Source organism: Hymenobacter plasmatis (assembly GCF_020711255.1).
Classification (GTDB): Bacteria; Bacteroidota; Bacteroidia; order Cytophagales; family Hymenobacteraceae; genus Hymenobacter.
On the sequence record NZ_JAJFAW010000001.1, the window covers coordinates 115,344 to 230,686 of the forward strand.

Genomic DNA, 115,343 nt, shown 5'->3' on the forward strand with positions numbered 1-115,343 from the left:
TTATCTACCTCACCTTCAACTCGGTGCAGTACGCAGAGGTGTTCCAGAAGGCGAGCCTGGGCCAGTTCGGTACTTATGGAGTAGGCATCTGCACGGCCATCACGCTGTTACTCTTTGTAGGCGCGATGGGCAAATCAGCTCAATTGCCGCTCTACACCTGGCTGCCCGATGCCATGGCCGGCCCCACGCCGGTATCGGCGCTTATCCACGCCGCAACCATGGTTACGGCCGGTATCTACATGGTGCTGCGGGCCAACGTCTTGTTCACGCTCTCACCCGATACCCTGCAGGTAGTGGCCATTGTGGGTGCGGCTACTGCGTTATTTGCCGCCACCATCGGCTTGGCTCAGAACGACATTAAGAAGGTGCTGGCCTACTCCACGGTTTCGCAGTTGGGCTACATGTTCCTGGCCCTGGGCGTGATGGGGTATTCCACGGCCCTGTTCCACGTGCTTACCCACGCGTTTTTCAAGGCGCTGATGTTCCTCGGCGCCGGCTCCGTGATTCACGCCATGAGCAACGAGCAGGACCTGCGCCGCATGGGCGGCCTGCGCAAGGCGCTGCCCATTACCTTCCTGACCTTCCTTATCGGCTGCCTGGCCATCTCGGGCATTCCGCCGTTCTCGGGCTTCTTCTCGAAAGATGAAATCTTGAGCCACGCCTTCGAGCACAACAAGGTGCTGTGGGTCATGGGCTTGCTCACGGCCTTCCTCACGGCGTTCTACATGTTCCGCCTGCTGTTCCTGGCCTTCTTCGGCGAGTTCCGCGGCACCGAGGAGCAGAAGCACCACCTGCACGAGTCGCCGGCGTCGATGACGCTGCCGCTCATTATTCTGGCTATTCTGGCAGCCGTGGGCGGCTTTATGGGCGCGCCTATGTTCACCGGCGGGCACCACTACCTGGCCGAGTACCTGGCCCCGATTTTCACTTACTCGCAACGCCTGATGCCGGCCGCGTTCAACACCGAGCCCGACCACAACACCGAGCTGATGCTCATGGGCCTGTCGGTGGCGGCTGGCCTGCTGGGCATCATCCTGGCGTATGTGCAGTACGTGGTGCGCGCCCAGCGCCCGGCCGCCGACGAGGCCCAGCGCTCGGCGCCCGAAAGCCTGGTGTACCACAAGTACTACATCGACGAGCTGTACAATACGCTGTTTACCCGGCCCGTTATGGCGCTGTCTACCGGCTTGTATAAGTTCGTGGAAAACGGCATCATCAATCCCGTGGTCGGCGGGTTTGGGCGCGCGGTGAACGGCGGCGGTCAGTTGCTGCGCTACGTGCAAACCGGCGCTGTGGAAACCTATTTGATTCTGATGGTAATCGGCATTGTCCTGATTTTGGGGCTAAACTTCGGGCGGTTCTAACGCCCCGGTCTCTTCCGCTTCCCATGGACAAAAGCCACCCGCAAAAGCAGGTGGCTTTTGTGCTTAAAAGGCAGGGAATTAAAGCAGATAAAATGGCCTAGTAGCGGGCCGTAGCGGGGCCAAAATCCTGCTAAGCCGATGCCGGGCCCAAGCCCGACGCATGCGGGCAAGGGTATTTCATTTTCAATATGTTCGGTGGTGGGGCTGGCGCCCGGAAGGCATTCGGGTAGCAACTTTTTTGGGTAGAAAGGGTATACCAGAATATCTGCCATTGGCTGGAAAGCGAATGGTGGAATACTCCCTCTTTCACACCCCATTATTATGCACCTAAAACCTCAACTCCTGCGCGGCCTCGCGCTGGGTGCGGTCTTGCTCGGCGTAGCTGCCCCGCACACGCAGGCCCAGACCCCCGATAGAAAAACAGCCCTCAGCGCCAACATTGGTTTGCTGCAGTACCACGGCAACATGGGCTCGGATTTTTGGAACCGCTCCGGCGTTGACCTCGAGGTTGGCGGCGGCGGTGCCATTTCCCGCTACCTCTCGCCTTCCTGGGACGCGGCCCTGCTGGGCTACTACGAAACGTACAAATTCAGCAGCCAGGTACGCGCCGGCGATAACTTCGAAGCGCGCGTGGGCATGGTTGACCTGGGCTTCAAGCTGAAGCTCAACAACGGCAAGATTCTCAAAGAAGAATCCCGGATTCAGCCTTACCTGATGGCGGGCCCGGGCATGTTCCTCTCCAACACCTCGGGCCGGGCCAATGGCAAGGATTTCGGTGTCACCCAGATTCGCCGCCCCGAGCTGTTTGGCTTGGCCGGCATTCGCATCCGCCTCAGCGATGTGGTGTCGTTGGACCTGACCACCAGCCAGCACTACCCACTCACCGAACGCGTGGATAACCTGTACGGCAGCCCCGATGACAAGCTATATGACCGGTTCCTGCTGCACCAGGCTGGTATTACCGTAGCCCTGGGCCAGGCCAAGGATGAGGATGGCGACGGTGTGTCTGACAAAAAAGACAAGTGCCCCGGCACCCCCAAAGGCGTAGCCGTAGACCCCAATGGCTGCCCGCTCGATAAAGACGGCGACGGTGTGCCCGACTACCAGGATAAGTGCCCCGACGTGAAAGGCGTAGCTGCTCTGCAGGGCTGCCCCGACCGCGACGGCGACGGCGTGACCGATGCCGACGACAAGTGCCCCGACACCCCCGGCAAGGCTGAGCTGCAAGGCTGCCCCGACGCCGACAACGACGGCGTAATTGACCAGAACGACAAGTGCCCCGACACCCCCGCCGGTGTGAAAGTAGACGCCAACGGCTGCCCCCTTGACCGCGACGGCGACGGTGTGCCCGACTACCAGGACCGCTGCCCCGACCGTGCCGGCCCCGCCTCCAACAAAGGCTGCCCCGAGGTGAAAGCTGAGACCAAGAAGCGCCTGAAAGAGGCCACGAAGTTTATCAACTTCGAGTTCAACAAGGCCGTGCTGCTGCCCAGCTCGTACCCCACGTTGAAGGACCTGGCCGCCATCATGGCCGAGTACCCCGACTACACCATGAGCATCTCGGGCCATACCGACAGCAAAGGCAGCGACGACTACAACCTGCGTCTGTCTTACGACCGTGCCGCTTCGGCCCGGGCGTACATGTTGAGCCAAGGTGTTCCGACTGACCGGATTGAATCGCGTGGCTACGGCGAAACCAAGCCCATTGCCGACAACGCTACCAAAGCCGGCCAGGCTCTGAACCGCCGCGTCGAGTTTGACCTCTACCTCACCGGCGACCCCAACGCCGCCGAAGTGAAGTACGGCCCAGCTCCGACCATCTCGGAACTGCAGAAAACGCCCGCTGGTCGGCCCACGGCCGGCAAGGCTCCCGTGAAAAAGGCACCTGCCAAGAAAGCTCCAGCCAAAAAGGCTCCCGTGAAGCGTAAGTAAGCCGCCCGCGCGGCAAGCGCTAAAGTGAAAAAGGCCCGCTCGATGAGAGCGGGCCTTTTTGCGTTTGGAGGAGAACAAAGATTAAGAAGTTGAGCCAGTTAGCAAGTCGAATTAGCTCAACATTACATGCTTATACAAGGGCCAGCATTTGCCGGGCGTTGCCAATGGCCGAGGCGTCGATGTCGTTGTTGAAGTAGACGTAGGCTTCCTGCACCCCGGCCTGGTCCTGAATCGCGCTAGTGATGCGCCGCAGAAAACCCTCGTCGTAGGGCGAACGGTAGAGGTCGGGCACGCCGTGGAAGCGGTAGTAGAGCACGGGCGCGGTGGCCACCACGGCATCGGGCAGCTGCGGGTGGCTCTGGCCGCAAAAGATGACCTTGCGGCGGACCAACTCCTCGTGCACTTCCGGCCGCCACCAGCTGGGGTGACGGAACTCCAACACATTCAGAAAGGAAGGGTCGAGGCAGTCGAGGATGCGGGCCAGGCGGTCGGGGTCGTAAGCCAGCCGGGGCGGCAGCTGGAAAAGGATGGGGCCCAGCTTTTCGAGCAGGCCGCGGCCGGTGGTGTCGTAGAAGTCGCCGAGCTGCTGCTTTACGTTGTTGAACTGCTTGTAGTGCGTGATGAGCTGCGGCACTTTCACGGCAAAGCGGAAGTCGGCCGGGCTCTGCGCGTACCAGTTCTCCAGAAACGACAGCTTCGGAAACCGGTAAAAAGTCACGTTCAGCTCCAGGGTGCGAAAGTGCTGGCTGTAGTATTCAAACCACAGCCGCATGGGCATTTTTTCGGGGTAGAAAGCGCCGCGCCAGTGGCGGTAGTGGTAGCCAGAGCAGCCGATGTGAAAGGTCGTCATGGTATTTACGAACGGAGGAAACGCTAGTTCGTTGGGCTGGTAGGCGTGCGGTTTTTCGTGAGAGAACTATTTGCCAATGCTATCCGGCCGGGTCACGATGGATTTCTTCTTGAAAAAATCAGCGTAAGCCAGGTTCGACCAATCGGTTGGGTTGGTGGTGATGTCGCTGAACAGCAGCGTGAGCGGCGGGTCGGTGAGCGGCGCCACCGTGGGTTGAGCCAGCGGCGTAGTCTGCAAAAACCGATAGCGGGCCGTGAGCTCGGCATCGTAGCGGGCAGCCGCGCCCGAGAGCAGGTCGCGGTAGGCCGTGAAGGAGTTGTTGGTGCTCAGGCGGTAGCCCGGCAGTAGGCGGTGGTTGTAGTCGTTGAGAAAGGTGATGGGCAGCCACGCCAGCAGCGTCCAGCGAACGAAGGCGGGCAGGCGCAGGGGAGCCGTCGTGGCATGGGGCCGCTGCCCGAAGTAAGCTATCCAAGCGTAAGCGGCTAGCATCCAGCTGCCAATAAAGCAGATGTAGAGCAAATCGAGGGCGCGGGGCGGCGCGAGTGCCCCGGTAGCCCATAAGCTCGGAAACAAGCCTGCCGCCAGAAAGGCGGGCACCAGCAGCGTCAGTAGCAGTGGGTGCCGCACCAAATGGTTGAGGGGCAAGGCCGGCAGCTTGGCCAGCCGGGCAAATACCGGAACCAGCAAGAGCGTCACCACAACCAGCAGGCCGTTGCCCAGCCAGACCACCAGGCAATAGACAGTGAATTCGATAACTCCCAGGATAGCTTTCAGTATGCCCGGCGACGCAGAGTGCTCGACGGCCATGCGCCCCGCATTGCCGGGGGCCAAAAAAGACACCGCACAGCCCGCACTCACCGCCAGCACCACCGCCAGCCCCACCAGTCGCCGCTGCCGCCAAGACTCTACCGCAGCACCCGCCCAGACTGTGAGCAGGACAGGCAGCGCAAGGGGTTCATTGCAGCCCACGGCCAGGAGCAGCAGCGCGGCAGTAGCCAGCAGCGGCCAGCGCCGGGCCGGCTGAGGCTGGGCCGTATGGGTAGCCAGGATGGCCAGCGCCAACAGCAGCAAGATGGCGGGCAGCAAGTAGTTGTAGCTGGCCGTGAGCCAGTAAAAGTATTCGGCCGTGTTGGGCAGGTAATAAACAAGGAGCAGAAAAGCGCCCGCGCCCGCCTGCCACAGCTGCCGGGGGGTAAAGCCCGCGCCGCGCAGCAACACGCGAAGCAGCAGCACTAGTGCCACCAGCAACAGCAGCATCAGCAGCGCGCACACCAGCCCGTACCCGGCCTTGGTCTGGCCGTACGAAACCGGGTTTAGGAAACTCCAGCCAACCATGGCGGTGTAGCGCCCGGTCCAGTTCAGGTACATGTATTTGAAGTACCCCAGGTGCCCGTGCTTGCTCACGTCGGTGGCCTGCAGAAAGTCGTCGGCCGAAGGGTGCGCGTACCAGCACAGCAAAAAGAAAGGCAGGATGCCCAGCCAGATGGCCCAGCCTCCCAGCTGCCATAGCACTGGCCGAAAGCGCGCAAGCCCTTGCAGTAAATATGATTCCATAGCGCGGGTAGACAAATAGAAAAGGGCACCGAGCAGGCGCCGTGGGGAATTTATTCGCGTGCAAACATGGAATCTATTTATTCAGCATTACTAATAGTCAGGTGAAAAAGCAGCGAATACCCCGCGGGTAAGCATGGCGCGGGCGCTTGCTTGCTCGGAGTTCAGCTCAGATATTAAGTAGTAGCAAGAGTTGCCCTACTGTGTGGGCACCGGCGCCGAAAGCAGCTGCTGCATTTGCCGAGCATTCTCCACGCCCACGGCCCCGATGCCGTTGTTGAAGTACAGGTACACTTCCTTCACGTGCTTGGCCGCGGTGATTTCATCGGCAATGCGCGCCAGAAACTCGGGGCTGTACGGCGATTTGTAGAGTTCCGGCACGCCGTGAAAGCGGTAGTACACCACGTCGGTATTGGCCACCACTTCGTCCGGGAGTTCCAGGGGAGGGGGGTAGCTCTGGCCCACAAACGTGACGCGGTGTTTGGTGAGGGTGCGCTGTGATTCGGCGTCCCACCAGCTGGGGTGGCGGAACTCGACCACGTTTTGGAAGGCCGGGTCGAGGCTGTCGAGCAGGCGCTGCATCAGCTCTTCGGTGTACGCGGCTTTGGGGGGCAGCTGGAAGAGCACGGGGCCCAGCTTCTCGCGAAGGCCTTCGGCCACGGTGGCGTAGAAGCTGGCCAGAATCGGCTGGGCTTCATCGTTAAACTTCTTGTAGTGCGTGACCTGGCGCGGCGCCTTCACGGCAAACCGGAAGTCCGGCGGACTCTGGGTATACCAGGTTTCGAAGGCCTTCAATTCGGGCATCCGGTAAAAAGTCACGTTCAGCTCCAGCGTGTTGAACTGCGTGCAGTAATATTCGAACCACTTGCGCGGCGGCAGGCCTTCGGGGTAAAACACGCCTTTCCAGTCGCGGAAGGAAAAGCCAGAACAGCCGATGTAATAGGTGGCGGGCATGGGAAATGAGCGGTAAGAAAGGAGTAATCTCTACGCTAAAAGGATTCCGGTGGCTGGAGTCAGCTCGTGGAAATGGGGATTTTTACTACGGTGGCCCAACTTCAATGCCCGTCGCAAAAATCAGCCTGTGCTTGCATCCAGTATTTGCGATGACGGCATGAAGCTCTGCAGATTGCCTAAACTTTATACCCGCCGCACCAGCGCCGCATGTTACCTTTCGACTACGGTATCATGCCGATATGTTTTTCTTTTCATTGCCGCGTATGAAAAAACTGCTTCTTTCCGTCACGCTTCTGCTTGCCACCATCGCGGGAGCCCAAGCCCAGGAATTCAAATACCAGACACCGCCCAAAGCCATTCAGGACATCCTGCTGGCGCCGCCCACGCCGCGCGTGTCGCTGTCGTCCGACGGCCGCGTGCTGGCGCTGCTGCCGGTGCAGGACTTCCCCACCGTGGCCGAATTGGCTCAACCCGAGCTGCGTCTCGCCGGCCTGCGCCTAAACCCCCGCACCAACGGCCAAAGCCGGGTGAGCTACGCCGTGGGCATCAAGCTCAAGACCTTGTCCAACGGCGCCGAAGTTGAGGTGAAAGGCCTGCCGGCCCAGGCCCGCATCAGCGGCCTGAGCTGGTCGCCCGATAACAAAACCATGGCCTTTGCGCTCACCACGCCCGGCTCCGGTACCGACGGCCGCGTGGAGCTGTGGGTGGCCGACGTGGCCAGCGCCACTGCCCGCCGCCTGCTGGCCACGCCCCTCAACGATTCTTTCGGCAACGCCTTCGAGTGGGTTTCGGATAGCAAGACCCTTATAGCCTGCACCGTGCCCGCGGGCCGAGGCGCCGCTCCCGCCGCCGATGCCGCGCCTACCGGCCCGGCCGTGCAGGAGAGCGGCGGTGGCAAGAAAACTGCCGCGCCCACCTACCAGGATTTGATGAAAAGCCCCACCGACGAGCGGCTGTTCGACTACTACGCCACCTCGCAGCTGGTGAAGGTGAGCCTGGCCGATGGCGCAGCCCAACCCCTGGGCCAGCCCGGCGTGATTCAAAGTGCGTCACCCTCGCCCGATGGCAAGTACGTGCTGGTACGCACCCGCCACCGCCCGTATTCCTACACGCTGCCCATCAATAGGTTCCCGCAGCGCCTCGACGTGCTGGACTTGGCCAGCGGCGCCCCGGTAAAAACCGTGGCCGACCTGCCCCTGGCCGATGCCGTGCCCATTTACAACGATGCTGCGCCCACCGGCCCGCGCGGCCACGCGTGGCGTGCCGATGTGCCGGCCACCATCTACTACGTCGAAGCCCAGGACGGCGGCAATCCCAAAACGAAAGCCGACATCCGCGACAAGCTGTTCACCATCGAAGCGCCGTTCACGGGGGCGCCCCAAGAGCTGGCGGCCCTGCCGCTGCGCTTTGGTGGCCTGAGCTGGGGCAATGGCCAGCTGGCCTTGGTGGACGGCTACCGATGGGCTGACCGCCACCAGACCACCTGGCAGCTCAACCCAAGCAAGCCGGCCGCTCCGCTCACCGTGCTGTTCGATGGCTCGTCGGAGGATAAGTACAAGGACCCCGGCACGCCCTATGAGCACCGCAATGTTCAAGGCAAGTCGGTGCTGCTCACGGGTGGGCCCATGGGCCAAAGCATTTACTTGCTGGGCACCGGGGCCTCGCCCGAAGGCGACCGGCCTTTTGTGGACGAGCTGGACTTAATCTCCAAGAAAACGACCCGCTGGTGGCGGTCGCAGGCGCCGGTGTACGAAGTTCCGGTGGCCATCATCGACGCCAGCGGCAAGAAGCGCCAGCTGCTCACCCGCCGCGAGTCGCTCACCCAATCGCCGAACTACTACCTGCGCGACGCCACCAAGAAAGACAAGCTCACGGCCGTCACCAAATTCCCGAACCCCTACGCGGCGTTCGGCGGCAGCTTCCCCAAGCAGGTATTGAAATACAAGCGCGCCGACGGCGTGGACTTAACTGCTAACCTCTACCTGCCCCCCAACTACAAGAAAAGCGACGGTCCCCTGCCCACGTTCATGTCGGCCTATCCCTTGGAATTCAAGGATAAAAGCACGGCCGGGCAAGTGACTGGCTCCCCCTACGCCTTTACGCGCATAGGTGGCGGCTCGCCTGTTTTTTGGGTCACCCAAGGCTATGCCGTACTAGAAAATGTCAGCGTTCCGATAGTAGGAGAGGGCAGCAAAGACCCCAACGATACCTACATCGAGCAGCTGGTGAGCAGCGCCAAAGCGGCCATCGACGAAGGCGCCCGCCTGGGCGTGGTTGACCCCGGCCGCGTGGGCGTAATGGGCCACAGCTACGGCGCCTTCATGACGGCGAACCTGCTGACGCACTCCAACCTGTTTAAGGCCGGCATTGCCCGCAGCGGCGCCTACAACCGCACTCTCACGCCCTACGGCTTCCAGGGCGAAGAGCGGAGCTACTGGCAGGCGCCGGAGGTGTACAACGCCATGTCGCCGTTCAACTACGCCGATAAAATCAAGACGCCCATTCTGCTCATTCACGGCGAGGCCGACAACAACACCGGCACCTATCCCATCCAGAGCGAGCGGTACTACGCCGCCCTGAAAGGCCAGGGCGCCACCGCCCGCTACGTGGTGCTGCCCGCCGAAGCCCACGGCTACGCCGCCCGCGAAAACCTGCTCCACGTGTTGTGGGAAACGAATGCGTGGCTGGAGAAGTACGTGAAGGCTCCTGCGCCCCAGCCCGCTAACTAAGCTGAGCGGCGTTCGAAGTTGATGGTCGTTTTTTAGCTCAACTTTTCAAAAAGCCCGGTACTACTGTGCAGTACGCCGGGCTTTTTGCTATGAGCCATGTGGTCAGTTTGGTGTATCAGTAATAACAGCTTTTAAGTGAACTTGATGCAGTGGTTAGCTCCCCATCAAATCCTGCCAAGCAGAAGGCTCTGTTTCTAACTTTCTTTGGGCCATGCTCATGCCACACATGCTACCCTATTGCCTCCTAGGCTTGGTATCTGCCGCCACCGTTTCCACCCTTCCCTTGCGTGCCCATTCTGGACAGTCCCCTCGGCAAGCCGCACCGGCAGCGATGCGGCCGCAGTTCCTTATAGGAGACACCGTCTACGTATCCGCCAGCGTCCTAAACGTGCGAGGACGCCCGCACGCCGACGGGCCCGGGAACCCCAAACTTTACGTGGGTCGCAATGCCATGGGGACTATCGTCGCGTTGCCCAACCGCAACTGGGCCCTGGTGCTGTTCATGAGCGAAGACGTGGGCATAGAAGGCTATGTATCGCAGTGGTACCTCGCCAAAGAGAAACCAAAAGCAGGCAAGTAATAGGCTCGTTTTGCTTTTCGGACCATCCTTTTCCTGGGCGACATCTGGAAGCCGAGCACCCAATGGGACTCGCGCTACCTCTGGATGCCGCTCGAAATCGGCGACGGCCAGCTTCGCTTGCCCGCGCCCCGGCCCTTCACGCTGAATGTGAAAACGGGCGAAACGACTTTTCCGGCGCAGCCCTAGCAACCGCGTTTTACGTCGTTTTCGACCTATTCATTGTGCTGATTCTGTGGGGCCCCCACTGGCGGACATAGTGAGCAAACAGGTCCTCCTGATAGGGGCTCATAAACAAGGAGTCAGACTCTCTGGCACACTTGCCGTCTAAAAAACCTCACTTTTAGCGTCCCGGCTTCTACTAGCCTGGCATATTCATTCCAGAAGGTGCATAAGCACCCCGGCTTCTCCGCATCTTCGGGCAGGAATTAGCTTTGCCCCCTTGCTGTGGCAACGCCCGGCGCCGCTCCACTACCTACTTGATTATGCAAGACGCTATTCTAGAACTCGTTCGGCAAGCGCACGCCCTGACGGAGTCCGCGGCGGTTGCGACCAGCGACCCCACAACGCGCAAGCAACTCGTGCTGGCCGATTTGTCCCTGCACCTCGTGCAGGCCGCGCTGCGCCAGGAGCAGCCGGCGCCCGCAGAGTTGAAGCGGTATCTGTTTAGCATCCTCACCGTGTGTGATGGCTTTGTGGCGGACCTCGACCTCAAGGCGATGGCGAATGTGGTGCTGCCGCTGCCGGCCGAACAGGTACCGCTCTTGGTGCCGCAGGAAGCGTCCAACATCGGCAAAGAGTAAGTGCTGAGCAGTCCTTTTACTTTGCCCGAAAGAAGCATCGGTAGATTTTCCGAGGGCAGCTTCTTGCTTGTAAGCGTGCTCCAACCCTTGTAAAGCTGTTCCTTCTTTTGCTATTCGGACTGTTTTTCTGAACTAAGGATGACATTTGCCTTGCTCCACTTTAGCACTGCCACCTACGGTTTTTTTTCGTGAAAACAACTCCTGCGCGGCTCGTTTGTCTTCTCCTATCCGGAGTGCTTGCCGCTTGCGGCCTCTTGGGGGCTGGGTCGCACGTGTACTGCGAATCCGTGGTGGTGGCCTATCCCAGCGATGGCATTATTCAACGGCTTACGGCACTTAAGGCCACGGGCCGCTTTGATGATAATCGCTCGTTTCCGGACGGACCGGGCGATGAACAGCATGCGCCCCACTACTTTTATTTCTATGACCTGGAGCACCAGTTTTTAGTGTTTCTGGATGTGCCCCGCCACACGCCCACGCACACGGACGTGCACATAAACGCCATTAAGGACTTTAAAGCGAGTAGCGAATGGCATGGCTTTAATAAGGACGTAACGGAAGCGAAGAAAGCGGAGGTCTTGGCGTGGTTTGAACAGGTCATTCGGCCGACCTTGGCGTGCGGGGCCTTGCCATGGAAGCCGAAAAGGGACGCCGTTTCGAAATACTAAAATCCTCACTTTCCTGACCTGCTGACTCATATTCAGTAATTGAGCTACTGAAGTGACTTACGGTCCAGATGGAATTCAAAAAACTGGTTCACCAAATCAAAGTATAGAAAACGCGTTCGGACATGATTTTCATGAGCTCCATTACAAGGTTGTATGATTGACAAAATAGCCTGGCTGCACCTGCACAACGGCCAGCTGCTGAGCACCCGCAGCCGCGGCAAAAACCGCTACTACATCCCCGGCGGCAAGCGCGAGGCCGGCGAGACCGACGAGCAAACCCTGCTTCGCGAAATCAAGGAAGAGCTGACGGTGGACCTCGACCCGGCCAGTTTGGTGTACGTGGGCACCTTCACCGCACCGGCGCACGGCCACCCCGAGGGTATTTTGGTGCAAATGACCTGCTACAGTGCCCGCTACACCGGCCATTTGCAGCCCGCGGCCGAAATCGAAGAAGTGGTGTGGCTCAATTACCGGCACCGGCCCGAGGTTTCGGCCGTAGACCAGCTAATTTTTGACTGGCTCAAGGAGCAGGAACTGCTGGCGGAATAGCCGGCACAGGCAAAGAATATTGCGCCGGGGCCGTATACATAAGTTGCCGGTGCTTATTCCGCCTTTATATCCTTCCAACCATGGCCCTGATTAAGTCCAAAACGCGTAAAGCCATTCTCAAAGAGGTAAAACGGCTGATTATCAAGCACGGGACAGAAGTGGCGGTGGGCCTGCTTTCGGGGCTGATAACGAAGATTTTTGCCGATGCCGTGGAGGAAACCGACAAGCCTAAGAAAAAGAAGGCAAAAAAGTAAGACTTCTTTATTGAGCTGAAATGCACCGGTGTTGATAGCCACTACGGTTCCTGCACAGGGAAGGAGCGGGCGGCCCGGCTTACTGCTGGTAGTAGCGCTTGGAGGTTTTGGTGATGTTCCAGTACTGCAGCATCTTGCCGTCGAGCTCGGATTTGTGGTAGTCGGTGAGGGGTTGCCAGTCCAGCATGGTGCACGTGGCCGGCAGGCGCACGATGGGGTCCGGCGACTTGGACAACTGGGCAAACAGGCTCCGCTCGCAGTCGTTGGAGGTGCCTAGCTTGCGCAGGTCGGCAAAGGTGAAGAGCGCCAGGCAGGCTACTACCGCTGCAGCATACCGCCGCCGGGCTGGGGTGGGCAGGTGCGTGAGCAGGAAGTAGGCCGACAGGGCAAACCCGCCAATCAGGCCGAGCGTGATGGGCAGGATGCTGTCGTGCCGCACAATGTATTCGCGGTAGGAGCGGTAGCCGCCCAGGGGCAGCAGCAGCAGGTACGCCACCGCAAACCAGCCCAACCACTTGAGCACGGCCAGCACCCGGCCGCTCGGTACGGCCTGCCGCCGCAGCAGGAAGGCGTTGAGCAGCAGCAGGCCCAGCAGCACTGGCAGGCCCACATCCTCGGTCAGCTCGTAGTAGATGCCCAGCGGCAGCCGCGCATAGCGCTCGGCCAGCGGCATGCTGGCCCACTGGCTCTCAGAGTTATTCAGCCCAATAAACATCGAGTACAAGCTCAGGGCGCTGAACAGCCCAAACGGCACGAGCAAGGCCGGCGGTAGCTGGGCGAGGGCGCGCACCGCCCGATTCAGCACCGGTTCCAGGGCCGGGCGCGCGGCAAAGGCCCGGTACCAGCACCCGAGCAGCGCCACAGGGCACACCAGGAGCACCGTGGCCGGCACGGTGGGGCCGTTGAACGCCAGCACCACGGCCAGCCCAATCAGCCCAGCATAGCCGGCCCACGACACCTGCAGCGGGGTGCCGTGCACTGCCGCCCGCAGATACGGCAGGAAAAACAGCAGCAGCAAGCTCAGCGGCAGCGCGTAGAAGGCGACGTAGGTAATGGACCAGTCCACCACGCCCATCTGGTAGTTGTAGCCGCCTGTTTGCAGCAGGGGCGCTACCAGCGCAGCCGCCAGCAAAAACCGCCGGCTCAACAGGTGGCGGCTGTTGCTGATGGCCACGGCCAGCACGTACACCACGAGGGCGTGCACGGCGATTTTCAACAGCGCACAGGCCACGTACAGGCTGTCGACGGGGCTCAGCAGCTGCTGCAGCCACAGTGGCACGTGCCGGAAGTATTCGTACAAAAAGAAGTGGGTGAAAAACCGATTGGGCGCCGAGTAATGCTCGTGGTGCAGCAGCACGCGCAGGCCAAACGGGTCGTGCAGCACACGCCGGTACGCCTCGTCGGGCCACACGATGGGCGCCAGGTCGCCGTCGAGCGGAAACTGCAGGTACTGCCAAAACGAATGCCCCAGGTCGGCCAGCAGGAACAGGAGCAGCAGGTAATGCCAGTTTCGTTTCAGCACTTAGCAGGGGCTTGGTAGAGGGTGGGAGAGAGGCAGCAGCCAGCTCAATTTTGAGGCGAAACTACGGCAATACAGTTGAGCTGGGGCATGGCATGGGCGCGGGCAGAGACCGAAGCAACGCCAGTTTTCTGCCGTCGAGCTTGGTCAGTTTGTGCTGGTTGCAACGCCGGCGGTGGTGTATCTTGCCCTACACAATCGAGTGTGGACAGGGCTGAAAAGACCGCAACCCGCTTCCTCACCCGCTTTTGCATCCTCCCATTTACCCTAAAATTCCCCTTATGAGAAGCCTTTATGCCTCGTTGGCGGCGGTGCTGCTGAGCTCGCAAGCGTTTGCCCAGGCCCCCATCAAAACGTTGCCGTACCCGCAGACCAAAAAGGTCGACACCGTGACGACTTACTTCGGGACCAAGGTAGCCGACCCGTTCCGCTGGCTGGAAAACGACCAGGCCCCCGACACCAAAAACTGGGTGCAGGAAGAAAACAAGGTGACCCAGAATTACCTGGCCCAGATTCCCTTCCGCGATGCCGTGCGCAAGCGCCTCGAAACGCTGTGGAACTACGAGAAATTCGGCGCCCCTTTTAAGGAAGGCAAGTACACGTACTTCTCGAAAAACACGGGCCTGCAAAGCCAGTCGGTGGTGTACCGGCAGGTGGGCGCCACGGGCACCCCGGAGGTGTTCCTCGACCCCAATACCTTTTCCAAGGACGGCACCACATCGCTGGCCGGCCTGAACTTCACCAAAGACGGCAGCCTGGCTGCCTACCTGATTTCGGAAGGCGGCTCCGACTGGCGCAAGGTGATTGTGCTGCGCACCGCCGACAAGTCCATTGTGGGCGATACGCTCAAGGATGTGAAGTTCTCGGGCACCGCGTGGAAGGGCAACGACGGCTTCTACTACAGCAGCTACGACAAGCCCAAATCCGGCAGCCAGCTGGTCGGCAAGACCCAGATTCACAAACTGATGTACCACAAGCTGGGTACGCCGCAAAGCACCGATAAACTGGTGTTTGGCGGCGAGAAAACGCCCCGCCGCTATATCAACGGCTCCGTGACGGAAGACCAGCGCTTCCTGGTTATCTCGGCTCGCAACACCACGACCGGCAACGAGCTGTACATCCAGGATTTGAGCAAGCCCAACAGCCCCATTGTGACGGTGGTCGACAATGAGAAGACCAACAACGATGTGGTTGACAACGTGGGCAGCAAGCTCTACATTTTCACCAACCTCAACGCGCCCAACAACCGCGTGGTGACCGTGGACGCCGCCAACCCCAAGCCCGCCAGCTGGAAAACCCTGATTCCGGAAACCAAGAACGTGCTGGAAGTGAGCACCGCCGGCGGCAAAATATTTGCCCAGTACCTCAAAGACGCCACTTCGCTGATTGAGCAGTACGATATGGCCGGCAAGAAGGAGCGGGACATTGCCCTGCCCGCGCTGGGCACGGCCAGCGGCTTCAACGGCAAGAAGGAAGAGAAGGAAACCTACTACACCTTCACGTCCTACATCTACCCGCCCACCATTTTCAAGTACGACATTGCCAGCGGCAAATCCACGGTGTGGAAGAAGGCCGGCGTGCAGTTCGACCCCACCAAGTTCGAGTCGAAGCAGGTGTTTTATAATTCCAAAGACGGCACCCGCATCCCGATGATTATCACCTACAAAAAAGGGATGGTGCTGAACGGCAAAAACCCCACGCTGCTGTATGCCTACGGCGGGTTCAATATCTCCATGACCCCCGGCTTTAGCCCCGCCAACATCGTGCTGCTGGAGAACGGCGGCATCTACGCCGTGCCCAACCTCCGCGGCGGCGGCGAGTACGGCGAAAAGTGGCACCTGGCTGGCACCAAGCTGCAAAAGCAGAACGTGTTCGACGACTTCATTGCCGCCGCCGAGTACCTCAAAGCCAACAAATACACCGACACCGACCACCTGGCCCTCTCGGGCGGCTCCAACGGCGGGCTGCTGGTGGGTGCTACCATGGCCCAGCGCCCCGACCTCGCCAAAGTGGCGTTCCCCGCCGTGGGCGTAATGGACATGCTGCGCTACAACCAGTTCACGGCCGGCGCCGGCTGGGCCTTCGACTACGGCACCGCCCAGGATTCCAAGGAGATGTTTGAGTACCTCTACAAGTACTCGCCCTACCACGCCCTGAAGCCCGCCAGCTACCCCGCCACCATGGTCACCACCGCCGACCACGACGACCGGGTAGTGCCCGCGCACTCCTTCAAATTCGCCTCGCGCCTGCAGGAAGCCCAGAAAGGCGACGCGCCGGTGCTCATCCGGGTTGAAACCAAAGCCGGCCACGGCGCCGGGCGCTCCACCGCCCAGGTAATCAGCGAGCTGACGGACAAATGGAGCTTCATGTTCCAGAACATGGGCGTGACGCCGTATCAGAACAACTAACCTCTCCCGCGGAGAAGGGTAATTGTCATTGCGAGCGCAGCGAAGCAATCCGTCCTGGTCTCAGCGACCAGCCCAATAATGTGAAAAGCCCCGGCTCTACTGCAGAGTCGGGGCTTTTTAATAGGGCTTGTCACATCATCAAGGGTTTGTCGCTGAGACCAGGACGGATTGCCGCGTTCCGCTGCGCTGCGCTCGCAATGACAGGCGGCGCTAGGCTCCTCTCTCCGCGAGAGAGGGGCCGTGCCCGGCAGGGGTGAGGTGCCGCGGCTCGCTATCCAATGCGTCAATTTTGGCCCGGTAAGCGGGCGGCAGAATGGCCGCCCGCATCCAGCGGCCCAGCGCCAGCTGCTGGGTGCGGCGGTACACCGGCAGCACCGGCCGCACCCACGAGATAGTGCCCAACTGCAGCAGCCCGCGCACGGTGCCGGGCACCACCAGGCGCTGGGCGTGGCGCAGCAGCCAGTAGCGGAAGGGGCCCAGGTGCTTGCGGTATTGCTGGTAAAGGTCGGCGGTGAAGCGGCTGTAGTCCAGGTCGGCGGCCAGGTGCTGCTGGCGCACCGGCAGCCACTCGGCGTAGCTGGCCGGCAGGTCGCGGATGCCCATGCGCTGGCCCACGCGGGCAAACACGTCGAATATCTCCTCTTTTTCGGCGAGGGTGAGCGGCCGCTCCAGCGTTTCGAACGCGCGGATGGAGTAATCGATGAGCAGAAACAGCACGTCGCGGTAGGCCCAGTCCGGGATGGCCATGCCGCGCTTGGCTTCCACGGCCGCGTGGATGGCCGCAATGGAATCGATGGCGCGCTCGGCGTCGGCTTGCCTGGAGTACAGGATTTTGCGGGCGTACTCCACCGTCGAAAACAGGCGGGCGAGCGGGTCGGCGGGCAGGCGGCCGGTGAAGTATAGCCAGTCCACGGCCTTGTTGAGGGCAAACTCGGCCGCGGCTCCCGCAAAAATGAACAGCACGGTATCGGCCTTGCCCCAGATGGCGCGGACCACCGAATCTTTTGCAACGAAATAAGCCATGACGAAAAAACGGAAAAATTGAGCTAAAAGCTCCTGGCCCAACGCTGCTGGTACCCGCTTGGTGCAGCGCCTGCGCCGGCTCTATGGGGGTGCCGCCGTATACGCAGGCGCCAAGCCCCCGTAAAAGTGGCGCCTGGCGGCCCGACGTCCGTTCTATTAACCCCTTTCTGGCCTATGCTTACTCCTTTTGTCGAGCAGTTTTTCCGCAACCCCGCCACGGTGGGCTCGCTGGTGCCCAGTTCCCGCGAGCTTTCCGACAAGGTGATGGAGCCCATCGATTTCACCACCGCCCGCTGCATTGTGGAGTACGGGCCCGGCACGGGCGTCTTCACCGATGTCATCATCCAGCGCCGCAAAGCCGAAACCGTGGTGGTGCTCGTGGAGCTGAACCGGCGCTTTGCCAAGCTGCTGCGGGAGCGCTACGCCGGCCAGCCCAACGTGCACATCATCCACGGCTCGGCCGATAAAACCGGCCAGTACCTGCAGGAGCTGGGCGCGCCGGCGGCCGAGTACGTGGTGTGCGGCCTGCCGTTTTCGTCGTTGCCGCGGCGGCAGGGCTGGCGCATCCTCGAGCACACCCGCAACTTGCTCCGGCCCACCGGGAAGCTGATTTTGTTTCAGTATTCGCTCCAGAACAAGCGGCTGTTTGCGAAATTCTTTCGCCTGCTAGACCATGCTTACGTGCTGCTGAACCTGCCGCCCGCGCACGTGCTGGTGTACGCACCCGCCCCGGAGGAGGTGTAATCCCTCAGGACAGCGCCTGCGGGGGCGGCGAGCCCGCCGGGCGCGACTTATCCTCCGGCAGCGGCACAAACACGGCGTTGTCGTTCGGCGGCAGGGCAATGCGGCCGGCCTTCCAGTCGGCTTTGGCCTGGTCGATGCGCTCGCGGCGCGACGACACGAAATTCCACCAGATAAACCGCTCGCCCAGCGGCTCGCCGCCCAGCAGCATCAGCGTGCTGGGCTCGCGGGCCACCAGCACCGGGTCGAGGCCGGATGTGAACACCAGCAGCTGGCCCGGGGTGTAGAGGCGGCCGTTTACTTCCACGCTGCCTTTGGCCACGTAGGCGCCGCGCTCGGGGTAGCCACGGGGCAGGCCAAAGCGGGCGCCGGCCTGCAGCACCACGTGCAGGTAAAACAGGGGCGAATGCGTTTTGACCTCGTTGCGCAAGCCAAAGGCATCGCCCGCAATCAGGCGCATCCACACGCCTTGGTCGGTGAAAATGGGCAGCTCCTGGGGCTGGTAGTTGGCGAAGGTGGGCGCCTGTTCTTCGGCGGCTTCGGGCAGGGCCACCCAGGTCTGAATCATTTCGAGGGCGCCGCCCGCCAGCGCGCCCGGGTCCTCAAACCGCTCGGAGTGGGCAATGCCGCTGCCGGCCGTCATCCAGTTGACCTCGCCCGGCCGGATAATCTGCTCCACGCCGAGGCTGTCGCGGTGGGTGACCTGGCCGCCAAATAGATAGCTCACCGTGCTTAGCCCAATGTGGGGATGGGGCAGCACGTCAAACCTCGGCAGCTGCTCGGGCGGCACGTGCACGGGGCCGGCGTGGTCCATGAAAATAAACGGCCCCAGCATGCGCCGCAGCCGGTAGGGCAGAATCCGCTTCACATCAAACCCCGGCATAATGGCGGCGGGGCGGGCATCGATGACAAGGTCGAGCATGGCAGGAGCACAGGTGAAAACCTAAAGTTATGGCCCGGTGCCCACTGGGTTTGTGGCCCGTTTTGGGAAATACGCTGAAATAACAAGCGGCATGCTCGTTGGTCAGCTCAATTTCTGAATAGCCGGCTCGGCAGGTCGCCAGCAAGTTGTCTGAAAGTAGGATAGGGGGCGTTTAAAGCGGAGATGCTTACCGCAGCCATCTGCGACTCAGCAATGCCCCGCGTGCCCCAGAGTTGCCGTAATTGAGCTACCTTCCGTCCCATGAAAACGGCTCTTCCGGCCCTGGTAATCACGGGCGTATCGAGCGGCCTGGGGCTGGCTTCGGCCCGCGCGTTTCTCAGCCGCGGCTACCGCGTATTTGGCAGCGTGCGCACCCCCGCCGATGCCGCCCGGCTGCAAGCGGAGCTGGGCGAAGCCTTTGTGCCGCTGCTTTTCGACGTGACCGATGGCCCCGCCATTGCCCGGGCCGCGGCCGAGGTGGAGGCCCAACTGGCCGGCGAGCCTCTACGCGGCCTCATCAACAACGCCGGCATTGCGCTGGGCGGGCCGCTGCTGTACCAGCCCATCGAGGTGGTGCGGCAGCACTTTGAGGTAAACGTGCTGGGCCTCGTACAGGTGACCCAGGCGTTTTTGCCCCTGCTCGGGGCCCAGCCCAATTTCCAGGGGCGCGTCGGCCGGGTCATCAACATTGGCTCGGTGAGCGGGCAGGTGGCCGCTCCGTTTATGGGCGCCTACGTGGGCACCAAGTTTGCCCTGGAAGGCCTCACGGCCTCGTGGCGCCGCGAGCTGCAACTGTTTGGCATACCCATGGTGCTCATTGGGTTGGGCGTGACCAAAACCCCCATCTGGGACAAGGGCATCGACCTGGCGCCCTACCGCGACACCCCCTACTATGCCGCTGCCCAGCGCTTCGCGGGCTACGTGAGCAGCACCCGCGACAAAGGCCTCAGCGCCGACTACGTGGCCGGGCGACTGGTGGGCATTCTGGAAACGCCGCGCCCGCGCCTGCGCTACACCATCGCGCCGGATGTGTTCCGCAGCTGGATAGTGCCCCGGCTCCTGCCCGCCCGCCTCTTCGACTGGCTCCTGGGCAAGGGCATTGGGCTGCTGCCGCCGAAGCGGTAGCCGCCATCAGCGTATCAGCTCAAACCAGCCTTTGTAGGGCCTTTCTGCTGGCGCAGTCAAAATCTAAATATCGAAGTAATAGCTACTACTTTTATTGCTCTACCCTCACGCTCATTGATGAAATATTTCCTACTAGCGCTTCTTATCATTTTAGGTGCTCAAAGCCCGGTGCGCGCCCAACGCATACGCTTCGAGAAAGACTCGCTGGCGCAGGTTTTTGCCCGGGCCCGGCAGCTGAACAAGCCGGTTTTTGTGCTGCTTGCACCACCGCCGGTGTCAGCCAATACGCCGGCGGCGCTCCAGAAAATGCGCAACGAATCGGGCCTCAACGCCCCGGCCGTGGTGGCCGCGCTCAACAAGGACTTCCTGAGCAAGGAGCTGCCCTTTGGCAAGGCCGAAACCGCGGCCGTGGTCCGCAAATACGCGGTGACGAGCTACCCCACCTACCTATACTTCGGCCCCGACGGCACCTTGCTCTACCGTAACTTCGGCAATGCCTCCAGCGAGCAGCGCTACCTGCACGACCTGCAGGCGGTGCAGCAAGCCCAGGCCGACCCCGAGAACCTGAGCCACCTACAGGAAGAATACCGCCAGGGCCACTGGTCGGCCGAATTCCTGAAGCGCTACATCGGCAAGCACCGGCAGCTGGGCCTGCGCGTGGAGCCCGCCGTGCTCGATGCCTACGTGCAGCTGCTGCCCGTGCACGCCTTCGACCAGCCCGCCGAAGTGACCTTTATTCTCGACAACGGCCCCGTGGTGGGCAGCAAAGCCCATCAGCTCACGCGGCTCAACCCCCGGCTCTACGACAGCCTGTTCCGCAGCCTGCCCTTGGCCCGGCGCGTCGCCATCAACAACCTGATTATCGCCAACACGATGAATCAGGCCATTGCCACCAAAAACCGCGTGCTCGCTACTCAGGGTGCCAATTTTGCCCGCGGCAGCTGGACCAATAACTACCAGCAGGGCTCGCGGGCTTACGAAACCAACATGCTGCGCTTTTTAAGCGCCATTAAAGACACGGCCAGCTACCTGCGGTCGGCGGTGCTCTACTACGACCGCATCAACACGGGCATCTCGGCCGACTCGGCCCGGAAAGCGGTGGCGGCTTTGCAAGCGTTCCGGCAGGAGCAGCTGGCCAACCGGCAGCGCCTGAGCACAACGGCCGGCCAGCCCGGCGGCATGGGCCCCAACGTGAGCCGCGTTACGACGATGGAGCCGACGGCCCGGCGCGTGCCCCCGGCCGCCTTTTTGCAGGAGTTGAACAACGGCGCTTGGTCGGTGTATCAAACCGGGACCCGCAACAGCCAGCACCTCATGCGCGCCCTGCAGTGGAGCAAGCGCACCGTGGACCTGGACCCCGCCGCCTACAATTACGATACCCTGGCCCACCTGCTCTACCGCCTCCGGTTCTTCAGCGAGGCCGCGGCCATGCAACAGCAAGCCGTGGCGGTAGCCCGGCAGGAAAAGGCCTCCACTACGGCCTACGAGCAGGAACTGGAGAAGATAAAGAAGCGCACGCTGTAAAAGCTTACCGCTTGAGCTAACCATATCCGCTGCCGCTGGTTTCATCGCCAACTCTTAAGTCTCACATTTTGGCAGAATCTACTACCGCTAAGCAAAGCAGCCCAACTACCGAACGCGCCACCATCGTGCTGGCCGGCGCCACCGGGGATTTGGGGCACCGCATTGGGCTGGCCCTGCTGGCGCGCGGCGCCGTGGTGCGGGCGCTGGTGCGCCCGGGCAGTGCCCACAAACCGGAAGTGGCCGCTTTGCGCGAGCAGGGCGCCGAGCTGGTAGAAGTCGATTTCAACAGCGTAACGGCGCTCACGAAAGCCTGCACGGGCGCGGCCTGCGTGGTCTCGGCCCTGTCGGGGCTGCGCGAAGTGATTGTGGATCTGCAAAAGCGGCTGCTCGATGCGGCGGTGGCGGCCGGCGTGCCCCGCTTCATTCCGTCCGACTACTGCATCGATTACACCAAGCTCCCAGTGGGCTCCAACCGCAACCTCGACCTGCGCCGGGAGTTCAATCAACGGCTCGACCAGGCCCCCATTCAGGCCACGTCGGTGCTCAACGGCATGTTTACCGACTTGCTCACCGGTCAGGCGCCGGTGGTGCTGTTCAAAATCAAGCGGGTGATGTACTACGGCGACGCCGACCAGCCCCTGGACTTCACCACCACGGCCAATACCGCCGAATTTACCGCCGCCGCGGCCCTCGACCCCACCACGCCGCGCTACCTGCGCGTGGCCGGCGAAGTGGCCACCGTGCGGGGCCTGCAAAAGGCCGCCAGCCAAGCCACTGGCCAGCCGTTTAAGCTGCTGCGCATGGGCGGGGTGTGGGTGCTGGGCGCTCTGATAAAAGTGACCAAAGCCCTGATGCCGGCCAGCGACGACGTGTTTCCGCCCTGGCAGGGCATGCAGTACATGCACAACATGTTTACGGGCCGGCCCAAGCTTCAGCCCCTGGACAATGCCCGCTACCCCGACATCCGGTGGACGCCGGTGCGGGAGGTGCTGGCCACCCGAGCCGCCTGATTTCCGGCCGGAGCAGCCCTGCGTTAGCTCAACTGTAGGCGCAGGCTAAGCGGTTATCCAGGCAAAATGTACGAAAACGCCTACCTGTTTTAAGGTGTGCCGTATATAGACGTCGAAATCTTACTCTTCAGCTAGATAATGACGATGAAAACCTTTTCTTATTTCCTGATAGCTGCCGCAATGGCCACCGGCACCGCGTGTAGCAGCACCAACACGGCCGCTTCCGAATCGGCGACCAGCAACGCCACGGATACCCGCATGGGTACCGACATGAACCCCACGCCCGCCCCCGACGCCAACGCGGGGGTGACCGCCACCGGCGCCGATGCCACGGGCGGCAGCGCCGACATGACGGCCTACACGAACACGTTTGCCACCATGCAGGACCCCGTATTCCTGATGAACGCGGCCAGCAGCAACATGCTGGAAGTTCGGGCCAGCCAGATGGCGGCCCAGAAAGCCACTAGCCCCGAAGTGCGAAAATTTGCCCAATCGATGGTGAGCAAGTACACCCAGGCCAACCAGGAGCTAAAAGCCATTGCCGCGCCCCTGGGGGTAAAGATGCCCCAAACGATGATGCCCGTGCACCAGGCCCTGGCCGACCGGCTGATGGACAAGCGCGGCAAAGAATTCGACGACACTTACCTGGACCTCCTGGACAAAGCGCACCAGATGGACATTGCCATGTTTGAGGTGAAGAGCAAAGCGGCCGAAACGCCCGCCGTTCAGGCGTACGCTGCCAAAACGCTGCCCGTCCTGCACTCTCAGCAGGACATGACTACTTCCCTCGAAAAGAAATAGCCTGAATTGAAACGGGAGCAGAATAGTTAATCTGAACCCGCTCCTCGCTTAGCCCCAGCCCAGTGCATCCGCACGGGCTGGGGTTTTGTTTTGGGCGGCGCTTGGTGCGGCCGCTTTCCGGCTGCGTTAGCGGAAGACCTCAAACCATCCTTTGTAGATGGCACCCTCGGCGGTTTGGCAGAGGTAGTAATAGAGGCCGGGCGCCGTGGTTGCATTGCCGTACGTATTGTGGTAGTCGTCGGAATGGTACAGCTTCTGGCCCCAGCGGTTGAATATGGTCAGCGCCGTGTTGGGGTGGCGCTCGATGTTCTTGATGGCAAAGGTTTCGTTCTGCGTATCACCGTTTGGCGTGATAACGTTGTAGAAGTACAGGCACCGGTCGTCGGGGCTCACCAGCAGCGTTGTTACGCAGGAAGTGAATAGCGGCTCGGCTACGCGCAGGGTGGCCGTGGCCCCCGGCGACAAGTCGACCACTACTTCCCGGGTGCCCTGCCCGCTCACGATGGTGCCGTTGGTAATGGTCCACTGGTAGTTGCCGTTCGGTCCGGATACCGCGTAGCGCAGCCCCGTGGCCGCCGTGAGGCAGTAGGCCGTGGGGCCCGTTACGGACAGGCCGGGCCGGATGCTGACGGGCAGCGTTGCGGGCTGGGTGGGGCAGCCCAGGTCCGTGGTGCCATTCACGCGCACCAGGCCGGTACCGGTAGCGCCCCACAGTACTTGTACCGTGGGCCCAGTGGCGGGGCCCAGCACCTGGCCGCCCTCCACACTCCATTGGAAGGGGCTAAAGCCCGTGCCGCCCAAAACGGAGTACGTGGCCGCGCTTTGGGCGCAAACATCAGCAGTGCCCAGCACAGAGCCCGGAAAAATGGGCCGCGCCACCGTGATGCGGAAGGTGGCCACCACCGTTTGGCTGTTGCACACTTCGTCGGCGGCGGTTACCACCACCTCGTAGGGTACGCGTCGGTCCAGCCCGCAGCCGGTTAATCGAAAAGTGCCGGCCACCGTGCCGACGCCCTTTATGGAGGCATTGCCCACAGGGTTGGCGCCCACGTTGGTGCCGGGCTGGTTGCCGAAGGAGGCTTCTATGCCGCCCGGGCCATCGAGCAGCGCGCTGCTTGCCGTCAGGGTCAGCGGGTCGCCGTCGGGGTCGGTAGCGGCCACGTCAAAGGCCAGCGTTTGGCCTCCTCTTATGGTGAAGTCCCGTTTGGCCAGGCTGGCCGCCGTGAAGGCGGGCGGCAGGCCCGAGGGCCCGCTGCAGGTGCGCACCACCACCTGCATGTCGCGGTGCATGGTGCTCAACAGCAGCCCTTGGCGATACTCCTGCACGTCGACTGCCAGCTGAAATACGCCTTGCGCCGGGCTGAAGTAAGTTGAAAGGCCGGTGCTCGGGTTTAGCGCAAGCAACCCGGTAGGCCCGAAGGGCTGCGATTCGCTATACCCCGGCGCGTACGCCACCGGTACCTGCAGCGGCAAATAAGCACTGATGGGCTTGCTCAACACGTACACGAGTTGGTCGCCGTCGGCGTCGTAGGCGTTATTGGCCACGAAGCTGCTGGCCCCGACGCAAATGAGGGCCACGGGAACGCTGGCAAAAACCGGCGAGGAATTGACCACCGTGCCCGGCGTCATCTCCACTTCCAGGGTCATGTTTTCATCCACAGAATTCTTCAGGTTCGTGATGCCGGCAATGCGGTTGCTGTTGGTGCACGACAACCAGAAGCCCTCGTTGGTCACCGGCAGGTTCAGCGTGGTGACGTACAGGCCCAGCGCGACGGGAGGCGCCGCCTGGCCACACCCCGGCAGGGTAGGCACCGTGATTACGGTTTTGCTGATGCGGTTAACTTTTACCAGTTGAATTGGGGTGCCGTAGTGGGTATATCGGCTGTATACCCTAATAATAAGCTCCTGCTCCACGGGGTCGGTGTTGGGGTTGAAATAAACCCGCATGGTCAACTCATAGCGCCACGGCTTATCGGCGGGGCCTTTGGCATCGAGATACTTATACGTCATTTCGCCGCCCAGCAAATGGACCGCCGATGCCGGCAGCAGCCCCACAAAAAGCCACAGCCACAGCAGCAGCCCACCGGGCAATAAGGTCGCTTTAAGAGTAGATAGACGCATGAAGAGGGGATAGACAGCAGCCCTAAAATCAGTCATGCCAAGGTAGCTCAATTCCTGCCTCGTTGTATAGCGCGGGACGCATATAACAGGGTGAAAAACCACTGTTTAAAGCACCGGGCCTCACCGTGTTGGATGAGCCCGCCATGCCGAGTCTCTGCCAGCTCTCGCGTAGGTCAAAACCAGCACGCATGGTAGATGAAATCGATGGGCATCTACAATTACGGGTGCACCAAGGACCAGCCCTCGGCCTGACGGATAATCAGCTCGCCGTTGCCGGTGGGCACGATGGAGATGTAGGGCAGCATGTCGGCCTTGGTCAGCTTGTAGGCCTTCATCGAGTTCTGGCACTGGGCCAAAACGACGCCCGCCTGCTGTAACGCCAGCACGTCGGCCTCGTAGGGTTGGTCTTTCCGGAACGCCACCGTGCCGCCGCTGAACACCACCAGCTCCAGTTCCAGCTTGCCTTTGAGGCGCGGGTCTTCCAGGGCGTTTTTCATGTTGTGCAGCGTCTTGCTGATGAGCTTCGGGTCGTCGCTATCGAGCTGGTACACGGCCCGGTAGTGGCCCTTGGTAGCCGGCGCGCCCTGGTACGTGGCCGCCTTCGCCGCCACCAGCGCGTTAGGTGGCGTCAGCACCGGGGCGGGCGTGGCGGTGGGCTGGGCCACGGGTACCGGCGTGGCTGGAGCAGCCGGAGTAGGCGTTTGGGCCCGGCTGATGCCAGGTACAGCCACGAGCAGCAAGGCCGCGCCAGCCAGAAAACGAGCGGTGGAATTCATCATGAGCAAGCAAGAAAAGGGTTGGAAACAGTAGGTGAGAATCTGGAATAACTTAAGCATCAGGCTGGGCTTGCCGACAGGCCCCGGCGAAGCTAATGCGCCGCAGCTGGCGGCCGGTGCGCATCCTCGATGGGCTGGTAGGGGCCAAACTTGTGCTGCCTCTCGGTGAGAGCATCAGCATAAGGCCCGAAGGGATAATCCACCGGCTTCTGGCGGATGTCGGGCCAGTCGTGCGGGGTGGCCAGGTGCGGGCGCGGCTGCGAATTCACGAACGCCGCCACATCCCAGGCCTGCTCGTCGGTGAGCTGGGGGTGGTCGAAGGTGGCTCCGAAGGGCATGGCCGCTTTCACGTACCTGGCAAAGTTTGAGACCCGAAACAGGCCCGCGCCGTCGTTGTAGCTGGCCGGCCCCCACAGCGGCGGGTATTGGTAGCCGGCGTTGTCGGCCAGTTTCTGGCCCTGGCCCTTGTGGCCGTGGCAGCTTTGGCACTTGCCCGCATACACGGCTTGCCCAATCTGCGGGTCGGCCGCCCGGGCCAGGTAAGGGAGCTTTACGAAGCCCGTGCCGTACACCTTTTTTCCTTTCGGGATGCCCTGGCCCAGCCACTTGATGTAGGCCACAATGGCGCGCATTTCGCGGCTGCTGTCGGGCACGGCGCGGCCGTTGAGGCTGCGCTCCATGCAGTCGGCCACGCGCTTTTCAATTCCTTCCACCGAGCCCGAGCGGGCCCGCAGCTTCGGATACGTCGAGGCCACGGCCAGGTAGTTGTTAGCGAAGCCCTGCGCGCCGGCCTGCAGGTGGCAATTCTGGCAATTCATGCCGTTGGTGAGGTGCGCCACCGAGCCCTGCGGCCCCAAATACTGCGCCGTGTGGGCAATCAACTCGCGGCCGTAGCGAATTTCGCGGCCCGCCGCTGTGTGCGGAATAGTGGCCGTATCGGGTGCCGGCGTGGCCGGGCGGTGGTAGCTGCCGGGCGGGGGCGGGCCCTGCGCGGCTTCGTCCTCCGCCGCCACGGGCTCCCGCGTGGCCTTGGGCCCGTAGAGTTGAGCCAACACCACGACCAGCACCAGCGCCACAGCGGCTGTCAGCAACATCAGCAGGCGAACCAGCCGGGGCAGTTGCTGCGCCTGTGCTTCCGTGGGTTTCATGGGCAGCTAAGTTACCAAAAGGAGACGGCGCCGAAGCGAGCTACTGGGGCAGCTTTTCGCGCAGGGCGCTGTAGGTCCAGGTGCCGGCCAGCGCAGCCAGAATGAGCACGGCGGCCGCGGCCACGCCACTGCCCAGCAGGGCAAACAGCGGGCCGGGGCAGGCGCCGGTCAGGGCCCAGCCCAGGCCGAAAATGATGCCGCCAATCCAGGTGCCGTGGTTGTACTGCTTGTCGGCAATGCGGATTTCTTCCCCGTTGATGGTCTTTACGTGGAAGCGCTTGATGAGCTGAATGGAAATCAGCCCCACGACGATGGCCGAGCCGATGATGCCGTACATGTGGAAGCTCTGGAAGCGGAACATCTCCTGAATTCGGAACCAGCTGATGACTTCGCTTTTGGTGAGAATGATGCCGAACAAGATGCCCAGCACCAGGTATTTGAGGTTTTTCATATGCAGATAAATCCAGCTTAAAACATCATCGGGTAAATCACCCAGGTCATGAGCAAGCCGCCAATAAAGAAGCCCACCACGGCCACCAGCGACACCCATTGCAGGTTAGAAAGCCCCGAGATGGCGTGGCCCGAGGTGCAGCCCCCGGCGTAGCGCGTGCCGAAGCCCACCAGAAAGCCGCCGAGCACCAGAAACACCCAGCCTTTCCAGTTGGTGAGGTTTTCGAGTGCAAACAGCTCGTGGGGCACCAGGCCCGAGAAGTCGGTGAGGTGCATCTGGGCTTTGAGGTCGTGCACGGTTTCTGGCGAGATGCCCACCGCCGCGGGGTGGCCCAGCAGCCGGTAGCCGATAAAGCCGCCGATGGCGATGCCCAGCACGAAAAACAGGTTCCAGGCCTCGGCCCGCCAGTTATAATTGAGAAAGGGAATGCCCGCGGGCACACAGGCGGCGCAAATGTGGCGCAACGAGCTGCTGATGCCCAGGGCCTTGTTGCCAATAAGCAGCAGGGTCGGCACAGTTAGCCCAATAAGCGGGCCCGCCACGTACCAGGGCCAGGACTGGCGAAGGAGGTCAAGCATGAAGGAAGGAATTCGTAACGAGGTAAAAAGCAGGAAACCAGCTCAACTTAGCGCACCAGCTGTTCGGGCCAGTCGAGCACGCCGCCGAGCAGGTTGGATACCTGCGCAAAGCCGGCGGCGCTGAGCTGGCCGGCAGCATTGGCCGAGCGGGCCCCGCTGCGGCAGTACACGTAGGTAGGCTTGGTGCTGTCCAGCTGCGCAATGCGCTGGGCAAAATCGGGGCTGGTCACTTCGATGTTGACGGCGCCGGGCAGATGGCCATTGGCAAACTCGTCGGGCCGGCGCACATCCAGCAGCACCGCGCCGGGCTGGCGCAGGCCCTCGGCGAACGGCGCGGGCAAAAGGTTTTGGAAAGCGGGGGCAGCAGATTTTGTGAAACCGAACATGATGATGGAGTATCAGAAGTGAAAAGGAAAAATTAGGAACGTCATGCTGAGCTTGTCGATGAATCTCTGCCACTAGAGTAATCTAACTAGCTCAACGAAGCGGTTGAGATGCTTCGACAAGCTCAGCATGACGTTCTTTTCGATAAATAGCCTGGTTAGTGGGCTGCTACGGCGGGTTGAAAGGTCTTCACGGCCTCGCTCAAATCGAGCACCGGCGTGCCGGCCAGCGCGGGGGCCACAATGCTGCAGCCCGCCGCCGAGCGGTAGCCGCCGGCACAATGCACCACCACCGGCTTGTCGGTCGGAATTTCTTGGGCCCGCTCGCGCAGCTCCGGCAGCGGAATGTTCAGCGAGCCGGCAAAAAGCGGCTCGTCGCGGTGCTCCGTCGCGTTACGAATGTCCACGATGGTGTAGGCTTCCGGGTGCTGGCGAAATTGAGCTACATCCAGCTGCGGCAGCGTCGCCTCGGTGGCGGGTGTGCCGACCAGGGCGCCTTTTATCAGGGTTTCGTAGCCGATTTTGGCGGCTTTCTGAATCAGGTCCTCGCGGTTTTTTTCATCGACTGCCACCAGGTAGAAGGGCTCTTCCGGGCCCACAATGGAGCCCAGCCAGGTTTCGAATTTGCCGCCCTGCTGGATGTTGAGGGCGCCGGCCGCGTGGCCTTTTTTGAACTCGGCCTCGGGGCGGGTGTCTACCACCAGCACGCTGGGCTCCAGGGTGGAACCGGGGGCCAGCCGCGGCACCTGCTGCACGCTGGGCGCAAAGGCCGGCGCGCCGGCTTTATTTAGGGCCACGTCGTAACCAAAGTACTTGGGAATGAATGGTTGGTCGGCCAGCAGCTCTTTGCTAAAGTCTTCCTCGCTGAGCGGGCGCAGCATGGGGTTGCCGATTTTTTCGGCCCCGATGGTGCTGCTGTTGGCGCCGCTCAGGGCCTTGCCGCAGAGGCTTCCCGCGCCGTGGGCTGGGTACACCAGCACGTCGTCGGCCAGCGGCATCAGTTTCTCGCGCAGGCTGTGGTACATCTGTTTGGCCAGCTCTTCGCGCTTGGCCGTGAGGTTGCCCGCCTTCTCGCGCAGGTCGGGCCGACCTACGTCGCCGATGAAGAGCGTGTCGCCGGTGAACACAGCCACGTCCTGGCCCTCGCGGCTGAGCACAATGCTGATGGAATCGGGCGAGTGGCCCGGGGTATTCAGGGCCCGGAACGTAAGCTTGCCCACCGTAAAGGAGTCGCCCTCGTCGAAGGCCTGATGCGGATAGTCGGCCCCCAGCAGCTTGCTCACGCGAATGGCGGCGCCGGTAGCCTGCGCGACTTCGAGGTGGGAGGAAATGAAATCGGCGTGGGGGTGCGTCTCGATAACGGCCACGATTTTGGCGTTGTGGGCCTGGGCAAAATCATAGTATTGCTGCGGGTTGCGAGCGGGGTCGATGAGCACGATTTCGCGGGCACTCTCGCTCAGAATGGCGTAGGAGAAGTGGGCCAGGCCCTTGTCTTCAAACTGTTCGATTTTCATGGGATGCAGCAAAAAACGGGTGAGAGGAATAGGGAATTAAGCGTGGTGAAACAGCAGCTCCTTGGTGAGGATAAACGTGCCCATAGCTAGCGTAAACCAGCCGAACGCGGGCTTAAGCTTACCGCCCGGAATGAAGCGCGCGAGGTAGGTGCCCAAGACGATGCCCACCAGAGCAAAGGCCAGAAAACCCAGCAAAAACGTCCAGGCGATGGGCGTGCCGGCGCTCAAGTCGCCGGTGAAACCGATGAGCGAATTCAAGGCAATGATGGCCAGCGACGTACCCACCGCCAGCTTCATGGGCAGGCGGGCGCCCAGCACCAGCGCCGGGATGATGAGAAAGCCGCCGCCCGCGCCCACAAAGCCCGTGAGCGTGCCCACCACCAGCCCAATGGTCAGGATGAGCGGGTAGTTGAAGGCGTGCGGGAAGTGCAGCTCCTCGTCGAGCACTTCTTCGGCCTGCTTGCTGCGAATCATGGAAGTAGCGGCCACCACCATCAGCACCGCAAAGGCCACCAGCACCAGCAAGTCTTTGGTGAAGACGATGCTACCGGCCGTGAACAGCACGTGCGGGATGGCCGGCATGAGCACCTTGCGCACCGCAAACACGGCCAGCAGCGAAGGCATCAGGAAGACCACGGCCGTTCTCAGCGACACCAGCCCCTTGCGGAAGTAGCCCGACGCGCCCACCACCGACGTGCTGCCCACCACAAACAACGAATACGCCGTGCTCAGCACCGGGCTCACGCCCATCAGGTACACCAGCACGGGCACCGTGAGGATGGAGCCGCCGCCGCCCATGATGCCCAGGGAGAGCCCAATGAATATTGCCGCGAAGTAGCCGAAGAGGTGAAGCATGGTGAGCGACGTATGAATTTATGATAAGTTGTTCATGTGTTTTGGCAAAAAAAAGCCGCGGCCCTTACAGGAACGTGCAGCCGGCCAGGCACTGAATGACGTCGATGACTTCGCGCATTTTCAGGGCGTAGTAGATGTTTTTGCCGTCGCGGGTGCTGCTCAGAATGCCCTTGAGCTTCATGCCCGCGAGGTGATGCGAGAGCAGGCTTTGCTCCACATTGAGCCGCTCGCTAATGTCCGTCACCGACAGGCTGTCGTGGGCGGCCAGCAGCTGCACGATGGCAATGCGGGTGGGGTGGGCCGTGGTCTTCAGGATAAAAGCCACCTTCTCCATCTTCTCAACGGAGAGGCCCAGGTCGATGGGAGGAGGGGGGAGAGGGGTGTTCATTTGATGGAGTAAATGTATGAAAGAAGCTTCATATGATGGCGGTGTTGGGCTAACTCTTTCGCCTCCATGCTAGTTCCGAAAAGCTGTTAATTTATGGCGACTGTCTAGAAATCAATGCCTTGCTGGTTTTGGGCCAGGAGCTCTGGTTAATTCAGCTTCGGAGTAATAGCAGCACCGGGTCAGTTTGCAAGCGTCTAACAAATGAAACTTGGTTCATATTACATTTGTCCCCTCGTTTAAATTTCCTGTCATGAATCGTAAGACCATCACCTCCTGGCTGCCGCTGGCTTTGCTTGCCTTCGTGCTGCTCACGCCCCTGCGGCCCATTGTGCTCGGCGGCGTGCAGCGCGGCCTGCTGGCCACGGGGCTGTGGAAAGCGGAGGTCCCCGTGGCCCCCACCACCGCGCTGCCGGTGGTGCCGACCGGTGGCCCGGTTTACCCGCACAACCTGCCGATGATGACCCCGGAGGGCAAGGCCGTGAGCCTGAGCGACCTCAAAGGCAAGGTCGTGTTCGTGAACCTGTGGGCCAGCTGGTGCCCGCCCTGCCGCGCCGAGATGCCCGGCATCGAGGCCCTATACCAGAAGGTTGATAAGTCGAAGGTGGCCTTCGTGATGCTCTCGCTCGACGACAACCCCGCCAAGGCCCAGAAGTATCTGAAGAGCCAGGGCTTCACCTTTCCCTTGTATTTCCCCACGGGCCCGCTGCCGGCGCCGTTCGACTCCAACTCCATCCCGTCCACCGTCATTCTCGGCCCTGACGGCCAGGTAGCCGCCCGGCATGAGGGCATGGCCGAATACGACACGCCCGAGTTTAAGGCCTCGCTGGAAAACCTGAGCAGAAGGGCCGCGCGTTAGCCCTTCCGCCCGGGTTCTGTAGGTGCCGCTACTTGGTGGTTTCCATCACGCTGATGGCGTAGCCGCCGCCGGGCGCGCAGTACTGCGCCAGCTTGGTCTTGCGCGTCACGTTCAGTTTGCGGATGGTGTAGGCCTGCGGATTTTTCTCGTAGTGGGCGTCCTTGGCGTCGGCGTAGATGGTGGCCACGTACTTTTTGCCGGGCGCCAGGAAGTCGAGCTTGATGTTCGACGTGCGGCCATTCTCATCACAAGTGCTGCCGATAAACCAGCTGCTTTTGCCCTTGGCTTTGCGGGCAATGGTGATGTAGTCGCCGGGCTCGGCTTCGAGCACGTGGGTATCGTCCCAGTCCACGGCCACGTCCTTGATAAACTGGAAGGCGTCGAGGTGCTTGTTGTAGTTCTCGGGCAGGTCGGCGGCCATTTGCAGGGGCGAGTACATGGTCACGTACAGGGCCATTTGGCGCACCAGGGTGCTGTGCACGAACGACTTGTTCTGCGGGTTGATGGCGCTGATTTGGGTCTGAAAAATGCCGGGCGTGTAGTCCATTGGCCCGCCGATGAGGCGGGTGAAGGGCAGGATGGTGGTGTGGTCGGGGTTGCTGCCGCCAAAGGCTTCGTATTCGGTGCCGCGGGCGGCCTCGTTGCCAATCAGGTTGGGGTAGGTGCGGGCCAGGCCGGTGGGGCGCACGGCCTCGTGGCCGTTCACCATGATGTGGTGCGCGGCGGCTTTTTCCAGCACGTAGTTGTAGTGATTAATCAGCCACTGGTCGTAGTGGTGGTGGCCCAGGGGCACGATGTCGCCCACGTAGCCGGTTTTCACGGCGTTGTAGCCGTACTTATTCATGAACTGGAAGGCCGAATCCAAGTGCCGCTCGTAGTTGCGCACCGAGCCCGAGGTCTCGTGGTGCATGATGATTTTCACGTTTTTGGCGGCGGCGTACTGCTGCAGCTCGGGCACGTTGAAATCGGGGTAGGGTGTCACGAAGTCAAACACGTAGTCTTTGTGCTTGCCGAACCAGTCTTCCCAGCCGATGTTCCAGCCTTCCACCAGCACGGCGTCGAAGCCGTGCAGGGCGGCGAAGTCGATGTACTCCTTCACGTGGGCCGTGGTGGCGCCGTGCGTGCCGTTGGGCTTCACCTGCTTGTAGTCAACCGAGTCGAGCTTGATGTTGTCCATGTTGGTGTACGACCACGTGCTCTTGCCCGTAATCATCTCCCACCACACGCCCACGTACTTCACCGGCTTAATCCAGCTGGTGTCTTTGAACTTGGTGGGCTCGTTGAGGTTCAGCACCAGCTTCGACTCCAAGATGTCGCCCGCTTTATCGCTCACGATGACCGTGCGCCAGGGCGAGAGCGCTGGCGTCTGAATCAGGCCCTTGTCGCCCACGGCATCCGGCGTGAGGTGTGACTCCAGCACGAAGTTCTTGTCGTCGAGCTCCAGGTTCATGCAGGAGTAATCAATCAGCGCCGCCTCGTGGATGTTGATGTAGAGCCCGTCCTGGCTTTTGAGCATGAGCGGGGTTTGCACGCCGGTGGGTGAGAAGGTGGTCTGCGAGGCGTTGCCCGTCACGGCGGCTTTCATTTTGCCGCGCACTTCCGAGAGCTTGGACGTGACCGTGCTGTACTCCTGGGTGTCGTAGTCGCCGGGCAGCCAGAAGGCCTTGTGGTCGCCGGCCAGCGCAAACTGCGTGCGCTCCTCTTTGATGGTAAAGTAATCGAGCTTGGGCTGGCGCGGAAACTCGTAGCGGAAGCCCAGCCCGTCGTCGAACACGCGGAAGCGTACCCACACCGTGCGGTCGGTAGCAGCCTGCTTTAGCGTCACGGCCAGCTCGTTGTAGTGGTTGCGGATGGTTTTCACCTCGCCCCACACCGGCTGCCAGCTTTCGTCAAAGGTGCGCTGCTTGCTGTCTGCCACGGCAAAGCCGCTGGTGAGCGCCGGGGCGTTTTTCAGCTCAAGCCCGAGCTTGCTGGTTTTAATAACGTCGCGCCCCTTGTAGGTGAGGTGGTAGGTGGGCACGCCATCGGCCTGCAGGGCAAACGTGAGCGTCAGCTTGCCATTGGGCGATTTAATTACTTCCGCGAGGGCAGTTTGCCACAGGAAGCAGAGGAAGAGGATGGTCAGGGTTTGACGGACGCTTTTGAGTGAAAAACACCCGGTTGGAATGCGGTGAGAGGGCATGTAGGAAGTGAGGTGAGTTGGGATGGATTTGCGAAAAAACCCCACCCGCCCTGGCAAAGGCAAGTGAGGCCCCAGAAGCTGCAGCAGCTTCCAGTATCCTGCAAAGGTGGCTATTTAGCCCGTTATACTGAGCAGGCCGACGCATCTCTCCCACGCAACTAACTCGGCTGCGCCTCATTCACGAACAGCACAATTAAATTTCCCCAAGCCAATGCTCGGAGCCGGTACCGCGGCGGCACTTGGGCCCCGCAGCTCAGCGCAGCATCGCCCCGACGGTGCCTCCCAAGAAGGGCAGAAAGGGAGGCCTAAAGGTCCGTCACTCGACGGGGCTTTAGGCCTCCCTTTCGCTTAAACTGAACTCAGATGAGCTACATACGGAGGGTTGGTGTGCCCGACGCGGTTAGCGAGCCGATTGGGCGACCATCACTTGGGCTGGGGTCGGGGCCAGCTCCTGCACCAAGATGGCGGTTTGCGGAGTGGCCGGTACTTGCACATGGTAGCGGTAGCTCTCGCGCCCCACGCGCAGCCGAACGGCATAATCCCCGGCGGGCACTTTGTTGAAGCCGAGCTTGGTGCCGTAGGAAGGGCGGTGGTGCACTTCATTCAGAAGGCGGGAGTAGTGGCCTTGGGATGATACCACTTCCAGCTGTACCCGCTGCTGGGTGGGGTTTTCGACGGTGAGTGCCAGGGTGTGGGCATCGGTTTGCTGAGCTTTAACGGACGGAGCATCCTGGCCCATCGCCGCACTGCTGCAGCCCAGGATGGCCAGCCCGCCGAACAAGGCAGCCCGCAGGGATTGGGCTGAAGCCAGGCGTAGGGGAGCGGCGGCAGGAGTGGCGGCCGTGAGCGACTGAGTGGGGCGGAGGTTGAAAGAGAAGTTCATGGTTGCAGAAAAGATGAGTTGAAAAAGGAGAAAAAAGGTGGTCTAGGAAGCAGGTTATACAGAAGTATAATGTTATGCCGGGTAGCATGCAAAGCATAGTAGATAATGTTTATTCTACCTGTTTGGCTTACTTCTATCCCAGTGTAGTTGATAATCGAGAGCCAGAATTCAAGGAAATTCTGTCGCAGGCTTCGCGCCGGCTTACAAAGCCGGGCGGCTGGCGGGATTGCGTTTTAGTTCTTCGGAGCAGGGCTTCGGGGAGAACTCAGCAGCACAAGGGGCTGCACGGTGGAGCGGCGTGCATATGGCAGGCGGAGAAGAGTGCTTTCAGAAGTGGATACCGCCCATGTAGGAGAACGTTACAGACTTTTTAGAAATTTTTTTTCAGCGACGGGAGAACAGAGGTGGGAAGGAGGTCTTGGCCTGGGTGCCAGCCCTATGCCTGGTACTACTTGCTCGTCCGCGCTCTGGCCCTTCACGGAGTATGAGCGGACTTCGACGACTACCAGCAGCGTAGCCTGTAGCTCGTTTTCGCTCCGGTAGCTATTGAGCACGAACATATGCCCCAGTGCCTTGCAGCGCGCCTGCTGGCAGGGGAGTAGGTACCGTGAGGCCCAGCTCAACCCTGCCCGTGGCCGCCCCACGATGCTCCGGCCGGTGGGGAGAAAATTGAGCTGATTTCTCACACGAGAAGTTCTTCCCGAGTTCTGCAAGGGTAAGGGAAAAGTGGCTGTACTTTGCTTGCCAATCCTACTCCCGTCAACGCCTTTATGGAGATGAAGCTTGAGTTGGTGCCGGTGCCGGTCACCGACATCGACCGCGCCAAAACGTTTTATGCCGAGCAGGTCGGTTTTAAGCTCGACCACGACGTGCGGCCCAGTCCCACAGTGCGGGTGGTGCAGCTCACCCCACCCGGTTCGGGTTGTTCCATTGTGCTGAGCGAGGGGTTGTTTGGCCTGGCCATGCCGGTGGGTTGCCTGCGCGGCTTGCATCTGGTGGTAGCCGATATTGCCCAAGCCCGCGCCGAGATGGCTGGCCGGGGCGTGCCCATGGGCGAAATCCAGGACCTGGGCGGCGGCATGAAGTACGCGGGCTTCCAAGACCCCGATGGCAATACCTGGACGCTGCAGGAAATGCCGCGCAAGTAGCGCTAGGGCGGCCAGCAGCAGGCCGTGGGCCGGGCCAGGCGGTGGGGCTAGCTTCTGAGAAGCTTTGTAGCTAAGTGGCTCATGCTTATCAGCGTACAAGCAAAAGATGCAGGTGGCGGGCGCCCATCTAATAGCACGCCACGGGCTTTACCATCGTCCCATTCTTGAGCTAAATATTTACGCCCATCGCAAAGGTGAATAATTTTTTAAAGCGGCACTTTGCAATGCAAAGTTCTTTTGTTTCCTTTGCATCGTTCTATCTCATAAAGCCGTCCACCGGCGGGGGAGGTAGGTTGCGGGAAGCCCTTGGTACTTGTTTTTCAGTCCCGTGGCCCTGGCTCCGGCCGCGCCGACACTGCTCCTTAGTTCAAAGTGACCCGCTTTTAAAGGGTTCTTCTAACTCTCATCTCAACCAAAACGACTACTGCCATGACACTCGCCAAAAGCCTTACCCGCGTGGCCCTCGCTACGGCCTTCCTATTGCTGATACCCCTGGTGGCAATGCAGTTCACCACGGAAGTGAATTGGACCTTGTCCGATTTCATTGTCGCGGGCGTGATGCTGTTCGGCGCGGGTCTCACGTTTGTCCTGATTGCGCGGATGGGGGACAATACCATGTACCGCCTGGGCGCCGGCCTGGGGGTGGCCGCCGGACTGCTGCTCGTGTGGGCCAATCTAGCGGTAGGGCTCGTCGGGAGTGAGGATAACCCCGCCAATCTGCTGTATGGGGCGGTGCTGGCGGTTGCCCTCGTCGGGGCATTCGTGGCGCGCTTCCGGCCGCTGGGCATGTCCAATGCCATGTTTGCGGCGTCGCTGACCTATGTGCTGGTTACGGTGATTGCGCTATTTATCTGGAAGCCCACGGGTGCTGCTGCCGAACCCCAGGTGCACATGGTGAATGTGGTAGGTGCGAATGCAGTTTTCGCCGCGCTGTGGGCCGTTTCGGGGTTGCTGTTTCGCCGGGCCGCCACGGGCACACATTCAAACCGCCAGCTGGCGTAGCGGGTTAGGCACCCATCGCCGCAGCTTCTTGCGTTGCGGGCGCTGGCCTGGGTGGTGAATAAAATGCTGCTGGCCGAGCCGGTGTCCGGGGCTGCTGCGCGGCTGCCACAGGCCCAAATGTGCCTTTCAGGAAGTGGGAATCCACAAGGATAGAAAAAAAATACTTTTTATGTAATGCAACGTTGGGGTACCGCGATACACCTATTAGGCGCGGATGATAAATCCTGCCTACTCGTTGCACGCACCGCTTTCCTGACCACCTTTTTTCTGCACTTTTTATGAATAACCCCTTACTGCCAATGCTGGCCCTGGCCAGTGTGCTTGCTCACGAAGCCGTGGCTCAGGCTCCCGCGGCTCCAGCTTCACGTCCCGCGGGTGGCCCCGCCGGCATTCCGACGGGCGCACCGGGCGCTACCGCCCCGGCCCTGGTAACGCTGCCCGCCGCCCGCGGCACCGGCCGCATCAGCGGCGTGGTGCTGGACGGCGCCACCAAGAAACCAGTGGAGTTTGCCACTGTGGCCCTGCTGCCCGCCACCGGCGACAAGCCCGTGGACGGCACCGTGGCCGACGACAAAGGCCGCTTCAGCATGAAGGGACTGGCCGCCGGCGAGTACCGCCTGCAGCTCAGCTTCATTGGCTACGGCAGCCTCACCCAGCCCGTGACTTTGGCCGACGGCAAAATGACCCTCGACCTGGGCACCGTGGCCCTGACGCCCGCCGCCCAGCAGCTCAACGAAGTAACCGTGAACGGCGAGCGCCCCGTGGTGGAAAGCAAGCCCGACCGCCTGGTGTACAACGCCGGCACCGACAACACCAACAAAGGCGGCACCGCCGCCGACGTGCTGCGCAAGGCCCCCATGGTGAGCGTGGACCCCGACGGCAACCTGCAGCTGCGCGGCTCCGGCAACGTGCGCATCCTCATCAACGGCAAGCCCTCGGCCGTGATTTCGGGCGACATCGCCACGGCCCTCAAGCAGCTGCCCGGCGACCAGATTAAGAGCGTCGAAGTCATCACCTCGCCCTCGGCCAAGTACGACGGCGAAGGCTCGGCCGGCATCATCAACATCGTGCTGAAGGAAAACAACCTGCAGGGCGTGAACGGCAACGTGGGCCTGGCCCTGGGCACGCGCAACTCCAACGGCAACTTCACCCTCAACGCCCGCAAAGGCAAGCTGGGCGTGACGGCGGGCGTGAACGCCTTCGCCTTCTATTCGCCCGGCGACCAGGAAGTGGACCGCATCGATAGGGGCGTGCGCACGGTGGTCAACGGCCAGTCGGTCCTGACCACGGGCCGCCTGTACCAGCGCAACGACGGCACCGGCGCGGGCGGCGGCGGCCAGGGCCGCATTGGGCTGGAATACGAGCCCGCGCCCAACCACGCCCTCAGCCTGACCTTCAGCACGGCCCAGTTCGGCAACAGCTTCGACCTCGGCATCAACAACCGCTACACCCTCGACGAGGGCCAGCCCACCAGCACCAACCCGCTGTTTGGCAACTACACCCGCGAGCAGACGATGGACGCGACCAACCGCAGCTACGACCTGCTGGGCTCCTACACCCGCAGCTTCGGGGCCAAGAGCCGCCGCGAGTGGACGGTGCTGGCCCAGCATAGCCGCAACCGCCGCGACAACGACTACGACGTGCGGCAGTTTCCGCTCCTCAGCCCCGATTTCAACAACCCACAGTACCGCGAGCAGAGCCCCAACCTGGCCCGCAACCTCGAAAGCACCCTGCAAACCGACTACGTGCACCCCATTGGCGAGAAGCAAACCGTGGAGGTGGGCGCCAAGATGATTCAGCGCACGGTGTTCAGCGACTACGAGGTGTACCGTACCAACTTCACGACCGGCGTGTTCGGCATCGAGCCCAGCCTGACCAACAAGTTTGACTACGACCAGGACGTGCTGGCCGGCTACGCCACCTACGGCACCAGCCTGGGCAAGAAATACACCGCCCGCCTGGGCGCCCGCGTGGAGCGCACCGACCTGCGCGGCAACTTCCAGAACCAGGACAATGAATTCCGCCTGACCTACACCAACGTGCTGCCCAACGTGGCCCTCACGCGCAACCTCAAGCAGCCGGGCTCCTCGCTGCGGGCCACCTACTCGCGGCGCATCCAGCGCCCCAGCATCTTCTACCTCAACCCGTACGAAAACACCAGCGACCCGCGCAACGTCTCGAAGGGCAACCCCGAGCTGAACGCCGAATTCACCGACAACTACGAGCTGAACTGGAATACCTTCGCCAAGGGCACCAGCATCAACGTATCGGTGTACTCGCGCCAAACCAACAACGCCATCGAGCGGGTGTACAGCACCGACGCCAACGGCCGGGTGCTGGCCACCTTCGGCAACGTGGCCCGTAACCAGACCTACGGCCTCAACCTGTTCGGTTCCGCCAAGCCCCTGCCCAAGTGGGACATCAGCGGCAACATCAGCGCCTTCTACGTGTACCTGAGCAGCAAGACCCTGAACACCAGCAACCGCGGCGTGGTGTACTCGGCCAACATCAACTCGGGCTATAAATTGGGCAAGGGCATCAGCTTCCAGATGTTTGCCATGCTCAACTCGCCGCGCATTCAATTGCAGGGCACCAGCTCGCCCTGGCAGATGTACTCCCTGGGCCTGCGCAAAGACCTCTGGAAAGGCAAAGGCGACCTGACCCTGAACGCCGACAACCCCTTCAGCTCCTACGTGAAGCTGACCAATGACTTTGACACCGGCCAGTCGGTCTCGACCAACACCACCTACGTGTACAACCGCGGCGTGCGGGCCGCCTTCAGCTACCGGTTTGGCAAGCTGGAAAACAAGCCCAGTCGCCCCAAGCGCAGCATCCGCAACGACGACCAGAAAGCCGGCGACAGCGGCAACGGCCAGGGCGGCAACTAACCAAGCCGCGCGTTGCCCAAGAGTGGGTTGACTCCCTGCGCTGGCCCGGCCGAATGGTTAAGCCGATTGAATACAGTTAAGGCAGCAGTTTTTCCCACAGCTTGTGGGGCGAGCTGCTGCCTTGGCGTTTCCAAGCCTCGCAAATTCGCCGCCCGCGCCCCACCCGGTTTCCCGGGGGCGCGGGCGGCGAATTAGCGATATAGGCTCTTCTGCAACTGCCCAAGCGTGGGTTTAGCGCAGCGCAGCTTGTGCCGAAGAGGTAGCCTTTTCCCGGCTTTTGCCGCGCCTGCTGATATTGCAGCGTAGCGGCCGCTTCCAGGTGCCTCGCCACGAGCATCGCCCGTCCCCAGCTTTATGAATCCTCCGCCTGCCCTGCGCGAATCCGCCGTACTCATTCCCGTGTTCCGCAACGCGGCCGGCGAACCTACGCTCGTGCTGGTGCGCCGCGGCGACCACGGCGTGCACGGCGGGCAGCTGGCGTTTCCCGGCGGCAAGCGCGACCCCACCGACGCCTCGCTGCTGGCCACGGCCCTGCGCGAAACCGAAGAAGAAATTGGGCTGCCCGCCACCGCCATCGACGTGCTGGCCGAGCTGCCGCCCTTGCAGACGCGCACCACGGGCTTTCACATTGCGCCGTTTCTGGCCCGCATAGCTCCGCCGCCCACGTGGCGCGCGGCCCAGCCCGAAATTGCCGAGGTGCTCGAAGTGCCCCTGCGCCACCTCGCCGACCCGGCCAACGCCGGCCAGGAGCACTGGCACTTCCCCGGCTGGCCCAACCCCGAGCCGGTGTCCTTCTGGCGGGTGGGGCCGCACTACCTGTGGGGCGCCACCTACCGCATGCTACACCCGTTGCTGCCGCGCCTGCTGGCGGGGGAGTGGGAACTGTAAAGGCGCACGCCAGCCGCCGCACCGCTCGCCGCTAAACAATCCTGCCGGGCAGGTGGTCTTAGAGCGTGCCGCTTTACACAATAGCGGCTCACAAGACACTAGCTCAATTTACTACTTATGAATATTGGAATCATTGGGGCCGGCTACATCGGCAGCGCCCTCGCCGGGCGGCTCACCAGCCTCGGCCACTCGGTATACATTGCCAACTCCCGCGGCCCCGAAACGCTGACGGACCTGGCCCAAAAAACCGGCGCTACCCCCGTTACGGCCCGGGAAGCCGCCCGCCACGGCGACATCATTGTGGTAACCATCCCGCTGAAAAGCATTCCCGACCTGCCCAAGGACCTGTTTGAGGGCGTGCCCGCCGACGTGCCCATCATCGACACCAGCAACTACTACCCCCTGCTGCGCGATGGCCAGCTACCCGAGCTGGAAAGCGGCGACCTCACCGAGAGCGAATGGGTGCAGCAGCACCTGGGCCGGCCGGTGGTGAAGGTGTTCAACAACATCTACGCCGCGCACCTCGAAAATTCGGGCAAGCCCGCCGGCACGCCCGGCCGCATCTCGCTGCCCGTGGCTGGCGACGATGCCGCCGCCAAGCAAAAGGTAATGGCCCTGGTAGAGGAGCTGGGCTTCGACGCCGTAGACGCCGGCAGCCTGCACGAGTCGTGGCGGCAGCAGCCGGGCACGCCATCGTACGGGGCCGATATGCCCGCCGCTGAGCTACAGCAGCACCTGGCCAGCCTGGGCACCAAGCGCACGCCCGAGCAGCACGCCCAATACGCGGCCAACCAAAACGCGGCGGAAAAACAAATGCAGGCCCAAGGCATCCAGTTGTAAGAACCGCCCAAACCAGCTTTGCGCCGCAACCGCTAGCCGGTCACCTCAGGCGCTCATCAAAAAGCCCCGGCAGTTGCCGGGGCTTTTTGATGAGCGCCTGTTTGATAAAGGAGCGTTGCCTGCCATGGTCCACTGTGAGCACCACTGCGCGCAACTGAAATTTTAAGGAATCGGATTTGCAAGACAAGCGTGTTTGGATTTTGCCAAAAACCACCTCTGGAACATCATGCTTTGACAAACTCAGCGTGACATGACTCTACCGTGTCGGTCCTGTTAACAGGGTTCCCACAGCTCAATTTTATTGCCGTCGGCGTCCAGGATATGGACAAACTTTCCATAGTCGGAGCTCTCAATGCTGTCCAGTATGGTGACGCCGTTTGCTTTGAGTTTGTCGACCAGGCCTTCGATATTCTGAACGCGGTAGTTAATCATGAATTCCTTGGTTGAAGGAGCGAAATAGTCACTCCCTTTTTTGAAAGGACTCCATTGCAGCTGGTTGATTTCGTCTGGTTGGTTAGCGTTTCTGGATTCAAAAGTTGAGCCCCATTCATTGACCTCAAACCCTAAGTTTTGGGCATACCACGCCCTCGTTTCCTGTGGATTATCTGAAAAAAAGAAAATACCCCCAATTCCAGTGACTTTGGGGGTGGTGTCGGGAGCTGAATAAGTATTGGTCGTTTCAGTATCTGGTTCTTCCATTTTTCTGTTTTTTAATTGTTGAGCTGCAGAAAATTGCGGCAGAGAAAAAGAAACAAGTCCGTGATTTGTGAGCGGCATTCCTGGGCTTCGTTCCGCATTAGGAAGGATTATAATCAGCTCCTTCCTGACAAGCAGTGGCAAGGTATCATTTCCTTGTTGCCGTTACGCGTTAGTGAATGTGCAGCCTCCGCCGCAATGGCAGGCACGAGCTACAAGGTCAATAACCGCATTATATCGCGCACATCGGTGTATGAAGCGCGAAGTCGTAAATTCGCCCTTACAAACAGAAAACACCGGTTTATGTAATAGCTGATTTCTTTCAAAAATCGAGTAGCCGCCCCGCGCTGTGGGCCGCTATATCCGTTCGCTTTTTTGAGAAAGAACTCATGCTACTTCTACAAAACCTCGGGTATGCACACCCCAACAAAGATGTATTGTTCGATGGCCTGAATCTGGCTGTCAACCACCACCAGAAGATTGCGCTAATTGGCAATAACGGCGTGGGAAAATCTACGCTGTTAAAAATTATTGCGGGTTTGTTGTTGCCCTCGGTTGGGCTGGTTACGGCCAGCTCGGCGCCGTATTATATCCCGCAGCATTTCGGGCAGTTCGACGGCCTGACCGTGGCGCAGGCGCTGCACATTGAAGGCAAAATCGCGGCACTTGCGGAAATCTTGGATGGCCAAGCGACCGACGCCAACCTGGCCGTGCTGGACGACGACTGGACCATCGAGGAACGGAGCCGGGAAGCCCTGCTGCAGTGGGGCCTGGCCGAGGTGGGCCTGATGCAACGGATGGCCAGCCTCAGCGGCGGGCAGAAAACCAATGTATTCCTGGCCGGCATTGCCATTCATCAGCCCGAAATCGTGCTGCTGGACGAGCCGAGCAACCACCTCGACACCGCCGGCCGGCAGCTGCTGTACGACTTCATCAAAGCCAGCCCAAGTACCCTGCTGGTGGTGAGCCACGACCGCAAACTGCTGAACCTACTCCCTTCGGTGTGTGAGTTGAGCCGGCGCGGCATTGCCCTGTACGGCGGAAACTACGAGTTCTACTCCGAGCAAAAGCAAGTGGAAAGCCACGCGCTGAACCAGGACGTGAAGAGCCGCGAAAAAGCCTTGCGCAAAGCCCGCGAAACCGAGCGCGAAGCCCTCGAACGCAAGCAAAAGCAGGACGCCCGCGGCAAGAAAAACCAGGACAAGGCCGGCCTGCCCGCCATTGTGCTGGGCATGATGCGCAACAGCGCCGAAAACAGCGCTTCCCGCCTCAAGGGCATTCATGCCGAGAAAGTGGGCGCGCTGTCGCAGGAGCTGAGCGAGCTGCGGAAGGAGCTGCCCGATACCGACAAAATGAAGTTCGGTTTCGACCAGTCGGCCCTGCACCGAGGCAAAGTCCTGTTCGCCGCCACCGGCCTGAACTACGGCTATGGCGCCCGCCAGCTGTGGCCCGAGGACCTGAGTTTCCAGCTGCACAGCGGCGAGCGGCTGGCGCTGCACGGGCCCAACGGCTCTGGCAAAACCACACTTATCAAGCTGCTGCTCGGCGACCTGGAACCTACGCGGGGCACGCTGCACCGGGCCGGGAGCAAAGCGGTGTTCATCGACCAGGATTATTCCCTCATCCACGACCAGCTGTCGGTGTACGAGCAGGCGCAGCACTTCAATGCGGCGGGGCTGCAGGAGCACGAAGTGAAGATTCGCCTCACCCGCTTCCTGTTTACGAAAGACTATTGGGCCAAACCGTGCCGTACCCTGAGCGGCGGCGAGAAAATGCGGCTGCTGCTCTGCTGCCTGATGATAAGCCACCAGGCGCCCGACCTCATCGTGCTGGATGAACCCACCAACAACCTCGACATCCAGAACCTGGAAATCCTGACGGCCGCCCTCCACGACTATCACGGCACCCTCGTGGTGGTGTCCCACGATGAATATTTCCTGCAGCAACTGCAGGTGGCACGAACCCTCCGGTTGGGCTAGCCTTTGAGAAACTGCAGCAGCTTGGAGGAGCTAAGAGTATAGGGTTCTAACGAGCTTCCCACCGCCCCGCCCGCTGCCCCCGCCGCTGAAGAAACTCAAGCTTCTGTGTTAATTATGTGAATCTGTATTTATTGTAGATTAATAACGGTCTTCTGGGTAAAGCGGGTATATTTCTTCTTCGTATTTATCCTTAAACCAGTCTTTATTAAAAAATAAGTATAAATCAAAAACGAAATTGATTATAAACGTAATTGTTATTGAAAAGCAGGTAAAGCCTATAATTTGACTGGTTAGTGGGCTGGTTTCAAAAAGGAGGGTGTATAACGGAATTACAACGCCAAATGCTAAAATAAATATTGTGTCAAATGAAATTGATGAAAAAGTGTTTGGTGATAGAGTGTAAAGTATTTTATCCATTTTATTTATCATAGCACCAATAAATTGCTCATAAATACCAGCTTGGTTCATTACAAACTTTGCCTTGTCTTTAGGGGCTTTTTCTTCAAGAGAAAAGCTTGGGATTAATTCTTCCATTCTCTTGTTCCAGTAGTCGTGCTGCTCATTATAATTGTAATTGAATGGCTCACTTAAGTATTTATATTTGTCAAAGGAATACCAAATGGCTCCACAGCACTCTTGTAGATACTGTAGTTTTTCTAGAGAAAACGTATATTCCGAATGCTTTCTATAGAAACTGATTCCACCTGCAGATGCTTCATAAGCAAAATCTCTTATTGCTGCATACAAATGCATTTTACCACTGTCTTGAGGTTTTACCTTTTCAGAGTTGATTAAATCATTTAGTTCTTCTTCAATCTCTAAAGAGGACCTGTAGTCGTTAAAGCTTCTGCCTTTTAAGAACTTGTTCCTTAGCATAGACACGATTGGCTCGCTAAACATGCCGAAATGCAATGTAAAATGCATAAACGACCGGAAAGCTGCTAGTTGCTTGCAGTCATTTCTATATTCTTGAATCAGTTGTTTTCTTTCAATGCCTCTCTCTGAAAACTTTGGCATTAGTATAGCAAACATCAAAGCTGTGAAAATACCGCTGGTTGTAATCAGCTGTTTTTGCAGTTCATCAGCTCGCTCTACGAACGGATGATTAATGTTTGTAGCCATTAAAGCGGCGATTGACGCGAGAATTATCATAAAAACTATTAGCACTCGTATTTTTCTATAGTATAGAAAATAGCTGAAAAGAACCCGCATGGTCTCGTTCTCTTGTTGGTGGAAATCGTTGCAATATGCTGTTGTGACAAATTTACTTATTGTTAGTTGTTTATAGCGGTGTTATCCGCCAAAAAGTCCGAAAGCCCACTCTCGCACCCCATTTGCTATTCCCTTCGTACACTTCCTAACCCGAAGCACCTACTTAGAGACTCGCATCATGGACTTTAAAAACTTCACCATCAAGGCGCAGGAGGCCGTGCAGAAGGCCACCGAAATCGCCGGGGGCAACCAGCAGCAGGCCGTGGAAACGGGCCATTTGCTGAAGGGCCTCTTCCAGAGCGACGAAAGCGTCTTCACGTTTCTGGCCAATAAGCTGGGCGCTAACCTCAACATCCTCACGCCGCGGCTCGATGCCATCGTGGCCGCTTACCCCAAGGTGAGCGGCGGCTCGCCCTACTTCGCCAACGAGGCCGCCGCCGCCGTGCAGCGCGCCAACACGGTGATGAAGGACATGGGCGACGAGTTCGTGTCGGTGGAGCACCTGCTGCTGGGCATCCTCGGCGGCAAGGACGCCGTGGCCACCCTGCTCAAAGACACCGGCTTTAATGAGAAAGACCTGAAAGCCGCCATTCAGGAGCTGCGCGGCGGCCGCAAGGTCACGAGCCCGAGCGCCGAAGACCAGTACCAGAGCCTGAACCGCTACGCCCGCAACCTCAACGAGCAGGTGCGCGCCGGCAAGATGGACCCCGTGATTGGCCGCGACGAGGAAATCCGCCGCGTGCTGCAAATCCTCTCGCGCCGCACCAAAAACAACCCCGTGCTGCTCGGCGAGCCCGGCGTGGGCAAAACCGCCATCGTGGAGGGCCTGGCCCAGCGCATCGTGGCCGGCGACGTGCCCGAAAACCTGCGCGACAAAACCATCATGAGCCTCGACATGGGCCTGCTGGTGGCCGGCGCCAAGTACAAGGGCGAGTTTGAGGAGCGCCTCAAAGCCGTCATCAAAGAAGTAACCGACTCGGATGGGCAAATTGTGCTCTTCATCGACGAGATGCACACCCTCATCGGGGCCGGTGGCGGGGGCGAGGGCGCCATGGACGCCGCCAACCTGCTCAAGCCCGCCCTGGCGCGCGGCGAGCTGCACGCCATCGGGGCCACCACGCTCAAGGAATACCAGAAGTACATCGAGAAAGACAAGGCCCTGGAGCGCCGCTTCCAGGCCGTGATGGTAGACGAGCCCACCCAGGAAGACGCCATCAGCATCCTGCGCGGCATCAAGGAGAAGTACGAGCTGCACCACGGCGTGCGCATCACCGACGACGCCGTGATTGCCTGCGTGGAGCTGAGCTCGCGCTATATCACCGACCGCTTCCTGCCCGACAAGGCCATCGACCTCATGGACGAAGCCGCCGCCAAGCTGCGCATTGAGCTGAACTCCATGCCCGTGGAGCTCGACGAAATCCAGCGCCGCATCATGCAGCTCGAAATTGAGCGCGAAGCCATTCGCCGCGAAAACAACAAGGACCGTGAAGCCATCCTCAGCAAGGAGCTGGCCGAGCTGAACGACCGCCGCGACAGCCTGAAGGCCCGCTGGGAAAGCGAAAAAGGCGTGCTTTCTGCCATCCAGGCCCAGAAAGAAGCCATCGAGCGCTTCAAGGTAGAAGCCGAGCAGGCCGAGCGCCAGGGCGACTACGCCCGCGTAGCGGAGCTGCGCTACGGCAAGATTCAGGAAGCCGAAGCCAAGCTCAAGGAGCTGCAGGAGCAGGCCAACGCCAACAAAGACGGCGGCACCCTGCTGCAGGAAGTAGTCACGGCCGAAAGCATTGCCGAGGTGGTGGCCAAGTGGACCGGTATTCCGGTGAGCAAGATGCTGCAGTCGGACCGCGAGAAGCTGCTGCACCTGGAAGAAGAACTGGGCAAGCGCGTGGCCGGCCAGAGCGAGGCCATCGCGGCCATTTCCGATGCCGTGCGCCGCTCCCGCGCCGGCCTGCAGGACCCCAAGCGGCCCATCGGCTCGTTTATCTTCCTGGGCTCGACGGGCGTGGGCAAAACCGAGCTGGCCAAGGCCCTGGCCGAGTACCTGTTCAACGACGAGAATTCGATGGTCCGCATCGACATGAGCGAGTTTCAGGAGCGCCACGCCGTGTCGCGCCTCATCGGGGCACCTCCCGGCTACGTGGGCTACGACGAAGGCGGCCAGCTCACCGAGGCGGTGCGCCGCAAGCCCTACTCGGTGGTGCTGCTCGATGAGATTGAGAAAGCGCACCCCGACGTGTTCAACATCCTGCTGCAAGTGCTCGATGATGGCCGCCTCACCGACAACAAAGGCCGGGTGGCGAACTTCAAGAACACCATCATCATCATGACCTCCAACACCGGGGCCGACATCATTCAGAAAAACTTCAAAGAGCTGAATGAGTACAACCACGACGAAGTGGTGGACCGCACCCGCGAGGAAGTCATCGAGCGCCTCAAGCAGCACATGCGCCCCGAGTTCCTGAACCGCATCGACGAAATTGTGATGTTCCAGCCCCTCAAGCGCAAGGAAATCCGCAAGATTGTCGACATCCAGTTCAAGCAAATCCAGCACCGCCTGGAAGAAGCTGGCATCCGGCTGGAAGCCACGCCCGAAGTGCTCGACTACCTGGGCGAGCAGGGCTACGACCCGCAGTTTGGCGCCCGCCCGCTCAAGCGCGTGCTGCAGCGCGTCATTCTCAACGAGCTGTCGAAGGACATTCTCTCCGGCCGCGTGCACAAAGACGCCGTGGTAGAAGCCGTGCTGGAAGACGGCCAGGTGAAATTCGAGAACGTGGAAATGCCCGCGGTGTAATTATTGAGCTGAATTAATTAATAAAAAAGCCCCGCTAGCAGTTGCTGGCGGGGCTTTTTTTGCATGTTAAACACTTCGTGCAATTGTAAACAAGAGCGTATTACTTGCCTACAAGTGGCATCCAACGCACTGCGTAGCGCGGCAATGGTTGTCCTCTTTCCAGCGCTGCAATAACCTCTCGTTCACGGCGGCGGCTGAATTGCACCATATTCATTGTGCCGATAACCAGTGCACTGACTCCCCCAATTATAGAGAAACCAGTATTGCGAAAGCTCTCTCCGCTGAGCGCGTAGCCTGTTCCGCTACCCAGCAAAACGCCTCCGCTCACTGCGCTGATGGTGCCGAATAAACGGCCTCTTTTGAAGAGTTTATGTATCGTCTGTCGCATGCTATCTGATAAGGAAGCAGTAGTGGCAGCCCGCACACGCGGAGAATCAGTAGGAGAGGGCTGCCCTACCTGCTCTGCTGCAGCAGGCAAGGCTACTTGAGCAAAACTGGCGTTGCCGGCAGCTAGTAACAGTAAGACGAGCAGAGTAATAATTCTCATGAGAAGGACGCTAATTAAGTGTGGTTAAAATACGGTCAGTAAAATTGAATAACGGGGATAATGAATGGTTTATTATAGCATTAGTTGAGCTGTATTCAAACTTGCGTCAGTTTAGCGCAGCGGGTACGCGAACTTGTTGTGACCGCTGCTGCATGAACCGCGGCCGTGGGGTGTGCCGAGTGGAAGGCGTAACCTTTTAGACGTATGAAAAGCTCCATTGGCTGTTGCTAGCAGCCTTTTTGTTAGTTGCAGTATCTATTTAGCAAAATAGTGCTTGCGTAATCGACTGGTGATATTCGCTGGCAATGCACCGCCTTGGTTATACGCGTCTATCACCGTTCTTTCTTGCTGCTCCGAAAAGCGCCTGCGTTTCCCTGAGGCTAATAACGCGGGCCCACCGCCGATGATAGCCGCTCCCAGAATAGTAGGAGCGGTGTAATCCTTTTCTGAGCGTCCCCAGTTCTGAAGCCCGACGGCAAGGAATACAAACGCGGCGGCAGCAGATAGCCCCACAATAGTTACCTCATCGGCTTCTCTGCGCATTGCTCTAAACAGGAAGTGGACGGCGGCTACCGTGTCGGCATGAGTAGTGCTGGCTCCTGTAATATTACCAGCTGGAGTTACAGCGGATTTTTCAGCTTTTGCTGCAACTGAAACAAGTGCATTCTGCGCGCACACCGGCAATGATAACCAGCCGATAAGGGACAAGAACAGTAGAATATGTTTCATAGAGAAAGGAGGTAGAGATGCAAAGAAACACATTATGATAAGCGCATTTATAAGACTAGCTTAGCTGCGTATAAATGCGAAGCTTCAACCAAACCCAATTTGCCATGCAGCCCACTGATTTGCTTAACCAAGAGGGGAATAGTGTTGAAGTTTTGTCACGTTCAGCTTTTGTAACTGGACGGAAAGTGGGCATCCTGCTATTGCTGCAGTTAGCTGCGGCGCTCACGCTGCCTTTTATCTTGGCGCATGCCATAACTGTGGGCTCTCCCGCTTTTCTTACTGCGGTGGCAAAGGAATCATTCCAAGTTCGCACGGCGGTGCTGCTCTCGTTCGTGGGTTCTGCGCTCACCGTTTATTTGGGTATCACGGCATTTCCGGTATTCCGGCGCTACAGTAAATCAGCGGCGCTATTGTTCCTGGTAGTATGTGCGGTCAGCTGCACCTTGGATGTCGTGCAGGCCGGCACCATTATGTCGATGCTGGCAATCAGCAATAGGTTCGTTGAAGCGGGTGCTGCTGCTGATTCTGAGCTGTATCAGGTGGTAGCTGCAGCCGTCGCTTCCGCCAGACGCTCGGCGCATGCCACGCAGCTGCTGGCCATTGGCGCCTGGATGTTTGTTTTCTATGTTTCACTGCTACGCTTCCAGCTGGTTCCGCGGGTGTTAGCGGTGGCAGGAGTCATTGGAGTCGCCCTTCAATTCACTGGTGTAACCTTGATGATGTTCCTGGGCTATCCATCCATCGGACAGATGGCCATGCCGCTGCTCCCCATTCAAATAGCAGTCGCAGTATGGCTGATTGCTAAGGGCTTTCGTGTACACCCCGCCGCGCCAAATCGGCGCGAGTTTAGCGCAGCGTAACTCGTGCCACAGTAATTCCTTCCAACTTCCTGCCCACTTGCCGCGTCAGCCACAGCCGCGGGGTGCATAGCTAGCTCAACAAAAGCGACGGCTGTATCTTGCGTGTCCCCAGTCCCGTAGCCTGCTTTATGGAACCCGTCCGCACCAAAGCCGAAGTTATCGAGCGCCTGCAGGCGCAGCGTGAGCAGCTGCGGGCCCTGGGCGTGGCGCAGTTGGGCTTGTTCGGTTCGTTCGTGCGCGACGAGGCCGGGCCGGAAAGCGACGTGGACTTGCTGGTGGACTTTCAGGAAGGTCAGAAATCTTTACACACGCTGGTGGCGTTGGGCGACTTCTTAGAAGACTTGCTGGGCCGAAAAGTGGAACTGCTGACCCGTCCGGGCCTTTCGCCCTACATCGGGCCTCATATTTTACAGAGCACGGAAAATGTCCTCGCCACCGCCGCTTGAGCGATTGATGCACATCCGGGATGAGGTGCTATTCTTGCAGCGGTGCCGGTCAACGTACGAGTTGGGAACGATAATTCACGATGAAACGCTGAGCCGTGCTGCGGTGCGCAGCCTGGAAATCATTGGCGAGGCCACGAAGAATGTACCGATGGCTTGGCGTGATGCCTATCCGCAAGTGCAGTGGAAAGGCATTGCTGGCATACGTGACCGCATGATTCACCACTATTTTGACATTGACTTTGAAATAGTAGGAGCTGTGCTGGAAAACGACCTCGACATACTTGGCAAAACCGTAGCACTAATGCTGTCAGAATTGCCCAATAACTCGCTGCATTTCTCTTGAAACTCCCGTTACCTTGGCCGCTGCAGCCACAGTTTCGGAAATTGATAACTCAAAAAAGGCCCTGGCTAATCTAGCCAGGGCCTTTTTTGTGTCCTGATTTAAAAACAAATCCTAGAAATCCTTTGCATTTAGGCGGCCGGCCATGCTTTTGGGCAATGCTTTTCCGCTGCGGTAAGCGTTTTCGAGCTCGGTTTGCCTCGCTTCCGAAAAGCGCACCAGCTTCCCGATGCCAACAGCAGCAGGCATGCCCGCAAATACGCCGAATACCACAGCCAGCCCACCGGCATCGGGGCCCGAAGTAGTAACGTTGGGGCTGGGAGAGACCGGCTCGGCCGTAGCGGCGCGAACGGAGGCCAGGGTGCCACCTACTGCTACGTAAAGCCAGTTTCTGCCACCTTTCCGCCGCCGCTCAAACATATGCCCGAGGGCCCTCAGTGTGTCCTGACGGCCCGCTGATAGGGGAGCAACAATCTGAGTTGCTGGTGCAGGAGTTGTAGCAGCAGGCGTTGGCGCAGTTGCAGGTGCCGGGGCAGTCTGAGCCCGCAATGGCAAATATGACCCACCGAGTAAGAATAAGAACAGTAGAGATTTTTTCATGTGGCAGAAAAAATTGAAAACTGGTTTGCGTTTTGGTGTGGCAGCAAGACTAGCAACAACCTCAATCTGAGGATTGCAAAAAGCTGGACGGTTTGGAAATTGCCGCAAGATAAGTAGACTCAGTTCTAACTGGCTATTTAAATTATTCCGTGATTCTATCGGAAGCCGGCTGAGTACTCCCGCGAAACGCGCATTCAATAAAATTCCGACCTTCGCCTTCCGGCCTAGTTGTCAAGAATGCCTTTTTGATGTCTGTATTTCAAACTTACCTGCAGCTCGGGTTCCTGCACATTTGCACGCCCCGGGCGGCCGACCACCTCACGTTTTTGCTGGCGCTGTGCGCGCCCTACGTCCTGGCCGACTGGCGCCGGGTGCTGGCGTTAGTCACCAGCTTCACGGTGGGCCACTCGCTCACACTGGCCCTGGCTACGTTGGGCGTGGTAGCGTTCAATCCGGCCGTGATTGAGGCCCTGATTCCGATTACCATCATGGTTACGGCGTTGCTCAATTTGCGCAGCGCCAACAGCCGGGTGCTCCGGCCGCGGGCGCCGGTGGTGATAGCCGCTGCGCCCAATGCCCTGGCGCTGGGGTTTGGCCTCATTCACGGCCTGGGGTTTTCTAACTACCTGCGCGCCTTGCTCGGGGCCAACAGTCGCCCCATCAAGGAGCTGCTGGCCTTCAACGTAGGCGTTGAGCTAGGGCAGGTGCTAATTGTGAGCGTCATTTTGCTGGCAGGGGCGTTGCTGCTGCGGGGGCTGGGCGTGGCGCGGCGCGACTGGCTGCTCACCACCAGCGGCGCCGCTCTGGGCATTGCCACGGTGCTGCTGCTACAGCAGTTGTGGCCTTGATGGAGGAATTTTTCTTGCCGCTACCTGTTGGGGTGGCAGTTACCCCAATTATTTGCGGGAAGCGCCGCCACCTCTGGTGTATCTTCGTCGACTTTCTCAGCTACGGCTTCTTTTGCTTTTTTCTCCTTTACATTTTTCTATGCGTCGTTTTCTATTTGCCGGCTTGGTGCTGGCTTTGGCGGGCCATCGGCCGGCTTTAGCTCAGACCACCAATTCGGGTACCGACAAATTTGCGCAGCTTGAAACGCTGCTGCCCACGCCCAATACCTACCGCACGGCCAGCGGCGCACCCGGCAAAGACTACTGGCAGCAGCGCGCCGACTACGACATCAAGGTGTCGCTCGACGACGCCAAGCAGGCCATCACGGGCCGCGAAACCATCACCTACACCAACCTGTCGCCGGATGTGCTGCCTTACCTGTGGGTGCAGCTCGACCAGAACATTCTGGATAAAAATTCGATAACAAAGGCCACGGAAGTAGGCCAGCTGCAGGATAAAATGTCGTTCAACGCCCTGGAAGGCATGCTATCGGATTTCGACGGCGGCTTCAAGATTGAGAGCGTGACGGGCAAAGACGGCAAGGCCCTGAAGACAGTGACCAACCACACCATGATGCGCGTGGACCTGCCCTCGCCCTTGCGCCCGGGCCAGTCCTTCGCTTTCAACGTGAAGTGGCACTACAACATCAACGACCAGCTGAAAATCAACGAGCGCAGCGGCTACGAGTATTTTCCGGAGGACAAAAACTACCTCTACGAAATCGCGCAGTTCTACCCGCGTATGGCCGTGTACTCCGACAACCAGGGCTGGCAGCACAAGCAGTTCCTGGGCAATGGCGAGTTCACCCTGCCCTTCGGCGATTACAAGGTGAGCATCACCGCGCCGGCCGACCACATCGTGGGCGCCACGGGCACGCTCCAGAATGCCTCGCAGGTGCTTACTGCCACCCAGCAAAAGCGCTTCGAGCAGGCCAAAACGGCCAAGAAGCCGGTGCTCATCGTCAGCCAGGAGGAAGCCGTGAAGGCCGAAGGCAAACGCGCCACCGGCACTAAAACCTGGAGCTTCGCGGCCAAAAACGTGCGTGACTTCGCTTGGGCCAGCTCGCGTAAATTCATCTGGGACGCCATGCAAATCAAGCAGGAGGGTAAGCCCGTGATGTGCATGTCGTACTACCCCAAGGAGGGTAACCCGCTCTGGGGCAAGTACTCCACCGAAGTGGTGGCCCACACCATTAAGACGTACTCCAAGTTCACGATTCCCTACCAGTACCCGGTGGCTATTTCGGTGCACGGCCCAGTGGGCGGCATGGAGTATCCGATGCTTTGCTTCAACGGCGGCCGGCCCGAGAAGGACGGGACGTATTCGGCACAGCGGAAATACGGGATGATTTCGGTGATTATCCACGAAGTGGGCCACAACTTCTTCCCCATGATTATCAACTCCGATGAGCGGCAGTGGACGTGGATGGACGAGGGCTTGAACACTTTTGTGCAGTACCTCACCGAGCAGGAGTGGGAGCGCAACTACCCGTCGTCGCGCGGTGAGCCCCGGAATATGGTGAACTACATGCTCACCGACAAGACCCTGCAAACGCCGATTATGACCAACTCAGAGTCGGTGCTGCAGTTCGGCAACAACGCCTACGGCAAGCCGGCCACGGCGCTGAACATCCTGCGCGAGACGGTGATGGGCCGCGAGCTGTTCGACCACGCCTTCAAGACTTACGCCCAGCGCTGGGCCTACAAGCACCCGACGCCGGCCGACTTCTTCCGCACCATGGAAGACGCCTCGGCCGTGGACCTGGACTGGTTCTGGCGCGGCTGGTTCTACACCACCGACCGCACCGACATCGCTCTGGAATCGGTGAAAAGCTACGAGATGAGTACCAAGAACCCGCAGGTGGAAAACGCCCGCCTGCAACAGCAGCAAGCCGCCGCCCCGGCCTCCATCTCGGCCCAGCGCAACGCCCAGGACCTCAAGAGCACGCTCGTCGACGAGAAGCCCGAACTCAAGGACTTTTACAACAACTTCAACCCCTTGGCCGTGACACCAGCTGACCAGCAGCGCTACACGGCTTACATGGGCACCCTGAGCCCCGAGCAGCAGCAGCGCCTGGGCCAGGAGCAGCACTTCTACGAACTGAGCTTGCGCAACGTCGGCGGGTTGGTGATGCCCGTGATTGTACAACTCACTTACGCCGACAACTCGCAGGAAATTCAGACTATTCCCGCGGAAATCTGGCGCAAGAACAACGCGCAGGTGAGCAAGGTGATTGTGACCAAGAAGCCGGTCATCAGCTTCGTGCTCGACCCCTTCCAGCAGACGGCCGACACAGATTTGAGCAACAACGCCTTCCCCCGCCAGCCCGCTGCCTCCCGCTTCGAGCTCTTCCAGCAGCAGCAGCAGGCCCAGCCTAACCCCATGCAGCAGGCAGCCCAATCGACCAGCCCCATGCAAAAGCAGGAGCAAAAGCCTACTGGCGGCACCAAATAAGCAGCCCGATACATTCTGCACTACACAAAAAAAGCAGCTCAATTGAGCTGCTTTTTTGTGTAGTGCAGTTAGGAATTGGCGGCACCTCACCCTGACGGGCACGGCCCCTCTCCGGCGGAACGGGGACCCACGGTGGCGCACCTGTCATTGCGAGCGCAGCGCGGCAATCCGTCCTCTCACTGCGACCAACGCCGAGTTGTGACAAACTCATTTGAAGCGAAAAGCCCCGGCACTGCGCAGTGCCGGGGCTTTTCACATTATTGGGCTGGTCGCTGAGAACGGGACGGATTGCCGCGCTGCGCTCGCAATGACAGCACCGCGCCGCGGTAGGGGGGAGGCGCCGCTAAGACACGCGCTTCTTTTCTCCGCCCACCATGCGCGAAATCAGCCCGTGGTCCTCACTGATTTCGGCCCACACCACGCCTACCACATGGATGACAATGAAGCCGATAATCAGGAACATGGTCACGTTGTGCGTTTCCTCGGCCAGGTGATGGATGCCCTTCAGCCAGGATACGTCCTCATATATCAAAATGAGGCCGGTTGCTACCATAATGGTGATGAAGAGGTAAAACAGTGCGTAGGTGGCTTTGGCGAACAGAATTTTACCGGCTTTGCTCTTGTCGGCGGGCGGGGCCAGGCGGTAGCGACGCAGAATTTCCATCAGCCGCGCCGAGAAGCGCAGCTCCGAAGGCCCCGTCAGCTGCAGGCCGAACCGCATCACCCAAAGCGCCACCAGTGCCCACCCGAAGTAAATGTGCCAGGCCCAGATACGCTCGCTGATGATGTGGGCCAGCTCGCGTGCCTGTGGCACTGAAACATCTTTGCCGGAAGACTGAAGCTCCGATACTGCCGATTTGGATTTGACAATCACCTTCTGAAACAGAATGGTCATCAGCTGTAGACTGATGAGCAGCGCGTTGGCCCAGTGCCAGAACCGCATCGAGGCGCGGTAGTCTTTGATAGGTACTTCGACGGCAGGGGCAATACTGGTGTTCATAGGCGGTCAGAAAATCAAATGGTAATGGCAGTTGCGGCTTCTACGGTAGCGGCTGGCAGCGGTTCGGTGCGGCCGGGGTAAGCCAGCAGGGCAAGCTCCAGGCAGGTGAGGGCCGCCGCCAAATCGGTGCGGTTGAGCACGTAGGCCAGGCGCACTTCCTGCCGCCCCAGGCCCGGCGTTTGGTAGAAGCCGTTGGCCGGCGAAAGCATCAGGGTTTGGTTTTCGTAGGAAAAGCTTTCCAGCAGCCACCGGCCAAACTCCTCGGTGTCGTCGACGGGCAGGTGGGCCAGTACGTAAAACGCCCCGCCGGGGCGCGGGCACACCACGCCGGGCATGGCCTGCAGGCGCGCCACGGTCAGGTCGCGCCGGGCCAGGTACTCGGCCTTGCTCTCGTCGAAATACGACTCGGGCAGCTCCGAAGCCGCTTCGGCCAGCAGCATGCCCAGGCCGGGCGGGCTCACCCGCATCTGGGCAAAGCGGAAGGCGGCCATGTACACTTGCTTATTGAGCGTGACCAGCGCGCCCACGCGGGCCCCGCAGGCGCTGTAGCGCTTCGAAATGGTATCCACCACCACCACGTGCTGCTCGGCCCCGGGCAGCTGCAGCGCGCTCACGTAGGGCGCGTCGTAGCAAAATTCCCGGTAGGCCTCGTCCGACAGCAGGTACAGGTCGTGCGCTTGGCACAGCCCGAGAATGCTTTCCAGCTCGGCGCGGCTGTACACGTAGCCGGTGGGGTTGCTGGGGTTGCAGATGAGAATGGCCCGCGTGCGGGGCGAGAGCACGCGCTCAAAGTCGGCCAGCGGGGGCAGGGCAAACCCGTTTTCGATGTGCGCCGTGACGGGCACAATGGTCACACCGGCCGCGATAGCAAAGGCCGTGTACGTGCCATAAAACGGCTCCGGGATAATGACTTCGTCGCCGGGGTTGAGGCAAGTGAGCAGGGCAAACAGAATGGCCTCGCTGCCACCGGTAGTCACGATAATGTCCTCGAAGGCCACTGGCAGGCTGGCCCGCTGGTAGTAGGCCGCCAGTTTGCGCCGGTAGCTTTCGGTGCCCGCGCCGTGGCTGTAGCCCAGCACGCGCACGTCGGCGGTGCGCACCGCTTCCATAGCAGCGGGCGGAGTCTCAATGTCGGGTTGGCCGATGTTGAGCGGGTACACAATTTTGCCCTGAAGCCGGGCTGCTTCGGCATAAGGCGCTAGCTTACGAAACGGCGAAACGGGCATGGCCTGCCCTCGCAGTGATACTTCTAACATATAGGTAAAGTTAAGAGCGGCCACCCGGCTAAGCGCCAGAAAGCCTGATGACTAAGCGGCCGGCCCCAGGCTGGCACCGCGCCAGAACGTGGGCCCGGCCGCTTCGTCATCTGCGAAATATAATTCCCAGAGGCGGTTATAAGTACTTCTTGTAGAGATTATAGAGAATGCGGTTGTCGGCGTCGGTCAGCGGCGCGGTTACATTTTGCTGAATGAAATGGCGCTTGAACGCCTGAATGGCCGCCGGCAAGTCGCGGGTGTCGTACCCAATGATACGCAACGCTTCCTGCGGGTTGAAAGTCGCCTGCGCCCCGTTTAGGCGCGCCAGCTGCGCATCAACAATAGCAGTATCCCGCAGGATGGAGCCCAGCGAATTGCCGTTGGGCAAGGGCAGGCTGCCGGCCAGGGCCACTGTGCTGTCCACCAGCGTGCTATCGGGCAGGGTGGGGGTACCGGGCGGGCTGGGAAGCGGGCCCGCATCGTACCACAGGCCAAACCCGTTATCGGCCAGCCGCTTCCAGGGAAACAAGGCGCTGGGGTCGTTTTTGCGGCTGGGGGCAATGTCAGAGTGGCCAATGAAATTGGCCGTGGGGATGCCGTAGGCCTTCTTTAGGCCCGCCAGCACTTTCAGCAGGCTGGCTATTTGCAGCTCGCTGAAGGGCTCGGTGCCGTTGTTATCCAGCTCAATTCCGATGGACGCGGAGTTGATGTCGGTGGTGTTGCCCCACTTGGCCACGCCGCCGTGCCAGGCCCGCAGGTAGTCGTTGAGCATGTGGTACACCTGGCCGTCGCGCCCAATCACGTAGTGCGCGCTCACCTGGGTGCGGGGTAGCGTAAACGTCTTCAGCGTCTGCGCCGTGGAGTCCTGGGCCGTGTGGTGGATAACGACCAGGTTGGGCTTGCGCAGGTTGAAGTTGGTGGTGCCCACCCAATACTTGCCCAGCAGCAGGCTATCGGCCCCCGGCGTGGGCACAGGCATCGTGCGCAAGGACTTGGCGTAGGCCTTCACCTGCTTCTTGTAGGAGCGGTTGGTGGTGGCGTAGGGGTTCTGCACGGCGCAGGAAGCAAGAGTGGCCGCCACCATGCCAAGCAATAAATTCAGAAATCTAGTTTGAGTCATAGAGCACGAAGAAAGCACCAAAGGTCAATGGTTGAGCCGTAAGATTGGCTTCGGACAGGACATCTTACTACAACACCATTACCTTGGATGAAAGGCAAAACTAGTGTTTGCTACCTTGCCGAAATTCGCTTCACGTAGCTCAAGAATGAAAATTCTACTCATCGGCGGCACAAAGTTCCTGGGGCGCCACTTGGTTGTGGCGGCACAGGAACGTCGGCACGACGTCACGATTTTCCATCGCGGCCATCACTCATCGGCTGGCCTCGAAGGAATTGAAGAAATATGTGGCGATAGAAACGAAGACTTGAGCCAACTGCAGGGCCGCCAGTGGGACGCCGTAATTGACACCTGCGGCTACCTGCCGCAAACCGTCAAAGCATCGGCCGAGGCCTTGAGAAACGCCGCCGGGCAGTACGTTTTCATTTCCAGTGTTTCGGCCTACACCGATTTCAAGCTAGCCGATTATAACGAAACGACTCCGCTGGCCACCCTGACCCCCGCGCAAGCGGCGACGGTGGCCGCCATCGACCCCAAAGCAGATATCACGGCTGCCGGCCTAGGAGAGCTGTATGGCGCCCTAAAAGCAAGGTGCGAGCACGAGGCCCAGCAGGTTTTCGACGCCCGTACCCTGGTTATTCGGCCGGGCTTACTAGTCGGCCCCCTGGACCCCACTGACCGGTTCACTTATTGGGTCAGTCGGGTGGCCCGGGGCGGCGAGGTGCTGGCACCGGGCAGCCCCAATCGGTTCGTTCAATTTATGGATGCCCGGGACTTAGCCCAATGGATTGTTGAGCTACTAGAGCGCAACGCCGCCGGTGTTTTTAATGCGGCCTGCCCTCCATTCAGCCTCACGTTTGCCCAACTGCTGGAAGCCATAAAGGCCGTGAGCCAGAGCGACGCCTATTTTACGTGGGCCGACGACGCATTTCTAAAGCAGCAAGGGGTGAAGGAGTGGAGCGAGATGCCCCTGTACTTAGCTCAATCCAGCCAGGAAACCAGTGGTTTTATGGCGGCAAACATCGACAAAGCCCTTGCCGCAAACCTCACGTTCCGTCCCCTTGCCGATACCATTCGGGACACGCTGGCGTGGCATGCCACCCAGCCCGGTCCCCTACAAGCAGGCCTTGAATATGCGCGAGAAAAAAAGCTGCTAGATACCTGGCACCGCACCAGCAAAGGCGCTGGTATTACTCCGGCTGCCGATACCCGATGAGGTTTTAGCTCAAGACCATCAAACAGAAGAAGGCCCCCGCAACAGCTGTTGCGGGGGCCTTCTTCTGTTTAGCGCTTAGGAATCGCCGCTTTACTTGGCGTACGCCACGGCGCGCATCTCCCGGATTACGGTGATTTTAATTTGGCCCGGGTACTGCATTTCCTTCTCAATCTTCTGCGAGATTTCGAAACTCAGCTCGGCGGCGCGCTCGTCGGTCACGTTCTCGGCGTCTACCATCACGCGCAGCTCGCGGCCGGCCTGAATGGCAAAGCACTGGTTCACGCCCTTGAAGCCGTTGGCGGTTTCTTCGAGCTGCTTGAGGCGCTTGATGTAGCTTTCCATCATCTCGCGGCGGGCGCCGGGGCGCGAGCCCGAAATGGCGTCGCAGGCCTGCACGAGCGGCGAAATCATGGCCGTCATCTCAATTTCGTCGTGGTGGGCACCGATGGCGTTCACCACGTCGGGGTGCTCTTTCCATTTCTTGGCCATCTCCATGCCCAGGATGGCGTGGGGCAGCTCGGGCTCCTCGGTGCTCACCTTGCCGATGTCGTGGAGCAGGCCGGCGCGCTTGGCTTTCTTCACGTCGAGGCCCATCTCGGCGGCCATGGTGGCGCAGAGGTTGGCTACTTCGCGTGAGTGCTGCAGCAGGTTTTGGCCGTAGCTGGAGCGGAAACGCATGCGGCCCACCATCTTAATCAGCTCGGGGTGCAGGCCGTGAATGCCGAGGTCGATGATGGTTTTTTCGCCGATTTCGACGATTTCCTCCTCGATGTTCTTGCGCGTTTTGGCCACAATTTCCTCCACGCGGGCGGGGTGAATCCGGCCGTCCTTCACTAGCAAGTGCAGGGAAAGGCGGGCAATTTCGCGGCGCACCGGGTCGAAGCCCGAGATGATGATGGCCTCGGGGGTGTCGTCCACAATGATTTCAACGCCGGTAGCGGCTTCCAGCGCGCGGATGTTGCGGCCCTCGCGGCCGATGATTTTACCTTTTACGTCGTCGCTTTCAATGTTGAAAATCGACACGCAGTTCTCAATGGCGTGCTCCGAAGCGGTGCGCTGAATCGTTTCCAGCACAATCTTCTTGGCGTCCTTGGTAGCCGTCAGCTTGGCCTGGGCCACGGTGTCCTTCACGTAGGAGCTGGCCTGAATCTGGGCTTCGTTTTTCAGCGATTCTACCAGCTGCTCGCGGGCCTCGGCGGCCGTCAGGTTGGCGATGGTTTCGAGCTGGCGCTGCACCGAGTGGAGCTGCTCTTCGGCTTCTTTTTGCTTTTCTTCCAGCTCAGCCATCGCCTCTTCGTGGTCGATGCGGCGCTTTTCGGCCTGGCTTTCCAGCTTGTCGCGCAGCTGCTGGGTGTCAGTTTGGTTTTTCTCGCGGGCTTTTTCCAGCTCCACTTCCTTGCGCTGCAGCTGCTCGAGCTGGCGCTGGGTGGTTTCGGTGAGCAGCTTGATGCTCTGCTCTTGCTCTACTACGCCCTGGCGGCGGTCGGTTAGCTCTTGCTCGAGGGCCTGCTTGAGGCGGCGGCTTTCGACATCAAACTCGTTGCGGAGGTTCTTGAACTTGTTCTTGGACTGCTCCAGGCGCTCGTCGGCCTGCTTGATTTTCTCGTCGCGGAGGCGGTTGCCTTTCTCCTCGGCGTCGCGGAGGATTTGTTGGGCCCGGGCCGTGGCCTGGCCTTCGTGGTCCAGCCGGGCTTTGCCGGCCAGCTGCTTGCCAATCACGAAGCCCGCCACAAGGGCGACCACCGCGGTCAGCAAACAGTACATTATTATGGGGGACATATCAGTATGGTTTTGGAATGGGTGAAAACCATAACTGGGAGGAACAGTTTTGCCCGGGCTAAAGCGGTAGCGGCCGATTGCCGCGCCGCCCTGCCGGGCCAACGAGTGTGCGGTGCCGGGCGAGGGGATTACCTCGCCGGCACCACGCCTGATAGCAGCTCGTCGAAACGAGCCAGCCGCTCGGTTAGCGCCGCATCGGTGCCATCCTTTTCCTTGCTCACTTTCAATTGGTCGGCCATGGTGGCCAGCGCAATCATGGCCAGTAAGTCCTGCTTGTCCTGAATGCCGTAGCCCTCCCGAAACTCGCGCAGCTTGTCGCTCAGCAGCCGCCCGGCCAAGCGCAGCCGTTCCTCATCCTGCACAGATACGCGCATGGGATAGTCCCGGTCAGCAATACGAATTTTGATGGCTAGTTCGCTCATAAGGCGGAAGTTACGGCGGTGGGGGTGAAGGTCAGTGGGTTAGTCTCTCAAATAGGCAAGACACTTGTCCAGTTCGCGGATGTATTCGTTGAGGCGCAGTTTTAATTCGTTGGCGTGGGTGGGTTCCCCAGCTATGGTGTGTACAAGTTTAACAATATTTTCCTGGTTTTGTCGCTCCTTGAGCTGTCGGTCTCGCTCGCGCACATCGGCCCGCAGCTGCTGCACGGTGGTATTGGCATCGGCCAGCTCTTCACGCAATTGCTGATAGGCAGCCACTAAGGTGGTAATCTGCCGCTCCAGGCGGTCGAGTTGCGCAAGCTGTTGGGAAGAGGCCACGGTCGAGATAATTTTTGCGTGAAGATAAAGCGGGTCCCCGAAAGCTACGCTTTACCAGGGACCCGCTTGCAACTTACTACTCAGGCAGCTTTGTAATTGGTCTAGCTGGCCGGCTGAAATGGAAGCCTTGCTAAGAAGCTGAACCATGTCTTTATAAACAAGAACGTCCTGCTGAAAAAAGAACGTCATGCTGAGCGGAGCCGAAGCATCTCTACCGCTTCGTTTGATTTACTCTCGTGGTAGAGATGCTTCGGCTCCGCTCAGCATGACCGTTCAGTTAATGGGAAGATGCTGTTCAACCCGCTCCGCCGGCTAGCCTTTTTTCGTCTTGGTTTTCATTTTGCCATTGCCGTCTTTGGTTTTGGTCTTCTCATCAGCCGGAGCTGCGGCTGCCGGAGCTGCGGCTGCCGGAGCCGCGGCTGCCGGGGCTTGGGTGGCCGCCGGCGCCGCAGCCACTACCGGCTTGCCATCCAAATCCAGCTCAACTACGGGGTAGCCCAAGGCTTGCAGGGCGGGCAGTTGCTTGCGGTCGCCCACCACCACGATGTACATCTTGTCGGCCGGCAGGTACTTCTTGGCCGAGGCCTGCACGTCTTCCTTGGTCAGCTTCTTGAGAATCTGGCTGCGCTCGTCCACAAACGAGGTGGGCAGGTTATACTCTACAATGCGGCTCAGAAACAGAGCTTTCTGCGGGCCGGTTTCGTAGCGCAGGGCGTCGCTCTGGCCAATGGACGTTTGCATGAGGCTCAGTTCTTCGTCGGAAATGCCGTTGGGGAAGTTGGTGATTTCGCTCATGAACTCCTTCACCGAGGGCGCCGTGGCATCGGCGCGCACGCCGGCCTGGGCCGTGAACGGGCCCGCATAGCTGGTGCCGGCAAAACCCGAGCGGGCGCCGTAGGTGTAGCCCTTGCTTTCGCGCAGGTTCATGTTGATGCGCGAGGTAAAGCCATCACCCAGCAGGTAGTTGGCCAGGTAGGCGCGGTAGAATTCGCCGGTAGCGTCGTAGGGCAGGGCCAGGTAGCCGATGCGGATTTCTGACTGCGCGGCGCCGTCCTTATTCACGAAGTATACCGTGGTTTTGTCGGGCTGAGTCGCGGACAGGGCCACGTACAGGGTCACGTCCTTCTTGGGCCACGCTTTAAGGAAAGCCAGCTTGGGCGCAATCTCCTTTTGGTCTACATCGCCTACTATGGTGAGGAAGCTAACGTTGGGCGCGTAGTTCTGCTGGTAGAACTGTTTCACGTCGTCGAGCGTGAGGCTGCCGACGGTAGCGGCATTGCCACTGGCCGGAATGCTCATCACGTCGTTGGGGCCGTAGAGCAGGCGGCTGTAGGTTTTGTCGGCAATGACTACCGGCAGGGTGTTCTGGTTGGCAATGCCTTCCAGGGTTTGCTTTTTCACGCGGCCAAAATCAGCGGGGTCGAAGCGCGGGTGCATGAGCCGCTCCTCTACCAAAGCAAGGGTGGCTGGCAGGTGTTTGGTCAGGCTGCGCACTGACACTAAGGTGCGGTCATCGCCAGCTGAGACCTGCACGCTGCTGCCCAGCTTGTCCAGGGCAGCTGTGAATTCCTCGGCCGTGTACTTCTCCGTCCCTTCGTTAAGCATGGCCGCCGTGAGGCTGGCCAGACCGGCTTTGGCGGGGTTGGCCTGCTCCAGCCGGTGACCGCCCAAGATGGTGAGCAGCATGGTCACGGCCGGAATCTCCGTGTTGCGCGTGCCGATGACCTTCAGGCCGTTGGCAAATTCCTCCCGGTACAAGGCCGGTACTTTTACAACCGGGTTGGCACCCGCGGCGGGTGTCTTGCTGCGGTCAAAATTGTCGGTGGCCTTCACGTATTTCAGGCCGGCGTATTCATCTTTGGGAGCCTTGTAAGCCGACTTGTCGATGGTGAAGTTGTCGGGCTTGGCCGGGGCCACGCCGCCGGTTTTGGGCACCACGCTTAAGATAACGGCGTGCTTGCCTTTGAGGTACTTGTCGTACACGCGCTGCACGTCGGCTTTGCTCAAGGCCTTGAGCTCTTTGGTCTCAACCGTGATGTAGTTCGGGTTATTGAAGAAGGTCTGGTTGGCGGCGAGCTGGCTCACTTTGCCGCTCACGCTGGCCAGGCCGTTCACCATCTGGGCTTCGGTTTGGGCCTTGAAGCGCCGCAGGTCGTCGTCGGTCACGCCGCGCTTCTCAAACTCGGCCATGGTGCTGCGCACGATGGTTTCAAGGCTGTCGAGGCCTTTGCCCGGAAAGGCGCGGGCCACAAAGCTGAACTGGCCAGCCAGCTCTGAGCCCCGCTGTGAGGCATTGGCCTGCACGGCCTTCTGGCTTTTCACCAGGTTTTTGTAGAGCAGGGAGGTTTTGCCCCCGCCCAGGATTTCCGACAATGCGCTCAGGGCCAAATCGTCCGGGTGGCCGGCGGGCACGGTCGGGTAGGTCATCTGCAGCATCGGGAAGCGGATATTGTCCTGGTAGCTCACGTAGCGGTCGGCGGTAAGCACCGGCGTAGCCACTTTGGCTTTGGCCACGGCCGGGCCGCGCTTGATGGAGCCGAAGTACTTTTCTACCAGCTTCACCACCTGGGCCGGCTGCACGTCGCCGCCTATGGTGATTGTGGCGTTGTTGGGCCCGTACCAGCGCAGGAAAAATTTCTTCAAGTCCTCTACGTTGGAGCGGTCCAGGTCTTCCAGGTAGCCGATGGTCATCCAGGAATAGGGGTGCCCGTAGGGGTAGAGCGTCTTGCTCACGTATTCGCCGGCGAGACCGTAGGGGCGGTTGTCGTAGTTCTGACCCCGCTCGTTCTTCACGGTTGCGCGCTGCACCTCAAACCGCTCCTGCGTAACGGCGTCGAGCAGGAAGCCCATGCGGTCGGCTTCCAGCCACAGGGCGCGCTCCAGCTGATTGTTGGGCAAGGTTTCGTAGTAGTTGGTGCGGTCTGTGTTGGTGGAGCCATTGTTTTGGCCCCCGGAGCCGATGGTCATCCGGTCGAAGGTGCCCTTCGGCGCGTGGTCAGAGCCTTCAAACATCATGTGCTCGAAGAAGTGAGCAAAGCCGGACTTGCCAATCTGCTCGCGGGCCGAACCCACGTGGTAGGTCACATCCACGTGTACCAAGGGGTCGGAATGGTCTTCGGATACGATGAGGGTCAGACCATTGGGCAGCACGTACTTCTCGTAGGGAATCACGAGCTGGCCGGGCTGCTTGGTCACCTTTTCCACCAGCTTGGTGCCGCCAGGCGTAGCCGTTAGGGCCTTGCCGGAAACAGCAGCAGGCTTAGCAGTTGGTTTGGGCGCTGGCTTTTGCTGCGCTATGGCCGGAGCCGCGGCTAGCCAGGCCGCACACAGAAGGGGTAAAGTCGAATACTTCATGCAAGAGAAAAAGAGAAGGATGTCAGAAAAACAGGATGAATCAGTCTGCAACTTAGCCACGCGAATGTGACTGTGGCGCACGGCAGCCGCGCAAAGCACCGTTGCTGTTTGGGTAAAGGTGATAAAGCAGCAACGCCCAATTGAACTTTCAATAATCCGGCCGCCTGTTTCAAAAAAGAAGCCCGTTATGCTGAGCATAACGGGCTTCTGATGTTCAGATGCTAGTCAATCCGAATTGAGCTACATGCCCTTTTTGGTCTTGACCTTCATTTTGCCACCGTCTTCGGTTTTGGTCTTGATTTTCTCGTCAGTCGGCATAGCCATCTGGACGGGAGCGGCTGCGGGCATGGCAGCAGCTGCCACTACGGGCTTGCCGTCGAGGTCCAGCTCAACTACTTCGTAGCCCAACTCGCCCAGGCCGGGGAAAGACTTGGCGCGGTCGCCCACTACCACGATGTACATGTGGTCGGCGGGCAAGTACTTTTTGGCCGAGGCCTGCACGTCTTCCTTGGTTAGCTTCTTGAGAATCTGGCTCTGCTCATCCACAAACGAGGTGGGCAGGTTGTACTCCACGATGCGGCTCAGGAAGGCGGCTTTCTGCCCGCCGGTCTCGTACTTCAGGGCGTCGCTCTGGCCCACCGAGGTTTGCACAAAGCGCAGCTCCTCGTCGGAAATGCCGTTCGGGTAATTCTTGATTTCGCTCATGAATTCCTTCACCGAAGCCGCCGTGGCATCGGCGCGCACGCCGGCCTGGGCCGTGAACGGGCCCACGTAGCTCGTACCGCGGTAGCCGCTGCGGGCACCGTAGGTATAGCCTTTGTTCTCACGCAGGTTCAGGTTGATGCGCGAGTTGAAGGCGCCGCCCAGCAGGTAGTTGGAGAGGTAAGCACGGTAGTAGTCGCCGGTGGCGTCGTAGGGCAGCGCCAGGTAACCTATGCGGATTTCCGATTGGGCGGCGCCGTCCTTGTTTACAAAGTAGATGCGCGTCTTGTCGGGCTGGGTCACTGGCATGGCCGCAGGCAGCGTTATGTTCTGGCGGGGCCAGGCCTTCAGGAAGTCCAGCTTTGCAGTTACCTCCTTGGGGTCCACGTCGCCCACGATGGTCAGGTAGCTCGTGTTGGGCGCGCCGCCGGTCTGGTAGAACTGCTTCACGTCGTCGAGGGTGAGGCTGCTTACGCTGGCGATGGTGCCGCTCGGGGAGATGCCCATTACGTCGGTGGTGCCATACAGCAACCGGTCGTAGGTTCTGTCGGCAATCACCACGGGCTGGGTGTTCTGGTTAGCAATCAGCTCCAGGGTCTGCTTTTTCACGCGGTCAAAGTCGGCTTGGTCGAAGCGGGGGTGCAGCAGCCGCTCGTTGAGCAGGGCCAGCGTGGCCGGCAGGTTCTTGGTCAGGCTTTGCACGTACACGTTCACCCGGTCTTCGCCCGACTGCACCGATACGTTACTGCCCAACTTATCCAGCTCCGCCGAAAATTGCTCGCTGGTGTACTTCTTCGAACCCTCGTTCAGCATGGCTGCCGTGAGGTTAGCCAAGCCGGCTTTGGCGGGGTTAGCTTGCTCCAGGCGGCGGCCGCCGCGGATGGTGAGCAGCATGGTCACGGAGGGAATCTCGGAGTTGCGGGTACCAATCACCTTCAAGCCGTTGGCAAACTCTTCGCGATACAAGGCCGGTACCTTGATAACCGGATTGGCGCCGGAGGCCGGCTGCTTGGTGCGGTCGAAGCTGTCGGTGGCTTTGGTGTATTTCAGGCCCGCATAGCCGTAATCCGGCGCCTTGTAGCCAGATTTGTCGATGGTGTAGTTATCGGGCTTGGCCGGGGCAACGCCGCCGGTTTTGGGCAGCACGCTTAGGATAACGGCGTGCTTGCCGCGCAGGTACTTGTCGTAGGCGCGCTGCACGTCGGCTTTGGTAAGCGCCTTCAGCTCCTTGGTCTCGACGGTGAGGTGGTTCGGGTTGTTGAAGTACGTCTGGTTGGCGGCGAGCTGGCTCACTTTGCCGCTCACGCTGGCCAAGCTGTTTACAACCTGGGCTTCGGCCTGAGCCTTGAAGCGGGTCAGGTCGTCATCGGTCACGCCGCGCTTTTCAAACTCGGTCAGCGTTTTGCGCACAATGGTTTCGAGGCTGTCGAGGCCTTTGCCAGGGAAGGGCAGGGCCACGACGGCTAACTGGCCGCCCAGCTCGGAGTTCTGCTGGTAGGAACTGGCCTGCACGGCCTTCTGATTCTTTACCAGATTTTTGTAGAGCAAAGACGTTTTGCCACCGCCCAGGATTTCGGATACGGCATCGAGGGCCAGGGCGTCGGGGTGGCCGTTGGGCACGGTCGGGAACACCATCTGCAGCATCGGGAAGCGCACGTTGTCGGTGTAGCTCACGTAGCGGTCGGTGGCCAGCACGGGGGCGGGCAGCTTCTGCACCGGCACCGAAGGGCCGCGCTTAATGCTACCGAAGTACTTCTCCACCAGCTTCACCACCTGAGCCGGCTGCACGTCGCCGCCCACGGTCAGGGTCGCGTTGTTGGGGCCGTACCAGCGCAGGAAGAAGTTTTTCAAGTCTTCAACGTTCGAGCGGTCCAGGTCTTCCAGGTAGCCAATGGTAAGCCAGGAATAAGGGTGGCCGTAGGGATAGAGCGTCTTGCTGATGTACTCGCTGGCCAGGCCGTAGGGACGGTTGTCGTAGTTCTGGCCGCGCTCGTTTTTCACCGTTGAGCGCTGAATTTCAAACTTCTTCTGGCTTACGGCGTCGAGCAGGAAGCCCATGCGGTCGGCCTCCAGCCACAGGCCGGTTTCGAGCTGGTTGCTCGGCAGGGTCTCGTAGTAGTTGGTGCGGTCTTGGTTGGTCGAGCCGTTCAGGGTGCCACCGGCGGCCGTCACCAGCTTGAAGTGCTGCTGGTCGCCCACGTGGTCAGAGCCCTGGAACATCATGTGCTCAAAGAAGTGAGCAAAGCCCGACTTGCCAATCTGCTCGCGGGCCGAACCCACGTGGTAGGTCACGTCGACGTGCACCAGCGGGTCGGAATGGTCTTCGGCTACTACCAGCGTGAGGCCGTTAGGCAGCACGTACTTCTCGTAGGGAATCACGAGCTGGCCGGGCTGCTTGGTCACTTTCTCTACCAGCTTGGCACCGCCGGTAGTGGCCTGGGCCGATTTGGCAGCCGGTGCTTTGGCGGTAGCCTTGCTGGCAGGTTTCTGCTGGGCCATGCTAGCGGTAGTTACCAGCGCCAGCCCCAGCGTAGACAATAAACGAAGATTCATTTTGCGGGAAAAAGGATTGATAAAGAAAAGAGTGAAAAAGAATTGCAGCATTACTTAAGTATTGCTGCCTGAAAGATAGCGCTTCGGCTTCGAACCGGAGTAGAAAATCGACGAGCAATGCAATTGACCCGAGCAGGACATAAAAAAAGGAACGCCATGCCGGGCATGACGTTCCTTTAATTTCAGGCAACTGCCTACTCTTCGGTTGTGGTTACTTGCGAATTAGCGCGCCGGCTTGCTTTTCAAATTGCCCAATCAGGCGCTGCATCACCTGGTCGATGGCCTGCTCGCTCAGGGTCTGCGTGAAGTCCTGCAGGGTAAAGCTCACCGAGTAAGACTTCTTGCCCGCGCCCAGGTTTTCGCCGGCGTACACGTCGAACACGTTCACGCTTTGTAGCAGCTTTTTCTCGGTGCGCTGCGCAATCTGGCGCAGCTGGTCGAAGGTCACGCTGGCATCTACCACCAGGCTCAGGTCGCGGCGTACCTCCGGGAACTTGGGCAGCTCGCGGGCTACCAGCGTGGGCTTGTACTTCTTGCTCAGGGCGTCCCAATCCAACTCAGCGTACCACACGGGCTGCGTCACGTCGAGGCGCTTGAGCACCGAGGCAGCCACGGCGCCGAGTTGGGCTACGGGCTGGTTGTGCACCAGCAGCGTGAGGCCGCCGGCCAGGTAGGCGTGCTGCACCGGCTGCGAGGCTGCCCCGCCAAAGCCCAGCGCCGCCAGCACCTGCTGCACCGCCCCGGCCAGGTCGTGGAAGGTGGCCTTCTCCGACTTGTGTTGCCAGGTTTCGGCGGTGGCGTTGCCGGTCAGGTAAATCACCAGCTTGGTCTTTTCCTGGTACTTGCCTTCGGCGGTTTGCTGGTAGATTTTGCCGAATTCGTAGAGCTTCAAATCCCGCTGGCGGCGGTTGATGTTGTGCCGAATGATTTCCAGCCCCGAATGCAGCAGCGTGGGCCGCATGGCATTCAAATCAACGCTGTTGTAATTGAGAATGCGCACCAGCGACTCGTCCGCTTCGCCTTCTTTGTCGAAGTACTGCGCGTTGGTCAGCGAGTTGGTCAGAATCTCCGAAAAGCCTTGCCCGCTCAGCAGGGTGGCAATTTTGAGCCGCGTCACTTCCGGGTCGGGGTTCGGGAATTTAGCCAGGTACGACGCCGAGTTATTGGGCCGCAGCGCCACGTTGTTGTAGCCGTATATCCGCAGGATTTCCTCGATGATGTCGGCCTCGCGCGTCACGTCCACCTTGTGCGGGGGCACCGACAGCAGCCACGTGGCCTGGTCGCCTTCGTCCTGGTTTTCGTCGGTAATGACAATGTCCAGGTCGGTGAGAATCTGACGGATGCGCTCGGGAGCAATGTACTGGCCCACCAGCCGCTCTACGCGCGGCAGGCGCAGGCGCACCGTGGCCGGCTGTACCGGCGTGGGGTACTCGTCTACCACCGGCGCGGCCACCGTGGCGCCTGCTACTTCCTGCAGCAGCAAGGCCGCGCGCTGCAGGGCCACGGGCACCATGTTGGGGTCGGTGCCGCGCTCGAAGCGGAACGAGGCATCCGTCTTCAATTGATGCGTTTGGGAAGTGCGGCGCACCGCGGCGGGGCCGAAGTAGGCGCTTTCCAGGAACACGCGGGTGGTGGCCTCGCTCACGCCCGAGGTCTTGCCGCCGAACACGCCGGCCAGGGCCATGGGCGCGCCGTGGGCATCGGCAATCACAAGGTCGTCGGCTTTGAGGCTGCGCTCCACGCCGTCGAGGGTCACAAATTTCTCACCGGCTTCGGCGCGCTTCACCCGAATCTGGCCGCCCGTAATCTGGTCGGCGTCGAAAGCGTGCAGGGGCTGGCCCAACTCGTGCAGCACGAAGTTGGTCACGTCCACCACGTTGTTGATAGGGGAGAGGCCGATGCTGCGCAGGCGGCGCTGCAGCCACTCGGGCGAGGGACCCACCTGCACGTTTTCCAGGAGCAAGCCGGCGTAGCGTGGGCAGGCCGTTTCGTCCTCTATGGTCACGCCGATGTTGGCCGCGGCCGAAGCCGGCGCCTGGAAGGCACTCGTATCGGGCAGGTGGCAGGGCTGGCGCAGCAGGGCGCGCAGCTCGCGGGCCACGCCGTAGTGCGAGGCGGCATCGGCGCGGTTGGGCGTGAGGCCGATTTCAAACACGGTATCGGAGCCCAGGCCGAAGTAATCGGCGGCGGGCGTGCCGTTGGGCAGCTCGGTTTCCAGCACCATGATGCCGGCGTGCGAGGTGCCCAGCCCAATTTCGTCCTCGGCGCAAATCATGCCTTCGGAGGCCGCGCCGCGGATTTTGCTTTTCTTGATTTTGAAGGGCTCGCCCTGTGCGGGGTACAGCGTGGCGCCTTCCAGGGCCACCACCACGCGCTGGCCGGCGGCCACGTTGGGGGCGCCGCACACAATCTGGCGCGGAGTACCGTCGCCCACGTCCACGGTGGTCAGGCTGAGCTTGTCGGCATCGGGGTGGCGCTCGCAGGTGAGCACGGTGCCCAGCACCACGCCGCGCAAGCCGCCGGGAATGCTTTCCAGCTCTTCCAGGCTCTCCACTTCCAGGCCCGAGCCGGTGAGCAGGGCGCCGATTTCGGTGGCAGGTTTGTCGGTAGGAATGAGCGTTTTAAGCCAGTCGAAGGAAATGCGCATGAGGAATGTCGGTTGTCGGTGGTCGTGTACCCGGCTGTGGGGCAAGCAGACAAAGGTACAAACCGAGGCAAGCCAGCTGAAAATGAAGCGGGAACTGGGGTAGACGTGGGCGGCAAAACTAGAACGTCATGCCGAGCGCAGCGCAGCATCTCGCCCGCACAACTAATCCAATCGCCCACAATCGCCTGTCATGCTGACGAAGGAAGCATCTTATCTCCGAAGAACGAATCGTTGAGCCGTGATAAGATGCTTCGCTGCGCTCTGCATGACAGACGATTAATTATAGATGATTGGGTTTGCTTCCCCGGTAAAGATGCCTCGCTGCGCTCGGCATGACGTTCTGTTTTCGCCGCCCACACGCTACTCATGAAACGACTTTTCCCCAGCCGGAATAGCCACCTGGAGCCGGTTCGCCGCCGGTGGTACCGGGCAGCTGTACTCGTTATTGTAAGCGCAGTAGGGGTTGTACGCCTGGTTGAAATCCAGCTCAATTTCGGTGGCGTCGAGCTTGGGCTTGGCTGCGTCGAGGTAGCGGCCGCCGCCGTAGGTTTCGTGGCCGTTTGTGAGGTCCGTAAATGGAATAAATAGCGTGGAATCTTGGCCCGTCGCTTTTAAATAAATACCCAATTGCTGGGGCTTATTATCTATTTCAAATTTCGCGGTCCCCCAATTTAAATATTTCTCTGCGCGGTTATCGCTCATTTGAATGAGTGTGGTATCGGGAGTTGCATTGCGCGAAACAGTGGCAGGAATTACAAATGATAATTGAGCTGGATAATACTTCAGGCTGTCAAATTGAGCTTTTTGTTCGGCAGAAAGGGGAGAGCTGTCCGACTGCCGAAACGAGCGGTTTTTTTCGCTGCGCGATTTGTTTAGCTTGGCAGAATAAGCACTTGCGTCGGGTTTGGTAGCATTTAATGAATAGAGAATAATGCCGATGATGGCGGCGGCCAGCCCAATTTTTTTAATCATGTTGATGGTGTTTTCGAAAAGGTAATGCCCGGCTTGCAAACGGAGCGTTTACCCGGGGCTCAATTACAGGTGAGTTCCTACCTTGTTCGCCTCATGCGAATTTTCTTTCTGCTCTTTACCGCGCTAGCCAGCATTGCTTCTGCCGGGGCTCAACAAGCTCCCGCAACTACTCTCCACGCCACCGAGCGCCGCGTAAATGACCTGGTGCACACCAAGCTGGATGTGCGGTTCGATTACGCTAAACGCTACCTCTACGGCAAAACCTGGATTACGCTCAAACCCCACGCTTTTGCCACCGATACATTGCGGCTCGATGCCAAAGGCATGGATATCAAAACCGCTGGGCTGCTGCAAGGCACCCAAGTGCAGCCGTTGAAATACGACTACAACCAGCAGCAACTGCTAATACACTTGGGCCGCAAGGTGCCCGCCGGCGAGTCGTACAGCATTTACATCGAATACACGGCCAAGCCCGATGAACTGGGCGCCAGCGGCCAGGGTAGCGCAGCCATTCGCGGGGCAAAGGGCCTGTATTTTATTAACCCCGACAGCGCGGTGAAGGGCAAGCCGGTCCAAATCTGGACCCAGGGCGAGACCGATGCCAACTCCGTGTGGTTTCCCACCATCGACCAGCCCAACCAGAAAACGACCGAGGAAATCAGCATGACCGTGCCGAGCAAGTACATCACGCTCTCCAACGGTTCCCTGGTCAGCCAGCAGCCGGCCGGCCCCGGCCTGCGCACCGACACCTGGAAAATGAACGAGCCGCACGCGCCCTACCTGTTTATGATGGCCGTGGGCGACTTCCGCATCACCAAAGACACCTGGCGCGGCAAGGAAGTTAATTATTACCTGGAACCGCAGTACGCCGCCCAGGCCAAGGCCGTTTTTGGGAAGACGCCCCGGATGCTGGAGTTTTTCTCGCAGCGCCTCGGCGTCGATTTTCCCTGGAATAAATACAGCCAGGTGGTGTGCCGCGACTTCGTGGCCGGGGCTATGGAAAACACCACTGCTTCGCTGTTTGGCGAGCAGGCCCAGGGTTCGGCCCGCGAGCTGCTCGACTGGCAGTACGCCGGCGTGGAGCGCGAAATTGCCCACGAACTGTTTCACCAATGGTTCGGCGACTACGTGACGGCCGAAAGCTGGGGCAACCTGACTATGAACGAGTCGTTTGCCAACTTCAGCGAGATTCTGTGGGCCGAGCACGAGTACGGCGCCGATGCCGCCGCCCAACAAGCCGACCTGAGCCTACGCACCTACTTCCGCGGGGCGGCCAATTATGCGAAGCCGCTGGTGCGCTTTCAGTACGCCGATAAGGAGGACCTTTTCGACGCCGTGACCTACCAGAAGGGAGGCAATATCCTGAACATGCTGCGCCACTATTTGGGCGATGACGTGTTTTTCAGGGGCCTGCAACGCTACCTCACGCAGCAGGCCTTCAGTACTGGCGAGCCGCACCAGCTGCGCCTGGCCCTGGAAGAAGCCTCGGGCCGGGACCTGAACTGGTTTTTCAACCAGTGGTACTACGGCGCCGGCCACCCCGTGGTCACCATCGATTACCAGTGGGAAGCCGCCCGGAAACGGCAGGCCGTGGTGGTGCACCAAACCCAGGCCGGAACGCCGTTTGTGCTGCCGCTCTCGGTGGATTTGTATACCAAAGGCCGCGCCCAGCGCTACCCTGCCACCCTGCGCCACGCCGTGGATACGCTGTATTTCCCGGCTGCCACCAAGCCCGACTTGGTGAACGTGGACGCCGAAAAAGTGCTGGTGTGGCAGAAGGAAGACCACAAGTCACTGGCCGAGTTTGCCTACCAGTACCGCCACGCCGGCCGCTACCTCGACCGCCGCGAAGCCCTGCGCGCCGCCCAGGCAAAGCTGGCCGACCCGCTGGCTCAGCAGATTCTCCTCGCGGGCCTGGCCGATAAGTTGCCCGCCCTCCGGGAGATGGCCGTTGAGCTGATTGACCTCAAAAATGCGGCACTGCGTAAGGCCGCGGCCCCGCAGCTAGCCAAGCTCGCGGCTGCTGATTCGTCGGTGCAGGTACAAGTAGCCGCGCTCACGGCCCTGGCGACGCTCAAGGACCAGCGCTATGCCCGGCTGTTTAATCAGGCCCTCGGCAGCAAGTCGTATCGGGTGCAGGGCACGGCCTTACAAGGGCTGCTGCCGCTGAATCCAGCCCAAGCGCTGGCCCGCGCCACGGCTTTTGAAACTGACAACAAGGGCGCGCTCACCGTAGCCCTGGTGACCGTGTACGGCCAGGCCGGCGGTGCCGCCCAGTGGCTCTCGGTGCTGGCCAAATACGATGCCGCCACCCCTAACGCCCGCTTCGACATGCTGCCCGGCCTGGGCGGACTGCTCGGCCGCCTCGACGACCCCACGGCGCTAACGCAAGGCATCGGCCGCATCAAGGACCTGACGGTGCAGTACAAGGCCTTCATCGACTCCAATCGGCTCATCGGCTTGCTGCGGCAGGTACAGCAGCGCCAAGCCACCCGGCCCAATGCTTCTCTGGTTGCTGGGCTAGTGGAGCAGGCTGTGGCCGAGATTCAGGCGGCGAAGTAGCGGGCTTGCCAGTGGGGCTTAACCCATTGTTAAAGTAAACTAAGTTGGTAACGATAGCCGAAAAAACAGGCCAGAGGGTCCGCTCGTGTTATTTCCGCGCTTACTGTTTAGGGTCATGCCGCTTGGCGAAACGCCAGGGGCGTGGTGCCGGTGTGCTGCTTGAAGAAGCGGTGGAAGTAGGTGGCGTACTCGAAGCCGAGGCGGTCGGCAATGTCGCCGATGCTCCAGTCGGTGTGGTGCAGGAGCAGTTTGGCTTCGCTGGTGAGGCGTTCGGCAATGTGGGCCGTGGTGGGCTTGCCGGTCACTTCCTTCACCGACCGGTTCAGGCTGTTGACGTGGAGGGCCAGCCGGTCGGCGAAGTCCTGGGCGTTTTTTAGCAGGGGCTCGTGGTACTCTTTGGTCACCGGAAACTGAATTTCCAGCAGGCTCATGAACAGGTTGGTGATGCGCTCGGCCGCGTTGGTGGCCACGGCGGGGTACGGGCTGGCCGGCTGCAACCGGGCCGCCTCGTGGACGATGAGCGAGAGCTGGTTGCGCAGCAGGTCGTCCTTGTGCTCATAGTCCGTATTGAAGTCCCGGCGCATGCGGCCAAACACCTCGCTCAGGTAGCGCCGCTGCTCGTCGTCGAGGTAATACACCGGGTTGCCGTCCACCCGGTAGAGCACCGACTCCTTGAGGCTGACGCCGCGCATGGCCGAGTGCAGAAACGGTTCGGTGAAGGCGCAGATGTAGCCTTCCTGCTCAATAGAGCCCACGGCCGGCTCCCACGAAAACGGCACCAGGCGGTTGGTGAACACCAGCGCGGGCCGGTCGATGCGGTAGCTGCGGGTGGCGTAATGCAGGTCGTTGGCTCCGTTCAGCACCAGCACGCATTTGAATACGTCGCGCCGGTCGTAGTGGCCCATTCCGCACTCGGCCTCCTGCATGGTCAGCACCGTGATTTCGCCCCCGCCGGGCGACAGGAGGGGAAAAATAGCCGGGCGCTGAACAGTGGAGATGGTCATGGGGAGCAGTAAGGCCCTGGCAAAGCAACTCGGTTGGCAAGGCACTTTGCCAGACGCAGCCCTGGGTCGTTTCGTTACGAACGGATAGAAGAAAGAGCCCACTGGTTCCTAAATGGGAAAGGGGGTGTTCGCGTGCTGCCATCAACAGGAGCTAGCTCGCGTGAGTGCGCTCATTGGCTTCGTCAAAAGCCAGCGAGGATGACAATTCCCGGTAAGCCGCGGTTTGCTGCTGGAGCTCGGCGGCGACCTGCTCGGCGGTGGCCACGGCATCGGCGCCAGCCAGAAAGCGGCGGGGCAACGGCGACTGGCGGGAGATGGTGAGCAATGCCTGCGCCAGCTTGGCGGGGTCGCCCGACTGCTGGCCGTTGTAGCCCTTCCAGAACTGCATTTGCGCCTCCCGGTGCTCGTCGTAGTCGGCAATGGGATGGTCGGCGAAGTTGGTGGACTCCTCGGTGAGCAGCTCGGTGCGGAAAAAGCCCGGATTGACCACGAGGGTCTCGATGCCAAACGGGGCAACTTCGGCCTGCAGCGACTGCATCCAGCCTTCGAGGCCGAACTTGGAAGCGGCGTAGGCCGACCCGAACTCAAACCCGACGAGGCCCGCCGTAGACGAGATGGTGATGACCTGCCCGGCACGTTGTCGGCGCAACACAGGCAGCACGGCCCGGGTCACGTTCATCGGGCCCAGGATGCTGGTGGCCAGCTGCTGGTTCATCTGCTCCGGGCTCAATTCCTCAAAGAAGCCGGCATAAAAGTTGGCGGCGTTATTTACCAGCACGTCGAGGCGGCCAAACCGGTCCACGGTCGCCTGCACGGCAGCTTCAGCGTCGGCCGCGCGGGTGATGTCCAGCGTCACTACGAGCAGGTCGTCAGCGGGGCCCAGGGCTTGAGCTACTTTATCCGGGTTGCGGCCAGTGGCCACGACGGCGTGCCCCGCGGCCAGCGCGCCTTGGGCGATGTATCGGCCTAAGCCCCGGCCGGCGCCCGTGATAAACCAAACTTGTTTGTTTGCCATGGTGATAGTGGGTGGAGGTGGTTGCTTCTGCACGAGAAGCAACACAAAGGTCCCCCGCCTCCGAAGGGCAGCACCATACCAATCAAACGGCTTTGTGCACAAATCAAACAGCTGCTAACGGGAGCCGTTGGGGACGCAGTCGGGAAGACCTGTAATGTCCGGCGGCCTGGTAGCTCATGCCCCGATAGGTTCCAGCAGTTTTCGATGCGATTGGCTTCAGTATCCCACTCGCGCTTTGAAAAGTATACTGAACGCTTTGATTGTCATCATCTGACTCGCCTGGTGGCAGCGGACTTTTGTTCTGTCATTCATTGGTCGCTTGCATCTGAGTCTTATCAGCTCAACCAGCGACGAAAAACTGCAACCTGGCTGTTGGGCTGGGCCTGTTGGTGAGGACGTACCTGGTGCTGCTCCTGTTGGCTGGCCATCCAGGGTGTGTAGCAGCCACGAATGGGCAAGTCCATTTCTCCCTTTAGTCACCTCTCCCCATGGAAAAGCCAACCGGTTCAGCCCAACCTTACTTCCAATTCCGTATCCGTTTCTTATGAGCAACTCCACCAACCCCCTACAGGCCCCGGCCGGCACGAAGCGCGGCCCGGCAGATTATTTCACCGGCACAGCCTGGGTCACCATGCTGGCCGGCGAAAACCCCACCGACTGCACTGTGGGCGACGTGACCTTCGAGCCGGGAGTCCGCAACAACTGGCACTCGCACCCTGCCGGGCAGATACTGGTGGTGACGGCCGGCGTGGGCTACTACCAGGAAAAGGGCCAGCCCGCCCGGCGGCTTCGGGCCGGCGACGCGGTGAGCATCGCGCCCGGCGTGGTGCACTGGCATGGTGCCGCCCCCGACAGCCTCTTCACTCACCTGGCCATCAACCCAAACGTCAGCAAGGGAGTGGCCAACTGGCTGGAACCCGTCACGGACGAGGAATACCGGGCTGCGCAAGGCTAATAGGGCGGATGGCCCAAGCGCGCTGCTTGGCGCGTGGCTGGTCGTCACGTGTCCGGCGGTGGCCTCGCCGCGGCTGGTTATGTTCTGCGCTTACTCCCCCGGCTTATGAAACGCACCCTTGCCCTGGCAGGAGCTTACACCGTCGTCCTGCTGCTGTTCACCGTCATGACTACCAACGCCCAATCTTCCGCTACGCTCTCCAAACGGCAACAAGCCCTTGTCGGCAACCTGGTGCTTTGCTACCGCGACTTCCGCTACTCCAGCGGCTTGGTGCTGCTGGGTAAGCTGAATGAAAGGCCGTTGACTGCGGGCTCCAACCTCAATGACGGGGTATTGTTGCGCTGAACGTAATGCCTATCGCATTCGCCGAATACGTTTTGCGATACTGGTCGGTGTACGTCATCGCCGTGTACATGAGGCCGACGCCACGGTATGCAATTTCGAAAGTTGGGCCATTAGCGCCTTTGAAGCTCACGTCTTCCCCAAGGCCATCGGTATTGAATTGAATGCCGCGGTGCATGGCCAGCCCGGCCCCCACACGGAGCTTATCGGTAAACATCCAGTTAGCCGTTAACAGAATGGGCACCCGGGTCAAACGGATATGGGCGTTATCAGCCGCAGTAGTAACGTACTTGTAGCCCACGGTGCCACGCAAGAGCAGCTTCTCCACTTTCGGCACCTGATACTCTGCTCCCACGGCGATGGAAATGCCCTGGCCGGCGTTTACCGATTGGGTGTTCCCGTTGGTGAAGTACACTTCGGCTACCCGGTCGCCACCCAGCTCCAAGGCGCCACCAAGCAGGAAGCGCACCGGTGATGCTTTCTTTTCTGCCTCTTGGGTAGTTTTCCCCGCCTCTTGCGCGAAGCCTTTATTGAAAGGGATAATTGCCAGAGAAGCAAATAAAATCAGGCTCCTGAAAGCTGTCATGTTGAAAGAAATTTGGGGTTTGCTGTTTGTTTTTTTACTAATGGTCAGTGGTTGTGCAGTCTGTGCAAAAGGCGCAGGTATTGCCTAATGAATGACAGTGAAAACACGATGCCGGACCGCGGTTTCCCAGCCTATCTATAGCATAGGCAAATATATATGTTGGCAACAGCGATTTTCAAAAGCCCGTATTCTGGAATATGAGTGCTTCCAGGCGCTCTGGGCCATTTTTATGGCGCAAGTTGAGCTAAATAAACCCGCTCTTGGCTTACTTAAGGCCCTGAAAGGCCAGCACAGAGGCCTTTGTTAAATCCTTCTGAGGTCAGTGCGTCTGCTGCACCGGCGCCTTAATCTGTGACAGGGACGCCGGTGCGGCAAAGTACAGGGGTTAGCCAATCACGCCTTCTGCGCGTAGGTTTACGCCCACTCAGATATATCTGCTTTCCTGCTACAAGAAGTCCCATAAAACATGAAAAACCACTTAGCGAAAGTGCTGCTGGCCGGGCTGGTGCTGCTGGCCTCGGCATTGCCGGGCCGGGCCCAAGCCGATTTCACCCCTGACTGGAGCAAAGGCGTCGTTTGGTACCAGATATTTCCGGAGCGTTTCAGCAACGGCGACCCGCGCAACGACCCGAAGGTGACTGACCAGAACGGTGCTTATCCTTTTGACGACTCGTCGGCGTTCCAGATTCAGCCTTGGGGCAGCGACTGGTACAAGCTGCAGCCCTACGAGCATAAAAACGGCAAAGACATCTATTACAACATTCAGCGCCGCCGCTACGGGGGCGACTTGCAGGGCATCCTCAATAAGCTCGACTACCTGCAGTCGCTGGGCGTGAATGCGCTCTACCTCACGCCGGTGTTTTGGTCGCCCTCCTCGCACAAGTACGATGCCCTGTGCTACCACCACGTCGACCCCACGTTTGGCCCCGACCCAGAGGGCGATAAAAAACTCATCGCCACGGAAAACCCCCTCAAGGCCGAAACCTGGGTGTGGACCAAAGCCGATTTGCTGGTGCTCAAGCTCATCGAGGAAGTGCACAAGCGGAAGATGCACCTCATCTTCGACGGCGTGTTCAACCACTTGGGAGCCAAAAGCTTTGCCTTTCAGGACGTCGTGAAAAACCAGCAAGCCTCGCCCTACGCCGACTGGTTTATGGTGAAGAGCTGGCGCGATGCCGCCAAGGGCACCGCCTTTGAGTACAACGGCTGGTTTGGGGTGAAGACCCTGCCCGAGTTAAAAGAAGACGAAACCGGCATTGTGGCCGGGCCCAAGCAATACATTTTCAACGCCACCCAGCGCTGGATGAACCCCATGAACAAGGGGGCAGCCCACGGCATCGACGGCTGGCGCCTGGACGTGGCCTACGACGTGGGGCACCCGTTCTGGAAAAGCTGGCGCCAGCATGTGCGCAGCATCAACCCCCAGGCCTACATGACGGCCGAGCTGGTGTTCCCAATAGAGAAAACCAAGCCCTACCTGAGCGGCGACGAGTTCGACGCCACCATGAACTACAACTTCGCCTTCGCCGTGCACGACTTTTTCGTGCAGGACGCCACCGCCGCCACCGTCACGGCCTTCGACGCCCGCCTCAAGCAGCTGCGCGAGGCCTTTGGCCCGGGCGTGGCACTGAACATGCAAAATCTGGTGGACAGCCACGACGCCACCCGCATCGGCAGCGCGGTGGCCAACCCCGACGGCAAAAAAATGGGCGACTGGGGACCCTACTTTAACTGGAGCCAGAAGAGTAACAACAAGACCTACAATGCCCGCAAGCCCACCGCGGCCCAGCTGCAAAAGCAAAAGCTGATTGCCGCCTTCCAGATGCTGTACCTGGGCTCGCCGATGATTTTCTACGGCGACGAAGCCGGCATGTGGGGCGCCAACGACCCCGACTGCCGCAAACCCATGGTGTGGGCCGACAAGCAATACGAGCCCGAAACCGCCAACCCCGACCAAACCACCCACGCCCCCGACGCGGTGCAGTTCAACAAGGACTTGTTTGCGTGGTACCAAAAGTTTATTGCCTTGCGCCGCCGCTCTCCCGCCATCCAGCGGGGCACCTTCACCACCGTGGCCACCGACGATGCTCGGCAGCTGTACGCCTTCCGCCGCACGCTGGGCAAAGAAGACGTGCTGGTGGTGCTCAACCGCGGCAGCAAACCGGCCGCGTTCAGCCACACGCTGCTCGCTGGCCACCAGTACCAGGATGCCTTCACGCGGGCAGCAGCCACTAAGGTCACTGTGCCCGCCATGGGCGTGGTGGTATTACGCACCAAGTGAGGACTACCGCCTCTTAAACAACCACTGCATAAGAGCCAATTTAACTTCAGGGAAACAGCCAGAAAAGAAAACAGGGGGCGGTTATACTACTAGCAAAAGAAACCCCGTTCTAGCCCAACAGGCCCGAATACGTCCTGTGAACAGACACCCTGCTGCGACCTGTGGCAGGGCACGACTCTTATTGGCGTCATGAGAAAAGCCTTTACCACCTCGTTCCTGGCGGGCAGTATATTGCTCGGTGCCATGGCCCACGCGCAGACCCGCTTCCGCATAGGCCCTACCGTAGGCTATAACTTCTCTTCCTGCCGCATCGCACTCCCCGACCTGCCCGACCACCGGTCAATAAGCACCTCGTACCGCAGTGGGGCAGAAGCCGGGCTGGTGGCCCAAGTGAGTGTGTCGGACCATTTGGCGGTGCAGCCGGCTGTGCTCTACGCGCAGAAAGGCTACGGCCTGGCGCAGCAGTACTACAACGCGTCCGCTGACCATACCTTTCGCGAGGAGTACGCATTTCGGTTCGACTACTTGACCCTGCCCGTGAACTTGGTATACAGCCATCGACCCGCCGGCCGGGGGGCGCAGGTTTTTGCCGGCCCGTACGCGGGCTACTTGCTCGGCGGCACGCGCACCACCACCACCAGCGATAATTCCGGGGCGGGCAGCAAGGTCGTGGACCGCGACCGCTACGCCAATACCCCCAACGGCAAGTTCCCCTCCCGGCGCCCCGACCTGGGCTTCCAGGCCGGGGTGGGTTACGGCTTCGCCGGCGGGCTGCAAGTGCAGGCCGGCTACAGCCAAGGTGTGCGCACGGTCGGCGCCGCCTACGAGGCCTGGGGCTCCGGAACGGTTGCTCCGCCGACCTACCGCAACCACGGCTTCCAGGTCGCGGTGGCCTACCTGTTCGGGCCCAAGAGCTAGCGGGCCGGCGAACCAACGTGGACGCTTGGGCATTCGGAGTTGCTTGGCGCCCCCACAGCCCCAACAAGCGGGCCAGGCGACACGTGGCGTGGGCTTACTGCCGCTGCGACCAGCCTTGAGTCGCTAAGGCGCGCGCTGGTGGCGCAAACCAAATCTTTCGGAGCAGAGAAACGCTACCAGTTAGGGCAACCGTCTTGAAGGGAAATGAGCATCTGATTGCCAACTTCGCACTTGCCTAGAGGTGGGTCTCAAACTACTTGAGTGCCTTGCCCCGTGTCGAGTAAATGGTGTGTCCTTCCACGTAGGAAATGTACTCACGTGGATAGAAGGATGGAGCCGGCCTTGTTTGCGCATTCCATCCCATATTAGCTTCATAGCCAAAGCGTGCCCGAAAACGTGCGGTATCGGACCGGTCGTTTTTCGCGAACCGATGCTATTGATATATGAAAAGCCGGTCGTGTTGTCGTGATGACTGCCCGGCACAGTAGGGCACGACCGAGTGTATGGCTGACATATATGCAACGCACCACGAGGTTATAGTAGCTGGTTACCAGGAATTTGTATGATTCTTCAGCTGCTGCGGGTTATCAGCCCCCCGCACGGCGCTTTTCGTCCTCGGCGCCGTCGGTGCGCCGGCGGGCGGGGGCCAGCTTGTCGTTGCCGAAGCGGTAGGTGAGCGTGAGCGTGGCCACGCGCGAGTCGCCGGGCTGCCGGAACCGCTCGACGTAGTTGTTGTAGGCCGAGGTACCGCCTTCGATGTTGGTGTAAAGCACATCGGTCACGTTGAGCTTCAGCGTGGCTTTGCGGTCCCACAGGCTTTTTTGGGCTCCCAGGGTGAGCTGGCCCAGCGGGCGGGCGTTGTTGAAGCCGTACTGCTCGCGCGACTGGTAGGTGGCGTTTACGTCCAGGGTCCAGGCGCGGGGCAGGGCCACGGTGCTGGTGCTACTCAGGTTGAAGGCGAGCCGGCCCCGGTTGAGGGCCGTGCCGGCCAGGTCGCCCACAAACTGCGAGTAGTACAGCACGGCGTTGTTGTACACGTTCCAGCCTTTCAGCGGCTCCAGCGGCGCCGTCAGGGTCAGGGCGAAGTAGTGCTGCGTGGCCAGGTTCACGGGCCGGGACACGATGAGCCGGCTGGTGGCCGACTCGGGCTGCACCACCTCGATGATGGGGTGACGGGTGTTGCTGTAGCTCAAGCCGGAGCTGAATTTCTGGCGCAAGGTGTGCGTCAGTTCCAGGTTGTAGCTGGTCTGCGGCAACAAGTCGGTATTGCCCGAGCCGTAGGTGGTGGCGTCGAGGTAAATGCGGAAGGGGTTGAGCTGGCCGTAGCTGGGCCGGTCGATGCGGCGGCTGAGCGAAAACGCCAGCGTGTGCCGGTCGGAGAGCGTGCGCGTGAGGCTGCCGCTCGGAAAGAGTTGGGCATAGCGGCGGTCGAAGCCCTCGTTGCCCACGTCCTGCCGGCCGGTGGCCAGGGTTTGCTCGGCGCGCAACCCCAGTTGCAGCTTGGTCTTGGGCCAGGCTTGGGCAAAGCTCAGGTAGGCGGCTTGAATTTGCTCGTCGTATCGGAACCGGTTGGTTTGGGTGAGGTCGACGCTGGTTTGGCCGTTCTCGGTGCGGTGGAACCGCACGTCGTTGTCGGAAGCCACGTGGCTGGCTTTGGCCCCCATCTCCAGCCGGCGCTGGTGCGTCAGAGGCCATACGTAGTCGGCCTTGGCCGACTGGATGGTGAGCAGGCCGGTCTGGTCGCCCACCAAGCTGGCGGGGGCGGGCGCCGGGCCGTCGAGCACCGTGGCAAGGCCCTGTTGCCGGCGGGTGTGGTACGTGGCGTAGTTGATATCGCCCGACAGCTCGCGGGTGCCACCGGAATCGGCCGGGAAGGTGTGCCGGAAGTTGACGTTGCTGGTGAAGTTGGGCGTGGTCACGGTGCGGAAAGACTCGGAATGGGAAGCCGTGCGCAGCGCTCCGTCGGGGCCGTAGACCTGGGTGGCGTTGGTGCCCACGTTGTTGCCTGTGCGCCGCAGCCCGCTCACGGCTACGCCCAGCACCGTGCGTTCGCTCAAGCTGTAGTCAAGCCCTCCCCGGAAGTTATGGGCCTGGTTTTGCAGGCGGTTGTAGCTCAACTGGTCGGTGGTGCCGGTGGGTTGAGCCTGTTCGAAGAAGTCGCGGTGGAGGGTAAGATTGGAGTAGGTGCGCCGGTCCGAGTAATTGTAGCTGCCAAACAGGTTTACTTTTTGGCGGCGATAGTTGGCGCTCAGGCCCGTGGTGAAGCGGCCGTGCACGCCGCGGCCGTAGCCCAGGTTGGCGGTGCCGTTGGTGCCCTGGCGTTGGTCTTTCTTGAGGTTGATGGCGATGATGCCGGCACCGCCTTGAGCGTCGTATTTGGCGGGCGGGTTGGTAATTAGCTCAATACTGCGCACCTGCTCGGCGGGTAGGGCGCGGAGGTAGTCGGCCAGCTCCGAGCCCGACATTGGCTGGCGCTTGCCGTCTATCATCACCAGCAGCCCCTGCTTGCCGCGCAGGGCCAGGTTGTCGTTGGTGACCGACACGCCCGGGGCGCGGGACAGCACGTCGAGGGTGGTGTTGCCAGCGGCCAGCGTCGAGCCCTCCACGTTCACCACCGTGCGGTCGGCCTCGCGCTCAAACAGCGGCTTCTGGCCCACCACCACCACTTCCTTGAGCTTGGTGCCCTCGCTGGTTTGTAAGGCGAAGGCCGGCAGCGTGAGCCCACCAGCTGGTACCTCCAGCGGTCCCGCCCAGTAGCGCACAAACCCAACCTGGGCCGCCGACACGAGGTAGCGCCCCAGCGGCACGGCGTCGAACTGAAAGGCCCCTTTCACATCGCTGAACTCGGTTTTGACCACCACTGAATCGGCCGCGCGGTGCAGCGTGAGGGTGGCAAATTCCACGGGTGCCCCCGTTGGGGTGGCCACGGTGCCGCGCACGGCGGCAGGCGTTTGGGCCAGGGCCCAGCCCGGCGCAGCGGCCAGCCACAGCAGGACCAGGCCCCGCCCCAGCGGGTAAAGTATTGAGCAGTTCATCAGCAGAAAAGAAAAGGCGGGGTACGGTGACCGAAATGCGACCTGATGAGGCCAGGGTGCCGGCTTGGTTGGCGGGCACGTGCAGCAGGCGGCGGTACTGGTCGTCCGTAGCGAGAAATCGTAAATACCGAAGGTAATAGCCGCGGCCTCCTTGCGTTCACTGAAACGCTCCGCCTGCCAGTTCGCAGGTGCTGGAGTGTCTTAATGGACGCGAGGCAGGCGCGTTAGACATAAGTGCACGCGCGCCGCGTTGGCCCAGAATGTTGTCAGCTGGCAACTTCCTCTTAACTTGTTGCCTAACTATTTATTCTCCTTTTTTCACCCATGCAAAAACTCTTCTTACCCCTGCTGCTCGCCACTGCCGTGCTCGCGGCTCCCACGCATGCGGCGCCAAGCGCGGCGCCCTCCGCTACGGTAGCCAGCAAGCCCACGCCCGAACCCTACGTACTGCAGCCGCAGCTAAGCACGTTGGGCTGGCTCGCCAAAAAAGTGACCGGCCAGCACAACGGCACCATTCAGTTTCAAAGCGGCCAGGTGCTGGTGAAAGGCAGCCAGATTGTGGGCGGCACGTTCGTGGTCGACATGGCTTCCCTTAAGGATGAGGACCTGAGCGGGGGGATGAACGAAAAGCTGGTGGGCCACCTCAAATCCGACGACTTCTTTGGCGTGGAGAAGAACCCAACGGCCACGTTCGTCATCACGCAGGTGAAGGCGCTGAAAGGCGACGCCAGTGGCAACAACGCCACCATCACGGGCAACCTCACCATTAAAGGCAAAACCAACCCGCTCAGCTTCCCGGCTCAGGTAGGGGTGAAAAACGGCGTGGCCGCCGCCAGCGGCACAGCCACCATCGACCGCACCAAGTACGACATCCGCTACCGCTCAAAATCGTTCTTCGAGAGCATCGGCGACAAAGCCATCGAGGACAATTTTACGCTGACCTTCAACGTCATTGCCAAGGCCGACGGCGTGGCCCAGCGCTAGTATTCGTACCAACACCACCGCAACGGCTCTGCCCTGGGGTAGGCCGTTGTTGTGCATATAGGGCAGTTCCGCAACTGAAAAAAGGTGGTTATTAGCCCAATTTACAGCATCCCCTCGTCGGCAAAGCTGTAGTAGCCCTGGTCGGAATAGATGAGGTGGTCGAGGATGGGCAGGTCCAGGAAGGTGCCGGCTTCCTTGAGCTTCTTGGTGAGCTGAATATCGGCGGCGCTGGGGTTGCGGTTGCCGCTGGGGTGGTTGTGCACCAAGATGATGCTGCTGGCCAATTGCTCGAGTGCTTCCTTGAAAATCATTTTGGGGTCGGCCACGGTGCCGGCCACGCCGCCGCGGCTGATGGCGGTTTTGCGCATCACCACGTTGGCCCGGTTCAGCAGAATCACCCAGAACTCTTCGTGGGGCAGGTCCATCAGATTGGGCCGAATCAGCTGGTAGATGTCGCGCGAGCAGGTGATGGTGGTGCGCGGGGCGGCGTCGGCCTCTTTGCGGCGGCGGCCCAGCTCCAGCGCGGCCACCACCGTAATGGCCTTGGCCTCGCCAATGCCGGGGTGGCGGCAGAGCTGCTTCACGCTTTCGCGGGCCAGGGCGTTGAGGTCGTTGTTCACGCCTTGCAGCATGAGCTTGGCCACGTCCACGGCCGAGAGCTTCACGGTGCCCGAGCCCAGCAGAATGGCCAGTAGCTCGGCATCGGACAAGGCGGCGCGGCCTTTGGCCATCAGCTTTTCGCGGGGCCGGTCTTCCTCGGCCCAGCTCTTGATGCCCAGCGCGCCGGGGGGCGCATAGGGTGGGGGCGTGCCCGGCAGGGAAGGTGCAGTAGGTTCGGTCAGGCTGTCAGTTAGTTCCATGCGGCACGGGGTTGGTAGAGGGCGGAAAGTAAATTAAAATTAAAGCAAAAGGCGCCTCAGCGCGTTTAAGCAGCGAGTCCGCTTTGGCAGTAAGCCCGGCGGACCACCCGCTTCAGTTCATATTATGCGAAATCCTTTGGTGTTATGGTTGGTATTGGGGCTGGTTATTCTGGCCGAATGGTATGGGTATCAGGCTACGCGCACGCTGGCGCAGCACCTGTCGGTGGGCGGCCGGCGATGGGCGGCCATCGGCTACTGGCTGCTCACGCTGGCCGTGTGGGTGCTGGCTTTCTGGGCCGGCTCGACCCGGCAAATGGGCAATACGGTGCTGAAAAGCTATTTGATGAGTTTGCCGGTGCTTTTGCTCGCGGCCAAGCTGGTAATTCTGATTCCCTTGCTGCTGGAAGACCTCACGCGGCTGGGCCGCTGGGCTGTGGGCACGGCCACGCGGCCGGCCGGGGCGGCGGGGCAGGCCATTCCGCGCAGCGAATTCCTGGCGAAGCTGGCCGTGGGCCTGGGTGCCATCCCATTTTTCTCGCTGCTGTGGGGCATGGCCAAGGGCGCAACCGACTACCAGGTACGCCGCGTGACGCTGCATTTCCCCAACCTGCCGTCGGCCTTCGACGGCTTTAAAGTGGTGCAGATTTCCGACTTGCACACCGGCAGCTTTAGCTCAACCGAGCCGCTGCAGCGGGCGGTGGCGCTCATCAACAAGCAAAACGCCGACCTCGTGCTCATGACCGGCGACCTGGTGAACAACCGCGCCACAGAAGTAGAGCCCCACATTCCGGCACTGCAGCAAATCAAATCCGACCTGCCCATTTTCTCCAGCCTCGGCAACCACGACTACGGCGACTACGTGCAGTGGGACAGCGCCGCCCAGAAGCGCGAAAACCTGGAGCGCCTGATGCAAAACCACGCGAAAATCGGCTGGACGCTCATCAACGACGCCAGCCACACCATCACGCGGGGCACCGACAAAATCGCCATCATGGGCGTGCAAAACTGGAGCAGCCACGCCAACTTTCCCAAGCACGGCAACCTGCCCCGGGCCCACGCGGCCAGCGGCGATGCGCCGTTCAAAATCCTGCTCTCGCACGACCCCTCGCACTGGGAAGCGCAGGTGCTGCATTACCCCGACATTGACCTGACCCTGAGCGGCCACACCCACGGCATGCAGTTTGGCGTGAACCTGCCGGGCCTGAAATGGAGCCCCGTGCAGTACGTGTACAAGCAGTGGGCCGGCCTCTACGAGCAGGGCCGGCAGAAGCTGTACGTCAACACCGGGTTGGGCTATTTGGGCTATCCGGGGCGGGTGGGTTTTCTGCCCGAAATCACGCTGTTTGAGCTGCGGAGGGCATAGCTAACAGGCAGTTGAGCTGGAATAGCCGACGAGGGAATATTCAAGTTTGGCAACATACGCCTCGGCATTGCCGTAAAGCGCCTCCAACCACTTACGGTTGTTCTTAACCTTCCCTGAAATGAAAAATTCCCTCTTGATTCTCGCGGGCGCTGCTGCCCTTTCGTTGGCTTCCTGCTCGCAGGAGAAGACCACCGAAGTCAACACCGTGCCGGCCGACGGCACCATGACCACCACCACCACGACCACCACGGGCCCGATGACGGACGCCCAAATCGAAGCCCGCGCCCAGCAAATCGCGGATAAGATGGCGGCCAATATGAAAATCACGGACGAGGCCACCAAGACAAAAATCCGCACCGTGTACGTGAACCGCTACAAGCGCATCAACGACCTGCGCACCAAGTACACCACCGATACCACCGGCATGGCCGCCGCCATGCGCGACGCCAACAAGGAGCAGGACCAGGAGTTCAAGGTAATCTTCGTGGACCCCACGCAGTACCAGGCCTACGAGTCGAGCCGCTCGAGCTACTACGACGACGGCAACTACACGAGCGATAACGCCAGCATGTCGTCGATGGACAGCACTTCGTCGGGCGCAATGAGCCCCTCGAGCACCACCACTGAGACTTCTACCACGACTACCACCGATGCCGGCACCGACGCTATGGGTGCTACCAAGCTGAAGGCGAAAGCTGAGGACGGCAGCAAAATCAAGGTGAAAGAAAACGGCAAAATGAAAACCAAAGACGCCGACGGCACCAAAGTAAAAAATTAGCGATTTGGTCGATGCAATCGGCCGAACCGTCGCTGAAAAGCCCACACCTGCAACGGTGTGGGCTTTTTTTGGCTCAATGGGTTGCAACTTTGTAGTTGCGGTGTGTTTACTAAGTTGATGTCTTCTGAAGTAGTGCCTTCTGTACGTGGCGTTTGGCCCAAGCTGCGCCAGTGGCTGGGGGTGGTGGCGGCGCTGTGGCTGCTGGCCGGCACCGCCCAGGCGCAAACCCAGCAAATACGGGTGAGCGGCAGCGTGACTGCGGCCGACACGCGCCAGGCCGTGCCAGGCACTACCGTGCAGGTACAGCGCACGCGCCGCGGCGTGGTAACCAACGCCACCGGCGATTTTGCCGTGGATGCGTTACCCACCGACACCATCTTGTTTCGGGCCCTGGGCTACAAAGCTCAGCGGCTGCCGCTGGGCGGCACCGGCCTCTCGCAGCTGGTGGTGCGCATTCAGCTGGTGCGCGACAGCGTGCGCCTCGGCGAAGTGCAAGTGACCGGCGACCGGCCCGACCGTGCCATTATCAACCGGGCGCTGCGCAACATGAAGCGCCCCACGCCGCCCGTGGCGAGCGGCGCCAAGCGCCCCCCCAAGCCCAAGCCCCTGTTCGCTGTCGACTCCACCGCGCCCAAAGCGCCGGTACCCACCATTGCCAGCCCCGTCAGCCTGATTTACGAGCAGTTTTCACGCGAAGGCAAGCAGCGCCGCAAGATGGAGGAGATTGAAGCCGCGCAAAGGGCCGAAAAAGCCCGCAAGGCCCGAGCCGACTACAACAAGGCGTTTCGGGACAACCGCGGCTACGAGCCGTAGGGCGAAGCTTGGTCCGGCGGCACCTCACCCCCGGCCCCTCTCCATAAGAGAGGGGAGCCTGCTTGTCATTGCGAATGGAGCGCAGCGGAATGCGGCAATCCGTCCTCTCCCTGCGACTAGCCCTGAGATGTGGTAAAGCCCTTTGATAGAAAAAGCCGCGACTCTGCAGTAGAGTCGGGGCTTTTCACATTAATGGGCTAGTCGCTGAGACCAGGACGGATTGCTTCGCTCCGCTCGCAATGACAATTACCGTCTGGCTCCCCTCTCTTAGGGAGAGGGGCCGGGGGTGAGGTTCCACCGGCTTGGGCTTTCCCCACCGCCGAGCTCCCAGCCTGATAAACTGAACCCACTTCCAACGCTTCGCGTAAGCCCACAGTATGAAAATTGGGTATCCCTGCGTGAACGAGGCGATGGATTGCAGCGCCGCCAATACCTTTCGGCTGGCCTCGTACTCGGAGGAGCGGCTCGTTGCGGCCGTGACGGCTAACCTCGTTTGTCTGCGCCGGATGCTGGAATGGAACGTGGCCCAGGGCCTGCTCTTTTTCCGGATGGGATCGGGTATTGTGCCGTTTGGCTCGCACGAAATCAACACCTTTCCCTGGCAGACCCACTTTGCCGCCGAGTTCCGGGAAATCGGCGATTACATCAAAGCCAACAACCTGCGGGTGAGCTTTCACCCCGACCAGTTTGTGGTGCTCAATTCGCCCAGCCCCGACATTGTGCAGCGCAGCATCCAGGAGTTGGTGTACCAGGGCTCGATGCTGGACTTGATGGGACTGGACGGCACCGCCAAGCTCCAGATTCATGTGGGCGGGCTGTACGGCGAGCGGGAGCTGGCCATCAGCCGGTTTGCGGCCGTGCATTCCACCCTGCCCGGGGCCGTGAAAGCGCGCGTGGTAGTAGAAAACGACGACCGGCTGTTTCCGCTGCGCGACTGCCTGCACCTGCACGAGCTGACTGGCGTGCCCATCCTATTCGACAACTTCCACCACGAGTGCCTTAACCATGGCGAGCCCATGGACGAGGCCCTGCGGCTGGCCGCTGCCACCTGGCACCCCACCCGCGACGGCGTGCCCATGATGGACTACAGCTCGCAGGCGCTGGGCGAACGCAAAGGCAAGCACACCGACGACCTGGTCGACGAGTTGTTTCGCGAATTCCTCACCAACCTGCACGGGCTCGACATGGACCTGATGCTGGAAATTAAAAACAAGGAAGCCAGCGCCCTGCGCGCCGTGGCCATTCTGCGCGAGCTGGGGCTGAGTGCTCCGGCGCCCAACGTGCCCAGCCCGCCGCTCACCCTGCCGCCCGACCCCAACGCCCCGCCCAAAGCTAAGCGCGCCAAAAAAGAGGCCGCCCCCGGCGCAGCGGGTTCATAAGTCCTTTTCGTTCCGTTTGCTGGATTGAGCCAGCGCACCTCCCTTTCCAATTTCACCTTTTTCCACCTTAGCGAATGTCTCTCGACCACCTTAACGCTACTGTTAGCGCCCTCCGCAATGGCCTGACCAGCCTGCCCTTGGGCTCGGCCATGGACAACACCGAAACCTGGCAGCAGATGTTTCTGCAAAGCGGCGAGCCAGGCCTGCAGGACATTGCCCGCGAAATCGGCAACCTGCAGTCTTTGCTCACCAGCGGGGCCCTGAGTGCCAGGGCCATCGGCAACTGCCTCACCATGCTCGGAGACCAGACCAGCGAGGTAAGCGCAAATGTTGATGCGGAGCTGAAAAAGCCGCTGACCGAACTGGCGGATTTGCTGCGTCGGCACGGCTCAGACCTGCTGGCCCATGCCGAAAAAAGCAAGAAAAAGTAGCCCGTAACGCCAACACGCGTACTAGCCCACAAGGCAAAAGCCCAGCCCAATTAATTGGGCTGGGCTTTTTTGGGTAGTAAAAGGGCTGCGATTTAGCGTGGGATTACGTTGCTGCTGGAACTCCGGCGCGAGCGGCGCGGCACGACGTCCGTCGATTGCCGGGTGCGGCTGTCCTTAATCACGGGCTGTTCCCGCACGTCGGGCACGGCCGTGGGCGACTCTTCGGGAGTGCCCGCCGTCGAGAAGCCGCGCTCGGGCAGCAGGCGGCTGGGCTGGGCGTCGGTGCTGGTGGGGGTGCGCTGCATATCGGGCGGCCCCTGAATGGTGCTCTGGTTGAGGGCCGGGTTGACGGGGGGGACGGTGGTTTGGCCTTGTCTGCCTCCGCGCACCGGCGCCGACGGGTCGAAGGGAACGGTCTGGGCTTGTGCTGTGGCTGCCAGGAGCAGGCCGGCCAGCAAAAAGTGCGGTTTCATGGGCTTGGGAGTAAATACAAAAGCCAAAACCGGCTGCTTCCGTGGAAACAGCCGGTTTGAAACCTTACGGTATTGGTCTTCAAAAGTTTATTTCTTGGGCCGGGCCTTCATCTTGGCCTTTTTGGGTGTGGCCTTGGCTTTGGCCTTCATCGGCCGCTCGCTCATCGACGTGGTGCTGCCGCTCATTTCGCCGCTGGTGGTGCCACTCGTCGTGCCGCTGGTGGTAGTGCCCGATGTCGTGCCCATGTCGCCGGTGGTAGTGGTACCCGATGTAGTACCGCTGGTGGTACCCGAGGTGGTGCCCATCGTGGTGCTACCGGTGGTAGTGCCAGACGTGGTTCCCATTGTAGTGCCACTCGTGGTCCCGCTCGTGGTAGTGCCAGAGGTGCTGCCCATGCCACTAGTGGTAGTGCCCGTAGTAGTGCCGCTGGTGGTGGTACCCGAGGTGGTTCCGCTAGTGGTGGTTTGGGCGAAGGCCGCGCTGCTTACGCCACTGGCAACCAAGGATGCGAGCAAAATTCTGGAGAGTTTCATAGTTCGCGAGTTAGAGGTGAGGGTGCACTTAATGTATTAGATGCCAAGCGAGTCTGGTTTTGGCGTGGGTTCTTTACGGCAGCTTCTCCGGGTTTGGTTACAGAAGTTAAGAATAATTATTGAGATAATTCGATTAAGCTCAGCACTTTGGCGGGGCGAAAGTCGCTCAGGCTCTGAGCGAAGCCGGCTGGTATGCGGGGCTGAATAAGCCGGTATCAAAAAAATATGTGAATTTTCTGTAACCTTCCCGATTGGGCCCGGTGTCCACAAGCAAATACCCTCACTACTTCAGCGCATCAGGTTGGACTCGCTATCGGATAATGCATTGATGCTGCGGGTGAAAGGCGGCGACCTGGACCGGATGGGCCTGCTCTTTGAGCGCTACCACCGCCAGCTGTTCGGCTTTCTCTACCACATGCTGGGCCGGGCCGATGCCAGCGAAGACCTGGTGCAGAACGTGTTCTACCGCATGCTCAAATACCGCCACACCTTCACCGGCGACGGCGAGTTTCGCACCTGGATGTATCACCTGGCCCGCAACGTGCTGGCCGACTTCATCAAGAAAAACCGCCACGACGCCCACCACACCGACGTGGACAGCATGGCCGAGCACCTGGCCGGCGGCAGCCCCGCCGATGCCGGCCTCGAGCACGCCCAGGACGTGGCCCTGCTGCACCAAGCGCTGGGCCGGCTGCGCCCCGAAGACCGCGAAATCCTGGTCTTGAGCCGGTTTCAGGAAATGAAGTACGGCGAAATCGCCCGGGTGCTGAACACCACCGAAGGCGCCGTGAAGGTGCGCGTGCACCGCGCCATGAACGAATTGAAGGCGAGTTACCTGCGCATCGAAAATTAACTGCTAGAGCTATGAACTGTGAACGCACCAAAGAGCAATTAGTCGATTACCTGAGCAGCCAGCTGAACCCCACCGAGCAGCAGGAGCTGGCGGCCCACCTGGCCGAATGCGCCGACTGCCGCGAGGAGCTGCAGGCCGTGCAGCGGGTGTGGCAAACCATGGGCAACGTACCGGTGCCCGAGCCCAGCCCGCACGTGCGCGCCGATTTCTACGCCATGCTCAGCGCTTTTAAGCAGCAGGAGGAAGCCGCGTCCAGCTACTCGCTCAAGGGCTTGTGGCAGCGGTGGCTGGCCCTGGAAATTCCGGTGCCGCTGCTACGGCTGGTATACAGCGCCTGCCTGATAGGAGTGGGGCTAATAGGGGGCTACTGGCTCAACAACGAGCACAAGCCCGAGCGCGCCGAACAGCAGCAAATTGCAGCGCTGGCGGGCCAGGTAGGCGACATGCGGCAGATGATGCTGTTGGCGCTCATCGAAAACCCCTCGGCCACCGAGCGGCTACGGGCCGTGAGCTACACCAAGCAGCTCGACGATCCCAACGCCCGCGTGGTAAATGCCCTGCTCAGCACCCTCAATAACGACCCCAACGTGAACGTGCGCCTGGCCACACTGGAAGCGCTGGCCCCCCTGGCCCAAGACCCCACGGTGCGCCTGGGCCTGGTGCACGCCCTGGCCAACCAGGATTCGCCGCTGGTGCAAACCGCCCTGGCCGACGTGATGGTGCAGCTGCAGGAGCGCCGCTCGGTAAAGCCCCTGCGTGAGCTGCTCAAGCAGGAAAACCTGGACCAGACCGTGAAAAGTAAAATCGAACAAACCATTCAAACCCTGTCCCACGGCCGGCCCGCCGCGCCCTCAACCCCCCTCAGCCATGACCAGCCTCAACATTCGCCCCAGCCTGAGCGCCCTGCTTTTGCTGCTGTCTAGCACCGGGTGCTGGGCGCAGAGCAAAGAAGCCAAGGAGCAAATCAGCAAGGAATTTACGCTCACGGCCGATGCCGGGCGTAGCACCCTGGCCCTCTACAACATCAGCGGCTCGGTGACGGTGCAGGGCTATGCCGGCAACAAGGTGCTGGTAGAAGCCACCAAAACCATCCGGGCCGACGACGCGGCTACCTTGGAGCAGGGCAAGAAGGAAACGCAGTTGGGCTACCTGCAGCACGGCGACAGTGTGGTGGTGTACCTGAGCGGCCCCCAAGACTCGCGCCCGCACAACCGCAGCAGCGGCGACCGCATGCGCAGCTGGAGCAGCGACGACGTGCATTACCGCTACAATTATGACTTTGTGGTGAAGGTGCCCTACCAGCTCAACCTGCACGTGTCGACGGTAAACAACGGCGCCGTGCTGGTGCAGGACGTGACCGGCCCGCTGCACGTGGGCAATGTGAACGGCTCCATCACCCTCAAAAACGTGAAGGGCACCACCTGGGCCCACACCGTGAACGGCAACGTGGACGCCACCTACGCCGCCAACCCGCCCGGGGCCTCGTCCTACCACACCATCAACGGCCAGATTCGGGTGCACTACCCGGCCAACCTGGGCGCCGACATGCACTTCAAGAGCATGCACGGGGAGTTCTATACCGACTTTGCCAATACGGAAGTCCTGCCGGTGCAAGTCACCAAAAACCAGGAGGGCCGCGGCGGCGGCACCGTCTACAAGCTCACCAAGGAAACCGCCGTACGCATCGGCAAAGGCGGGCCCGACCTGCGATTCGAAACCCTCAACGGCGACGTGACCGTCTCCAAACAATAGTACTTTCCCTTATCAACGATGAACCATCTAGTTCAAATGGCCTTCACGCACCCCGTGCGGCGGGCGAGCCTTGCCCTTCTGCTGCTGGCCGGCGCCCTGCCGGCGCTGGCCCAAGATGCCAAGGATACCAAGGAACAACTCACGGTAGCCCTCAGCTCGCCCGGCAAGCCTGGTACGCTGGAAGTGGGCCTGGTCAATGGCTTTATTCACGTGACCGGCTACGGCGGCAAAGACGTGGTGATTGATGCCGCGGCCCGGCCCCGTAATTCGGGCCGGCACAGCGAGCGCAACGACGACGGCCCCGCCCCGGCCGGCATGAAGCGCCTGTCCAACGTGTCGGGCCTGAACCTGACGGCCGAGGAGAAGAACAACGTGGTTGAGATTTCGACCGAGTCGCACATGCGACCCGTAGACCTGACCATCAAGGTGCCCCAGAACTTCTCGCTCAAGCTGAGCACCGTCAACAACGGCGACATCATTGTGGAGAACGTGAACGGTGAGCTGGAAATCTCCAACGTAAATGGCCCCATTCAGCTCAACCAGGTTTCGGGTTCGGCCGTGGCCAACACCGTGAACGGCAACCTCACGGCCACCTTCAAAAGCGTGAAATCAGGGGCGCCCATGGCCTTCTCCACCCTCAACGGCAAGGTCGACGTCACGTTCCCGAGCAATGCCAAAGCCGCCCTCAAGATGAAGTCGGACCGCGGCAATGTGTACAGCGACTTTGAGGTGGCCGTGGACAAGAACACGCCCAAAGTGACCCGCACGTCGCAGAATGGCCTCTACCGCATCAGCACCGACGACTGGACCTACGGCAAAGTCAACGGCGGCGGCGCCGAGGTGATGCTGAAAACCATGAACGGCGACATTCTGCTGCGCAAAGCCAAATAAGCCCAGTCGTTTTTGCGCATGATGGAACGTCATGCCAAATGCAGCCGAAGCCTCTTTTCCGCGCCGCTTGTCATGCAGAGCGTAGCGAAGCATCCTCTCACCGCTGAACGAATCGTTCGAACGTGAGAAGATGCTTCCTACGTCAGCATGACAGGCGGCGCGGGAAAGAGGCTTCACTGCGTTCGGCATGACGTTTATTTTAGCTCAATACCGAGCTTGCGAAAAAAAGTTGAGCCACCGTGTAACGAATGGCCCAAAGCCCGGTACTCCTTTCAATCCACTCCAAATCCCCACCCGTGACCACCACGAGTACGAGCGACGAAGCACTGATGGCCGCTGTACGGGCCGATGACCTCGACCAGCTCGTGCCGCTATTCGAGCGGTACCACGGGCCCTTGTTCAATTACCTCACCCGCCTCACCAACGACCGCGAAACCAGCGAAGACCTCACCCAGACCGTGTTCGAGCGCATCCTCAAATACCGCAGCAGCTACCAGCCCACCCAGCCCTTCAAGGCCTGGGTGTACCAGATGGCCCGCAACGTGCACGCCGACTACTGGCAGCGCCGCGAGAAGCTGCGCGCCGCCGATGTAGACGTGGAGGAGGTGGAGCGCACCGGCGGCCTGCGCGGCGCGGCCGTCTCCCAAATGCGGGTGAGCACCTGCGCCGACGACCTGCACGAGGCCCTGGCGATGCTGCCCGCCCCGCAGCGCGAAATCCTGGTGCTGAACCGCTTCCAGGGCTTCGGCTACGAAGAAATCGGGCAGCTGCTGGGCTGCACCGCCGAAGCCGCCCGCGTGAAAGCCCACCGCGCCCTGCAGGCGCTGCGCAAAATCTATTTCGCCACCTAAGCCATGAAAACGCCCGAACTTTCTGCCTGCCACGAGCTAGAAGCGCTGCTGCCGGCCTACGTGGAGCACAGTCTGCCCGCTGCCGAGGCCGACCGCGTGGCGGCCCACTTGCCCACCTGCCCCGCCTGCCAGCTGCAGGTAACCCAGCTCCGCGCCCTCACCGACGACCTGGACGCGGCCCTGCCCGAGGTGCCCCGCACGGCCCTGCGCGCCAACTTTATGGCCATGCTGGAAGAGCAAAAAGCCTTGCTGCCCACCGCAGCGGCCAGCAGCGCCCCGGCCCCGGCTCAACCCGAAGCCAAGGTGGTGTCGATGTGGCCCACGGCGGTGGCCAATAACTGGATGCGCATTGCCGCCAGCATTGTCCTGATTGCTGCCGGCGTGTTCCTCGGGCGCCAGCTGCCCTGGGGGGGGCGGGCTAATGACAGCGTGGCTACCACTTCGGAAGCGGATAAGAACACCCGCTACGCCCTGGCCCAGGCCCTGGCCGGCGACAACGGCCGCACGGTTTCGGCCAGCGACCGGATTCGGCTGGTGACCAACTCCCCCAAAGAATCGGAGCCCGGCGACCCCACCGTGCAGGTGCTCATCAACACCCTCAATTTCGACCCCAATCCCAACGTGCGCCTGGCGGCCTGCGAAGCCTTGTACCGCCTCCGCGACGACCCCCGGGTGCGGGAGGGCCTGGCCAACTCCCTGCCCATCCAAACCGACCCCAACGTGCAAATCGCGCTGATTGACATGGTGGTTTCGATGCGCGTGCGCCGGGCTGTGCCCCAGCTCGAGCGCCTGGCCAAACGCCCCGATGCCCTGCCCGTGGTGCGGGCGCAGGCCGAAGCCGGCATCGGCAAACTGATTTAGTCTTCTCGTTTTCCTACTCTTTTCTCACCTGTTTTCTGCTCGCGGCGCCGGCCTCCGGTGCCGCGCCAGGACCTCACTTGCCTAACTTTTTTACCTCCATGAACAAGCTCATTATACTCGCAATGGCGGGCCTGCTGGCGGCCCAGGCCGGGCACGCCCAGGAATACCGCACCAAACTCGGCGGCAAAGACCGCAAAATTATCATCGACATGCAGGGCAGCGACGTGACGGTGGAAGGCATCGAGGGCAATGAGCTGGTGATAAAAGGCGACGGCTACGAGGAAGCGCCCAAGCGCGCTGAGGGCCTGCGCCCCATCTACAACTCGGCCGTGGACAACACCAAAATCGGCTTGGCCGTGACGCAGCAGGACAACACCGTGCACATTGTGCGGGCCTCGCGCAAAGACGCCAACTACACCATTCGGGTGCCGCGCAACTCCACCGTGCAGTACAACCAGACCAACTGGAACGGCGGCGACGTGGCCGTGCGCGACGTGACCGGCGACCTCGAAGTAAACGTGAAAAACGGCGATATCAAGCTCACCAACGTGACCGGTCCCGTGGTGGCCAACACCGTGAGCGGCGACGTGCAGGTGCGCTTTGCCCCGCTCCGCCAGGGACCCAGCTCCATTTCTACCGTGAGCGGCGATGTGGACGTGAGCATGCCTGCCAACACCAAGGCCACGCTAAAGCTGCGCTCGGTATCGGGCGAGGTCTACACTGATTTCGACCTGAACCTGGGCAAAGGCCAGGACACGAGCATGCGCCACGTAGGCGGCCAGGTAGTCGACGGCAGCATCAACGGCGGCGGCAACTCGGTGTCGCTCAAAACCGTGAGCGGCGACGTTTTCGTCCGCAAAGCCAAGTAGGAACGCGCTGTAAAAAACAGTCATGCCTCGGCTTCTTGTCATGCTGAGGCACGAAGCATCTTATCGCCGGTGAACGAGTCGTGCGAACGTGATAAGATGCTTCGCTGCGCTCTGCATGACAACAGATTGCCTTCAGCCTCCACTATCACTCAAAACCAGCCTTTCACCTCTCATTTTCTGCATCATGCGCCGCTTCCTATTCTTTCTGTTGCTGGTTATTGCCGCGAGCGGCGTCCAGCAGGCTACGGCCCAAAAAATCATCGAAAAAAGTGCTAACCTGGCGGCCGGCCAGCGGGTGTTTCTGAACCTGCGGCAGGCCAGCAACATCCACATCCGGGCCGGGGCCACCGGCAAAATGACCGTGAAGGCCTCCGTCAGCATCAACCAAAATAAGCTCAACGATGCCTTGCTGCTCACCCTGGAGCCGGCCGGCGATGAGCTCAAGCTGACCTCGGAGTTTGACAAGGAAATGCTGCGCAAAGCCGAGCCCGGCGACTGCCCCAATGGCGGCTCCTACTACGGCGATACGTACATCAACAACGGCAAAAACGGCAGCGCCCGCGACCGCGGCGGCCGCGTAGTGAACCAGGTGTGCGCCGTGATTGAGTACGACATCACCGTGCCCGCCGATGTGGCCCTGCACGTGAGTACGCTCAGCGGCAACATCGACATCGTGGGCCTCACCGGGGCCATCGAGGCCAAGTCCCTGAGCGGCTTCGTAGACGTGGCCTGGCCCGCCACCAAGGGCGCCGAGCTGGCTCTCAAAACCATCACTGGCGAGGTGTATACCGACCAGGACATTGCGTTTAGCTCAACCCCGCAGAAAAACCCCATGGTGGGCTACCAGCTGCGCGGCACCCTGAAGGGCAGCGGCCCGCTCGTCAAGCTCGAATCCATCAGCAACGACGTGTATTTCCGCAAGCGGAAGTAACCATTCCACAAGGCGGGAGTTTCCACGCAAAAGGGCGCCACACCGGCGGCCACCTGCACTCGTGTGTCCTGATGGTCAGCCTTTAAAGACGAGATTTCCCTGGATTTTTTTGGAATCATCCGAAGAGTTGGGCAACCGTTTGCGCCGTTTTGCATCTATATCAACCACACTTCTTTCTGCTATGACCGGCACCTTTTCTCTGCGCGTTTTCTTTCTGTTTATCGGGTTTCTTGGGCTGGCCTTGCCCAATGCCATGGCCCAAACCGCAGCCCCCGCGGCTGCTCCCACGGCCACGGCCGGGCCCAAGCGCCAGCTGGGCGCCGTGCGCATCAAAGAGGCCATGAAAATTGACGGCGTGCTCGACGAAGCGGCGTGGCAAACAGCCCCCGTTGCCACCAATTTTATTCAGCAGCGGCCCAACCCCGGCGTGCCCGAGAAGCTGGCCACCGAAGTGCGGGTGCTCTACGACGATGCCGCCATTTACGTGGGCGCTGTGATGCACGACCTTTCCCAGGATTCCATTCCGCGGGAGCTGACGGCGCGCGACAACACCGGCAACTCCGACTTCTTCGGCATTTTCCTCGATACGTACTTCGACCAGCTCAACGGCTACGCCTTCATCGTGACCAGCAGCGGCGTGCAGATGGATTCGCGCTACTCGCCGGCGGGCGGCGAAGATTTCAACTGGAATGCGGTGTGGGAAAGCAGCACCGCGCCGCGGGGCACCGATTGGGTGGCTGAGCTGCGCATTCCCTACTCCGCCATCCGTTTCAGCACGGCCGATGTGCAGCGCTGGGGCGTGAACTTCATGCGGCAGCGCAAGCGCGAAAACCAGCAGTTTTTCTGGAACGAAGTGAAGCCCCAGGTCGACGGCTTTGTGAACCAGTGGGGCGAGCTCACGGGCGTGCAGGGCGTGAAGCCACCGCTGCGCCTCTCGCTCACGCCCTACGTGTCGAGCTACGTGAACCACAACCCCTTGAACGCCGAAGGCACCAAGCGCACCACCACGAGCTTCAACGGCGGGGCCGACATCAAGTGGGGCATCAACGAAAGCTTCACGCTCGACGCTACGCTTGTGCCCGATTTTGGGCAGGTGCAGAGCGACAACCAGGTGCTCAACCTCTCCCCGTTTGAGGTGCAGTTCAATGAGAACCGGCAGTTTTTTACCGAAGGCACCGAGCTATTCAACAAAGGCAATCTGTTTTACTCGCGGCGGGTGGGCGCCACGCCCATTGGCTTCTACAACGTGGCGGCCGGCGCCCACGAGCGCATCGTGAGCAACCCCGCCGAGACCCGCTTGCTCAACGCCACCAAAATTTCGGGCCGCACCAGCAAGGGCCTCGGCATTGGCGTGTTCAATGCCCTGAGCAACGACGTGTACGCCACCCTCCGGAACGAGGAAACGGGGGAGAAGCGCGAGGTGCTCACACAGCCCTTTGCCAACTACAACATTGCGGTGCTCGACCAGAGCCTGAAGAACAATTCCTACGTTTCGCTCATCAACACCAACGTGACGCGGGCTGGCTCAACCTACGACGCCAACGTGACCGGCGCCCTGTTTCGCTTCGCCAACAAAAAGAACTCCTACGCCACCGAGGGCCGCGTGGTGTATTCCAACCGCCGGGGCATGGCGTTCGGCACGGGCAAGGAGGTCTCGGACCGCGACGGCTATAAGTATCAGGTGGGCGTGAGCAAAATCAGCGGCAATTTCACCTGGTACTACAACCACGGCATTGAGTCGAACACCTACAACCCCAACGACCTGGGCATCTTGTTCGGCAACAACAACATCACCAACTCGCTGGATTTGGTGTACCGCAAATACAAGCCGTTCTGGAAGGTCAACAACTTCGCCATTTTCTCCAACATCAGCCACTCGCTCCTGTACAAGCCCACGCTGTACCAGGCGCTCAATTTTTACCTCGGCGCAAACACCACCTTCACCAAAAGCTTCAATCAAATCGGCTTCGACCTGAACGTGGACCCCGTAACCCACGACTTCTACGAGCCGCGCACCTTTCCGCTGGGCGACTACTACGTGCGCGTGCCCGGCAACGCCCGCCTCGTGGTGTTCCTGAATTCCGACTCGCGCAAGAAGTTTTCCTACGGCTGGAATGTCGGGGCGCAGCACTACGGCCTCGACGACCGGCTGCCCCGGCCGCGCCGCACGGGCTACAGCTTTGGCGCCTACCCGCGCTACCGCGTAAACGACCACCTTTCCTTCCGCTACAGCATCGACTGGAGCCTGCGCGTGAACCAAATCGGCTACGTAAACGGCGGTATGGACGCCAACGAAGTGCTTGACCAGCCATTTCTGGGCCAGATTATCCTGGGCCGCCGCAACGTGGCCACCGTGTCCAACGTCGTGTCAACGGCCTACACCTTCACCAACCGCATGTCGTTTACGCTGCGCCTGCGCCACTACACCAGCAACGTGCACTACAACGATTTCTCCCAGTTGAGCCACAACGGCGACGAGCAGCTGGTGAACTACCAGCGCAACCGCGACAACACCTACAACGCCTTCAACGTGGATGCCGTGTATTCGTGGTGGTTTGCGCCGGGTTCGCAACTCAGCGTGGTGTGGAAAAATGCCGGCTCAACTTATCTGCAAGCCGAAGAGGCCACGCCCCTATACTTCGATAATTTCAACAACACCATCAACACGCCGCACAACAACTCGGTGTCGGTGAAGGTGCTCTATTATCTCGACTACCTTGCCCTTAGGCGCAGCAAGGTGCCCCACTAGGTTGTTGTTTTACGCTTTTTTTGCTGACTATGAAATCGTTCGTCACCGTTTGCTGCGCCTTGCTGCTGTTCGGCAAGCTACCTCGGGCCGGGGCCCAGACTATCACGCCTCGGGAGCACACCAGCGAGGTGGCCAGTGCTTTCTTTAAAGAAAAACACAAGGTCAAGGACAAGAAAGGGACGCATACCGAGGTGCACGTCAGTATGAGCAGCCAGCCTTGGGTGGCCGCTCCTGCTGCTTATGCCGGAACGTATGAGGTGGAAGGCAGCGCGTTCAAACTTACGGTCGAAGCTCTTTCTTCTGGCCACTTAGGCCTTGCCGGTGTCGTTCCGGATGCTAACGGAGCTGGCTCCGCACGTCCGGTCAAGTTCAGCGATGTACGAGTGCAGGACGGATGGCTCACCGCCACCAAAACCGATGAATCGGGCGTTGCCCAGCCGTTCACGGCGGCGTTCCTGCTGCAGTCGCGCAATGGAGTGGTAAGCCAGGGCCTTGGCACCAAGCTGCCCCAGCCGCTGGAATGGCAAGGCTTGGTACTGAACAAGCTGTTTTATCAAAAGCAGAAATAGCTGCTGCGGATTAACATAGATGCCCTACTACCGCAGTTACCTCGACTACCTCACGCTGCGCAAGAAATAGCCGCCGGCGCCCCGTAAAGGCGCGGCCTTCAGAAAAACCGCCCTGCTGGGCGGGGTCGAAGCATCTCCCCACGAGCATCATGTTTGGTTGGTGAGTACGCTCCTTCGCTGCAACGAAGCGGGTGGGATGCTTCAACCCCGTTCGGTGGGGCGCTTTTATTGTCCAGGTTGCGGAATTGTCCGTCCTTTGCACGGACCCTTTAACCATTCGCGCGGTATGCCGGCAACCAGTGCCCTAGAACTTCGAACCGTGGCCGTGACGCGCTACGTGACGCCGTTGCGCGAAGGCGGCTCCCTGCCCGCCTTGGTGGAAGCCGACGACGGCTTTCTCTACGTGCTCAAGTTTCGGGGAGCAGGGCAGGGGGTGAAGGCCCTCATCGCCGAGCTAATTGTGGGCGAGTTGGCCCGGGTGCTGGGCCTGCGCGTGCCCGAGCTGGTGTTTTGTGAGCTCGACGAAGCCTTCGGCCGCACCGAGCCCGACGAGGAAATCCAGGATTTGCTGCGCGCCAGCACCGGCCGCAACCTGGCCTTGCACTTCCTCTCCGGCGCCATCACCTACGATGCCCTGGTCACCACCATCGACCCGCGCCTAGCGTCGCAAATCGTGTGGCTCGACAGCCTGACGCTGAACGTGGACCGCACCGCCCGCAACACCAACATGCTGATGTGGCACAAGGAGCTGTGGCTAATTGACCACGGCGCGGCCCTCTACGTGCACCACGCCGGCCCCGACTGGGCCCAGCCGCGTCCGCGCCCATTTCCGCAGATTAAGGCCCACGTGCTGCTGCCCCAGGCCAGCGAGCTGGCCGCAGTAGATGCCGAGAGCCGTGCCTTGCTCACGCCCGCGCGCATTCGGGCCATCGTGGCGCTGGTGCCCGATGAATGGCTGGCCCACGACGAGGCCTCGGCCGAGGAGCAGCGCGCCGACTACGTCCGCTTCTTGGAAACCCGCCTGGCGGCATCAGAAACCTTTGTTCAGGAAGCCCAAGATGCCCGACAAGCACTTATTTGAGTACGCCGTGCTGCGCGTAGTGCCCCGCGTAGAGCGCGAAGAGTTTCTCAACGTCGGCGTTATCGTGTACTGCCGGTCCCTGGGCTTTCTGCAAACCCGGCACGAGCTTCCAGAAGCCCGCCTGCGCGCCTTCGCAGACGGCCTGGACCTGGATGAGCTCAACGCCCGCCTGCACGCCTTCGAGCGCATTTGCCAAGGCCGCACCACCGGGGGCACCATCGGCCAGTTTCCCATTGCCGAGCGTTTTCGCTGGCTCACGGCCACGCGCAGCACCATCGTGCAAACCTCGCCCGTGCACCCCGGCCTCTGCACCGATGCCGCCGAAACCCTAACGCGGCTATTCGCCCAGTTGGTGCAATAGGGCATTCGGCTAGCGGTTGTGAGGGCTGCTGGCATGCGTGCCCTTTGGGTTGGGTTATTTTCGCTGGATGTTTCCACCCACTGAGCTCCCCGACACCTCCGCAGGCCGCATGATTTACTTGGCTAAGCAAAAGAATTGGGCGCTGTGGTGCCTGCGTGTAGCCTGCCTGGCCGGGTTGCTGGCCGGCAGCCCAGCGGCGTTTGGCTTGGCCACGCCACCCGTGCTGCGCAAAGACTTGAAAAAGGACTTTGGGGCGGTTGGCGACGGCAAAACCAACGACCAGGCTGCCTTTGAGAAAGCCGCTGCCTTTTTCAACGGCCGCGCGCAAACGCCCGCCGGCGCCACCGGCTCGGCCGAGCTCCGCATACCGAAAGGTGTGTACCTGGTGGGCCGCCAGGACAGCGCCGGTAAAGGCGCCGACCTGCTACGCCTGGTGGGTTGCCGCAACCTCACGGTGGTCGGCGACGACAGCGCCACCACCGAGATTCGCTACGCCCAGGGTTTGCGCTACGGCTCCTTCGACCCCGTTTCCCGAAAGCCCTACGAAGCACCTTCCGCTTACTTTGTTGACCATAACTACTCGGCCACCGGGGGCACCTGCGTGGTGCTGCAGGGCTGCGACAATATTTCCATTCGCAACTTAAACCTGAACGGCAGCAGTTCCAGCCTCGTGGTGGGCGGCCACTGGGGCGATACGGGCATTCAACTACCCGCCGATGGCATTTTTGTGAGCGACTCGCGCAACATTAAGTTGAGCCAACTGGCGCTGCACCACTTCGGGCGCGATGGCATTCAGGTACTGAACCACTTGGCCAAAAGCATCGACGACCCCAACCGCGAAGGCATCGTACTCGAAAACTCCACCTGTAACTACAACGGGCGGCAAGGCCTCTCCCTCACGGGCGTAAACGGCTTTCGGGCCGTAAACTGCAGCTTCAGCCACACCGGCCGCATTGTGCCGGCTTCTACCGGCAAACCGCTGTTCTCCAACCCCGGCGCTGGGGTCGATGTGGAGCCTCAGGATGGGTTCGTAACCAATGTGAGCCTGGAGAACTGCCGTTTCGTAGACAATGCCGGCCAAGCCATTGTGTCGGACTGGGTAGACGAGAGCCACCCCTCCGGTACCAAAAACATTGTGGTATCCGGTGGCTTGCTGTGGGGCATCACCAATTGGTCGGCCTGGATTACGCAGAAAGGGTTTTTGTTTCGGAACTGCCGCATCTATGGGGCCTTTGTGCACGGCTGCCACGCGGCTACCGCCGCCGATGCCACTCGGTTCGTGGGCTGCACGTTCGAGGACCGGCCGTATCGTGGGCAAGCCGCCTACGGGCCGTTTACGCTGCACTCTGACTCGCATGCCACCCGCATGAGCTTTACCGAGTGCCGTTTCGTGGGTACCCACAATTACCTGATTCACGCCATCCCGGCGGCGATGGATACCGCCAGCCTGTTCCATTTTCGAAGCTGTTCTTTTCTCTACGATTATGCCCAGCCTCCCCAGGGCTCCTACGATAAAATTCTGGGGGCCGTGTTCAGCGGCACTACCGTTTTTCAGGATGGCCCCCACCGCACTAGTCGCCACCGCACCGACTTCATGCTCGGCAACGGCGGCGCCACCGGTACCGCGGTGTTGCGAGCCCCCGGCAGCCTTCAGTTCTTGGCCCGAAACTCGTATTACCTGGTGCTGGGCGGCTTGGAAATTGGGCGCAGCCCAGCCCGAACTCGTGATGCCGCCGAGGTAGTAGTAGGTGACGGCAATGCGTTGGTAATTAACGAATCGCCGGGGAAGGTGCCGGAATTGTACATCGGTCCCACTTCGCGCTTGACCGTGAAAAAGGGTGGCTCGCTGGAAATTCTGCGTCACACCAAAGTGACCATCGCTGGCCAATTAATTGTGGAAGACGGGGCATATTTCTTCTGCGACCCGCTAACCAAAATAGCCGCCACCGGCAAAGGGCAGCTGCGTGTAGGACCCAAGGTCATCAAAACCAAGCACCCCACGCTTCGCTCCACCTACTACTAAGCTGAGCAGCGCTAATAGAGCCTCACTTATGCTACTTGCTGGGTGCGCTTTCTAAAATACTTCTCTATGCGGCCAATGCCTCCTTGGTGAGTCGGAATTGTGCAGCATCGGAGGATAAGTCAGAGGCCCGGGGTCCAGCTGAAACTAACGTTTCGGCTGGACCCCAGGCCTCATAGAGCTTTGATTAAGCTAAAAGAACAGCACCTGCAGCCGTTATTAGGCTGCTTTGGGCTATTGAGCCGGCGCCGGCTGGCTGGTATTCCAGATATCCTGGTGAAGCTTCCACTGGCCTTCCTGCTCCTTCCAGACCACCACGTATTTGCCCTGGTCCAGCTGCGTGTCTTGTGGCCCATACAGGGTGTAGTTGCCGAGCTCAATGGCGGTGTCGGTCAGCTGTTCTACTTCCCGGGTGTGCAGCTTCACCCGTTTGATGCCCATCTCCATGGCACCCTGCCAGAAGGCCTGGATGCCGGCTGGGCCCTCGATGGGCTCCATGCCGGTGGGGAGCAGCACGCCGTTGGGGGTGTACAGGCTGGCGACAGCGGCCGCGTCGCCTCGTTCAAAGTTGGCCTCAAAGGTGGCGTTGGCACGCCGGATTTCGTCGCTGATGCTGGTGGCTAAAGTGGGCATGAAGAGAATGGTTAAGGGTGAAGTTGTTTTTGCAATGTATGACTAATTTATATAATTAAAAACGACAATGTCTAAAAGTGCGGCTGCACTTATCATTCCTATTTCACCAATAGCCCAGAACCTTTCGAAGCTTAGCCCGACCTAAAAAGAAAAACCCCGCCTGCGAGCCGCAAACGGGGTTTTGAAGTGGAGATGCAGGGATTCGAACCCTGGTCCAGACAAGGAAATCGACGTGCTTTCTACGTGCGTATCTATGCTTGGATTTTCATGGCGGTACAGGCGCATATCAGGCCTTTGCACCGCCCCTAGCTGCAGTTGGGTTTCGCCCCCGAGTCACAGTTCCTCGAAGGCTATTTTCTACTTACGACGCTCCGAACTCCCAGGTGTAGAAACTTACCCAGGCGGAACGATGGCAATTACCTAATTCTGAACTAGGCAGCCATGGCGTACGAATAGTCGCCAGTTGTTGTTTGATAGATTTTTTGACAGGAGAGCTTCCATCAACTCCTGGCACGCTTACCCGCAATTTGCGCAAGCTGTCAATTCCGGTCATCCCCAAATGGTAAAGAACGAGTCCCGCAATGGTCTTTACAGCCCAAGCGGGCCGCGAAGGTACGCGGTGAATAGGAAACGATGGGGGAGGAGGGAAGGTTTCCGCTAATGTGGAGGTTTAAATAGGTAGAGGAGTAAAGGATTTATCCTCAAAAGAACGTCATGCAGAGCGCAGCGAAGTATCTTGCCCGCTTCGTTGCAAGCACTGAATTAGTTACGCAGGCAAGATGCTTCGCTGCGCTCTGCATCACGTTCTGATGTAAGCAAAACCGCTTCCAAAGCCGCCCTTTTTTGGGTAACTTTGTCAACAGAACTTATGGATAATTTCGTCGTTTCGGCCCGCAAGTACCGTCCTTCCACGTTTCGCAGCGTGGTGGGGCAGCAGCACGTCACCACCACGCTGCAGAACGCCATTCAGAGCCAGCACCTGGCCCAGGCGTTCCTGTTTTGCGGCCCGCGCGGGGTGGGCAAAACCACCTGCGCCCGCATCCTGGCCAAGACGATAAACTGCACCAACCTCTCGGCCGAAACCGAGGCGTGCGGCACTTGTGCGTCCTGCGTGGCTTTCCAGGAAAACGCCTCGTTCAACGTGCACGAGCTGGATGCAGCTTCCAACAACTCAGTGGAAGACATTCGCTCGCTGGTAGAGCAGGTGCGCTACGCCCCGCAGGCCGGCAAGTACAAAATCTATATCATCGACGAGGTGCACATGCTCTCGAACGCGGCCTTCAACGCCTTTCTCAAGACGCTGGAGGAGCCGCCGAGCTACGCCATTTTCATCCTCGCCACCACCGAGCGGCACAAGATTATCCCCACCATCCTGTCGCGCTGCCAGATTTTTGACTTCAGCCGCATCAAGGTGGAGGACATGCGCAGCCACTTGCGCTACGTGGCCACCCAGGAAGGCATCACGGCCGAAGACGACGCCCTGCACCTACTGGCCCAGAAGGCCGACGGTGGCCTGCGCGACGCCCTGTCGATGTTTGACCAGATGGTGACCTTCGGCGGCAACAACCTCACCTACAAAGAGGTAGTGCAAAACCTGCACATCCTCGATTACGACTATTATTTCCGGCTGATTGACAGCCTGCTGACCGAAAACCTCTCGGCCGCGCTGCTGCTGCTCGATGAGGTGATGCAGAACGGCTTCGACCTGCACAACTTCGTGGTGGGCACGGCCGAGCACCTGCGCGGCCTGCTCGTGTGCAAAGACGCCGTGACGGTGCAGCTGCTGGAAGTGTCCGACGGCATCAAGCAGAAGTACGTGGAGCAGGCCCAGGCCGCGCCGCTGGCCTTCCTGCTCTCGGCCCTGAACCTTATCAGCCAGTGCGACCGGGAATTCAAGCAAGCCAAAAACCAGCGGCTGCACGTGGAGCTGGCCTTGATGAAGCTGGCGTACCTAAACGGGGCCGTGCAGTTTGTCCGGGACTTGACTCCTTCCTCCAACGGCGAGGCTAAAAAAAAAACTAGTAGCCTAAACGGCTCAACCGAAGCGCCTAGCCCGGCACCTGCCGCCAGCGGCAACGGCAATGGCCAAGCTCAATACGCGCCCATTGCCACGCCAGCGGCCATCACTCCGGCGGTTGTAGTTGCGGAGCCACCGGCGGCTTCGTTTTCTGAGTTTGAGGCGATGCCCGCCGGGCGCGTTGCGCCGCCCGCCGACGGCCCCGAGCCGCTGCCCGTGGATAACGGCGTGGAAGAACTGCACGACACGCCCAGTATTGAGGTTGAGCCAGCCCCGGCCATCACCGAGCGCCACCAGATGCGTGATACGCTGCCGCACGTCGAAATCGGCGTGCCCAGCTTTGAAGGCATTGAGCCAACGCCGCGCCCCACGCCCGCGGCGGCCTTTGCCAAAATCCCCAGCCTGGCCAGCAAGATGCCCAGCCTGAAGGACCTGAGCAGCAAGAAAGCTGCCGGACCGGCCGCCGCCTCGGTGGTGGCCGAGCCGCAGTTTACCAGCGGTCCGGTGGCGCCCATCGACCCCGCGTTGCTGCAGCGCGTGTGGCAGGAACTGGCCGAAGAGCGCCGCGCCCAGGACCGCATGAGCGAATTCTGGGTCCTTAACCGCCCGGTGACCGCCAACGCCGAGCACATGATTGAGCTGAGCGTGGACAACCCCATTCAGGTGGACCAGTTCAACGACATGCGGGTGGAGTTTCTGGCGGAGCTGCGCCGCCGCACGGGCCACCCACGCCTCACGGTGCAGCCCGTGGTGGCTACTGCTGCGCCCACGGCCCGCAAGCTCTACACGGCCACCGACAAGTTTGAGTACCTGGCCGAGCGGTTCCCCGCCCTGCGCGAGGCCAAGCAGCGGTTGGGGTTAGAAGCTGACTTCTAAGGCTGGTTATCCTGATTATAGGCAAAGGCTAGTTATAGCTGCCGCTGCTAAGCATCAGGAGGGGTCTGCTGTGATATAATCTAATCGGCTGTCATGCAGAGCGCAGCGAAGCATCTTATCAGGTGGGCACGACTCGTCCAGCGGCGATAAGATGCTTCGCTGCGCTCTGCATGACAGACGTGAAGAGGGTGCGCATTTTAGAGCCGCTTTGCAGGAGGCCCCCTCGGTCTGACTAGCATTTCAAGAGCCCGTAACTCAGCCCAATTTTACCGCAAACGTTTGGGGAGAATTCTGAGCTGAATAGAGTGAGGAGCTTCAGGACAGAGCAAACTGGCAAGTTAGCTGAAAAATTCGTTTTTTATTCCCCTATCAGCCAGCTACCTTTGTTTTTTGAATCCTTTCGGCTACCGTTCCGCGCCCTTCGTGAAAAACAACTTTTTGCTGCTGTTTCCGGCCTTGGCGGCGCTAGGTCTTGCTACACAGTGCCAATCGAGCAAGCCAGCTACTACTGCTTCGGCAGCCAATGTTGCATCAGCTGCTGCGCCTGCTGCCCCGAAGGAATACCGCTACGAGACGGTGCCCGGCGACCCGCTGCAAGTTCGTATCTATAAGCTGGATAACGGCCTGACGGTTTACCTGTCTGATTACAAAGACGCCCCGCGCATCCAGACCTACGTGGCCGTGCGCGCCGGCTCCAAAAACGACCCCGCCACCGCCACCGGCCTGGCCCACTACCTCGAGCACATGGTGTTCAAGGGTACCTCCAAATTGGGCACGCAGGACTGGGCCAAGGAGAAAGTTGAGCTGGATAAAATCGAGGCGCTCTACGAGGTGTACCGCGGCCAGCGCAACGACCCCGCCGCCCGCAAGCGCACCTACCACCAGATTGACTCGATTTCGGGTGTGGCTGCGCGCTACGCCGTGCCCAACGAGTACGACAAGGTGATGGGCGCCATCGGGGCCAAGGGCTCCAACGCGCACACTTCCAACGAGGAAACGGTGTACCAGGAAGACATCCCGAGCAACCAGCTTGAGAAGTGGGCCGCCATTCAGGCCGAGCGCCTGCATGAAATGGTACCACGCTTGTTCCACACGGAGCTGGAAGCCGTGTATGAGGAGAAAAACCGCGGCCTGGATACCGATGGTTGGAAGCAGCGCGAAGTATTGGACGCGGCGCTATACCCCACGCATCCTTACGGTACGCAGACGACCATTGGCACGATTGAGCACCTGCAAAATCCGTCCATCACCGAAATCAAGAAGTACTTCACACAGTATTACGTGCCAAGCAACGTGGCTCTGTGCCTGAGCGGCGACTTGGACTACGACCAGACTATTCGGCTGATTGATAAAAGCTTCGGCTCGTTGCCTGGCAAGCCGGCCCCGGCGTTTACGCCGCCGGTCGAAAAGCCCATCACTGCGCCCATCAACCTCGAGGTGCTGGGGCCACAGGCCGAGAACGTGGTTGTGGGCTTCCGGCTGCCCGGTAAAGCCACGCGCGATGCTTTGCGCCTGAAGATGCTCGATGCCATTCTAAGCAATGGCCAAGCCGGCCTGATGGACCTCGACCTGAACCAGCAGCAAAAGGTATTGCAAGCCTATTCCTCGTTTGAGCCCATGGTCGATTATTCGACCCATACCCTGCAAGGGGCTCCCCGCCAAGGGCAGAAGCTGGAAGAAGTGAAAGCGCTGATGCTGGCCGAGTTGGATAAGGTGAAGCAAGGCAACTTCCCCGATTGGTTGATTCCAGCCATCATCAACAACGACAAACTGGACCGGACCAAGCGTTACGAAAGCAACGAAGCCCGCGCCAGCGCCATGTACGAAGCGTTTATCGAGCGCGTCGACTGGAAAGATTACCTCAAGCAGCAAGACGATTTCGCAACCATTACCAAGGCGGAAGTGGTGAAGTTCGCCAACGACAATTACGGCCAGAACTACGTAACCGTGTTCAAACGGAACGGCGTGGACCCCAATAAGGTAAAGGTGGTAAAGCCCGCCATCACGCCCGTGCCGGCCAACCGCGACGCGGCTTCGGCCTACTACAAGCAGCTCACGGCCATGCCGAGCTCGGAACTGCAGCCGGTATTCGTCGATTACAAAAAGGATATTCAGCAGACGGAAATTCAGCCCGGCCTGCCGCTGTACTACACGCACAATGCCGAAAACGGGTTGTTCAACTTATCCTACGTTGTTGAGTTGGGTACCAACAATGACCCCCGCTGGGGCCTGGCCGCTGACTACCTGCAGTACCTCGGCGCTGGCAAGTATTCGGCGGAGCAGCTGCAGCAGGAGTTCTACAAATTGGGCTGTTCCTTCAACGTAACCAGTGGGTCTGACCGGATTTCCATGACCTTGAACGGTCTCGATGGCAACCTGCAACCGGCCTTGCAACTCTTTGAACAACTCCTAAATGCGCCTAAGCCCGATGCCGCGGCCCTGAAAAACATGGTGGCCGGCATCTTGAAATCACGGCAAGATGCCAAGCTGAGCAAGCAGGTGATTTTGAATGCGGCGATGGTGAACTACGTGAAGTATGGTCCAAAAAACCCGTTCACAAACATTCTTAGCGAGAAAGAACTGAAGGCCCTGAAGCCGGAGCAGCTCACGGCGCTTATTAAAAAACTGCCTACTTATCAGCACCGCGTGCTGTACTACGGGCCACGAAAAATCACTGGCGAGCCGGACAGCGTTATCTCTAGCAAGCACTATGATGGTACAGCTGAAGAGGTATTTTATGGCGAAGCGCTTACTAGCATACTAAAAGCCGAGCACCGCACGCCCGCCAAGCTCACCCCCGTGCCGGCTGCCAAAGACTTTGCTGAGCAACCCCTGAAAGACAAGAAAGTCTATTGGGTCGACTACAATATGGTGCAGGCCGAAATCCTGTTCCTGACGAAGGGCGACTTGTATAGCAAGGACTTGGTGCCCACCGTCGCGCTCTACAACGAGTATTTCGGGGGTGGCATGGGCAGCATCGTATTTCAGGACTTGCGCGAAAGCAAGGCGCTGGCTTATTCGGCCTATTCCGGTTATTCCAATGCCAACAAGCTGGGCCGCTCCAACTACAACATGAGCTACATCGGCACGCAGAGCGACAAGCTGCCCGAGGCCATGGCCGGCATGGAAGCCCTGCTCACCGACATGCCCGTGGCCGAAGCCAACCTGGAAATTGCCAAAAATGCCATTCGCAACAGCATCAGCACCGAACGCATTACCAAAGGCAACGTACTGTTGAGCTACGAGCGGGCCCGCCGCCTGGGCCTCGACTACGACCTGCGCCGCGACGTGTACGCCAGCACGCAGAAAATGACTTTCGATGAATTAAAGAAGTTTCAACAGGCCAAGATTAAAGGCCAGAACCAGGTGATTCTGGTGATTGGCTCGAAGGACCGGCTCAATTTCAAGGAGCTGGCCAAGTACGGAACGGTACAGCAGCTCACGCTGAAGGAAATCTTCGGGTATTAGCCAATACCGCCAACGGGGGACCTCGCCCCTCTAGCCCCCCTCTCCCCAAGAGAGGGGGGGACTAGTTTCTAGCCATGCTGAAAAGTGGGCTGAAACCGGTTCTCAGGTTAGAAATTAAACCGGAAAATAGTCTACCCGATTCCTCGGAACGGGGGCTATGGGGTGAGGATTCCCCGCTAGAATCTAATTAAACAAACGAACACGCCTAACACACGACCCCACATGGCAGAGCAAAAAATCACCATTAAAAACGGCAAGCTGAACGTACCGGACAAACCCACCATTCCCTTCATCGAGGGCGACGGTACCGGTCCGGACATCTGGCATGCTTCCAAGCTTGTGTTCGACGCGGCGGTTGAGAAGGCTTACGGGGGCAAGCGGCAGCTCGTGTGGAAAGAAGTGCTGGCTGGTGAGAAGTCCTACAAGCAGACCGGCAACTGGCTGCCCAACGAAACCCTCGACGCATTCCGTGAATACCTGGTGGGCATCAAGGGCCCGCTGACGACGCCCGTGGGCGGCGGCATCCGCTCGCTGAACGTGGCCCTGCGCCAGGAACTGGACCTGTACGCCTGCGTGCGCCCCGTGCGCTACTACGACGGCGTGCCCTCGCCGGTGAAGCACCCGGAGCTGACCGACATGGTCATCTTCCGCGAGAACACCGAGGACATCTACGCCGGCATCGAGTACATGAACGGCACGCCGCAGGCCCAAAAAATGCTGGAATTCCTGCAGGACGAAATGGGCGTGAAGAAAATCCGTTTCCCCGAGTCGTCCTCGTTCGGCATCAAGCCGGTGAGCAAGGAAGGCACCGAGCGCCTCGTGCGTGCCGCCATCAACTACGCGCTGGCCAACAAGAAGCCGTCGGTGACCATCGTGCACAAGGGCAACATCATGAAGTTCACCGAGGGTGCCTTCAAGACCTGGGGCTACGAGCTGGCTGAGAAGGAATTTGGTAGCAAGGTGTTCACTTGGGCGCAGTACGATAAAATCGTGGCCAAGCAGGGTGTTGCCGTGGCCGACGCCCTGCAAAAGCAGGCCGTGGAGCAGGGCAAGCTCATCATCAAGGACAGCATTGCTGATGCTTTCCTGCAGCAGATTCTGTTGCGCCCCGCCGAGTACTCGGTAGTGGCTACGCTGAACCTGAACGGCG

Annotated in this window: 95 protein-coding genes and 1 other RNA gene (2 of these 96 cut by a window edge); 55 read left to right on the plus strand and 41 right to left on the minus strand. The window is 60.3% G+C overall.

Translation table 11 applies throughout. The annotated features are described in order from the left end of the window. Together nuoL and LJ738_RS21410 are read left to right on the plus strand one after the other, a co-directional pair. Positions 1-1,364, plus strand: the 3' portion of a protein-coding gene (gene nuoL / locus LJ738_RS00500; protein WP_227784370.1) for an NADH-quinone oxidoreductase subunit L. The gene continues 589 nt to the left of window position 1, outside the view; 1,364 of the gene's 1,953 nt are visible here — the last part of the coding sequence; the start codon falls outside the window, past its left edge; its stop codon occupies positions 1,362-1,364. Positions 1,365-1,685: 321 nt separating this feature from the next. Beyond that, positions 1,686-3,296 carry an OmpA family protein gene (locus LJ738_RS21410; protein ID WP_302716152.1) on the plus strand — a complete coding sequence of 537 codons (1,611 nt, stop codon included), beginning with the start codon at positions 1,686-1,688 and terminating at the stop codon, positions 3,294-3,296. Positions 3,297-3,426: 130 nt separating this feature from the next. On the opposite strand, the gene LJ738_RS00520 is transcribed toward LJ738_RS21410, so the two are convergent. The 3 genes from LJ738_RS00520 to LJ738_RS00530 all read right to left on the minus strand — a co-directional run bounded on the left by LJ738_RS00520 (position 3,427) and on the right by LJ738_RS00530 (position 6,651). Continuing rightward, positions 3,427-4,146, minus strand: coding sequence for a DUF72 domain-containing protein (locus LJ738_RS00520; RefSeq protein WP_227784371.1), 720 nt, complete (start codon positions 4,144-4,146; stop codon positions 3,427-3,429). 66 nt (positions 4,147-4,212) lie between these two features. After that, on the minus strand, positions 4,213-5,700 hold the full coding sequence (locus tag LJ738_RS00525; RefSeq protein WP_227784372.1) for a DUF6056 family protein: 1,488 nt from the start codon (positions 5,698-5,700) through the stop codon (positions 4,213-4,215). A gap of 195 nt (positions 5,701-5,895) precedes the next feature. Continuing rightward, on the minus strand, positions 5,896-6,651 hold the full coding sequence (locus tag LJ738_RS00530; RefSeq protein ID WP_227784373.1) for a DUF72 domain-containing protein: 756 nt from the start codon (positions 6,649-6,651) through the stop codon (positions 5,896-5,898). Between the two features lie 263 nt (positions 6,652-6,914). Between LJ738_RS00530 and LJ738_RS00535 the strand changes: the two genes are divergently transcribed. From LJ738_RS00535 to LJ738_RS00555, 6 genes are all read left to right on the plus strand, one after another. Further along, on the plus strand, positions 6,915-9,380 hold the full coding sequence (locus tag LJ738_RS00535; protein WP_227784374.1) for an alpha/beta hydrolase family protein: 2,466 nt from the start codon (positions 6,915-6,917) through the stop codon (positions 9,378-9,380). A 451-nt stretch (positions 9,381-9,831) separates the two neighbouring features. After that, the gene (locus tag LJ738_RS21200) at positions 9,832-9,960 is read left to right on the plus strand and encodes a hypothetical protein (protein ID WP_262907529.1); all 129 of its coding nucleotides are present in this window, start codon (positions 9,832-9,834) and stop codon (positions 9,958-9,960) included. A gap of 482 nt (positions 9,961-10,442) precedes the next feature. Continuing rightward, the gene (locus LJ738_RS00540; protein ID WP_227784375.1) at positions 10,443-10,760 is read left to right on the plus strand and encodes a hypothetical protein; all 318 of its coding nucleotides are present in this window, start codon (positions 10,443-10,445) and stop codon (positions 10,758-10,760) included. A gap of 188 nt (positions 10,761-10,948) precedes the next feature. After that, positions 10,949-11,428, plus strand: coding sequence for a hypothetical protein (locus tag LJ738_RS00545; protein WP_227784376.1), 480 nt, complete (start codon positions 10,949-10,951; stop codon positions 11,426-11,428). A 153-nt stretch (positions 11,429-11,581) separates the two neighbouring features. Beyond that, entirely contained in the window at positions 11,582-11,977 is a 396-nt protein-coding gene (locus LJ738_RS00550) for an NUDIX hydrolase (protein ID WP_227784377.1), read from the plus strand. An 80-nt stretch (positions 11,978-12,057) separates the two neighbouring features. Next, positions 12,058-12,231, plus strand: a complete 174-nt coding sequence (locus LJ738_RS00555; protein WP_227784378.1) for a hypothetical protein — start codon at positions 12,058-12,060, stop codon at positions 12,229-12,231. A gap of 79 nt (positions 12,232-12,310) precedes the next feature. Here LJ738_RS00555 and LJ738_RS00560 read toward each other — a convergent pair whose 3' ends face one another. Continuing rightward, positions 12,311-13,753, minus strand: a complete 1,443-nt coding sequence (locus LJ738_RS00560; protein ID WP_227784379.1) for a hypothetical protein — start codon at positions 13,751-13,753, stop codon at positions 12,311-12,313. A 278-nt stretch (positions 13,754-14,031) separates the two neighbouring features. Here LJ738_RS00560 and LJ738_RS00565 point away from each other — a divergent pair, with 278 nt between their 5' ends. Then, positions 14,032-16,158, plus strand: coding sequence for a prolyl oligopeptidase family serine peptidase (locus LJ738_RS00565; RefSeq protein ID WP_227784380.1), 2,127 nt, complete (start codon positions 14,032-14,034; stop codon positions 16,156-16,158). A gap of 210 nt (positions 16,159-16,368) precedes the next feature. On the opposite strand, the gene LJ738_RS00570 is transcribed toward LJ738_RS00565, so the two are convergent. After that, positions 16,369-17,181: an oxygenase MpaB family protein gene (locus LJ738_RS00570; RefSeq protein WP_227784381.1), complete on the minus strand. Its 813-nt coding sequence runs from the start codon at positions 17,179-17,181 to the stop codon at positions 16,369-16,371. Positions 17,182-17,355: 174 nt separating this feature from the next. Here LJ738_RS00570 and LJ738_RS00575 point away from each other — a divergent pair, with 174 nt between their 5' ends. Then, positions 17,356-17,925 carry a class I SAM-dependent methyltransferase gene (locus LJ738_RS00575; protein WP_227784382.1) on the plus strand — a complete coding sequence of 190 codons (570 nt, stop codon included), beginning with the start codon at positions 17,356-17,358 and terminating at the stop codon, positions 17,923-17,925. A gap of 4 nt (positions 17,926-17,929) precedes the next feature. Here the strand turns inward: LJ738_RS00575 and LJ738_RS00580 are convergent, their stop codons facing one another. After that, positions 17,930-18,844, minus strand: coding sequence for a pirin family protein (locus LJ738_RS00580; RefSeq protein WP_227784383.1), 915 nt, complete (start codon positions 18,842-18,844; stop codon positions 17,930-17,932). A gap of 261 nt (positions 18,845-19,105) precedes the next feature. Between LJ738_RS00580 and LJ738_RS00585 the strand changes: the two genes are divergently transcribed. The 4 genes from LJ738_RS00585 (at position 19,106) to LJ738_RS00600 (ending at position 23,304) form a co-directional block, all read left to right on the plus strand. Further along, complete coding sequence (locus LJ738_RS00585) at positions 19,106-19,969, plus strand: SDR family NAD(P)-dependent oxidoreductase (RefSeq protein ID WP_227784384.1); 864 nt, start codon at positions 19,106-19,108, stop codon at positions 19,967-19,969. A gap of 117 nt (positions 19,970-20,086) precedes the next feature. Then, a complete protein-coding gene (locus LJ738_RS00590) occupies positions 20,087-21,493 on the plus strand; it encodes a hypothetical protein (protein ID WP_227784385.1) in 1,407 nt (468 codons plus the stop codon). Between the two features lie 68 nt (positions 21,494-21,561). Then, positions 21,562-22,503, plus strand: coding sequence for an NmrA family NAD(P)-binding protein (locus LJ738_RS00595; protein WP_227784386.1), 942 nt, complete (start codon positions 21,562-21,564; stop codon positions 22,501-22,503). A 144-nt stretch (positions 22,504-22,647) separates the two neighbouring features. Further along, the gene (locus LJ738_RS00600; protein WP_227784387.1) at positions 22,648-23,304 is read left to right on the plus strand and encodes a DUF4142 domain-containing protein; all 657 of its coding nucleotides are present in this window, start codon (positions 22,648-22,650) and stop codon (positions 23,302-23,304) included. Between the two features lie 126 nt (positions 23,305-23,430). Here LJ738_RS00600 and LJ738_RS00605 read toward each other — a convergent pair whose 3' ends face one another. The 9 genes from LJ738_RS00605 to LJ738_RS00645 form a co-directional block, all read right to left on the minus strand. Continuing rightward, on the minus strand, positions 23,431-25,425 hold the full coding sequence (locus tag LJ738_RS00605; RefSeq protein ID WP_227784388.1) for a T9SS type B sorting domain-containing protein: 1,995 nt from the start codon (positions 25,423-25,425) through the stop codon (positions 23,431-23,433). 218 nt (positions 25,426-25,643) lie between these two features. Continuing rightward, positions 25,644-26,204, minus strand: a complete 561-nt coding sequence (locus LJ738_RS00610) for a DsrE family protein (RefSeq protein WP_227784389.1) — start codon at positions 26,202-26,204, stop codon at positions 25,644-25,646. A gap of 89 nt (positions 26,205-26,293) precedes the next feature. Beyond that, positions 26,294-27,349 (minus strand): c-type cytochrome, encoded by a 1,056-nt coding sequence (locus LJ738_RS00615; RefSeq protein ID WP_227784390.1) that lies wholly within the window; start codon positions 27,347-27,349, stop codon positions 26,294-26,296. 40 nt (positions 27,350-27,389) lie between these two features. Then, positions 27,390-27,800 (minus strand): DUF6691 family protein, encoded by a 411-nt coding sequence (locus LJ738_RS00620; RefSeq protein WP_227784391.1) that lies wholly within the window; start codon positions 27,798-27,800, stop codon positions 27,390-27,392. A 17-nt stretch (positions 27,801-27,817) separates the two neighbouring features. Beyond that, positions 27,818-28,378 carry a YeeE/YedE family protein gene (locus tag LJ738_RS00625; RefSeq protein WP_227784392.1) on the minus strand — a complete coding sequence of 187 codons (561 nt, stop codon included), beginning with the start codon at positions 28,376-28,378 and terminating at the stop codon, positions 27,818-27,820. Positions 28,379-28,425: 47 nt separating this feature from the next. After that, complete coding sequence (locus LJ738_RS00630) at positions 28,426-28,719, minus strand: rhodanese-like domain-containing protein (RefSeq protein ID WP_227784393.1); 294 nt, start codon at positions 28,717-28,719, stop codon at positions 28,426-28,428. 200 nt (positions 28,720-28,919) lie between these two features. Continuing rightward, complete coding sequence (locus LJ738_RS00635; RefSeq protein ID WP_227784394.1) at positions 28,920-30,275, minus strand: MBL fold metallo-hydrolase; 1,356 nt, start codon at positions 30,273-30,275, stop codon at positions 28,920-28,922. Positions 30,276-30,311: 36 nt separating this feature from the next. Beyond that, positions 30,312-31,130 carry a sulfite exporter TauE/SafE family protein gene (locus LJ738_RS00640; protein WP_227784395.1) on the minus strand — a complete coding sequence of 273 codons (819 nt, stop codon included), beginning with the start codon at positions 31,128-31,130 and terminating at the stop codon, positions 30,312-30,314. 64 nt (positions 31,131-31,194) lie between these two features. Then, on the minus strand, positions 31,195-31,518 hold the full coding sequence (locus LJ738_RS00645; protein WP_227784396.1) for an ArsR/SmtB family transcription factor: 324 nt from the start codon (positions 31,516-31,518) through the stop codon (positions 31,195-31,197). A 250-nt stretch (positions 31,519-31,768) separates the two neighbouring features. Here LJ738_RS00645 and LJ738_RS00650 point away from each other — a divergent pair, with 250 nt between their 5' ends. Continuing rightward, complete coding sequence (locus tag LJ738_RS00650; protein ID WP_227784397.1) at positions 31,769-32,374, plus strand: TlpA family protein disulfide reductase; 606 nt, start codon at positions 31,769-31,771, stop codon at positions 32,372-32,374. A gap of 28 nt (positions 32,375-32,402) precedes the next feature. On the opposite strand, the gene LJ738_RS00655 is transcribed toward LJ738_RS00650, so the two are convergent. Together LJ738_RS00655 and LJ738_RS00660 are read right to left on the minus strand one after the other, a co-directional pair. Beyond that, positions 32,403-34,556, minus strand: coding sequence for a glycoside hydrolase family 97 protein (locus tag LJ738_RS00655; protein ID WP_227784398.1), 2,154 nt, complete (start codon positions 34,554-34,556; stop codon positions 32,403-32,405). 400 nt (positions 34,557-34,956) lie between these two features. Continuing rightward, a complete protein-coding gene (locus LJ738_RS00660) occupies positions 34,957-35,439 on the minus strand; it encodes a hypothetical protein (protein ID WP_227784399.1) in 483 nt (160 codons plus the stop codon). A gap of 770 nt (positions 35,440-36,209) precedes the next feature. Here LJ738_RS00660 and LJ738_RS00665 point away from each other — a divergent pair. From LJ738_RS00665 to LJ738_RS00685, 5 genes are all read left to right on the plus strand, one after another. Beyond that, complete coding sequence (locus LJ738_RS00665) at positions 36,210-36,587, plus strand: VOC family protein (RefSeq protein ID WP_227784400.1); 378 nt, start codon at positions 36,210-36,212, stop codon at positions 36,585-36,587. A 429-nt stretch (positions 36,588-37,016) separates the two neighbouring features. Next, positions 37,017-37,589 carry a hypothetical protein gene (locus LJ738_RS00670; protein WP_227784530.1) on the plus strand — a complete coding sequence of 191 codons (573 nt, stop codon included), beginning with the start codon at positions 37,017-37,019 and terminating at the stop codon, positions 37,587-37,589. A 278-nt stretch (positions 37,590-37,867) separates the two neighbouring features. Beyond that, complete coding sequence (locus LJ738_RS00675) at positions 37,868-40,477, plus strand: TonB-dependent receptor (RefSeq protein ID WP_227784401.1); 2,610 nt, start codon at positions 37,868-37,870, stop codon at positions 40,475-40,477. A gap of 354 nt (positions 40,478-40,831) precedes the next feature. Then, positions 40,832-41,365 carry an NUDIX hydrolase gene (locus LJ738_RS00680; protein WP_227784402.1) on the plus strand — a complete coding sequence of 178 codons (534 nt, stop codon included), beginning with the start codon at positions 40,832-40,834 and terminating at the stop codon, positions 41,363-41,365. A 117-nt stretch (positions 41,366-41,482) separates the two neighbouring features. Next, the gene (locus tag LJ738_RS00685; RefSeq protein ID WP_227784403.1) at positions 41,483-42,205 is read left to right on the plus strand and encodes an NADPH-dependent F420 reductase; all 723 of its coding nucleotides are present in this window, start codon (positions 41,483-41,485) and stop codon (positions 42,203-42,205) included. Between the two features lie 273 nt (positions 42,206-42,478). Here LJ738_RS00685 and LJ738_RS00690 read toward each other — a convergent pair whose 3' ends face one another. Further along, positions 42,479-43,045: a VOC family protein gene (locus tag LJ738_RS00690; RefSeq protein WP_317206780.1), complete on the minus strand. Its 567-nt coding sequence runs from the start codon at positions 43,043-43,045 to the stop codon at positions 42,479-42,481. A gap of 245 nt (positions 43,046-43,290) precedes the next feature. On the opposite strand from LJ738_RS00690, the gene LJ738_RS00695 reads away from it, so the two are divergent. Next, positions 43,291-44,880, plus strand: a complete 1,590-nt coding sequence (locus tag LJ738_RS00695; protein ID WP_227784404.1) for an ABC-F family ATP-binding cassette domain-containing protein — start codon at positions 43,291-43,293, stop codon at positions 44,878-44,880. A 138-nt stretch (positions 44,881-45,018) separates the two neighbouring features. On the opposite strand, the gene LJ738_RS00700 is transcribed toward LJ738_RS00695, so the two are convergent. Then, complete coding sequence (locus tag LJ738_RS00700) at positions 45,019-46,032, minus strand: hypothetical protein (protein WP_227784405.1); 1,014 nt, start codon at positions 46,030-46,032, stop codon at positions 45,019-45,021. Positions 46,033-46,270: 238 nt separating this feature from the next. Between LJ738_RS00700 and clpB the strand changes: the two genes are divergently transcribed. After that, positions 46,271-48,880, plus strand: a complete 2,610-nt coding sequence (gene clpB, locus LJ738_RS00705; RefSeq protein ID WP_227784406.1) for an ATP-dependent chaperone ClpB — start codon at positions 46,271-46,273, stop codon at positions 48,878-48,880. 100 nt (positions 48,881-48,980) lie between these two features. On the opposite strand, the gene LJ738_RS00710 is transcribed toward clpB, so the two are convergent. Together LJ738_RS00710 and LJ738_RS00715 are read right to left on the minus strand one after the other, a co-directional pair. Beyond that, positions 48,981-49,427, minus strand: a complete 447-nt coding sequence (locus LJ738_RS00710; RefSeq protein WP_227784407.1) for a hypothetical protein — start codon at positions 49,425-49,427, stop codon at positions 48,981-48,983. 255 nt (positions 49,428-49,682) lie between these two features. Beyond that, on the minus strand, positions 49,683-50,156 hold the full coding sequence (locus LJ738_RS00715; protein ID WP_227784408.1) for a hypothetical protein: 474 nt from the start codon (positions 50,154-50,156) through the stop codon (positions 49,683-49,685). A 74-nt stretch (positions 50,157-50,230) separates the two neighbouring features. On the opposite strand from LJ738_RS00715, the gene LJ738_RS00720 reads away from it, so the two are divergent. From LJ738_RS00720 to LJ738_RS00730, 3 genes are all read left to right on the plus strand, one after another. Continuing rightward, positions 50,231-51,016 (plus strand): DUF4386 domain-containing protein, encoded by a 786-nt coding sequence (locus tag LJ738_RS00720; protein ID WP_227784409.1) that lies wholly within the window; start codon positions 50,231-50,233, stop codon positions 51,014-51,016. 128 nt (positions 51,017-51,144) lie between these two features. Next, positions 51,145-51,462: a nucleotidyltransferase family protein gene (locus LJ738_RS00725; RefSeq protein ID WP_227784410.1), complete on the plus strand. Its 318-nt coding sequence runs from the start codon at positions 51,145-51,147 to the stop codon at positions 51,460-51,462. Continuing rightward, the gene (locus LJ738_RS00730) at positions 51,440-51,805 is read left to right on the plus strand and encodes a HepT-like ribonuclease domain-containing protein (protein WP_227784411.1); all 366 of its coding nucleotides are present in this window, start codon (positions 51,440-51,442) and stop codon (positions 51,803-51,805) included. Before LJ738_RS00725 ends, LJ738_RS00730 begins: the two co-directional genes overlap by 23 nt. A 111-nt stretch (positions 51,806-51,916) precedes the next feature. Here the strand turns inward: LJ738_RS00730 and LJ738_RS00735 are convergent, their stop codons facing one another. Further along, positions 51,917-52,222, minus strand: coding sequence for a hypothetical protein (locus LJ738_RS00735; protein ID WP_227784412.1), 306 nt, complete (start codon positions 52,220-52,222; stop codon positions 51,917-51,919). 428 nt (positions 52,223-52,650) lie between these two features. Between LJ738_RS00735 and LJ738_RS00740 the strand changes: the two genes are divergently transcribed. Together LJ738_RS00740 and LJ738_RS00745 are read left to right on the plus strand one after the other, a co-directional pair. Beyond that, positions 52,651-53,250, plus strand: a complete 600-nt coding sequence (locus LJ738_RS00740) for a HupE/UreJ family protein (RefSeq protein ID WP_227784413.1) — start codon at positions 52,651-52,653, stop codon at positions 53,248-53,250. Between the two features lie 139 nt (positions 53,251-53,389). Continuing rightward, positions 53,390-55,744 carry a M1 family metallopeptidase gene (locus LJ738_RS00745; protein ID WP_227784414.1) on the plus strand — a complete coding sequence of 785 codons (2,355 nt, stop codon included), beginning with the start codon at positions 53,390-53,392 and terminating at the stop codon, positions 55,742-55,744. Positions 55,745-56,087: 343 nt separating this feature from the next. On the opposite strand, the gene LJ738_RS00750 is transcribed toward LJ738_RS00745, so the two are convergent. The 3 genes from LJ738_RS00750 to LJ738_RS00760 all read right to left on the minus strand — a co-directional run bounded on the left by LJ738_RS00750 (position 56,088) and on the right by LJ738_RS00760 (position 59,120). Further along, entirely contained in the window at positions 56,088-56,744 is a 657-nt protein-coding gene (locus LJ738_RS00750; protein WP_227784415.1) for a cytochrome b/b6 domain-containing protein, read from the minus strand. 14 nt (positions 56,745-56,758) lie between these two features. Further along, positions 56,759-58,000 (minus strand): pyridoxal phosphate-dependent aminotransferase, encoded by a 1,242-nt coding sequence (locus tag LJ738_RS00755; RefSeq protein ID WP_227784416.1) that lies wholly within the window; start codon positions 57,998-58,000, stop codon positions 56,759-56,761. Positions 58,001-58,136: 136 nt separating this feature from the next. Further along, positions 58,137-59,120 carry an N-acetylmuramoyl-L-alanine amidase gene (locus LJ738_RS00760; RefSeq protein WP_227784417.1) on the minus strand — a complete coding sequence of 328 codons (984 nt, stop codon included), beginning with the start codon at positions 59,118-59,120 and terminating at the stop codon, positions 58,137-58,139. 145 nt (positions 59,121-59,265) lie between these two features. Here LJ738_RS00760 and LJ738_RS00765 point away from each other — a divergent pair, with 145 nt between their 5' ends. After that, on the plus strand, positions 59,266-60,333 hold the full coding sequence (locus tag LJ738_RS00765) for an NAD-dependent epimerase/dehydratase family protein (RefSeq protein ID WP_227784418.1): 1,068 nt from the start codon (positions 59,266-59,268) through the stop codon (positions 60,331-60,333). A gap of 90 nt (positions 60,334-60,423) precedes the next feature. Here the strand turns inward: LJ738_RS00765 and rny are convergent, their stop codons facing one another. The 7 genes from rny to LJ738_RS00800 form a co-directional block, all read right to left on the minus strand. After that, on the minus strand, positions 60,424-62,112 hold the full coding sequence (rny, locus tag LJ738_RS00770) for a ribonuclease Y (RefSeq protein WP_227784419.1): 1,689 nt from the start codon (positions 62,110-62,112) through the stop codon (positions 60,424-60,426). A 128-nt stretch (positions 62,113-62,240) separates the two neighbouring features. Beyond that, positions 62,241-62,534: a cell division protein ZapA gene (locus LJ738_RS00775; RefSeq protein WP_068188626.1), complete on the minus strand. Its 294-nt coding sequence runs from the start codon at positions 62,532-62,534 to the stop codon at positions 62,241-62,243. Positions 62,535-62,573: 39 nt separating this feature from the next. Continuing rightward, a complete protein-coding gene (locus LJ738_RS00780) occupies positions 62,574-62,870 on the minus strand; it encodes a hypothetical protein (protein WP_227784420.1) in 297 nt (98 codons plus the stop codon). Positions 62,871-63,182: 312 nt separating this feature from the next. After that, positions 63,183-66,224, minus strand: a complete 3,042-nt coding sequence (locus LJ738_RS00785) for a M16 family metallopeptidase (RefSeq protein ID WP_227784421.1) — start codon at positions 66,222-66,224, stop codon at positions 63,183-63,185. A gap of 240 nt (positions 66,225-66,464) precedes the next feature. Then, positions 66,465-69,479 (minus strand): M16 family metallopeptidase, encoded by a 3,015-nt coding sequence (locus LJ738_RS00790; RefSeq protein ID WP_227784422.1) that lies wholly within the window; start codon positions 69,477-69,479, stop codon positions 66,465-66,467. Between the two features lie 211 nt (positions 69,480-69,690). Then, a complete protein-coding gene (gene pheT / locus LJ738_RS00795; RefSeq protein ID WP_227784423.1) occupies positions 69,691-72,126 on the minus strand; it encodes a phenylalanine--tRNA ligase subunit beta in 2,436 nt (811 codons plus the stop codon). A 360-nt stretch (positions 72,127-72,486) separates the two neighbouring features. After that, positions 72,487-73,098, minus strand: a complete 612-nt coding sequence (locus LJ738_RS00800) for a DUF1684 domain-containing protein (RefSeq protein ID WP_227784424.1) — start codon at positions 73,096-73,098, stop codon at positions 72,487-72,489. A 93-nt stretch (positions 73,099-73,191) separates the two neighbouring features. Here LJ738_RS00800 and LJ738_RS00805 point away from each other — a divergent pair, with 93 nt between their 5' ends. Next, the gene (locus LJ738_RS00805) at positions 73,192-75,660 is read left to right on the plus strand and encodes a M1 family aminopeptidase (protein ID WP_227784425.1); all 2,469 of its coding nucleotides are present in this window, start codon (positions 73,192-73,194) and stop codon (positions 75,658-75,660) included. A gap of 113 nt (positions 75,661-75,773) precedes the next feature. On the opposite strand, the gene LJ738_RS00810 is transcribed toward LJ738_RS00805, so the two are convergent. Together LJ738_RS00810 and LJ738_RS00815 are read right to left on the minus strand one after the other, a co-directional pair. Continuing rightward, positions 75,774-76,664, minus strand: a complete 891-nt coding sequence (locus LJ738_RS00810; RefSeq protein WP_227784426.1) for a helix-turn-helix domain-containing protein — start codon at positions 76,662-76,664, stop codon at positions 75,774-75,776. 151 nt (positions 76,665-76,815) lie between these two features. Further along, positions 76,816-77,679, minus strand: coding sequence for an SDR family oxidoreductase (locus LJ738_RS00815; protein ID WP_227784427.1), 864 nt, complete (start codon positions 77,677-77,679; stop codon positions 76,816-76,818). Positions 77,680-78,223: 544 nt separating this feature from the next. Here LJ738_RS00815 and LJ738_RS00820 point away from each other — a divergent pair. Continuing rightward, complete coding sequence (locus LJ738_RS00820; protein ID WP_227784428.1) at positions 78,224-78,634, plus strand: (R)-mandelonitrile lyase; 411 nt, start codon at positions 78,224-78,226, stop codon at positions 78,632-78,634. Between the two features lie 105 nt (positions 78,635-78,739). Continuing rightward, entirely contained in the window at positions 78,740-78,979 is a 240-nt protein-coding gene (locus tag LJ738_RS00825) for a hypothetical protein (protein ID WP_227784429.1), read from the plus strand. Here the strand turns inward: LJ738_RS00825 and LJ738_RS00830 are convergent. Further along, the gene (locus LJ738_RS00830) at positions 78,954-79,445 is read right to left on the minus strand and encodes a hypothetical protein (RefSeq protein ID WP_227784430.1); all 492 of its coding nucleotides are present in this window, start codon (positions 79,443-79,445) and stop codon (positions 78,954-78,956) included. The genes LJ738_RS00825 and LJ738_RS00830 overlap by 26 nt on opposite strands. Before the next feature lie 583 nt (positions 79,446-80,028). On the opposite strand from LJ738_RS00830, the gene LJ738_RS00835 reads away from it, so the two are divergent. Next, entirely contained in the window at positions 80,029-81,843 is a 1,815-nt protein-coding gene (locus LJ738_RS00835; RefSeq protein ID WP_227784431.1) for a glycoside hydrolase family 13 protein, read from the plus strand. A 189-nt stretch (positions 81,844-82,032) separates the two neighbouring features. Continuing rightward, entirely contained in the window at positions 82,033-82,761 is a 729-nt protein-coding gene (locus LJ738_RS00840) for a porin family protein (protein WP_227784432.1), read from the plus strand. A gap of 587 nt (positions 82,762-83,348) precedes the next feature. Here LJ738_RS00840 and LJ738_RS00850 read toward each other — a convergent pair. Then, on the minus strand, positions 83,349-85,796 hold the full coding sequence (locus LJ738_RS00850) for a TonB-dependent receptor (RefSeq protein WP_227784434.1): 2,448 nt from the start codon (positions 85,794-85,796) through the stop codon (positions 83,349-83,351). 324 nt (positions 85,797-86,120) lie between these two features. On the opposite strand from LJ738_RS00850, the gene LJ738_RS00855 reads away from it, so the two are divergent. Then, the gene (locus LJ738_RS00855; RefSeq protein ID WP_227784435.1) at positions 86,121-86,780 is read left to right on the plus strand and encodes a YceI family protein; all 660 of its coding nucleotides are present in this window, start codon (positions 86,121-86,123) and stop codon (positions 86,778-86,780) included. 101 nt (positions 86,781-86,881) lie between these two features. Here the strand turns inward: LJ738_RS00855 and radC are convergent, their stop codons facing one another. Continuing rightward, positions 86,882-87,640: a RadC family protein gene (radC, locus tag LJ738_RS00860; protein WP_227784436.1), complete on the minus strand. Its 759-nt coding sequence runs from the start codon at positions 87,638-87,640 to the stop codon at positions 86,882-86,884. 124 nt (positions 87,641-87,764) lie between these two features. Between radC and LJ738_RS00865 the strand changes: the two genes are divergently transcribed. From LJ738_RS00865 to LJ738_RS00885, 5 genes are all read left to right on the plus strand, one after another. Next, complete coding sequence (locus tag LJ738_RS00865; RefSeq protein ID WP_227784437.1) at positions 87,765-89,003, plus strand: metallophosphoesterase; 1,239 nt, start codon at positions 87,765-87,767, stop codon at positions 89,001-89,003. A 118-nt stretch (positions 89,004-89,121) separates the two neighbouring features. Beyond that, on the plus strand, positions 89,122-89,781 hold the full coding sequence (locus LJ738_RS00870) for a hypothetical protein (protein WP_227784438.1): 660 nt from the start codon (positions 89,122-89,124) through the stop codon (positions 89,779-89,781). Positions 89,782-89,898: 117 nt separating this feature from the next. Next, complete coding sequence (locus LJ738_RS00875; protein ID WP_227784439.1) at positions 89,899-90,594, plus strand: carboxypeptidase-like regulatory domain-containing protein; 696 nt, start codon at positions 89,899-89,901, stop codon at positions 90,592-90,594. 377 nt (positions 90,595-90,971) lie between these two features. Next, positions 90,972-91,973: a UV DNA damage repair endonuclease UvsE gene (gene uvsE, locus LJ738_RS00880; RefSeq protein ID WP_227784440.1), complete on the plus strand. Its 1,002-nt coding sequence runs from the start codon at positions 90,972-90,974 to the stop codon at positions 91,971-91,973. A gap of 74 nt (positions 91,974-92,047) precedes the next feature. Continuing rightward, positions 92,048-92,404 carry a hypothetical protein gene (locus tag LJ738_RS00885; RefSeq protein WP_227784441.1) on the plus strand — a complete coding sequence of 119 codons (357 nt, stop codon included), beginning with the start codon at positions 92,048-92,050 and terminating at the stop codon, positions 92,402-92,404. Positions 92,405-92,496: 92 nt separating this feature from the next. Here the strand turns inward: LJ738_RS00885 and LJ738_RS00890 are convergent, their stop codons facing one another. Continuing rightward, positions 92,497-92,877 (minus strand): hypothetical protein, encoded by a 381-nt coding sequence (locus LJ738_RS00890; protein WP_227784442.1) that lies wholly within the window; start codon positions 92,875-92,877, stop codon positions 92,497-92,499. 87 nt (positions 92,878-92,964) lie between these two features. Further along, positions 92,965-93,411 carry a hypothetical protein gene (locus LJ738_RS00895; RefSeq protein ID WP_227784443.1) on the minus strand — a complete coding sequence of 149 codons (447 nt, stop codon included), beginning with the start codon at positions 93,409-93,411 and terminating at the stop codon, positions 92,965-92,967. 328 nt (positions 93,412-93,739) lie between these two features. On the opposite strand from LJ738_RS00895, the gene LJ738_RS00900 reads away from it, so the two are divergent. The 13 genes from LJ738_RS00900 (at position 93,740) to LJ738_RS00960 (ending at position 107,202) form a co-directional block, all read left to right on the plus strand. Further along, positions 93,740-94,264, plus strand: a complete 525-nt coding sequence (locus LJ738_RS00900) for an RNA polymerase sigma factor (RefSeq protein WP_227784528.1) — start codon at positions 93,740-93,742, stop codon at positions 94,262-94,264. An 11-nt stretch (positions 94,265-94,275) separates the two neighbouring features. After that, the gene (locus LJ738_RS00905) at positions 94,276-95,187 is read left to right on the plus strand and encodes a HEAT repeat domain-containing protein (protein WP_227784444.1); all 912 of its coding nucleotides are present in this window, start codon (positions 94,276-94,278) and stop codon (positions 95,185-95,187) included. Further along, complete coding sequence (locus LJ738_RS00910; protein WP_227784445.1) at positions 95,132-96,016, plus strand: DUF4097 family beta strand repeat-containing protein; 885 nt, start codon at positions 95,132-95,134, stop codon at positions 96,014-96,016. Before LJ738_RS00905 ends, LJ738_RS00910 begins: the two co-directional genes overlap by 56 nt. An 18-nt stretch (positions 96,017-96,034) precedes the next feature. Beyond that, positions 96,035-96,907 carry a DUF4097 family beta strand repeat-containing protein gene (locus LJ738_RS00915; RefSeq protein WP_227784446.1) on the plus strand — a complete coding sequence of 291 codons (873 nt, stop codon included), beginning with the start codon at positions 96,035-96,037 and terminating at the stop codon, positions 96,905-96,907. 296 nt (positions 96,908-97,203) lie between these two features. Beyond that, positions 97,204-97,758: an RNA polymerase sigma factor gene (locus LJ738_RS00920; protein WP_068188567.1), complete on the plus strand. Its 555-nt coding sequence runs from the start codon at positions 97,204-97,206 to the stop codon at positions 97,756-97,758. Between the two features lie 3 nt (positions 97,759-97,761). Continuing rightward, positions 97,762-98,619, plus strand: coding sequence for a HEAT repeat domain-containing protein (locus tag LJ738_RS00925; RefSeq protein ID WP_227784447.1), 858 nt, complete (start codon positions 97,762-97,764; stop codon positions 98,617-98,619). 98 nt (positions 98,620-98,717) lie between these two features. Further along, the gene (locus LJ738_RS00930) at positions 98,718-99,488 is read left to right on the plus strand and encodes a DUF4097 family beta strand repeat-containing protein (RefSeq protein WP_227784448.1); all 771 of its coding nucleotides are present in this window, start codon (positions 98,718-98,720) and stop codon (positions 99,486-99,488) included. A 184-nt stretch (positions 99,489-99,672) separates the two neighbouring features. Beyond that, entirely contained in the window at positions 99,673-100,419 is a 747-nt protein-coding gene (locus LJ738_RS00935) for a DUF4097 family beta strand repeat-containing protein (RefSeq protein ID WP_227784449.1), read from the plus strand. A gap of 181 nt (positions 100,420-100,600) precedes the next feature. Beyond that, the gene (locus tag LJ738_RS00940; protein WP_227784450.1) at positions 100,601-103,168 is read left to right on the plus strand and encodes a DUF5916 domain-containing protein; all 2,568 of its coding nucleotides are present in this window, start codon (positions 100,601-100,603) and stop codon (positions 103,166-103,168) included. A gap of 29 nt (positions 103,169-103,197) precedes the next feature. After that, positions 103,198-103,737 carry a hypothetical protein gene (locus tag LJ738_RS00945; RefSeq protein WP_227784451.1) on the plus strand — a complete coding sequence of 180 codons (540 nt, stop codon included), beginning with the start codon at positions 103,198-103,200 and terminating at the stop codon, positions 103,735-103,737. Between the two features lie 286 nt (positions 103,738-104,023). Beyond that, entirely contained in the window at positions 104,024-104,818 is a 795-nt protein-coding gene (locus tag LJ738_RS00950) for a HipA family kinase (RefSeq protein ID WP_227784452.1), read from the plus strand. Continuing rightward, positions 104,796-105,179, plus strand: coding sequence for a DUF3037 domain-containing protein (locus LJ738_RS00955; RefSeq protein ID WP_227784453.1), 384 nt, complete (start codon positions 104,796-104,798; stop codon positions 105,177-105,179). Before LJ738_RS00950 ends, LJ738_RS00955 begins: the two co-directional genes overlap by 23 nt. A 67-nt stretch (positions 105,180-105,246) precedes the next feature. Further along, the gene (locus LJ738_RS00960; protein WP_227784454.1) at positions 105,247-107,202 is read left to right on the plus strand and encodes a right-handed parallel beta-helix repeat-containing protein; all 1,956 of its coding nucleotides are present in this window, start codon (positions 105,247-105,249) and stop codon (positions 107,200-107,202) included. Positions 107,203-107,433: 231 nt separating this feature from the next. Here the strand turns inward: LJ738_RS00960 and LJ738_RS00965 are convergent, their stop codons facing one another. Both LJ738_RS00965 and ssrA read right to left on the minus strand, forming a co-directional pair. Beyond that, entirely contained in the window at positions 107,434-107,832 is a 399-nt protein-coding gene (locus LJ738_RS00965; protein ID WP_227784455.1) for a YybH family protein, read from the minus strand. A gap of 184 nt (positions 107,833-108,016) precedes the next feature. Next, positions 108,017-108,389: a transfer-messenger RNA gene (gene ssrA / locus LJ738_RS00970) on the minus strand. A gap of 311 nt (positions 108,390-108,700) precedes the next feature. Between ssrA and LJ738_RS00975 the strand changes: the two genes are divergently transcribed. The 3 genes from LJ738_RS00975 to icd form a co-directional block, all read left to right on the plus strand. Then, positions 108,701-110,725: a DNA polymerase III subunit gamma/tau gene (locus tag LJ738_RS00975; protein ID WP_227784456.1), complete on the plus strand. Its 2,025-nt coding sequence runs from the start codon at positions 108,701-108,703 to the stop codon at positions 110,723-110,725. Between the two features lie 390 nt (positions 110,726-111,115). Then, positions 111,116-114,193, plus strand: a complete 3,078-nt coding sequence (locus LJ738_RS00980; protein ID WP_227784457.1) for a M16 family metallopeptidase — start codon at positions 111,116-111,118, stop codon at positions 114,191-114,193. A 222-nt stretch (positions 114,194-114,415) separates the two neighbouring features. Beyond that, positions 114,416-115,343 carry the 5' portion of an NADP-dependent isocitrate dehydrogenase gene (gene icd / locus LJ738_RS00985; protein WP_227784458.1) on the plus strand. Its footprint extends 338 nt past the window's final position, so only the first 928 of its 1,266 coding nucleotides appear in the window; its start codon is at positions 114,416-114,418; its stop codon lies off the right edge, out of view.

Coding starts and splice junctions, on each gene's coding strand:
- LJ738_RS00760 (WP_227784417.1), bottom strand. CDS start 59,120: ATGACTCAAACTAGATTTCTGAATTTATTGCTTGGCATGGTGGCGGCC.
- LJ738_RS00840 (WP_227784432.1), top strand. CDS start 82,033: ATGAGAAAAGCCTTTACCACCTCGTTCCTGGCGGGCAGTATATTGCTC.
- LJ738_RS00625 (WP_227784392.1), bottom strand. CDS start 28,378: ATGCTTGACCTCCTTCGCCAGTCCTGGCCCTGGTACGTGGCGGGCCCG.
- LJ738_RS00975 (WP_227784456.1), top strand. CDS start 108,701: ATGGATAATTTCGTCGTTTCGGCCCGCAAGTACCGTCCTTCCACGTTT.
- LJ738_RS00640 (WP_227784395.1), bottom strand. CDS start 31,130: ATGCTTCACCTCTTCGGCTACTTCGCGGCAATATTCATTGGGCTCTCC.
- LJ738_RS00735 (WP_227784412.1), bottom strand. CDS start 52,222: ATGTTTGAGCGGCGGCGGAAAGGTGGCAGAAACTGGCTTTACGTAGCA.
- LJ738_RS00565 (WP_227784380.1), top strand. CDS start 14,032: ATGAGAAGCCTTTATGCCTCGTTGGCGGCGGTGCTGCTGAGCTCGCAA.
- LJ738_RS00935 (WP_227784449.1), top strand. CDS start 99,673: ATGCGCCGCTTCCTATTCTTTCTGTTGCTGGTTATTGCCGCGAGCGGC.
- LJ738_RS00525 (WP_227784372.1), bottom strand. CDS start 5,700: ATGGAATCATATTTACTGCAAGGGCTTGCGCGCTTTCGGCCAGTGCTA.
- LJ738_RS00805 (WP_227784425.1), top strand. CDS start 73,192: ATGCGAATTTTCTTTCTGCTCTTTACCGCGCTAGCCAGCATTGCTTCT.
- LJ738_RS00650 (WP_227784397.1), top strand. CDS start 31,769: ATGAATCGTAAGACCATCACCTCCTGGCTGCCGCTGGCTTTGCTTGCC.
- LJ738_RS00745 (WP_227784414.1), top strand. CDS start 53,390: ATGCGTCGTTTTCTATTTGCCGGCTTGGTGCTGGCTTTGGCGGGCCAT.
- LJ738_RS00555 (WP_227784378.1), top strand. CDS start 12,058: ATGGCCCTGATTAAGTCCAAAACGCGTAAAGCCATTCTCAAAGAGGTA.
- LJ738_RS21410 (WP_302716152.1), top strand. CDS start 1,686: ATGCACCTAAAACCTCAACTCCTGCGCGGCCTCGCGCTGGGTGCGGTC.
- LJ738_RS00945 (WP_227784451.1), top strand. CDS start 103,198: ATGAAATCGTTCGTCACCGTTTGCTGCGCCTTGCTGCTGTTCGGCAAG.
- LJ738_RS00720 (WP_227784409.1), top strand. CDS start 50,231: ATGCGAAGCTTCAACCAAACCCAATTTGCCATGCAGCCCACTGATTTG.
- LJ738_RS21200 (WP_262907529.1), top strand. CDS start 9,832: ATGGGGACTATCGTCGCGTTGCCCAACCGCAACTGGGCCCTGGTGCTG.
- LJ738_RS00870 (WP_227784438.1), top strand. CDS start 89,122: ATGAAAAATTCCCTCTTGATTCTCGCGGGCGCTGCTGCCCTTTCGTTG.
- LJ738_RS00580 (WP_227784383.1), bottom strand. CDS start 18,844: ATGCTCGACCTTGTCATCGATGCCCGCCCCGCCGCCATTATGCCGGGG.
- LJ738_RS00590 (WP_227784385.1), top strand. CDS start 20,087: ATGAAATATTTCCTACTAGCGCTTCTTATCATTTTAGGTGCTCAAAGC.
- LJ738_RS00825 (WP_227784429.1), top strand. CDS start 78,740: ATGAAACGCACCCTTGCCCTGGCAGGAGCTTACACCGTCGTCCTGCTG.
- LJ738_RS00550 (WP_227784377.1), top strand. CDS start 11,582: ATGATTGACAAAATAGCCTGGCTGCACCTGCACAACGGCCAGCTGCTG.
- LJ738_RS00530 (WP_227784373.1), bottom strand. CDS start 6,651: ATGCCCGCCACCTATTACATCGGCTGTTCTGGCTTTTCCTTCCGCGAC.
- LJ738_RS00645 (WP_227784396.1), bottom strand. CDS start 31,518: ATGAACACCCCTCTCCCCCCTCCTCCCATCGACCTGGGCCTCTCCGTT.
- uvsE (WP_227784440.1), top strand. CDS start 90,972: ATGAAAATTGGGTATCCCTGCGTGAACGAGGCGATGGATTGCAGCGCC.
- LJ738_RS00895 (WP_227784443.1), bottom strand. CDS start 93,411: ATGAAACTCTCCAGAATTTTGCTCGCATCCTTGGTTGCCAGTGGCGTA.
- LJ738_RS00610 (WP_227784389.1), bottom strand. CDS start 26,204: ATGATGAATTCCACCGCTCGTTTTCTGGCTGGCGCGGCCTTGCTGCTC.
- LJ738_RS00570 (WP_227784381.1), bottom strand. CDS start 17,181: ATGGCTTATTTCGTTGCAAAAGATTCGGTGGTCCGCGCCATCTGGGGC.
- clpB (WP_227784406.1), top strand. CDS start 46,271: ATGGACTTTAAAAACTTCACCATCAAGGCGCAGGAGGCCGTGCAGAAG.
- LJ738_RS00670 (WP_227784530.1), top strand. CDS start 37,017: ATGACACTCGCCAAAAGCCTTACCCGCGTGGCCCTCGCTACGGCCTTC.
- LJ738_RS00520 (WP_227784371.1), bottom strand. CDS start 4,146: ATGACGACCTTTCACATCGGCTGCTCTGGCTACCACTACCGCCACTGG.
- rny (WP_227784419.1), bottom strand. CDS start 62,112: ATGTCCCCCATAATAATGTACTGTTTGCTGACCGCGGTGGTCGCCCTT.
- LJ738_RS00800 (WP_227784424.1), bottom strand. CDS start 73,098: ATGATTAAAAAAATTGGGCTGGCCGCCGCCATCATCGGCATTATTCTC.
- LJ738_RS00620 (WP_227784391.1), bottom strand. CDS start 27,800: ATGAAAAACCTCAAATACCTGGTGCTGGGCATCTTGTTCGGCATCATT.
- LJ738_RS00775 (WP_068188626.1), bottom strand. CDS start 62,534: ATGAGCGAACTAGCCATCAAAATTCGTATTGCTGACCGGGACTATCCC.
- LJ738_RS00535 (WP_227784374.1), top strand. CDS start 6,915: ATGAAAAAACTGCTTCTTTCCGTCACGCTTCTGCTTGCCACCATCGCG.
- LJ738_RS00905 (WP_227784444.1), top strand. CDS start 94,276: ATGAACTGTGAACGCACCAAAGAGCAATTAGTCGATTACCTGAGCAGC.
- LJ738_RS00700 (WP_227784405.1), bottom strand. CDS start 46,032: ATGATAATTCTCGCGTCAATCGCCGCTTTAATGGCTACAAACATTAAT.
- LJ738_RS00965 (WP_227784455.1), bottom strand. CDS start 107,832: ATGCCCACTTTAGCCACCAGCATCAGCGACGAAATCCGGCGTGCCAAC.
- LJ738_RS00810 (WP_227784426.1), bottom strand. CDS start 76,664: ATGACCATCTCCACTGTTCAGCGCCCGGCTATTTTTCCCCTCCTGTCG.
- LJ738_RS00955 (WP_227784453.1), top strand. CDS start 104,796: ATGCCCGACAAGCACTTATTTGAGTACGCCGTGCTGCGCGTAGTGCCC.
- LJ738_RS00680 (WP_227784402.1), top strand. CDS start 40,832: ATGAATCCTCCGCCTGCCCTGCGCGAATCCGCCGTACTCATTCCCGTG.
- LJ738_RS00585 (WP_227784384.1), top strand. CDS start 19,106: ATGAAAACGGCTCTTCCGGCCCTGGTAATCACGGGCGTATCGAGCGGC.
- LJ738_RS00685 (WP_227784403.1), top strand. CDS start 41,483: ATGAATATTGGAATCATTGGGGCCGGCTACATCGGCAGCGCCCTCGCC.
- LJ738_RS00655 (WP_227784398.1), bottom strand. CDS start 34,556: ATGCCCTCTCACCGCATTCCAACCGGGTGTTTTTCACTCAAAAGCGTC.
- LJ738_RS00875 (WP_227784439.1), top strand. CDS start 89,899: ATGTCTTCTGAAGTAGTGCCTTCTGTACGTGGCGTTTGGCCCAAGCTG.
- LJ738_RS00960 (WP_227784454.1), top strand. CDS start 105,247: ATGTTTCCACCCACTGAGCTCCCCGACACCTCCGCAGGCCGCATGATT.
- LJ738_RS00730 (WP_227784411.1), top strand. CDS start 51,440: ATGTCCTCGCCACCGCCGCTTGAGCGATTGATGCACATCCGGGATGAG.
- LJ738_RS00940 (WP_227784450.1), top strand. CDS start 100,601: ATGACCGGCACCTTTTCTCTGCGCGTTTTCTTTCTGTTTATCGGGTTT.
- LJ738_RS00865 (WP_227784437.1), top strand. CDS start 87,765: ATGCGAAATCCTTTGGTGTTATGGTTGGTATTGGGGCTGGTTATTCTG.
- LJ738_RS00540 (WP_227784375.1), top strand. CDS start 10,443: ATGCAAGACGCTATTCTAGAACTCGTTCGGCAAGCGCACGCCCTGACG.
- LJ738_RS00675 (WP_227784401.1), top strand. CDS start 37,868: ATGAATAACCCCTTACTGCCAATGCTGGCCCTGGCCAGTGTGCTTGCT.
- LJ738_RS00750 (WP_227784415.1), bottom strand. CDS start 56,744: ATGAACACCAGTATTGCCCCTGCCGTCGAAGTACCTATCAAAGACTAC.
- LJ738_RS00615 (WP_227784390.1), bottom strand. CDS start 27,349: ATGAAACCCACGGAAGCACAGGCGCAGCAACTGCCCCGGCTGGTTCGC.
- LJ738_RS00755 (WP_227784416.1), bottom strand. CDS start 58,000: ATGTTAGAAGTATCACTGCGAGGGCAGGCCATGCCCGTTTCGCCGTTT.
- LJ738_RS00890 (WP_227784442.1), bottom strand. CDS start 92,877: ATGAAACCGCACTTTTTGCTGGCCGGCCTGCTCCTGGCAGCCACAGCA.
- LJ738_RS00915 (WP_227784446.1), top strand. CDS start 96,035: ATGAACCATCTAGTTCAAATGGCCTTCACGCACCCCGTGCGGCGGGCG.
- LJ738_RS00660 (WP_227784399.1), bottom strand. CDS start 35,439: ATGAACTTCTCTTTCAACCTCCGCCCCACTCAGTCGCTCACGGCCGCC.
- LJ738_RS00635 (WP_227784394.1), bottom strand. CDS start 30,275: ATGAAAATCGAACAGTTTGAAGACAAGGGCCTGGCCCACTTCTCCTAC.
- pheT (WP_227784423.1), bottom strand. CDS start 72,126: ATGCGCATTTCCTTCGACTGGCTTAAAACGCTCATTCCTACCGACAAA.
- LJ738_RS00665 (WP_227784400.1), top strand. CDS start 36,210: ATGGAGATGAAGCTTGAGTTGGTGCCGGTGCCGGTCACCGACATCGAC.
- LJ738_RS00910 (WP_227784445.1), top strand. CDS start 95,132: ATGACCAGCCTCAACATTCGCCCCAGCCTGAGCGCCCTGCTTTTGCTG.
- LJ738_RS00600 (WP_227784387.1), top strand. CDS start 22,648: ATGAAAACCTTTTCTTATTTCCTGATAGCTGCCGCAATGGCCACCGGC.
- LJ738_RS00725 (WP_227784410.1), top strand. CDS start 51,145: ATGGAACCCGTCCGCACCAAAGCCGAAGTTATCGAGCGCCTGCAGGCG.
- LJ738_RS00855 (WP_227784435.1), top strand. CDS start 86,121: ATGCAAAAACTCTTCTTACCCCTGCTGCTCGCCACTGCCGTGCTCGCG.
- LJ738_RS00835 (WP_227784431.1), top strand. CDS start 80,029: ATGAAAAACCACTTAGCGAAAGTGCTGCTGGCCGGGCTGGTGCTGCTG.
- LJ738_RS00710 (WP_227784407.1), bottom strand. CDS start 49,427: ATGAGAATTATTACTCTGCTCGTCTTACTGTTACTAGCTGCCGGCAAC.
- radC (WP_227784436.1), bottom strand. CDS start 87,640: ATGGAACTAACTGACAGCCTGACCGAACCTACTGCACCTTCCCTGCCG.
- LJ738_RS00820 (WP_227784428.1), top strand. CDS start 78,224: ATGAGCAACTCCACCAACCCCCTACAGGCCCCGGCCGGCACGAAGCGC.
- LJ738_RS00900 (WP_227784528.1), top strand. CDS start 93,740: ATGCTGCGGGTGAAAGGCGGCGACCTGGACCGGATGGGCCTGCTCTTT.
- LJ738_RS00850 (WP_227784434.1), bottom strand. CDS start 85,796: ATGAACTGCTCAATACTTTACCCGCTGGGGCGGGGCCTGGTCCTGCTG.
- LJ738_RS00950 (WP_227784452.1), top strand. CDS start 104,024: ATGCCGGCAACCAGTGCCCTAGAACTTCGAACCGTGGCCGTGACGCGC.
- LJ738_RS00715 (WP_227784408.1), bottom strand. CDS start 50,156: ATGAAACATATTCTACTGTTCTTGTCCCTTATCGGCTGGTTATCATTG.
- LJ738_RS00765 (WP_227784418.1), top strand. CDS start 59,266: ATGAAAATTCTACTCATCGGCGGCACAAAGTTCCTGGGGCGCCACTTG.
- LJ738_RS00575 (WP_227784382.1), top strand. CDS start 17,356: ATGCTTACTCCTTTTGTCGAGCAGTTTTTCCGCAACCCCGCCACGGTG.
- LJ738_RS00695 (WP_227784404.1), top strand. CDS start 43,291: ATGCTACTTCTACAAAACCTCGGGTATGCACACCCCAACAAAGATGTA.
- LJ738_RS00790 (WP_227784422.1), bottom strand. CDS start 69,479: ATGAATCTTCGTTTATTGTCTACGCTGGGGCTGGCGCTGGTAACTACC.
- LJ738_RS00740 (WP_227784413.1), top strand. CDS start 52,651: ATGTCTGTATTTCAAACTTACCTGCAGCTCGGGTTCCTGCACATTTGC.
- LJ738_RS00815 (WP_227784427.1), bottom strand. CDS start 77,679: ATGGCAAACAAACAAGTTTGGTTTATCACGGGCGCCGGCCGGGGCTTA.
- LJ738_RS00885 (WP_227784441.1), top strand. CDS start 92,048: ATGTCTCTCGACCACCTTAACGCTACTGTTAGCGCCCTCCGCAATGGC.
- LJ738_RS00605 (WP_227784388.1), bottom strand. CDS start 25,425: ATGCGTCTATCTACTCTTAAAGCGACCTTATTGCCCGGTGGGCTGCTG.
- LJ738_RS00925 (WP_227784447.1), top strand. CDS start 97,762: ATGAAAACGCCCGAACTTTCTGCCTGCCACGAGCTAGAAGCGCTGCTG.
- LJ738_RS00785 (WP_227784421.1), bottom strand. CDS start 66,224: ATGAAGTATTCGACTTTACCCCTTCTGTGTGCGGCCTGGCTAGCCGCG.
- LJ738_RS00930 (WP_227784448.1), top strand. CDS start 98,718: ATGAACAAGCTCATTATACTCGCAATGGCGGGCCTGCTGGCGGCCCAG.